Source organism: Burkholderia lata (genome assembly GCF_000012945.1).
Taxonomy (GTDB): Bacteria; Pseudomonadota; Gammaproteobacteria; order Burkholderiales; family Burkholderiaceae; genus Burkholderia; species Burkholderia lata.
On the sequence record NC_007510.1, the window covers coordinates 229,130 to 341,760 of the forward strand.

The 112,631-nt window shown below is 64.2% G+C and carries 109 protein-coding genes, 7 tRNA genes, 3 rRNA genes and 1 riboswitch (2 of these 120 running past the window's edge); of the genes, 84 read left to right on the forward strand and 35 right to left on the reverse strand.

The window, feature by feature from the left end:
• From flhA to metF, 7 genes are all read left to right on the forward strand, one after another.
• Positions 1-1,222 carry the 3' portion of a flagellar biosynthesis protein FlhA gene (gene flhA / locus BCEP18194_RS06910; RefSeq protein ID WP_011350608.1) on the forward strand. 878 nt of this gene lie to the left of the window's left edge, so 1,222 of the gene's 2,100 nt are visible here — the last part of the coding sequence; its start codon lies off the left edge, out of view; its stop codon occupies positions 1,220-1,222.
• Positions 1,219-2,982 carry a flagellar biosynthesis protein FlhF gene (gene flhF / locus BCEP18194_RS06915; protein ID WP_011350609.1) on the forward strand — a complete coding sequence of 588 codons (1,764 nt, stop codon included), beginning with the start codon at positions 1,219-1,221 and terminating at the stop codon, positions 2,980-2,982. The genes flhA and flhF overlap by 4 nt, the downstream gene beginning before the upstream one ends.
• Entirely contained in the window at positions 2,975-3,793 is an 819-nt protein-coding gene (locus tag BCEP18194_RS06920) for a flagellar biosynthesis protein FlhG (RefSeq protein ID WP_011350610.1), read from the forward strand. Before flhF ends, BCEP18194_RS06920 begins: the two co-directional genes overlap by 8 nt.
• A gap of 22 nt (positions 3,794-3,815) precedes the next feature.
• Entirely contained in the window at positions 3,816-4,550 is a 735-nt protein-coding gene (locus tag BCEP18194_RS06925; RefSeq protein ID WP_011350611.1) for an RNA polymerase sigma factor FliA, read from the forward strand.
• Positions 4,551-4,658: 108 nt separating this feature from the next.
• A riboswitch (S-adenosyl-L-homocysteine riboswitch) is annotated at positions 4,659-4,775 on the forward strand.
• 32 nt (positions 4,776-4,807) lie between these two features.
• Positions 4,808-6,226 carry an adenosylhomocysteinase gene (gene ahcY / locus BCEP18194_RS06930; protein WP_011350612.1) on the forward strand — a complete coding sequence of 473 codons (1,419 nt, stop codon included), beginning with the start codon at positions 4,808-4,810 and terminating at the stop codon, positions 6,224-6,226.
• Between the two features lie 164 nt (positions 6,227-6,390).
• A complete protein-coding gene (locus BCEP18194_RS06935) occupies positions 6,391-6,744 on the forward strand; it encodes a phage holin family protein (RefSeq protein WP_006477367.1) in 354 nt (117 codons plus the stop codon).
• 12 nt (positions 6,745-6,756) lie between these two features.
• Complete coding sequence (gene metF / locus BCEP18194_RS06940; RefSeq protein ID WP_011350613.1) at positions 6,757-7,587, forward strand: methylenetetrahydrofolate reductase [NAD(P)H]; 831 nt, start codon at positions 6,757-6,759, stop codon at positions 7,585-7,587.
• Positions 7,588-7,676: 89 nt separating this feature from the next.
• On the opposite strand, the gene BCEP18194_RS06945 is transcribed toward metF, so the two are convergent.
• On the reverse strand, positions 7,677-9,155 hold the full coding sequence (locus BCEP18194_RS06945; protein WP_011350614.1) for an amidase: 1,479 nt from the start codon (positions 9,153-9,155) through the stop codon (positions 7,677-7,679).
• Between the two features lie 81 nt (positions 9,156-9,236).
• On the reverse strand, positions 9,237-9,929 hold the full coding sequence (locus BCEP18194_RS06950) for a dienelactone hydrolase family protein (protein ID WP_011350615.1): 693 nt from the start codon (positions 9,927-9,929) through the stop codon (positions 9,237-9,239).
• Between the two features lie 223 nt (positions 9,930-10,152).
• On the opposite strand from BCEP18194_RS06950, the gene BCEP18194_RS06955 reads away from it, so the two are divergent.
• Both BCEP18194_RS06955 and BCEP18194_RS06960 read left to right on the forward strand, forming a co-directional pair.
• Positions 10,153-11,232, forward strand: a complete 1,080-nt coding sequence (locus BCEP18194_RS06955; protein WP_011350616.1) for an NAD(P)H-dependent flavin oxidoreductase — start codon at positions 10,153-10,155, stop codon at positions 11,230-11,232.
• Between the two features lie 416 nt (positions 11,233-11,648).
• The gene (locus tag BCEP18194_RS06960) at positions 11,649-12,791 is read left to right on the forward strand and encodes a branched-chain amino acid ABC transporter substrate-binding protein (protein ID WP_011350617.1); all 1,143 of its coding nucleotides are present in this window, start codon (positions 11,649-11,651) and stop codon (positions 12,789-12,791) included.
• 88 nt (positions 12,792-12,879) lie between these two features.
• On the opposite strand, the gene BCEP18194_RS06965 is transcribed toward BCEP18194_RS06960, so the two are convergent.
• The gene (locus BCEP18194_RS06965) at positions 12,880-14,109 is read right to left on the reverse strand and encodes an MFS transporter (protein WP_011350618.1); all 1,230 of its coding nucleotides are present in this window, start codon (positions 14,107-14,109) and stop codon (positions 12,880-12,882) included.
• A gap of 230 nt (positions 14,110-14,339) precedes the next feature.
• Between BCEP18194_RS06965 and BCEP18194_RS06970 the strand changes: the two genes are divergently transcribed.
• The 3 genes from BCEP18194_RS06970 (at position 14,340) to BCEP18194_RS06980 (ending at position 17,057) form a co-directional block, all read left to right on the forward strand.
• The gene (locus BCEP18194_RS06970; RefSeq protein ID WP_011350619.1) at positions 14,340-14,999 is read left to right on the forward strand and encodes a HugZ family protein; all 660 of its coding nucleotides are present in this window, start codon (positions 14,340-14,342) and stop codon (positions 14,997-14,999) included.
• A gap of 365 nt (positions 15,000-15,364) precedes the next feature.
• Entirely contained in the window at positions 15,365-15,658 is a 294-nt protein-coding gene (locus tag BCEP18194_RS06975) for an H-NS family nucleoid-associated regulatory protein (protein WP_011350620.1), read from the forward strand.
• A gap of 241 nt (positions 15,659-15,899) precedes the next feature.
• Entirely contained in the window at positions 15,900-17,057 is a 1,158-nt protein-coding gene (locus tag BCEP18194_RS06980; RefSeq protein ID WP_011350621.1) for a cation diffusion facilitator family transporter, read from the forward strand.
• Between the two features lie 42 nt (positions 17,058-17,099).
• Here BCEP18194_RS06980 and BCEP18194_RS06985 read toward each other — a convergent pair whose 3' ends face one another.
• The 3 genes from BCEP18194_RS06985 to BCEP18194_RS06995 form a co-directional block, all read right to left on the reverse strand.
• The gene (locus tag BCEP18194_RS06985; RefSeq protein ID WP_006477376.1) at positions 17,100-17,570 is read right to left on the reverse strand and encodes an Lrp/AsnC family transcriptional regulator; all 471 of its coding nucleotides are present in this window, start codon (positions 17,568-17,570) and stop codon (positions 17,100-17,102) included.
• Positions 17,571-17,649: 79 nt separating this feature from the next.
• Entirely contained in the window at positions 17,650-18,309 is a 660-nt protein-coding gene (locus BCEP18194_RS06990) for an exonuclease (RefSeq protein WP_011350622.1), read from the reverse strand.
• Complete coding sequence (locus tag BCEP18194_RS06995; protein ID WP_041492718.1) at positions 18,306-18,950, reverse strand: MBL fold metallo-hydrolase; 645 nt, start codon at positions 18,948-18,950, stop codon at positions 18,306-18,308. The genes BCEP18194_RS06990 and BCEP18194_RS06995 overlap by 4 nt, the downstream gene beginning before the upstream one ends.
• A gap of 656 nt (positions 18,951-19,606) precedes the next feature.
• Here BCEP18194_RS06995 and BCEP18194_RS07000 point away from each other — a divergent pair.
• Positions 19,607-20,215 (forward strand): septal ring lytic transglycosylase RlpA family protein, encoded by a 609-nt coding sequence (locus BCEP18194_RS07000; RefSeq protein ID WP_041492997.1) that lies wholly within the window; start codon positions 19,607-19,609, stop codon positions 20,213-20,215.
• Between the two features lie 108 nt (positions 20,216-20,323).
• Here the strand turns inward: BCEP18194_RS07000 and rsmI are convergent, their stop codons facing one another.
• Complete coding sequence (rsmI, locus tag BCEP18194_RS07005; RefSeq protein WP_011350625.1) at positions 20,324-21,205, reverse strand: 16S rRNA (cytidine(1402)-2'-O)-methyltransferase; 882 nt, start codon at positions 21,203-21,205, stop codon at positions 20,324-20,326.
• Between the two features lie 46 nt (positions 21,206-21,251).
• Here rsmI and BCEP18194_RS07010 point away from each other — a divergent pair, with 46 nt between their 5' ends.
• From BCEP18194_RS07010 to BCEP18194_RS07030, 5 genes are all read left to right on the forward strand, one after another.
• The gene (locus tag BCEP18194_RS07010; RefSeq protein WP_041492719.1) at positions 21,252-21,680 is read left to right on the forward strand and encodes a YraN family protein; all 429 of its coding nucleotides are present in this window, start codon (positions 21,252-21,254) and stop codon (positions 21,678-21,680) included.
• A 126-nt stretch (positions 21,681-21,806) separates the two neighbouring features.
• Positions 21,807-22,391: an SIS domain-containing protein gene (locus tag BCEP18194_RS07015; RefSeq protein ID WP_011350627.1), complete on the forward strand. Its 585-nt coding sequence runs from the start codon at positions 21,807-21,809 to the stop codon at positions 22,389-22,391.
• 17 nt (positions 22,392-22,408) lie between these two features.
• Positions 22,409-23,206, forward strand: a complete 798-nt coding sequence (locus BCEP18194_RS07020; RefSeq protein ID WP_011350628.1) for a BON domain-containing protein — start codon at positions 22,409-22,411, stop codon at positions 23,204-23,206.
• Positions 23,207-23,217: 11 nt separating this feature from the next.
• Positions 23,218-23,565: a c-type cytochrome gene (locus BCEP18194_RS07025; protein ID WP_423752853.1), complete on the forward strand. Its 348-nt coding sequence runs from the start codon at positions 23,218-23,220 to the stop codon at positions 23,563-23,565.
• A 66-nt stretch (positions 23,566-23,631) separates the two neighbouring features.
• Positions 23,632-23,707: transfer RNA gene (locus BCEP18194_RS07030), tRNA-Ala, on the forward strand.
• Between the two features lie 112 nt (positions 23,708-23,819).
• Here BCEP18194_RS07030 and BCEP18194_RS07035 read toward each other — a convergent pair.
• The 3 genes from BCEP18194_RS07035 to BCEP18194_RS07045 all read right to left on the reverse strand — a co-directional run bounded on the left by BCEP18194_RS07035 (position 23,820) and on the right by BCEP18194_RS07045 (position 27,058).
• On the reverse strand, positions 23,820-24,131 hold the full coding sequence (locus tag BCEP18194_RS07035; protein WP_011350630.1) for a hypothetical protein: 312 nt from the start codon (positions 24,129-24,131) through the stop codon (positions 23,820-23,822).
• A 126-nt stretch (positions 24,132-24,257) separates the two neighbouring features.
• Positions 24,258-25,655, reverse strand: a complete 1,398-nt coding sequence (locus tag BCEP18194_RS07040) for an enolase C-terminal domain-like protein (RefSeq protein WP_011350631.1) — start codon at positions 25,653-25,655, stop codon at positions 24,258-24,260.
• 62 nt (positions 25,656-25,717) lie between these two features.
• Positions 25,718-27,058, reverse strand: a complete 1,341-nt coding sequence (locus BCEP18194_RS07045; RefSeq protein ID WP_011350632.1) for an MFS transporter — start codon at positions 27,056-27,058, stop codon at positions 25,718-25,720.
• A 305-nt stretch (positions 27,059-27,363) separates the two neighbouring features.
• Between BCEP18194_RS07045 and BCEP18194_RS07050 the strand changes: the two genes are divergently transcribed.
• Positions 27,364-27,990: a DUF2239 family protein gene (locus tag BCEP18194_RS07050; protein WP_011350633.1), complete on the forward strand. Its 627-nt coding sequence runs from the start codon at positions 27,364-27,366 to the stop codon at positions 27,988-27,990.
• A 17-nt stretch (positions 27,991-28,007) separates the two neighbouring features.
• Positions 28,008-29,339, forward strand: a complete 1,332-nt coding sequence (locus BCEP18194_RS07055; protein WP_011350634.1) for a carotenoid oxygenase family protein — start codon at positions 28,008-28,010, stop codon at positions 29,337-29,339.
• 16 nt (positions 29,340-29,355) lie between these two features.
• On the opposite strand, the gene BCEP18194_RS07060 is transcribed toward BCEP18194_RS07055, so the two are convergent.
• Genes BCEP18194_RS07060 through BCEP18194_RS07075 form a run of 4 tightly spaced genes read right to left on the reverse strand, consistent with a single transcriptional unit; the run spans position 29,356 to position 33,618 of the window.
• The gene (locus tag BCEP18194_RS07060; protein WP_011350635.1) at positions 29,356-30,522 is read right to left on the reverse strand and encodes an ABC transporter permease; all 1,167 of its coding nucleotides are present in this window, start codon (positions 30,520-30,522) and stop codon (positions 29,356-29,358) included.
• An 8-nt stretch (positions 30,523-30,530) separates the two neighbouring features.
• The gene (locus tag BCEP18194_RS07065; RefSeq protein WP_011350636.1) at positions 30,531-31,685 is read right to left on the reverse strand and encodes an ABC transporter permease; all 1,155 of its coding nucleotides are present in this window, start codon (positions 31,683-31,685) and stop codon (positions 30,531-30,533) included.
• Positions 31,686-31,706: 21 nt separating this feature from the next.
• On the reverse strand, positions 31,707-32,405 hold the full coding sequence (locus BCEP18194_RS07070; protein WP_011350637.1) for an ABC transporter ATP-binding protein: 699 nt from the start codon (positions 32,403-32,405) through the stop codon (positions 31,707-31,709).
• Between the two features lie 7 nt (positions 32,406-32,412).
• Complete coding sequence (locus BCEP18194_RS07075) at positions 32,413-33,618, reverse strand: efflux RND transporter periplasmic adaptor subunit (RefSeq protein WP_011350638.1); 1,206 nt, start codon at positions 33,616-33,618, stop codon at positions 32,413-32,415.
• 360 nt (positions 33,619-33,978) lie between these two features.
• Here BCEP18194_RS07075 and BCEP18194_RS07080 point away from each other — a divergent pair, with 360 nt between their 5' ends.
• A complete protein-coding gene (locus BCEP18194_RS07080) occupies positions 33,979-34,212 on the forward strand; it encodes a hypothetical protein (RefSeq protein ID WP_041492720.1) in 234 nt (77 codons plus the stop codon).
• Between the two features lie 78 nt (positions 34,213-34,290).
• On the opposite strand, the gene BCEP18194_RS07085 is transcribed toward BCEP18194_RS07080, so the two are convergent.
• Positions 34,291-35,055: a Mut7-C RNAse domain-containing protein gene (locus tag BCEP18194_RS07085; protein WP_011350640.1), complete on the reverse strand. Its 765-nt coding sequence runs from the start codon at positions 35,053-35,055 to the stop codon at positions 34,291-34,293.
• A 96-nt stretch (positions 35,056-35,151) separates the two neighbouring features.
• On the opposite strand from BCEP18194_RS07085, the gene BCEP18194_RS07090 reads away from it, so the two are divergent.
• Together BCEP18194_RS07090 and BCEP18194_RS07095 are read left to right on the forward strand one after the other, a co-directional pair.
• Positions 35,152-36,021, forward strand: coding sequence for an NAD(P)-dependent oxidoreductase (locus tag BCEP18194_RS07090; RefSeq protein ID WP_011350641.1), 870 nt, complete (start codon positions 35,152-35,154; stop codon positions 36,019-36,021).
• 76 nt (positions 36,022-36,097) lie between these two features.
• Entirely contained in the window at positions 36,098-36,739 is a 642-nt protein-coding gene (locus BCEP18194_RS07095; protein ID WP_011350642.1) for a LysE family translocator, read from the forward strand.
• An 85-nt stretch (positions 36,740-36,824) separates the two neighbouring features.
• Here the strand turns inward: BCEP18194_RS07095 and BCEP18194_RS07100 are convergent, their stop codons facing one another.
• A complete protein-coding gene (locus BCEP18194_RS07100) occupies positions 36,825-38,120 on the reverse strand; it encodes an MFS transporter (RefSeq protein ID WP_011350643.1) in 1,296 nt (431 codons plus the stop codon).
• 97 nt (positions 38,121-38,217) lie between these two features.
• Between BCEP18194_RS07100 and BCEP18194_RS07105 the strand changes: the two genes are divergently transcribed.
• Entirely contained in the window at positions 38,218-39,147 is a 930-nt protein-coding gene (locus BCEP18194_RS07105; protein WP_011350644.1) for a LysR family transcriptional regulator, read from the forward strand.
• A gap of 184 nt (positions 39,148-39,331) precedes the next feature.
• Here the strand turns inward: BCEP18194_RS07105 and BCEP18194_RS07110 are convergent, their stop codons facing one another.
• The 7 genes from BCEP18194_RS07110 to BCEP18194_RS07140 form a co-directional block, all read right to left on the reverse strand.
• The gene (locus tag BCEP18194_RS07110) at positions 39,332-40,165 is read right to left on the reverse strand and encodes an OmpW/AlkL family protein (RefSeq protein ID WP_011350645.1); all 834 of its coding nucleotides are present in this window, start codon (positions 40,163-40,165) and stop codon (positions 39,332-39,334) included.
• 18 nt (positions 40,166-40,183) lie between these two features.
• Positions 40,184-41,425 carry a DUF2957 domain-containing protein gene (locus BCEP18194_RS07115; protein WP_011350646.1) on the reverse strand — a complete coding sequence of 414 codons (1,242 nt, stop codon included), beginning with the start codon at positions 41,423-41,425 and terminating at the stop codon, positions 40,184-40,186.
• 140 nt (positions 41,426-41,565) lie between these two features.
• A complete protein-coding gene (locus BCEP18194_RS07120) occupies positions 41,566-42,987 on the reverse strand; it encodes a DUF2957 domain-containing protein (RefSeq protein WP_011350647.1) in 1,422 nt (473 codons plus the stop codon).
• A gap of 435 nt (positions 42,988-43,422) precedes the next feature.
• Positions 43,423-44,373, reverse strand: coding sequence for an N-acetyl-gamma-glutamyl-phosphate reductase (gene argC / locus BCEP18194_RS07125; protein WP_011350648.1), 951 nt, complete (start codon positions 44,371-44,373; stop codon positions 43,423-43,425).
• Between the two features lie 154 nt (positions 44,374-44,527).
• A complete protein-coding gene (locus BCEP18194_RS07130; RefSeq protein ID WP_011350649.1) occupies positions 44,528-45,100 on the reverse strand; it encodes a flavodoxin family protein in 573 nt (190 codons plus the stop codon).
• A 239-nt stretch (positions 45,101-45,339) separates the two neighbouring features.
• Positions 45,340-45,933, reverse strand: a complete 594-nt coding sequence (locus BCEP18194_RS07135) for a YbhB/YbcL family Raf kinase inhibitor-like protein (protein ID WP_011350650.1) — start codon at positions 45,931-45,933, stop codon at positions 45,340-45,342.
• Between the two features lie 255 nt (positions 45,934-46,188).
• Positions 46,189-46,875: an orotate phosphoribosyltransferase gene (locus BCEP18194_RS07140; RefSeq protein ID WP_011350651.1), complete on the reverse strand. Its 687-nt coding sequence runs from the start codon at positions 46,873-46,875 to the stop codon at positions 46,189-46,191.
• Between the two features lie 460 nt (positions 46,876-47,335).
• Here BCEP18194_RS07140 and BCEP18194_RS07145 point away from each other — a divergent pair, with 460 nt between their 5' ends.
• The gene (locus BCEP18194_RS07145) at positions 47,336-49,606 is read left to right on the forward strand and encodes an NADP-dependent malic enzyme (protein WP_011350652.1); all 2,271 of its coding nucleotides are present in this window, start codon (positions 47,336-47,338) and stop codon (positions 49,604-49,606) included.
• Between the two features lie 155 nt (positions 49,607-49,761).
• On the opposite strand, the gene BCEP18194_RS07150 is transcribed toward BCEP18194_RS07145, so the two are convergent.
• Positions 49,762-53,352: an indolepyruvate ferredoxin oxidoreductase family protein gene (locus BCEP18194_RS07150; protein WP_011350653.1), complete on the reverse strand. Its 3,591-nt coding sequence runs from the start codon at positions 53,350-53,352 to the stop codon at positions 49,762-49,764.
• A gap of 330 nt (positions 53,353-53,682) precedes the next feature.
• Here BCEP18194_RS07150 and BCEP18194_RS07155 point away from each other — a divergent pair, with 330 nt between their 5' ends.
• Positions 53,683-53,877: a hypothetical protein gene (locus BCEP18194_RS07155; RefSeq protein ID WP_041492721.1), complete on the forward strand. Its 195-nt coding sequence runs from the start codon at positions 53,683-53,685 to the stop codon at positions 53,875-53,877.
• A gap of 132 nt (positions 53,878-54,009) precedes the next feature.
• On the opposite strand, the gene hppD is transcribed toward BCEP18194_RS07155, so the two are convergent.
• The gene (gene hppD, locus BCEP18194_RS07160; RefSeq protein ID WP_011350655.1) at positions 54,010-55,107 is read right to left on the reverse strand and encodes a 4-hydroxyphenylpyruvate dioxygenase; all 1,098 of its coding nucleotides are present in this window, start codon (positions 55,105-55,107) and stop codon (positions 54,010-54,012) included.
• Positions 55,108-55,319: 212 nt separating this feature from the next.
• Here hppD and BCEP18194_RS07165 point away from each other — a divergent pair, with 212 nt between their 5' ends.
• Positions 55,320-55,844 (forward strand): Lrp/AsnC family transcriptional regulator, encoded by a 525-nt coding sequence (locus BCEP18194_RS07165; RefSeq protein ID WP_011350656.1) that lies wholly within the window; start codon positions 55,320-55,322, stop codon positions 55,842-55,844.
• Positions 55,845-55,902: 58 nt separating this feature from the next.
• Here the strand turns inward: BCEP18194_RS07165 and BCEP18194_RS07170 are convergent, their stop codons facing one another.
• The 8 genes from BCEP18194_RS07170 to paaA all read right to left on the reverse strand — a co-directional run bounded on the left by BCEP18194_RS07170 (position 55,903) and on the right by paaA (position 62,172).
• Entirely contained in the window at positions 55,903-56,550 is a 648-nt protein-coding gene (locus BCEP18194_RS07170) for a GNAT family N-acetyltransferase (RefSeq protein WP_011350657.1), read from the reverse strand.
• A gap of 242 nt (positions 56,551-56,792) precedes the next feature.
• A complete protein-coding gene (locus BCEP18194_RS07175; protein WP_011350658.1) occupies positions 56,793-57,398 on the reverse strand; it encodes a TetR/AcrR family transcriptional regulator in 606 nt (201 codons plus the stop codon).
• Between the two features lie 16 nt (positions 57,399-57,414).
• Entirely contained in the window at positions 57,415-58,227 is an 813-nt protein-coding gene (locus tag BCEP18194_RS07180) for a DUF1835 domain-containing protein (protein ID WP_011350659.1), read from the reverse strand.
• 128 nt (positions 58,228-58,355) lie between these two features.
• A complete protein-coding gene (gene paaE / locus BCEP18194_RS07185) occupies positions 58,356-59,444 on the reverse strand; it encodes a 1,2-phenylacetyl-CoA epoxidase subunit PaaE (RefSeq protein ID WP_011350660.1) in 1,089 nt (362 codons plus the stop codon).
• Between the two features lie 5 nt (positions 59,445-59,449).
• A complete protein-coding gene (gene paaD, locus BCEP18194_RS07190) occupies positions 59,450-60,013 on the reverse strand; it encodes a 1,2-phenylacetyl-CoA epoxidase subunit PaaD (protein ID WP_011350661.1) in 564 nt (187 codons plus the stop codon).
• Positions 60,014-60,038: 25 nt separating this feature from the next.
• The gene (gene paaC, locus BCEP18194_RS07195) at positions 60,039-60,842 is read right to left on the reverse strand and encodes a 1,2-phenylacetyl-CoA epoxidase subunit PaaC (protein WP_011350662.1); all 804 of its coding nucleotides are present in this window, start codon (positions 60,840-60,842) and stop codon (positions 60,039-60,041) included.
• Between the two features lie 9 nt (positions 60,843-60,851).
• Positions 60,852-61,136, reverse strand: a complete 285-nt coding sequence (gene paaB / locus BCEP18194_RS07200; protein WP_010092957.1) for a 1,2-phenylacetyl-CoA epoxidase subunit PaaB — start codon at positions 61,134-61,136, stop codon at positions 60,852-60,854.
• 37 nt (positions 61,137-61,173) lie between these two features.
• Positions 61,174-62,172 (reverse strand): 1,2-phenylacetyl-CoA epoxidase subunit PaaA, encoded by a 999-nt coding sequence (gene paaA / locus BCEP18194_RS07205; RefSeq protein WP_011350663.1) that lies wholly within the window; start codon positions 62,170-62,172, stop codon positions 61,174-61,176.
• 199 nt (positions 62,173-62,371) lie between these two features.
• Here paaA and BCEP18194_RS07210 point away from each other — a divergent pair, with 199 nt between their 5' ends.
• The 56 genes from BCEP18194_RS07210 to dsbD all read left to right on the forward strand — a co-directional run bounded on the left by BCEP18194_RS07210 (position 62,372) and on the right by dsbD (position 109,768).
• On the forward strand, positions 62,372-63,643 hold the full coding sequence (locus BCEP18194_RS07210) for an SGNH/GDSL hydrolase family protein (RefSeq protein ID WP_011350664.1): 1,272 nt from the start codon (positions 62,372-62,374) through the stop codon (positions 63,641-63,643).
• Between the two features lie 567 nt (positions 63,644-64,210).
• Positions 64,211-65,743, forward strand: a 16S ribosomal RNA gene (locus BCEP18194_RS07215).
• A 64-nt stretch (positions 65,744-65,807) separates the two neighbouring features.
• Positions 65,808-65,884, forward strand: a tRNA-Ile gene (locus BCEP18194_RS07220).
• Positions 65,885-65,925: 41 nt separating this feature from the next.
• Positions 65,926-66,001, forward strand: a tRNA-Ala gene (locus BCEP18194_RS07225).
• A 293-nt stretch (positions 66,002-66,294) separates the two neighbouring features.
• Positions 66,295-69,176, forward strand: a 23S ribosomal RNA gene (locus tag BCEP18194_RS07230).
• A gap of 131 nt (positions 69,177-69,307) precedes the next feature.
• A 5S ribosomal RNA gene (gene rrf, locus BCEP18194_RS07235) occupies positions 69,308-69,420 on the forward strand.
• Together the 16S, 23S and 5S rRNA genes with 2 tRNA genes alongside form the textbook arrangement of a ribosomal RNA operon.
• Before the next feature lie 2,309 nt (positions 69,421-71,729).
• Positions 71,730-71,815 (forward strand) — tRNA-Tyr (locus BCEP18194_RS07240).
• 44 nt (positions 71,816-71,859) lie between these two features.
• Positions 71,860-71,933, forward strand: a tRNA-Gly gene (locus BCEP18194_RS07245).
• A gap of 24 nt (positions 71,934-71,957) precedes the next feature.
• Positions 71,958-72,032, forward strand: a tRNA-Thr gene (locus tag BCEP18194_RS07250).
• A 66-nt stretch (positions 72,033-72,098) separates the two neighbouring features.
• Positions 72,099-73,289: an elongation factor Tu gene (tuf, locus tag BCEP18194_RS07255; protein ID WP_011350666.1), complete on the forward strand. Its 1,191-nt coding sequence runs from the start codon at positions 72,099-72,101 to the stop codon at positions 73,287-73,289.
• A 59-nt stretch (positions 73,290-73,348) separates the two neighbouring features.
• Positions 73,349-73,424 (forward strand) — tRNA-Trp (locus BCEP18194_RS07260).
• Positions 73,425-73,467: 43 nt separating this feature from the next.
• Positions 73,468-73,848 carry a preprotein translocase subunit SecE gene (gene secE, locus BCEP18194_RS07265; protein WP_006482892.1) on the forward strand — a complete coding sequence of 127 codons (381 nt, stop codon included), beginning with the start codon at positions 73,468-73,470 and terminating at the stop codon, positions 73,846-73,848.
• A 1-nt stretch (position 73,849) separates the two neighbouring features.
• Positions 73,850-74,407, forward strand: coding sequence for a transcription termination/antitermination protein NusG (gene nusG / locus BCEP18194_RS07270; protein WP_006400672.1), 558 nt, complete (start codon positions 73,850-73,852; stop codon positions 74,405-74,407).
• A 142-nt stretch (positions 74,408-74,549) separates the two neighbouring features.
• Complete coding sequence (gene rplK / locus BCEP18194_RS07275; RefSeq protein WP_006477201.1) at positions 74,550-74,981, forward strand: 50S ribosomal protein L11; 432 nt, start codon at positions 74,550-74,552, stop codon at positions 74,979-74,981.
• Complete coding sequence (gene rplA, locus BCEP18194_RS07280; protein ID WP_011350667.1) at positions 74,982-75,680, forward strand: 50S ribosomal protein L1; 699 nt, start codon at positions 74,982-74,984, stop codon at positions 75,678-75,680.
• 294 nt (positions 75,681-75,974) lie between these two features.
• Complete coding sequence (gene rplJ, locus BCEP18194_RS07285) at positions 75,975-76,472, forward strand: 50S ribosomal protein L10 (RefSeq protein ID WP_011350668.1); 498 nt, start codon at positions 75,975-75,977, stop codon at positions 76,470-76,472.
• 63 nt (positions 76,473-76,535) lie between these two features.
• The gene (gene rplL / locus BCEP18194_RS07290; RefSeq protein ID WP_011350669.1) at positions 76,536-76,910 is read left to right on the forward strand and encodes a 50S ribosomal protein L7/L12; all 375 of its coding nucleotides are present in this window, start codon (positions 76,536-76,538) and stop codon (positions 76,908-76,910) included.
• Between the two features lie 379 nt (positions 76,911-77,289).
• The gene (rpoB, locus tag BCEP18194_RS07295; RefSeq protein WP_011350670.1) at positions 77,290-81,396 is read left to right on the forward strand and encodes a DNA-directed RNA polymerase subunit beta; all 4,107 of its coding nucleotides are present in this window, start codon (positions 77,290-77,292) and stop codon (positions 81,394-81,396) included.
• 21 nt (positions 81,397-81,417) lie between these two features.
• Complete coding sequence (gene rpoC, locus BCEP18194_RS07300) at positions 81,418-85,662, forward strand: DNA-directed RNA polymerase subunit beta' (protein ID WP_011350671.1); 4,245 nt, start codon at positions 81,418-81,420, stop codon at positions 85,660-85,662.
• A gap of 21 nt (positions 85,663-85,683) precedes the next feature.
• Positions 85,684-85,905 carry a hypothetical protein gene (locus tag BCEP18194_RS41115; protein WP_157687158.1) on the forward strand — a complete coding sequence of 74 codons (222 nt, stop codon included), beginning with the start codon at positions 85,684-85,686 and terminating at the stop codon, positions 85,903-85,905.
• A gap of 18 nt (positions 85,906-85,923) precedes the next feature.
• Entirely contained in the window at positions 85,924-87,771 is a 1,848-nt protein-coding gene (gene recQ, locus BCEP18194_RS07305) for a DNA helicase RecQ (RefSeq protein WP_011350672.1), read from the forward strand.
• Positions 87,772-87,998: 227 nt separating this feature from the next.
• Complete coding sequence (gene rpsL, locus BCEP18194_RS07310; protein ID WP_006400662.1) at positions 87,999-88,379, forward strand: 30S ribosomal protein S12; 381 nt, start codon at positions 87,999-88,001, stop codon at positions 88,377-88,379.
• Positions 88,380-88,551: 172 nt separating this feature from the next.
• Positions 88,552-89,022: a 30S ribosomal protein S7 gene (gene rpsG / locus BCEP18194_RS07315; RefSeq protein ID WP_006477195.1), complete on the forward strand. Its 471-nt coding sequence runs from the start codon at positions 88,552-88,554 to the stop codon at positions 89,020-89,022.
• A 123-nt stretch (positions 89,023-89,145) separates the two neighbouring features.
• Positions 89,146-91,248, forward strand: coding sequence for an elongation factor G (gene fusA, locus BCEP18194_RS07320; protein ID WP_011350673.1), 2,103 nt, complete (start codon positions 89,146-89,148; stop codon positions 91,246-91,248).
• 39 nt (positions 91,249-91,287) lie between these two features.
• Entirely contained in the window at positions 91,288-92,478 is a 1,191-nt protein-coding gene (gene tuf / locus BCEP18194_RS07325) for an elongation factor Tu (RefSeq protein ID WP_011350666.1), read from the forward strand.
• 287 nt (positions 92,479-92,765) lie between these two features.
• Positions 92,766-93,077, forward strand: a complete 312-nt coding sequence (gene rpsJ / locus BCEP18194_RS07330) for a 30S ribosomal protein S10 (RefSeq protein WP_004199280.1) — start codon at positions 92,766-92,768, stop codon at positions 93,075-93,077.
• 177 nt (positions 93,078-93,254) lie between these two features.
• The gene (rplC, locus tag BCEP18194_RS07335; protein WP_041492998.1) at positions 93,255-93,905 is read left to right on the forward strand and encodes a 50S ribosomal protein L3; all 651 of its coding nucleotides are present in this window, start codon (positions 93,255-93,257) and stop codon (positions 93,903-93,905) included.
• Positions 93,905-94,525 (forward strand): 50S ribosomal protein L4, encoded by a 621-nt coding sequence (gene rplD / locus BCEP18194_RS07340; RefSeq protein ID WP_011350675.1) that lies wholly within the window; start codon positions 93,905-93,907, stop codon positions 94,523-94,525. Before rplC ends, rplD begins: the two co-directional genes overlap by 1 nt.
• Positions 94,522-94,836, forward strand: coding sequence for a 50S ribosomal protein L23 (gene rplW, locus BCEP18194_RS07345; protein WP_004199275.1), 315 nt, complete (start codon positions 94,522-94,524; stop codon positions 94,834-94,836). The genes rplD and rplW overlap by 4 nt, the downstream gene beginning before the upstream one ends.
• A 2-nt stretch (positions 94,837-94,838) precedes the next feature.
• Positions 94,839-95,666 carry a 50S ribosomal protein L2 gene (gene rplB / locus BCEP18194_RS07350; protein ID WP_006482900.1) on the forward strand — a complete coding sequence of 276 codons (828 nt, stop codon included), beginning with the start codon at positions 94,839-94,841 and terminating at the stop codon, positions 95,664-95,666.
• Between the two features lie 10 nt (positions 95,667-95,676).
• The gene (gene rpsS / locus BCEP18194_RS07355) at positions 95,677-95,952 is read left to right on the forward strand and encodes a 30S ribosomal protein S19 (RefSeq protein WP_004199273.1); all 276 of its coding nucleotides are present in this window, start codon (positions 95,677-95,679) and stop codon (positions 95,950-95,952) included.
• Positions 95,953-95,964: 12 nt separating this feature from the next.
• Complete coding sequence (gene rplV, locus BCEP18194_RS07360; protein ID WP_004199272.1) at positions 95,965-96,294, forward strand: 50S ribosomal protein L22; 330 nt, start codon at positions 95,965-95,967, stop codon at positions 96,292-96,294.
• Positions 96,295-96,305: 11 nt separating this feature from the next.
• Positions 96,306-97,106, forward strand: coding sequence for a 30S ribosomal protein S3 (gene rpsC, locus BCEP18194_RS07365; RefSeq protein ID WP_006482899.1), 801 nt, complete (start codon positions 96,306-96,308; stop codon positions 97,104-97,106).
• Between the two features lie 2 nt (positions 97,107-97,108).
• On the forward strand, positions 97,109-97,525 hold the full coding sequence (gene rplP / locus BCEP18194_RS07370; protein WP_006482873.1) for a 50S ribosomal protein L16: 417 nt from the start codon (positions 97,109-97,111) through the stop codon (positions 97,523-97,525).
• 9 nt (positions 97,526-97,534) lie between these two features.
• Positions 97,535-97,729, forward strand: coding sequence for a 50S ribosomal protein L29 (gene rpmC / locus BCEP18194_RS07375; RefSeq protein WP_006400652.1), 195 nt, complete (start codon positions 97,535-97,537; stop codon positions 97,727-97,729).
• Positions 97,726-97,998 carry a 30S ribosomal protein S17 gene (gene rpsQ, locus BCEP18194_RS07380; protein ID WP_006477189.1) on the forward strand — a complete coding sequence of 91 codons (273 nt, stop codon included), beginning with the start codon at positions 97,726-97,728 and terminating at the stop codon, positions 97,996-97,998. Before rpmC ends, rpsQ begins: the two co-directional genes overlap by 4 nt.
• Before the next feature lie 309 nt (positions 97,999-98,307).
• Complete coding sequence (rplN, locus tag BCEP18194_RS07385) at positions 98,308-98,676, forward strand: 50S ribosomal protein L14 (RefSeq protein ID WP_006482918.1); 369 nt, start codon at positions 98,308-98,310, stop codon at positions 98,674-98,676.
• Between the two features lie 9 nt (positions 98,677-98,685).
• Entirely contained in the window at positions 98,686-98,994 is a 309-nt protein-coding gene (rplX, locus tag BCEP18194_RS07390; protein ID WP_006477187.1) for a 50S ribosomal protein L24, read from the forward strand.
• Between the two features lie 16 nt (positions 98,995-99,010).
• On the forward strand, positions 99,011-99,550 hold the full coding sequence (gene rplE / locus BCEP18194_RS07395) for a 50S ribosomal protein L5 (RefSeq protein ID WP_006477186.1): 540 nt from the start codon (positions 99,011-99,013) through the stop codon (positions 99,548-99,550).
• Positions 99,551-99,557: 7 nt separating this feature from the next.
• Complete coding sequence (gene rpsN, locus BCEP18194_RS07400; RefSeq protein WP_011350676.1) at positions 99,558-99,863, forward strand: 30S ribosomal protein S14; 306 nt, start codon at positions 99,558-99,560, stop codon at positions 99,861-99,863.
• Positions 99,864-99,877: 14 nt separating this feature from the next.
• Entirely contained in the window at positions 99,878-100,273 is a 396-nt protein-coding gene (gene rpsH / locus BCEP18194_RS07405; RefSeq protein ID WP_011350677.1) for a 30S ribosomal protein S8, read from the forward strand.
• Positions 100,274-100,291: 18 nt separating this feature from the next.
• Positions 100,292-100,822 carry a 50S ribosomal protein L6 gene (gene rplF, locus BCEP18194_RS07410; protein WP_011350678.1) on the forward strand — a complete coding sequence of 177 codons (531 nt, stop codon included), beginning with the start codon at positions 100,292-100,294 and terminating at the stop codon, positions 100,820-100,822.
• 12 nt (positions 100,823-100,834) lie between these two features.
• Positions 100,835-101,200, forward strand: a complete 366-nt coding sequence (gene rplR, locus BCEP18194_RS07415; RefSeq protein WP_006477183.1) for a 50S ribosomal protein L18 — start codon at positions 100,835-100,837, stop codon at positions 101,198-101,200.
• Positions 101,201-101,214: 14 nt separating this feature from the next.
• Complete coding sequence (rpsE, locus tag BCEP18194_RS07420) at positions 101,215-101,733, forward strand: 30S ribosomal protein S5 (RefSeq protein ID WP_006482895.1); 519 nt, start codon at positions 101,215-101,217, stop codon at positions 101,731-101,733.
• A gap of 15 nt (positions 101,734-101,748) precedes the next feature.
• Positions 101,749-101,931 carry a 50S ribosomal protein L30 gene (gene rpmD / locus BCEP18194_RS07425; RefSeq protein WP_006400644.1) on the forward strand — a complete coding sequence of 61 codons (183 nt, stop codon included), beginning with the start codon at positions 101,749-101,751 and terminating at the stop codon, positions 101,929-101,931.
• 26 nt (positions 101,932-101,957) lie between these two features.
• Positions 101,958-102,392, forward strand: a complete 435-nt coding sequence (rplO, locus tag BCEP18194_RS07430) for a 50S ribosomal protein L15 (protein ID WP_006477180.1) — start codon at positions 101,958-101,960, stop codon at positions 102,390-102,392.
• A 42-nt stretch (positions 102,393-102,434) separates the two neighbouring features.
• Positions 102,435-103,784, forward strand: a complete 1,350-nt coding sequence (gene secY, locus BCEP18194_RS07435) for a preprotein translocase subunit SecY (RefSeq protein ID WP_006482915.1) — start codon at positions 102,435-102,437, stop codon at positions 103,782-103,784.
• A 5-nt stretch (positions 103,785-103,789) separates the two neighbouring features.
• Positions 103,790-104,008 carry a translation initiation factor IF-1 gene (infA, locus tag BCEP18194_RS07440; protein WP_004521905.1) on the forward strand — a complete coding sequence of 73 codons (219 nt, stop codon included), beginning with the start codon at positions 103,790-103,792 and terminating at the stop codon, positions 104,006-104,008.
• 20 nt (positions 104,009-104,028) lie between these two features.
• Complete coding sequence (gene rpmJ / locus BCEP18194_RS07445) at positions 104,029-104,145, forward strand: 50S ribosomal protein L36 (RefSeq protein WP_004199844.1); 117 nt, start codon at positions 104,029-104,031, stop codon at positions 104,143-104,145.
• A 38-nt stretch (positions 104,146-104,183) separates the two neighbouring features.
• Positions 104,184-104,549, forward strand: coding sequence for a 30S ribosomal protein S13 (gene rpsM / locus BCEP18194_RS07450; RefSeq protein ID WP_006477178.1), 366 nt, complete (start codon positions 104,184-104,186; stop codon positions 104,547-104,549).
• A 28-nt stretch (positions 104,550-104,577) separates the two neighbouring features.
• Positions 104,578-104,979 (forward strand): 30S ribosomal protein S11, encoded by a 402-nt coding sequence (gene rpsK / locus BCEP18194_RS07455; protein WP_004197937.1) that lies wholly within the window; start codon positions 104,578-104,580, stop codon positions 104,977-104,979.
• Between the two features lie 154 nt (positions 104,980-105,133).
• On the forward strand, positions 105,134-105,757 hold the full coding sequence (rpsD, locus tag BCEP18194_RS07460) for a 30S ribosomal protein S4 (protein ID WP_011350679.1): 624 nt from the start codon (positions 105,134-105,136) through the stop codon (positions 105,755-105,757).
• A gap of 124 nt (positions 105,758-105,881) precedes the next feature.
• A complete protein-coding gene (locus tag BCEP18194_RS07465) occupies positions 105,882-106,859 on the forward strand; it encodes a DNA-directed RNA polymerase subunit alpha (RefSeq protein WP_006477176.1) in 978 nt (325 codons plus the stop codon).
• A gap of 138 nt (positions 106,860-106,997) precedes the next feature.
• A complete protein-coding gene (rplQ, locus tag BCEP18194_RS07470; RefSeq protein ID WP_006477175.1) occupies positions 106,998-107,393 on the forward strand; it encodes a 50S ribosomal protein L17 in 396 nt (131 codons plus the stop codon).
• A 202-nt stretch (positions 107,394-107,595) separates the two neighbouring features.
• Positions 107,596-107,922: a divalent-cation tolerance protein CutA gene (cutA, locus tag BCEP18194_RS07475; RefSeq protein WP_011350680.1), complete on the forward strand. Its 327-nt coding sequence runs from the start codon at positions 107,596-107,598 to the stop codon at positions 107,920-107,922.
• Positions 107,915-109,768: a protein-disulfide reductase DsbD gene (gene dsbD, locus BCEP18194_RS07480; protein ID WP_011350681.1), complete on the forward strand. Its 1,854-nt coding sequence runs from the start codon at positions 107,915-107,917 to the stop codon at positions 109,766-109,768. The genes cutA and dsbD overlap by 8 nt, the downstream gene beginning before the upstream one ends.
• Before the next feature lie 152 nt (positions 109,769-109,920).
• Here dsbD and hemB read toward each other — a convergent pair whose 3' ends face one another.
• Entirely contained in the window at positions 109,921-110,919 is a 999-nt protein-coding gene (gene hemB, locus BCEP18194_RS07485; protein ID WP_011350682.1) for a porphobilinogen synthase, read from the reverse strand.
• A 252-nt stretch (positions 110,920-111,171) separates the two neighbouring features.
• Positions 111,172-111,831: a ribosome biogenesis GTP-binding protein YihA/YsxC gene (yihA, locus tag BCEP18194_RS07490; protein WP_011350683.1), complete on the reverse strand. Its 660-nt coding sequence runs from the start codon at positions 111,829-111,831 to the stop codon at positions 111,172-111,174.
• A 214-nt stretch (positions 111,832-112,045) separates the two neighbouring features.
• Here yihA and BCEP18194_RS07495 point away from each other — a divergent pair, with 214 nt between their 5' ends.
• A protein-coding gene (locus BCEP18194_RS07495; RefSeq protein ID WP_011350684.1) for a c-type cytochrome crosses the window boundary here: on the forward strand, positions 112,046-112,631 show its 5' portion. Its footprint extends 68 nt past the window's final position; 586 of the gene's 654 nt are visible here — the first part of the coding sequence; the start codon lies at positions 112,046-112,048; its stop codon lies beyond the right edge, outside the window.

Sequence of the window (112,631 nt, forward strand, 5' to 3'; positions counted from 1 at the left end):
GAACATCACCGGCGCGATCATCGTGCTGATGGGCCTGATCCCCGGCATGCCGCACTTCGCGTTCCTCGCACTCGGCGGCGGCGCGATCTGGCTGGCCCGCACGCAGACCAAGCGCGCGGCGGCCCGCAAGGCGGCCGGCGACCTGACCGACATCGCACCGCCCGCGGTGCTGCCGTCGGACAGCCACGAGGCGACCTGGGACGACGTGCAACTGATCGACCCGCTCGGCCTCGAAGTCGGCTACCGGCTGATTCCGCTCGTCGACAAGAACAGCGACGGCGAACTGCTCAAGCGGATCAAGAGCATCCGCAAGAAATTCGCGCAGGAAATCGGCTTCCTGCCGCCGGTGATCCATATCCGCGACAACCTCGAACTGCGGCCGAACGCTTACCGGATCGCGCTGAAGGGTGTCGAGATCGGCGTCGGCGAAGTGTTCCCGGGCCAGTGGCTCGCGATCAACCCCGGCCAGGTGACGGCCGCGCTGCCGGGCGCCGTCACGCAGGATCCCGCGTTCGGGCTGCCGGCCGTGTGGATCGACGTCGCGATGCGCGAACAGGCGCAGGTGTACGGCTACACGGTGGTCGACGCGAGCACGGTCGTCGCGACGCACCTGAACCATCTGGTCGTCCAGCACGCGGCCGAGCTGCTCGGCCGCCAGGAAGTGCAGTCGCTCGTCGAGCGCACCGGCAAGGACGCGCCGTCGCTCGTCGAGGACCTCGTGCCGAAGACGATCTCGCTGACGACGCTGCAGAAGGTGCTGCAGAACCTGCTCGAGGAAGGCGTGCCGATCCGCGACATGCGCACGATCCTCGAGGCCGTGTCCGAACACGCGGGCCGCGGCGACGCGTTCGAGATCACGGCCGCGGTGCGGCTGTCGCTCGGCCGCGCGATCACGCAGCAGTGGTATCCGGGCGCCGGCGAAATGCAGGTGATGGGCCTCGACTCGAATCTGGAGCGCGTGCTGTCGCAGGCGCTCGCCACCGGCGCGAACCCGGGCCTCGAACCCGGCCTCGCGCACAACCTTCTGACCGGCACGCAACAGGCGATGCTGCGTCAACAGAATCTCGGGCTGCCGCCCGTGCTGCTGGTGCAGCACGCGCTGCGCGCGATGCTCGCGCGTTTCCTGCGCCGCAGCCTGCCGCAATTGAAAGTGCTGTCGTATGCCGAAGTGCCGGACACACGCACGATCAAAGTCGTTAACGTCATCGGGGGTTCCGCTTGAACATTCGCAAATTCACCGGCGCAACGAGCCGCGACGCACTTCGTCTCGTGCGCGAGGCACTCGGCGCCGACGCGGTCGTGCTGTCGAACCGCACGCTCGATGACGGCAGCGTGGAAATCGTCGCACTGGCAGATTCGGACCTGGCCGCCGTGGCGCCGCCGGCTGCGGTGCGCCCGCGCATCGCTGCGCCGCGCATGCCGGAATCCGTGCCGGCCGCCGCCGTGCCGGGCATCGTGTCGCGCCCGGGTGCGGCGCTGGCCCGTCCGGCGGTCAATCCGTATGCAGCAGGCGAAGGCGGGCTGCCGGACGTGTTCTCGTCGGTGTTCGGCGCAAGCGCCGAAGCAGACGACACGGTGGCGCAACCTTCGGCGATCGATGACGCTGCGCTGGCCGCGGCGGCGCCGTCTTCCGCCGCCGCCCCGACTGCCGCCGCCCCGGCCGCTGCTTCCGAACCCGCACCGTGGCTGGTCGAGCACGCGAAGCGCCTGACGCAGCAGCGCGATGCGCTGATGGCGCGTGCGCAGGCAACGCCCGCCGCGCCGCAGGCGAGCGTGCCGGCCCCGCAGGCCGCCGCGAGCGCGACGCCGCCCGAGTGGGCACGCGACATCGTGCGCGACGCCGAACGCCGGATGCCGGCCGCCGCCACCCGCGCGCCCGACACGAACGCGAACGCGAACGCCGCGTATGCCGCGAAGGCGGCCGAGCGCACGCGCGTGTCCGCCGACGCCGCCGCCGCGGTGGCCGACGCCGTGAAGTCGCGCATCGAGCGGATCGTCAACGATACGGTGATGCAGGAGCTCGGCGAGCTGCGCGGGATGATGGAAGAGCAGTTCGACAGCCTGATGTGGCACGACCGCCAGCGTCGCAGCGCCGTGCATGGCGCGCTGACGAAGCACCTGTTCGCGGCCGGTTTCTCCGCGCAGCTCGTGCGGATGCTGGTCGACAACATGCCGGCCGGCGACGGCGCGCAGACCTTCGAACAGGCCACCGAATGGGCGCAGTCGGTGCTTGCGTCGAACCTGCCGGTGCTCGAAAGTGAAGATGCGCTGATGGAGCGCGGCGGCGTGTTCGCGCTGATGGGGCCGACGGGCGTCGGCAAGACGACCACCACCGCGAAGCTCGCTGCGCGCTGCGTGATGCGCTTCGGCGCGAGCAAGGTCGCGCTGCTGACCACCGACAGCTACCGGATCGGCGGCCACGAGCAGCTGCGCATTTTCGGCAAGATCCTCGGCGTGCCCGTGCACGCGGTGAAGGATGCGGGCGACCTCGCACTGGCGCTGTCCGAGCTGCGCAACAAGCACATCGTGCTGATCGACACGATCGGCATGAGCCAGCGCGACCGCGCGGTGTCCGACCAGATCGCGATGCTGCACGGTGCGAACGCGCCGGTTCAGCGCCTGCTGCTGCTCAACGCGACGAGCCACGGCGACACGCTCAACGAAGTCGTGCAGGCGTACCGCAGCGCGGGCGAGCATCCGGACCTGGCCGGCTGCATCCTCACGAAGCTCGACGAGGCGACCCACCTCGGCGGCGTGCTCGACACGGTGATCCGCTACAAGCTGCCGATCCATTACGTGTCGACCGGCCAGAAGGTGCCGGAGAACCTGTACGTCGCCTCGACCAAATTCCTGCTGAAGAGCGCGTTCTGTGTACCGCGCGACGGCTCGCCCTTCGTGCCGCAAGACGAGGACATGCCGACGCTGCTTTCCGCACTGACCGCACGTTCCACCGCCGAGCTGCACGAGGTGCGATTTGGATAAACGAATCATCGATCAGGCCGAAGGGCTGCGGCGCCTGCTGGCCGGGCGCGCATCGCGCATCGTCGCGGTGACGGGCGGGCCGGCGGGTGTCGGCTGCACGTCCACCGTGGTGAGCCTCGCGGCGGCGCTCGCGTCGCTCGGCAAGGATGTGCTCGTCGTCGACGAGCGAGCCGACGTGCATTCGGCCAGCGCGACGCTGGCGGGCGCGTGGCTGCGTGACGGCGAACGCACGCGGGTCGCGGCCGGCTTCAGCCTGTGCGCCGCCGCGCGGCTCGCACGCACCGGCTACACCGATGCACAACTGAGCGATTTCATCGACGGGCCGGCCGACATCGTCCTCGTCGACGCGCAGATCGGCGCCGACGGTTCGTTCTCGGCGCTCGCACGCGAAGCGCACGACGTGCTGGTCGTCACGCGGGTCGCCGCGCAGGCGATCACCGAGGCGTATGCGTGCATGAAGCGGCTGCATTTCGCGCATGCGTTCGCGCAGTTCCGCGTGCTGACCAATCACGTCGGCAGCCATGCCGACGCGAAGGTCGCGTTCGACAACCTCGCGGGCGTTGCGAGCCGCTACCTGACGGTGTCGATCGCCGACGCGGGCTGCGTGAGCGCCGATCCGCTCGTCGAACACGCACGCGAGCTGATGCGTGTGGTGGTCGATGCGTTCCCGTCGTCGGCCGCCGCGCGCGACTACCGGCAGATTGCCGCCGACCTGCTGTATTGGCCGATGCGCCCGCGTTCGGGTGCGGGCCGCGCCGTGCACGCGGGCGGCAAGCCGTCGTATGAGGCGGGCGCGGCACACGCCGCGTGAACGCCACCGGAAGGAGAGAGCCATGATGTACAACGCTCAAGGAAAGATGTCCCAGGCCGACGTGCTCGCGCAATATGCGCCGCTCGTGCGACGCCTCGGGCTGCAGCTCGTCGCGAAGATGCCGGCGAGCGTCGACCTCGACGACCTGATTCAGGCCGGCATGATCGGCCTGATGGACGCGGCCGGCCGCTACAAGGAAGACCAGGGCGCGCAGTTCGAGACTTACGCGACCCAGCGTATCCGCGGCGCGATGCTCGACGAGCTGCGCAGCAACGACTGGCTGCCGCGCAGCCTGCGCAAGACGTCGCGCGAGGTCGAGCACGCGGTGCACCAGGTCGAGCAGAATCTCGGCCGCTCGGCGAGCGAGACCGAGATCGCGCAGCACCTGAACATGCCGCTCGACGAGTACCAGGGGATGCTGCAGGACCTGCACGGCAGCCAACTGATCTATTACGAGGATTTCGACCGCGCGGCCGACGACGAGCCGTTCCTCGACCGCTACCGCGTCGATCACGCCGATCCGCTGTCCGCGCTGCTCGACGAGCACCTGCGCGAAGCGCTCGTCGAGGCGATCGAGCGGCTGCCGGAGCGCGAGAAGCTGCTGATGTCGCTGTACTACGAACGGGGTCTGAATCTGCGCGAGATCGGCGCGGTGCTCGAAGTGAGCGAATCGCGCGTGTGCCAGCTGCACAGCCAGGCCGTCGCGCGCCTGCGCGCGCGGCTGCGCGAACAGGCGTGGGTCGGCGCGGAGTCCTGACCCTTTCTTGACGGCTGCACGCGCCGACGCCGCGCGCTTGCGCCGTCGGCGCGCAGTCGTGCGCCGTGCTTGCGCATTCTGCGCGCCGATTTGCTACAATCCTCTCCGCTTTCCGAGGAGCGTTGCGACGGACCACTCTGCGTCCGCCAGGCTCGGAAGGCTTCACCAAGCAGCTTGTGCGGCACAACCGCGTCGGCCCCGCTTCCTGAACGGCGCTCACGTCACCAATCTAGAAACTTTTTAGAAAGGAGGGCGTGATGAACGCCATTATCGATTCCAAAGCTTCCAACGATTACGTCGTCGCCGACATGGCGCTGGCCGGCTGGGGCCGCAAGGAACTGAACATCGCCGAGACCGAAATGCCGGGCCTCGTGCAGATCCGTGACGAATACAAGGCACAGCAGCCGCTGAAGGGCGCGCGCATTGCCGGTTCGCTGCACATGACGATCCAGACGGGCGTGCTGATCGAGACGCTGAAGGCGCTCGGCGCGGACGTCCGCTGGGCCTCGTGCAACATCTTCTCGACGCAGGACCACGCCGCTGCCGCGATCGTCGAAGCCGGCACGCCGGTGTTCGCGTTCAAGGGCGAATCGCTCGACGAATACTGGGAATTCTCGCACCGCATCTTCGAATGGCCGAACGGCGAATTCGCGAACATGATCCTGGACGACGGCGGCGACGCAACGCTGCTGCTGATCCTCGGCGCGAAGGCCGAGAAGGACCGTTCGGTGATCGCGAAGCCGACCAACGAGGAAGAAGTCGCGCTGTACAAGTCGATCGCGCAGCACCTCGACGCGGACCCGACCTGGTACTCGACGCGCCTCGCGCACATCAAGGGCGTGACCGAAGAAACCACGACCGGCGTGCACCGCCTGTACCAGATGGAAAAGGACGGCCGCCTGCCGTTCCCGGCGTTCAACGTGAACGATTCGGTCACGAAGTCGAAGTTCGACAACCTGTACGGCTGCCGTGAATCGCTGGTCGACGGCATCAAGCGCGCGACCGACGTGATGATCGCGGGCAAGGTCGCGGTCGTCGCGGGCTACGGCGACGTGGGCAAGGGCTGCGCGCAATCGCTGCGCGGCCTGGGCGCCACCGTGTGGGTCACCGAAATCGACCCGATCTGCGCACTGCAGGCGGCGATGGAAGGCTACCGCGTCGTGACGATGGAATACGCAGCCGACAAGGCCGACATCTTCGTGACGGCCACGGGCAACTTCCACGTGATCGGCCACGATCACATGAAGGCGATGCGCCACAACGCGATCGTCTGCAACATCGGTCACTTCGACTCGGAAATCGACGTCGCGTCGACCCGCCAGTACCAGTGGGAAAACATCAAGCCGCAGGTCGACCACATCATCTTCCCGGACGGCAAGCGCGTGATCCTGCTGGCGGAAGGCCGCCTCGTGAACCTCGGCTGCGCGACCGGCCACCCGTCGTTCGTGATGTCGAACTCGTTCGCGAACCAGACGCTCGCGCAGATCGAGCTGTTCGTGCGCGGCAACGAGTACGAGAACAAGGTGTACGTGCTGCCGAAGCACCTCGATGAAAAGGTCGCACGCCTGCACCTGGCGCGCATCGGCGCGAACCTGTCCGTGCTGTCGGACGAGCAGGCTTCGTACATCGGCGTGCAGAAGGACGGCCCGTTCAAGCCGAACCACTACCGCTACTGATCCGACGCGCCGCTGCCGCGGTGCCGTGCGCGCGTCGCCGACGCGTACCCGGCATGGCGGCACGGCGCGCCGGATCGCCGGCTGCCGCGGCGCGCCTTCGGGCACCCGCGGCAGCCGGCGGCGGCCACTGATCGTACCGATCGACAACCGAACCGGAGCACTCCATGAGCGTCATCCTCACCTGGGTCATCAACGCGCTCGCGCTGCTGATCATCACGTACCTCGTGCCGTCGATCCACATCAAGAGCTTCGGCACGGCGCTGATCATCGCGGTCGTGCTCGGCCTGATCAACACGGTGATCCGCCCGGTGCTGATCCTGCTGACGCTGCCCGTCACGATCGTCACGCTCGGGGTGTTCATCCTGGTCGTGAACGCGTTGTGCTTCTGGTTCGCGTCGTCGCTGCTGAAGGGCTTCGAGGTGTCGGGCTTCTGGTCCGCGTTCTTCGGTTCGATCCTGTACAGCATCGTGTCGTGGCTGCTGTCCGCGCTGATCTTCGGTCAGCGCGACATCGGCTGACCTCTTCGAATCATGAAACCGATCGAACTCTCGTTTGAATTCTTCCCGCCGAAAACGGCGGAGGGCGTCGAGAAGCTGCGCGCCACGCGTGCGCAGCTGCTGCCGCTGAAGCCGAAATTCGTTTCCTGCACGTTCGGCGCCGGCGGTTCGACGCAGCAGGGTACGCTCGATACGGTGCTCGACATGCAGAAGGACGGCCTCGAGGCCGCACCGCACCTGTCGTGCATCGGTTCGTCGCGTGACAGCCTGCGCGCAATCCTCGACCAGTACCGCTCGTACGGCATCCGTCACATCGTCGCGCTGCGTGGCGACCTGCCGTCGGGGATGGGCGAAGTCGGCGAACTGCGTTATGCGTCGGAACTCGTCAGCTTCATCCGTGCCGAGCATGGCGACTGGTTCCACATCGAAGTCGCCGGCTATCCGGAGTACCACCCGCAAGCGCGCTCGCCGAAGGCCGACCTCGAGAATTTCGCGCGCAAGGTGAAAGCCGGCGCGAATTCCGCGATCACGCAGTACTTCTTCAACGCCGATGCGTATTTCCGCTTCGTCGACGATGCGCGCAAGCTGGGCGTGGACGTGCCGATCGTGCCGGGCATCATGCCGATCACGAACTTCTCGCAGCTGATGCGCTTCTCCGAGATGTGCGGCGCCGAAGTGCCGCGCTGGGTCGCGCGCCGGCTCGAGAGCTTCGGCGACGATCGCGAGTCGATCCGTGCGTTCGGCGCGGACGTCGTCACGAGCCTGTGCCAGCGTCTGGTCGACGCGGGCGTGCCGGGCCTGCACTTCTATACGCTGAACACGGCGGCCGCGACGCGGACGATCTGTGAACGGCTCGTCGTGTAAGCGCGCTCACGCGATGGCATGCGTAAAAGCCCCGCCGGTGATGCCGGCGGGGCTTTTTTTTCGAGACCTCCGGAGCGCGGCCGCGCGCGTCAGCGCTGCGCCTGCATCAGCGGCGGGCGGCGCTCGAACCACGGCCGCGCCTGTTCGAGCTGCCGGGCGAGCCGGAGCAGCAGCGCGTCGTCGGCGTGACGCGCGGCGAACTGCACGCCGATCGGCAGCCCGCGCGCGTTCCAGTAGAGCGGCACCGACATCGCCGGCTGGCCGGTCAGATTGAACAGCTCGGTGCAGCCGGCCCACGTGAACGCCTTTTCCGACGACTTCGCGAGCATTTCCTTCAGCAGCGGTTTCACCGGCAGTGCGGCGAGCACCTTCATCTGCGTCGTTTCGAACGGCGTCGGCTGCAACTCGCCGATCTTCACCGGCGGGCCCGCGAGCGACGCGCACAGGATCGCGTCGTAGCGCGACACGAGGCCGGCCACCTGCACGGTGAGCTGGCGCTGCCATTCGAGCACGTCCGGCAGGCGCGTGCGCGCGAGGCGCCGGCCGACCACGGCCATCGCCCACGTCGCGGCTTCGAATTCGCCGCGCTTCGGCGTGCGGCCGGTCAGCGCGCGTGCGCCCAGCACCATCTCCTCGGCGATCGTCGCCCACAGCGTGAGGAAGGTTTCGGCCGCGCGCGCGTAGTTGACTTGCAGCGTCGCCGGCTCGACATGGTGGCCGAGCGATTCGAGCAGCGCGGCCGCGTCGTCGAGCGCCGCGCGCGTGTCGTCGGCGAGCGCCGGCGCAAGCATCGGGTCGAGCACGAGGCCGATCCGCAGCGGGCCGGGCGGCGTGTCGAGCTCGCCGAGGAACGTGCCGGGCGCGCCGGCCGGCAAGGTCTGGCCGGTCGTCACGTCGAGCAGCAGCGCGCTGTCGCGCACGCTGCGCGTGACCGCATGCTGGACGACCAGCTCGCCGTTCGAAGGCAGGTCGACGAGTACCGGGTTGCGGCTCGGCTTCAGGCCGAACAGCCCGCAGCACGACGCCGGAATGCGGATCGAGCCGCCGCCGTCGGACGCATGCGCGATCGGCACGATGCCGGCCGCGACGGCCGCCGCCGCACCGCCGCTCGAACCGCCGGGCGTGTGGTCGAGATTCCACGGGTTGCGGCACGCGCCGAACAGTTCGGGTTCCGTGTACGGCATCTGGCCGATCTCCGACGTGTTGGTCTTGCCGAACACGTTGAGACCGGCCGCGCGGCTGCGCGCGATCACCGGCGAATCGTCGGCGGGCACGAAGTACCGGTAGTGCCGGCTGCCCATCGACAGCGGCAGCCCGGCGACCGCCGCGCCGAGATCCTTCACGAGATAGGGAACGCCGGCGAACGGCGCGTCGGCGCCGCCGTCGGGTGTGGCGGCCGCACGCTGGCGTGCGGCTTCGTAGTCCTGCAGCACGATCGCGTTGATCGCACTGTTGACCGCTTCGGCCTGGCCGATCGCGGCGTCGAGCAGTTCGCGCGGGCTCGCCTTGCGTTCGCGTACCAGTGTGGCGAGGCCGATCGCGTCATGCGCGAGATAGTCCGAGTGCATCGCAGTCACCCCCGTTGTGACCCGTGGCGATGACAGCAGCATAACGCGGGCCCGGTGCGCGGGGCCCGCGGCCGGCCGTTTTTAGAGGTGCTCGGCGAGGAAGGTCAGCGTGCGGCCATGCGCGAGCGCCGACGCGCGCTGGTTGTACGACGCGCGGTCCGTGCAGTTGAAGCCGTGCTCGGCGCCCGGGTACACGTGGAACGACGCATGGTCGTGGCCGGCGAATGCGGCCTTCACCTGGTCGACGGCCGTGAGCGGGATGCCGTGGTCGTTTTCCGCGTAGTGGAACAGGATCGGCTGCGTGACCTTGCCGGCGAGGTCGAGCGCGTTCTGGATGCCGCCGCCGTAGTAGGCCACGGCCGCGTCGATCTTGCCGGTCGCCGCCGCGCGGTACGCGAGCTGGCCGCCGAAGCAGTAGCCGATCGCGGCGACCTTGCCGGCCACTTCGGGGCGTGCGCGCAGTGCATCGGCTGCCGCGCCGATGTCCGCGACCGCGAGACCCACGTCGGTCTTTTTCATCAGCTCGATGCCCTTGTCGCGATCCGCGCCTTCGTAGGTCAGCTCGACGCGCGGCTGCGTGCGCCAGAACACGTCCGGCGCGAGCGCGACGAAGCCGTCGGACGCGTACTGGTCGGCGACCGCGCGGATGTGCGAGTTCACGCCGAAGATCTCCTGGATGATGATGACGGCGGGGCCGGTGCCGCGCTTGGGCAGCGCGAGATAGCCGCCGAAGCTGTCGTTACCGGCGGGGATGTCGATCCATTGGGCAGTCACGTTCTGAACTCCTGGCGAACGGGGTGCGCGATGCGCGCCCCGGGGTGAAAGAGGGCGGCCTAGTGTGCCACCGATCGTGTGACGGTGCAGGGCACGCGCCCGCTTCTCGCGCAGCGATCGTTTCGATCTCGATTATTCATTTTTCGGCGCTGCGCTGCTTCGATAGAGTCGATGTGCCGGCCTTTACAAAGCGCTTTCGCGCATCGTCATCGAAGGATTCGCCATGTCTGCCCGTCTGTTTTCCACGCCCTTTTCCGAACGCTTCGGCCTGCGCCTGCCGCTCGTGCAGGCGCCGATGGTCGGCGCGACCACGACCGCGATGGTCGCCGCCGCGTCGAATGCCGGCGCGCTCGGCAGTCTCGGCGCCGCCGCGTTTGCGCCCGAGCGTCTCGCGACCGAGGTCGAAGCCGTCCGCGCGGCGACCGATCGCCCGTTCGCGGTCAACCTGTTCGTGCTGCCGGACGCTACGCCCGATGCGGCGACCGTCGCCCGCGCATTGGCCGCGATCGATCCGCTGAATGCAGCGCTCGGATTGCCGCCGGGCACCGCGCCCGCACGCTATGCGCCTGATTTTCGTGCGCAACTCGACGCACTCGTGGCGTTGCGCGTGCCCGTTGCGAGCTTCACGTTCGGCGTGCTCGATGCAGCCGACGTCGCGCGCCTGAAGGCCGCCGGCACCTACGTGATCGGCACGGCGACGCACGTGGCCGAAGGGCTCGCATGGCAGGCGGCCGGCGCCGACGCGTTGTCCGCGCAAGGCGCCGAGGCGGGCGGCCATCGCGGCACGTTCATCGGCTCCGCCGATGACGCACTGATCGGCACGTTCGCGCTCGTGCCGCAACTGGTCGACGCGACCGGCCTGCCGGTGCTTGCCGCCGGCGGGATCATGGACGGCCGCGGGATCGCGGCCGCGCTCGCGCTCGGTGCGCAGGGCGTGCAGCTCGGCACCGCGTTCCTCACCTGCACGGAAAGCGCGATCGCGGCGGACTGGAAGGCGCGCCTGCTCGCGAGCGCCGATACGTCGACGCAGGTCACGCGCGCGATCACCGGCCGCCACGCGCGCGGGCTGCGCAATACGTTGATGGTGCGGCTCGGCGAACGCGTGGCCGACGCCGCGCCGTATCCGGTGCAGAACGCGCTGACGCAGCCGCTGCGCCAGGCCGCCGCGCGCGCCAACGACGGCGACTACCTGTCGCTGTGGGCCGGGCAGGGTGCGCCGCTCGCGCGACGGCGCGGCGATGCGATGACGACGTCGCAGCTCGTTGCCGCGCTCGATGCCGAATGGCGTGCGACAGCTGCCTGAATCGTTCATATCGGACGACGAAACGCGCGTTGTCACGCGCGTTTCATTCAACGATCACGGGCACAAAATACCGAATCGAAATGCCCTTGGATTGTTTTAAAACGACCTTTCACCAAGTCGCTTGGAATTAGCGGAAACCCTTATCCGGCGGGGCTCGCGGCGATATTCGAGTAGTCATTCCAAAGTGCGCATATCGGTAGTGTTACCACTACCCCAAAAAAGTCCCACAAATTAATTTGATCACCTACACTTGCGCGCAAGTACGGACGGGCGGCTGCTAAAAGCGGCGGTTTTCACGTGCTTGAGGCCAAGTGCATGAACGATGCAACCGGCGAATCGTCCAGTGATTGCAAACACAGGGATGGCAGCGGGGCACCGGGCGATGGCGTTTATTGGGACCGAAACTGGAGACTTATATGAATATCAAGATGCAAAAGCTGTTGCCGATCACCGCCGCGGCGATGCTGTGCGTTGCAGCTGCAAGCAACGCGGCCGCCGATCAAGTCGTCAAGATCGGCCACGTCGCGCCCTTGACGGGCGGCATTGCACACCTGGGCAAGGACAACGAAAACGGTGCGCGTCTCGCAGTCGAGGAGATCAACGCCAAGGGTCTCACGATCGGCGGCCAGAAAATCACGCTGCAACTCGACCCGCAGGATGACGCGGCCGACCCGCGGCAGGCCACGCAGGTTGCGCAGAAGCTCGTCGACGACAAGGTCGTCGCGGTGGTCGGCCACCTGAACTCGGGCACGTCGATCCCGGCCTCGAAGATCTACAGCGATGCGGGCATCGTGCAGATCTCGCCGTCGGCCACCAACCCGGCCTACACGCAGCAGGGCTTCAAGACCACGTACCGCGTGGTGGCCACCGATGCGCAGCAGGGCCCGGCACTCGCGAACTACGCGCACTCGAAGGGCATCAAGAGCGTGGCCGTGGTCGACGATTCGACCGCGTACGGCCAGGGTCTCGCGAACGAGTTCGAGAAGAAGGCCAAGGCGCTCGGCCTGAAGGTGATGTCGCATGACGCGACGAACGACAAGGCGGTCGACTTCCGCGCGATTCTGACCAAGATCAAGGGCGAGAATCCGGACGCGATCATGTACGGCGGCATGGACGCCACCGGCGGCCCGTTCGCGAAGCAGGCGAAGCAGCTCGGCCTGCGCGCGAAGATCTTCGCGGGCGACGGCGTGTGCACGGAAAAGCTGGCCGACCTGGCCGGCGACGCGACCGACAACGTGGTGTGCTCGGAAGCCGGTGCTTCGCTCGAGAAGATGTCGGGCGGCGCGGCGTTCAAGGCGAAGTACGAGAAGCGCTTTGGCCAGCCGATCCAGATCTACGCACCGTTCACGTATGACGCCGTGTACATCATCGTCGATGCGATGAAGCGCGCGAACTCGACGGATCCGGCGAAGATCCTCGCCGCGATGCCGACGACGAACTACTCGGGCGTGATCGGCACGACGACCTTCGACTCGAAGGGCGACCTGCAGCACGGCGTGATCTCGCTGTACAACTACAAGAACGGCAAGAAGTCGCTGCTCGACGAAGTGAAGATGTAACCAGAAAAGCGGTCAACAGAAGGGGTGAAAGCGCGCATGCGGTAACGCAGGCGCGCTTTCTTTTTGGGCCGGCGCCTGCCGCGCCCCGTCAGATCTTCAGCCGCGCGAGCACCTTCGGCGCGACGGCCGCGACGAGCGCCGCGCACAGCGCGACGACGGACAGGCCGATCGTCAGGTTCGCGGCCTGCGCGACCGCGCCGATCACGACCGGACCGAACAGCATGCCGAAATACGCGAGCCCGGCCACGTGCGCGAGCCCTTCGGCCGCGTGGATGCCTTTCACGCGTGCGGCGGCCGCGAACAGCACCGGCATCATGTTCGCGAGGCCGAGGCCCATCAGCGTGAAGCCGGTCAGCACCGCGGCCGAATACGGCAGCAGCAGCGCGCCGATCATCCCCGCGCAGGCGAGCGACGCGCTCGCGAACACGAGCTGCGGTGCGCCGAAGCGGGCACGCACGGCGTCGCCCGCGAAGCGCGCGATGGCCATCCCGCCGGAGAACGCGGCATAGGCGGCGCTGGCGAGCGCGGGGCTCGCCGCGACGACGTCGCGCATGTAGACCGTCGCCCAGTCGTACATCGCGCCCTCGGCGATCAGCGCGACGAGCGCGATGCCGCCGAGCATCCATAGCGCGGGCGAGCGCCAGCGGTTGCCGCCGCCGTGCGCGTGTTCGTGATGCGGCACATGCGGCAGCACGGCCGGGCTGGCGACCACCAGCACCGTCGCGCTGGTGCCCGCCGCGAGCGCGAGATGCACGGCCGGCGCCATGCCGGCCGACAGCAGCGCGCCACCGGCGGCCGCGCCTGCCATCCCGCCGATGCTGAACATGCCGTGCAGCGACGACATGATCGGCCTGCCGATCGCGATTTCGACCGCGCTGGCCTCGGCGTTCATCGCGACGTCGAGCGTCGCCATCGAGAAGCCGAACAGCGCGAGCACGGCGAGCAGCATCGGGTAGTCGGGCACGACGAGGATCAGCGCCGCGCAGGCCGACATCACGAGCCCGCCCGCGAGGCACGCGGTGCGCGAGCCGACGCGTGCGATCCAGCGTGCGATGGTCAGCATCGCGGCGATCGAGCCGACGGCGACCGCGAACAGCGCGATCGACAGCAGCCCGGGGCTCAGCGAGAACTTGTCGCGCACGGTCGGCACGTGCACGCCCCACGACGCGAACATCATGCCGGCGACGAAGAACAGCGCCATCGACGCCGTGCGCGCCCGCTGGCGGGCCGGTAGCGACAGCACGCGATGCGCGTCGGGGGGCGCGGCGAACGGGGACGACGATTCGGGGGAAGAGGATTCGGACACGGTAACGCTCATCAAAAGTCATGCACGGACGCACGCGGCGCCCGTCGGATCCGTCCGATTCTATCGAACCGCTTACGATCCTGCCGGGCAATGGCCGTTCGGACGATGATCCGGCGATGATCCGGTGGCCCGCGTTCGACCGCATAGGCCGTTCGACCGATGCGCGGCGCGCCGCGCCCGCGGGTAACATCGAAGCGCATGGCGTGCCTGGCGCGCGCCGCCCTTCCACCGCAGGAGTCCTCTTGAACATCGAACCCGCTCTCGCCCTGCATCTGCTGCACCGCTGCGCGCTCGGCACGCTCGCCACCCATTCGCGCGATCCGCAGGGTTTCCCGTATCCGACGGTCGTCCCGTTTGCACCCGATGCAAGCCATCGTCCCGTGATCCTCGTGAGCGGCCTCGCGGAGCACACGCGCAATCTGGCCGCCGATCCGCGCGCGGGCTTCCTCGTCGTCGACGCGCCCGACGGCGACGTGCTGAACGCCGAGCGCGCGACGCTGCTCGGCCGGTTCGTGCCGCTCGGCGACGATCCGCACGTCACCGCGCGCTACTGTCGTTATGAGCCGGACGCCGCGCGCTACCTCGCGCTCGGCGATTTCACGTTCTGGGCGCTGGACGTCGAGCGGCTGCGCTATATCGGCGGTTTCGGGCGCATGGGCTGGGTCGACGGGACGCATCTCGACGTGCTGCCGCCGCTCGCGTTCGACGAGGAACAGGCGTTATGGGACGCGTACGATGCCGGCGCTGCGCGCCGCGACGGACTCGAATTGCTCGGTGTCGATCGCCACGGCGCCGACTGGCGACATGACGGCCGCCGCGTGCGTACGCCGTTTGATACGCCATTAGCCGATGCAGGCGCATTGCACGAGCGGCTGATTGCATGCGCGCGGGATGTGACGTGACGTCGCGGATGCCGACTTGTCCGCACTTTGTCCGTTTAGCGAGCTGCGCCATCCGATTTTCGTAAAACTGTCGTCCGATGAAAGCTTCGATTTTTCGAATGCAGGGTAATTGCGTATGTTGATAGACCTAATAGCCAATGGCTAATGTCCTAATCTCTGTGTAGGAACGTAAAAATTTGAGAAAAGGCCGCGACCGGTCAAAATGACACGCGTGATTTTCAATTGACCTCGGGATTTTCATGAATCTCGCTTCTATCAAATCTTTTTTGTGCTAATCTCTGCCTTCGAAAATCCGAGGCACATATATTTCATGAATGGTGAGCTGGCTGCAGACCGGCGCCATTGGTCAGATAGAAAGGGAAACTATGTCTTCTTACAAGGACCTGCTGGCCCAGCGGGAGAAGCTGGAGAAGCAAATCGAAGAAGCAAAGTCGCGTGAATACGCTGAAGTGCTGAATGACGTGAAGCAGAAAATTGCCGACTACGGCTTTTCGCTCGCCGAACTCGGTCTCAGCCGCGCGAAGGCAGGTAAGGTTGGCCGTCCGCGTGCAGGTGTTGCCGCGAAATACCGCGATCCGGAATCGGGCGCGACGTGGTCGGGCCGCGGCAAGCCGCCGCGCTGGATCGCGGGCAAGAACCGCGAACAGTTTGCAATTTAAGTGTTTGTTTAAGTTGCCTGCTCTTCAAAAGAGCCGCGTGTCCGTTAAGGAGCGCGGCTTTTTTGTTTTCAGCGGTCGCCACGCACATGGCGTTGTCATGAAAGTGTAATAATCCGGTGTGAATGGAAATACGACCCGTTCGCATAAGCGGTTGATTTAAATAAGAAATTTGTGGGTATTGGCCGGGTTCACCGGGCGCCCTTGATAGAATTGGGTATCGCACACCGATATCCAATATTTCATGTCCACGTTTTCCGGCGACGCGCAGAGCGCAGATAAGCACGCGGTTGCACGCAAGAGCACGTTCGTCAGTATTGTGCTGAATGTCGTGCTTGCGACATTTCAGATCGTCGTCGGCGTGATTGCACATTCGCAGGCATTGATTGCTGACGGTGTGCATTCGATTTCCGATTTGATCTCGGATTTTGTCGTGCTGGTTGCGAATCGGCATAGCGGCGCATCGCCGGATGCCGACCACAATTACGGACACAGCCGCTACGAGACCGTCGCCTCGCTGTTTCTCGGCGCGATCCTGATTGCGGTTGGCGTCGGCATGCTCTGGCGGGCCGGCGACCGTCTCGTTAATCTCGAAAACATTCCGGCGGTACATTTTTCCGCGCTGCTCGTCGCGCTGACGGTGCTCGTGTCGAAAGAGGCGCTGTTTCGCTACATGCTGCGCGAAGCGCGGCGCGTCCGCTCGGCGATGCTCGTCGCGAACGCGTGGCATGCGCGTTCGGATGCCGCATCGTCGCTCGTCGTCGCGATCGGCATCGTCGGCAGCCTGGCCGGCGTGCGGCTGCTCGACCCGATCGCGGCGGCGATCGTCGGCTTCATGGTCGCGCGCATGGGCTGGACGTTCGGCTATGACGCGCTGCAGGACCTCTCCGACCGCGCGCTCGACACGACCGATACGGCCGAGATCCGCGCGCTGCTCGCGGCGACGCCCGGCGTGCGTGACGTGCATGACCTGCGCACGCGCAAGATGGGCGATGCCGCGCTCGTCGACGCGCACATCCTCGTCGACCCGAAAATCTCCGTCTCCGAAGGGCACTACATCGCCGAGACCGCGCGTGCGCGCGTGCTGACCGACCCGCGCGTGCTCGATGCGCTGATCCACGTCGATCCCGAGAACGACGCGGCGCGCCGTCCGGCGCTCGCGCTGCCGCCGCGCGGCGAGATCGCGGCACGGCTCGAGGCCGCGCTCGCGCAGCGAGGGCTGCATGCGGCGGCCATCAACCTGCATTACCTGAGTACGGGGCTCGAGATCGACGTGACGCTTGCTTGCGATCCGCACGACACCGATGCGGCGCTGGCCGGCCGGCTCGACGCCGATGCGTTGAAGCGCGAGTTCGGCGCGCGCCGGATCGGCTTCACGCGCACGATGCCCGCGCAGACGTGACCGGCCGCGGGCACGCGTGGCGGCGGGCCGCCGGCGCGCGCGTTACAGCGGCAGTTGCGTGTCGAACTTGATTTCGCGCAGCACGACGCTCGTGCGCACCTGCGACACGGCGGGGATCTTGAAGATGCGTTCGTGCAGGAACACGTCGTAGGCCTTGATGTCCGGCGCGACGATCTTGAGGATGTAATCGGCTTCGCCGGTCGTGCTGTAGCACTCGGTGACTTCCGGGCAGGTCGCGATCTCGCGCTCGAACTGCTCGACGCCGCCTTCGTTGTGGCGGGTCAGGTGCACATGCGCGAGTGCGCAGACGTGCAGGCCGAGCTTCTCGCGATCGAGCAGCGCCGTGTAGCGCTGGATCACGCCCGACTGTTCCATGTCCTTGATGCGGCGCCAGCACGGCGTGCTCGACAGGCCGACCTGGTCCGAGATTTCCTGGACCGAGCGGCGCGCGTCGAGCTGCAACAGGCGAAGGATTTTTTGCGAAAAGGAATCGAGCGTCACCTGCGCCTCCATGCGGCAACTACAACACGCTGAATGTTAGAGGGCCGGGAAAGGAAAGGCAATCTGGCGTCGCGTTGTTGAGCGAGATTCGCTAATTTGCTCGCGGATCCGTGGGGATTTGTCCCGCGCCTGCGTCGTCCGACCGATCGGTGTCCGACACTGCGAGGCCTGCGAGCGCGGCCTGCTGGCGGCGCAGGTCGGCGAGCATGTTGCAGAACAGCGCGCCTTGCTCGATCGCGTCATCCAGCGCGACGTGCGTGTGCGGATGGTCGTCGAACCAGTGCTTCGGAAAACGCGGCTTGATCGCCTTGCGGTACGGCAGGCCCGTTATCGCGAACGCGAGCGTCTTGATGTCGAGCGCCGACCACGAGAACGGGCAGCGTCCGGCGAAGCGCATCATGTACCAGAACATGAACGTGAAGTCGAAGCCGGCCGGCATCGCGACGAACACCGGCTTGCCGGGCAGCGCCTCGACCCAGTCGACGTATGCGACCAGCGCCGCTTCGGGCGCTTGCAGATCCTTTCGGCACGCGGCCCATGCTTCGGGCTCGGTCTTCCACCACGCTTCCTGCACGGGGTGCGCCTGCGCGCCCGGTAGCGTTTCGAGGTTGGCCGAGAACGTCGCGATCAGCTGCTTGTCCTCGGTGTAGGCCGCCGACGCGAAGCTCAGCATCGAGTGCGGGCCAGGAATCGGGCCGTCGGCCTCGACATCGGTGCTGACGTAGATTTCCGGGATGGCGGTCTGGTTCATCCGAATACCTTATCGGACACGAACGGGTTCGTGCGGCGCTCGTCGCCGAACGTCGACACCGGGCCGTGGCCCGGCACGAACGTCACGTCGTCGCCGAGCGGCCACAGCTTCTCCTTGATCGACCGGACGAGATCCTCGTGATTGCCGCGCGGGAAATCGGTACGGCCGATCGAGCCGGCGAACAGCACGTCGCCGACGATCGCGACGCGATGCGCGCGGCTGAAGAACACGACGTGGCCGGGCGTGTGGCCCGGGCAGTGATAGACCTCGAGCGTCTCGTCGCCGAACTGCACGGTGTCGCCGTCGCTCAGCCAGTGATCCGGCTCGAAGGTTTCGGCGGCCGGAAAGCCGAAGCGTTCGCTTTGCATCGGCAGCTTCTCGATCCAGAAGCGCTCTTCTTCCTGAGGCCCCTCGATCGGCACGCCGTAATGCGTCGCGAGCGTCTTCGCGCCCGCGCAGTGATCGATGTGCCCGTGCGTGAGCAGCACCTTCTCGACTTGCACGTTCTGCCGCGCGACTTCCTGTTCGATCCGGTCGAGATCGCCGCCCGGATCGACGACGGCGGCGCGGCCCGTCTTCTCGCAGACGAGCAGCGAGCAGTTCTGCTGGAACGGCGTGACCGGAATGAGCGTGACTTTCATGGAGGCACCGGCGGCTAAAAGGAGCGATTGTACCGGTCGCGCGTGCTGCCTGCCGGTCGCCCGACGCGCGTCGCGGTGCATGCGTCCGGGCATTCCCGGAGCATGTCGATTGTTACGGCCATAGTGAGAATCAATGGTCCGCAGGGGGTGCTTTTCGGGTTGACCTTTTGGTTTATGTATAATGCGCCCCATTGCGCGTGAATTTCACGCCATTCGCTGGTGTTTCGGCCCCGTTAAAAAGGGGCGTCGGAGGCACCGTCAAGCATCAGCCGCCGGGGAGTCCGGCGGTGTATCCAGCACCGAGCTTTCGGTGCTCACGTCTTGTCCGGCCGGGTGCTGCGCGCCCGCCTGCGGCCCTGCTGCCGCGCCGCCGGATGAGGCCTGTGCCGCCGTTCCTGTGAGTCGGTCGTTTCGACGCGCGCGAACGTGAAGCCATGTTCGATGGCGGCATGTGGGGTCTGGTCAGGCTGTTGGGGACAGGTTGCGCCAGACGTGAAAACTAATCAGGACGGTTGCGGCCTAGACGAAGGCTGCGCCCATGCAAGCCGCCTGCTCGTATCCGAGCGGGGCGTGCACGCATTTGCCGTCCGGGCCGCATATCTGCGCTGTGAATCGGCGTGATGAAGGAGCGGCCCGAACCAGAAGGCGACACGTCGATGAATTTACGTTTTCCGAGTCGATTCGGGACCATTGCATTGTTTTTTGCGCTGACGGGCTGTGCGGTGCCACCCAGCCAGACCACCGGTAGCGCGAACCAGAAGAACGCCGTCGACAAGACGGCCGCCGCCGCGAAGGCGGATAGCGACAAGCAGCTGAATTTTGATTCCGCGCTGGCGTCGATGCCGGCTGCCGACAGCAAGGACGCGAAGAAGTCGTCGCTGGCGGACGCCGAGCCGATCGACGGCAAGGATGTATCCGATTTCCGCCAGACGGGCCGCGCCTCGTGGTACGGGCGGGATTTCCACGGCCGCCGCACCGCGAACGGCGAGCGCTTCAACATGAACGCGCTCACCGCCGCGCACCGCACGCTGCCGCTGTCGTCGTACATCAAGGTGACGAACGCGTCGACCGGCAAGTGGGTCGTCGTGAAGGTCAACGATCGCGGGCCGTACAAGCGCGGCCGCGTGCTCGACCTGTCGTATGCGGCCGCGAAGCTGATCGGCCTCGTGCACGCCGGCACCGGCCGCGTGAAGATCGAAGGGCTGTCGCCGCAGGAAGCGCGCGAGGCACGCGACGAAATGTTCGCGTCGATCTCGGCGAAGTAACGCAGCGGATCGACCGCTCATGCAAAAGGGCTGCCCTCGGGCAGCCCTTTGTCTTTCCGGCACCGCGCGATGCCGGCGCCGGTTTCCCGGTGCCGGCCCGCTCGCGTGTCAGTTCTCATCCTTCAGCACCAGCGCTCGCGCATACAGCGTGTTGCGCGACGCGCCCGTCAGCGCGGCCGCGAGCTTGGCCGCGCTCTTCACCGGCACCTCTTCCAGCAGCAGCTTGAGCAGCGCATCGTGGGCGGTGTCGTCGGCTTCGCCGCTCGTCGCCGGTGCGCCTTCGACCACCAGCACGAACTCGCCGCGCTGCCGGTTCGCATCGCCGGCGAGCCAGGTCTGTCCTTCGGCCAGGGTGCCCTGGAACAGCTGCTCGTGTAGCTTGGTGAGCTCGCGCGCGATCAGCAGCCGGCGCGCGGGGCCGAACGCTTCGGCGAGCGCGGCGACGGTTTCGGCGATCCGGTGCGGTGCCTCGTAGAACACCAGTGCATACGGGTGCGATACCAGCGCCTGCAGCGCGGTCGCGCGCTGCTTGGTCTTCGGCGGCAGGAAGCCCGCGAACGTGAACGCGCCGGCCCAGTCGCCGGCCACGCTCAGCGCGGTCACCGCCGCGCTCGCGCCCGGCAGCGGGATCACCGCGAAGCCGGCGGCGCGCACTGCATCGACGAGCCGCGCGCCAGGGTCCGAGATGCCGGGCGTGCCGGCGTCCGATACGTACGCCACGCGTTCGCCGCCGCGCAGCAGTTCGATCACGCGTTGCGCGGCTTCGCGTTCGTTGTGCTCGTGCACGGCGACGAGCGGTTTCGAGATCCCGTAGCGGGCGAGCAACTGGCCCGTGTTGCGGGTGTCTTCGGCCGCGATGCGGTCGGCGAGGCCGAGTACGTGCAGCGCGCGCAGCGTGATGTCGGCGGTGTTGCCGATCGGCGTGGCGACCACGTAGAGGGCGGCGTCCGGGTAGTGCTGCGTGTGCGCGAGTTCGAGGAGGGCAGTCATGGCAGGCAATGCGCGCAATCGCGGCGCAAGCGGAACAAGGACGGCATTGTGCCACGCGGCGCCGGCCCGGCCGGGCGACGGGCGCGGTTTGCCGCGTGCGGGCGACAACTTTTCCGGTGCGGCGCGATCCAAACCGGTCGGCGCGGCGTTCGAGCAGCGTGCGCGGCAGTTTCTCGAGCGCCGCGGCCTTGTGTTCGTCGCGGCGAACGTGACGATGCGCGGCGGCGAGCTCGATCTCGTGATGCGCGAGCCCGACGGCATGCTCGTGTTCGTCGAGGTGCGCGCGCGGCGCAGCGCCCGGCATGGCGGCGCGGCCGCGAGCGTGGGCTGGCGCAAGCGGCGGCGCCTGGTGGCGGCCGCGCTGCAGTTCTGGGCGCGGCACGGCGCCGGTGCCGCGTGCCGCTTCGACGTCGTCGCGTTCGAGGCCGGGCAGCTCGCGTGGCTGCGCGACGCATTTCGTGCCGACGATGCGTAGCCGCGAGCTGTGACGAGATGTAAAGAGTTCGTGCCGGACCCCCGGAGAGGGTGCCGGAGTACGGTAAACTCGCCGCACCCACGATGTCGCGCGATGCGTGCCACGCGCCCAGTTCACCAGGAATCGATGTCAGTCGAACGTATTCAGCAACATTTCCGCGACAGCGCCGCGCTTCACGCCGAAGCGGCCGACGCGCTGTCGCTGCCGATCGCAGCCGCGGTCGACGCGATGTTCGCCGCGCTGGCGAACGGCAACAAGATCGTCGCCTGCGGTGACGGCCCGTCGGCCGCCGCCGCGCACTACCTCGCCGTGTCGCTCGTCGGCGGCTTCGAGCGCGAGCGCCCGGGCCTGCCCGCGATCGCGCTGGCCACCGATGCGTCGCAGGGCGGCCTCGCGGGCGCGGTGTCCGCCGAACAACTGTTCGCGCAACAGGTGCGCGTGCTCGGCCAGACCGGCGACATCCTGCTGGTGCTCGATCCGGCCGGCGCGTCGCCGCGCGTGCTGGCGGCGATCGACGAAGCGCACGAGCGCGAGATGACCGTCGTCGCGCTGACGGGCGGCGACGGCCATGCGGTCGCGGCTGCGCTGTCCGATACCGATATTCCGATCAGCGTGCCCGCCGTTCGCGCGGCGCGCATCCACGAAGTCCATCTGCTGACCATCCACTGCCTGTGCGACGGCATCGACGCGATGCTGCTGGGTGAGGATTGAACGAAGGAGAGCCGTCGATGAATCAAAGCCGCGTCAAACAGACGCTCGTCAGAACCACGCTGCTCGCTGCGCTGACGGCGGGCCTCGCCGTGTCGCTGCAAGGTTGTGTGCTCGGGGTCGTGGGCGCAGCGGCCGGCGGCGGTGCGCTGATCGCGACCGATCGCCGTACGCTCGGCGCACAGACGGAGGATCGCGAGATCCAGGTCAAGTCGCTCACGCAGATCAACAACGGGCTGCCCGACCAGTCGCACGTCAACGTGACGGTGTTCAACCGCCGCGTGCTGCTGACGGGTGAAGTGCCGAACGATGCATCGAAGCAGCGCGCCGAGGAAATCGTACGCGGCATCAACAACGTGAACGGCATCGTCAACGAACTGTCGGTCGAGCCGGCGTCGTCGCTGTCGTCGCGCGCGAACGACTCGTACCTCGAAGGGCGCGTGAAGTCCGAGCTGATCGCGACGAAGGGCATCTCGTCGAACTACTACAAGGTCGTCAGCGAACGCGGCAACCTTTACCTGATGGGGCTCGTGACGGTCGACGAGGGCAATCGCGGCGCGGAAGCCGCCAGCCAGGTGCCGGGCGTCGAGAAGGTCGTGAAGGTGTTCCAGTACGTGAAGCCGCAGGATGCGCAGGCGCTGCAGGACGCATCGCCCGCGAACGGCGCGTCCGGTGCGCAGGCCGCCGCGCCGGCGGATACCGCGACGGTGGGCGCCGTGCCCGACGCGTCGGTGCAGTCCACGCCGCTGCAGCCGCCCGCACCGATCTCGAATTCGTCGAACGTACACCCGGGCAACCCGAAGGCCCCGTCGCAATGAAGAACAGGCAGATGAAGCAGATGAAACAGTGGATGGTGCAGGGCGCCGCGGCTGCGGCGCTCGTGGTCGGCACGCTGGGCGTCGCGCACGCGGATGTCGGCGATGGCCTGAAGGTTGCGCGCGGCAACGCGTGCATGGGCTGCCATGCGGTCGACCGCAAGCTCGTCGGCCCGTCGTTCAAGGATATCGCCGCCCGTTACAAGGCTGATCCGCAGGCCGTGGCCAAGCTGTCGAAGAAGGTGAAGGAGGGCGGCTCCGGCGTCTGGGGCGCCATTCCGATGCCCGCGCACCCGCGCATGAGCGACGCCGACGTGCGTTCGGTGGTCGAATGGGTGCTGGCTGGCGCGCCGTCAAAGTAAGGTTTCAGGGGTGATTCAACCCCTATTGCCAAGCGCAGAAACGCGTGTGTATGATGGTTGTCTGTTGGGGCGGTAGCTCAGCTGGGAGAGCGTCGCGTTCGCAATGCGAAGGTCGGGAGTTCGATCCTCCTCCGCTCCACCAACGAAATTCGAAGGGCTCGATCGCGAGATCGGGCCCTTTTGTTTTTGTGGGTTCACAACGGCAGGCCGTGCCCGCGCGCCGCGTTTGACGCAGCGGGATAGCTGGTGGCTGGTCAGGTCAGTAGTTCGTGCGCGAGCTTGAACGTCGGCACCGACAGCGCGGCAAACGCCACCGTGATGACCACGAGAATCGCCGTTCTTTTCCGCAGCAGCACGGCGATGACGATCGACAGCACGGAGAACGCGCAGGTCAGCAGGATGATCCACCAGAGCGCCGCGTAGCCGGCACCGCCTTCGAAGTTCGACACGTTCCGCGTGATCAGGGTCGCGACATAACCGGCGACGCTCATGCTCGCGGGCAGGCTCAGCACCGAATACAGGATGAGGACGATGATCTGTCGCGGTGTCGAATCGGGAGACGTCATGGCGAGCGCTATTCTTTCGGATGGACGGGCCGCCGAACCGTTCGCCTTGCAGGCCGATTCAGGCAGCCGGCAGGATGCGGGCGTTTTCCGCGTTTGGCAACCACCCGCCGCTACCCGCCGCGACCCTCACCCTCGCCCGAAACTCGGCCGCTTAGGATCGTAAGTCCACCCCGGCACGAGATAGCGCATCGCGACCGCGTCGTCGCGCGCCGTACCGCCGACCTCCTTGTACAACGCATGCGCGGCCTCGACCTGCGCCATGTCGAGCTCGATCCCGAGCCCCGGCCGCTCCGGCACGGCCACCTGGCCGCCGACGATCTTCAGCGGCTCGCGCGTGAGCCGCGCATCGCCTTCCTGCCAGATCCAGTGCGTGTCGATCGCGGTGATCGTGCCGGGTGCGGCTGCCGCCGCGTGCGTGAACATCGCGAGCGACACGTCGAAGTGGTTGTTCGAGTGCGAACCCCACGTGAGCCCCCAGTCGCGGCACAGCTGCGCGAGCCGCACCGACCCCTGCATCGTCCAGAAATGCGGGTCGGCGAGCGGGATGTCGACCGCCTGCAGCCGCACCGCGTGGTCCATCTGCCGCCAGTCGGTCGCGATCATGTTGGTCGCGGTCGGGATTCCCGTCGCGCGGCGGAATTCGGCCATCACCTCGCGGCCCGAATAGCCACCTTCCGGCCCGCACGGATCCTCCGCATACGCGAGCAGGTGGCCTTGTCCGCGGCACAGCGCGACGGCTTCGTCGAGCGACCATGCGCCGTTCGGGTCGAGCGTCGCGCGTGCGTCGGGGAAGCACGCCTTGATCGCGGCGATCGCTTCCATCTCGTCGGCACCGGCCATCACGCCGCCCTTCAGCTTGAAATCGGCGAAGCCGTAGCGATCGACCGCGGCCTCGGCCTGCCGAGCGATCGCGGCCGGCGTGAGCGCTTCCTCGTTACGCAGCCGGAACCACGGGGTGCGTGCCTGCGCCTCGTCGCGATACGGCAGGTCGGTGCGGCCGCGATCGCCGATATAGAACAGATAAGCGAGCATCGGCACCGCGTCGCGCTGCTGCCCTTCGCCGAGCAGCGCCGCGACCGGCACGTCGAGATGCTGGCCGAGCAGGTCGAGCAGCGCCGCCTCGATCGCGGTGATCACGTTGTCGAGCCGCAGGTTGATCTCGTGCGGCTGGCGCAGCACCGCTGCTTCGCCGGCCGACGTCACCTCGTGGCGGATCGTGCGGCCCGCACCCGGACCCGCGCCGGACAGCGCCGCGCGCACTGCGTTGAGCGTCGCCTGGTAGCGCCCGATCGACTGGCCGACCACGAGATCCGTCATGCGCTCGAGCGCGTGGCGGATGCCTTCGCCGCCCGGCACTTCGCCGACGCCCGTGTGTCCGCTGCTGTCGTCGAGGATCACGAGGTTGCGCGTGAAGTACGGTGCGTGCGCGCCGCACAGGTTGAGCAGCATGCTGTCGCGGCCGGCGACGGGAATCACCTGCATGCGCGTGACGCGCGGGGTGCCGTCACGGCGGGATTCGGACATCGGTTCGCTCCTGGTTCCGGTGATGCACGGGCCGCCGGCTGCGCCGGTGCGGCCCGCGCCGTTCATTGAAGCTCGACGCGGCGGATCTCGCCGACGACGAACAGGTAGCAGATCACGGCGACGAGCGCGTGCGCGACCACATAGACCAGCGCGCCGTTGAACGAGCCGCTGCGGTCGACGATGTAGCCGATCGCGATCGGCGTCGTGATGCTGGAGAGGTTGCCGCACGTGTTGAGCAGCGCGCCGCTCAGGCCCGCGATCTGGCGCGGCGCGGTGTCGGCGTTGACGGCCCAGCCGAGCGCGCCGAGCCCCTTGCCGAAGAACGACAGCGCCATGAACAGCACGACGAGTACGTGCGAATCGGTGTAGTTGCAGACGATCATCGACATCGACAGCAGCATGCCGAACACGATCGGCACCTTGCGCGCGACCGACAGCGAGCGGCCCTGCTTGAGCAGCCCGTCGGACACGACGCCGCCGAGAATCCCGCCGAGGAACCCGCACACGGCCGGGATCGACGCGACGAGGCCCGCGTTGAGGATCGACATCCCGCGCGCCTGCACGAGATAGACGGGAAACCACGTGATGAAGAAATAGGTGAGCGCGTTGATGCAGTACTGCGCGACGTATACGCCGATCAGCATCCGGCTCTTCAGCAGTGCCTTCACGTGGCGCATCGACGGGCCGCCGTCGCGTCCGCCCGTCGCCTGGTCGATGTTGACGAGCGCGCCGCCTTCGGCGAGGTAGTCGAGTTCCGCGCGGTTGATGTTCGGATGGTCCTTCGGGTCGTACATCGTGCGGTTCCACACCAGGACGAACGCGAAGCCGAGCACGCCCATCACCGCGAACACGGATTGCCAGCCGAACGCGTGCACGAGCCAGCCCATCAGCGGCGCGAACACGACGGTCGCCGCGTACTGCGCGGCGTTGAAGATCGCCGACGCGGTGCCGCGTTCGGCGGCCGGGAACCACGCGGACACGATCCGGCTGTTGGCCGGGAACGACGGCGCTTCGGCCGCGCCGACGAGGAAGCGCAGCCCGAACAGCAGCGCGAACGCGGCCGCGCCGCCGAAGAAGCCGATCGAGCCCTGCAGCAGCGTGAACAGCGACCAGAAGAAGATGCTGAACGCATAGACGATGCGCGACCCGTAGCGGTCGAGCAGCCAGCCGCCCGGCAGTTGCGCGACCACGTACGACCAGCCGAACGCGGAGAAGATGAAGCCGATCTGCACGTGGCTCAGGTGCAGCGCGCGGGCGAGGCTGGGGCCCGCGATCGCGATCGCCGCGCGATCCGCGTAGTTGATCGTCGTGACCGCGAACAGGACGGCCAGCACCAGCCAGCGCACGCGGGTGCGCCGGGCCGTTGCCGACGCGGACGCCGGCAGCGCTTGAAGCGGATTCATGACTGTCTCCTCCGAAGGGCGGAAGGTGCCGTCGTGCGGCAGGCGCGTCGGTGCGCGCCATTCGTGTGGGTGCTGCCGGCCGGAGGCCGGACACCGTTGCCCGTGGGCAGGGCGTCCTGGCCATTCTGTCATGTCGAAATTTGCGCTTTCATGCCAATTGCTGACTTGATCGATTCAGCAATTGAATCGATCAGGCGGGGGCCGCGCCGCTGTCGCTGTCGTATTTTTACCCGGATGATATTGACATTCAATTTATACCCGGATAAAAATAGCGACATTCTGATTCCAGCCTGCGGGCGATCACGATGACCACCACCACACTGCTTCCTTCCTACACGGCGTTCGACGGCCACCGGCGCCTCACGTCGGGCCCGCTCGCGACGGTCGCGCTCGCGGTCCGGCGGGCTGCCGGCGATGCGATGCCCGGCACGATCCTGATCTTCGACGATGCGACGGGCCGCTCGATCGACCTCGACCTGCGCGGCACGGCAGACGAGATCCACGCGCGCTACGCGCCGCCGTCGGGCGACGCAGCCGGTGCCGCCGGTGAGCCGGCCGGCGCGGGCGAACAACGCGGCCGCGGCCGGCCGAAGCTCGGCGTCGTGTCGCGCGAGGTCACGCTGCTGCCGCGTCACTGGGAATGGCTTGCCACGCAGCCGGGCGGCGCGTCGGTCGCGTTGCGCAAGCTCGTCGAGGACGCACGGCGCACCCACGCGGAAGCCGATCGGCTCCGCGACGCGCAGGCGCGTGCGTACCACTTCATGTCGGCGATGGCGGGCGACCTGCCCGGTTTCGAGGAGGCCGCGCGCGCGCTGTATGCGAACGACCTGGCGCGGCTCGCCGAGCTGATCGCCGGCTGGCCGGACGACGTGCGCGACCATGCGCTCGCGCTGGCGCGCGGCGAGCTGCCGCCGTCCACCGAAGACTGCTGAAAGGAGCATCGGACGTCATGACCGCACTCGATCTGAACCGCGGCGCGATCGCGCCGGTCGCCGACGAGATTGATCTCGTCGACCTGCGCGTGACCGGCGCCATCCCGCACGAACTCGCCGGCACGTTGCTGCGCAACGGCCCGAATCCGCCGGGCGGCCGCTTCGAAGGGAGCGACATGCTGTCGTGGTGGCCGGAAGCCGCGATGCTGCACGCGATCGCGTTCGAAGGCGGCCGCGCGACCGGCTACCGGAACCGCTGGGCGCGCACGCAGCGCTGGGCCGCCGTGCACGCACCTGAAGCGGCATCGCAGCTGCCCGACACCAACCCGAACGTGAACGTGCTGCAGCATGCCGGCGAATTGCTCGCGCTGTCGGAGGGCGGCGCGCCGTTCGCGATCACGGCCGCGCTCGATTCGCTCGGCATACCGGCGCGGCACGCAGGCCTCGGCGGCGGGATGACCGCGCATCCGAAGGTCGATCCGGTGACCGGCGAGCTGATCGCGTTCCGCGCGGACTGGCGCGCACCGTGGCTGCGCTACGGTGTCGCCGATGCGCAGGGCGTGCAGCGCGTCGATCTCGAGATCGACCTGAGCGCGCCGTCGATGATGCACGACCTCGCGATCACCGAAACCCGCAGCCTGCTGCTCGACCTGAACGTCGGCTACGACTTCTCGCTGCTGAAGCTGGGCCACCGGATGCCGCTACGCTGGCACGACGACCGGCCCGCACGCATCGGCGTGATCCCGCGTCATGGCGGCGCGGTGCGCTGGTTCGGCGTCGAGCCGTGTTTCATCCTGCACGTCGTGAACGCGTACGACTGCGACGCGTCGTGCATCGTGCTCGATGCGGTGCGCTATCCGTCGTTCCTGCGGCTCGACGCGGGCACGGGCCGCTTCGCCGACAACCCGGTCGGCGAGCTGTGGCGCTACGTGATCGATACGGCGAACGGGCTGATCGACGAAGGGCCGCTCGCCGATGGCGGCATCGAGATGCCGCGCATCAACGAAAGCCGGACGGGGCGCCGCTACCGCTACCTGTATGCGGTCGAGCAGCCGAACAACGCGGAAATGCGCGGCGTGATGCGCTTCGACCACGCGAGCGGCACGACCACGCGCTACGCGTTGCCGCCCGGCGACCAGAACAGCGAGCCGGTGTTCGTGCCGCGCCCGGGCGGCGTCGACGAGGACGACGGCTGGCTGCTGGTGGTGGTCTACCGCGCGGCGACGGATACGAGCGACGTCGTGATCCTCGATGCGCGGGCGATCGACGCGGGGCCGGTCGCGACCGTGCACCTGCCGCGCCGCGTGCCGGCCGGGTTCCACGGCGCGTGGGTGCCGCGCGAGCACTGAGCGGCGGGGCGGCGCGTCACTGTGCGCGCAGCGCGTCGACGATCTTCAGCCGCGCGGCGCGCATCGCCGGCAGGAACCCGCCGACCAGCCCCATCACGAGCGAGAACAGCAGCGTCTTCACGACGATCGCGGGCGTCAGCACGAAGCGGAACGACAGGTCCGCGAAGGTCTGGAAGTTGGTCGTCGAGAACGACGCGAACTGCATCAGCGACGCACACGCGAGCCCCGCGACGCCGCCGACGAAGCCGAGCAGCAGCGCTTCCAGCAGGAACGCGGCGAGCACGTTCAGGCGCTTGAAGCCGAGCGCGCGCAGCGTGCCGATCTCGGCGACGCGGTTCGCGACCGACGCATACATCGTGATCATCGCGCCGATCATCGCGGCGATCGAGAAGATCGTCGACAGCGTGATGCCGAGGATGTTGATGAACGTCGACAGCGCCTTCGACTGGTCGCCGTAGAAGGTCTGCTCGCGTTTCGCCTCGTCGGTGAGCCGCGGGTCGACGTCGATGTCGGCCTTGAAGCGTGCGAAGCCGTCGGCGCTCGGGATGCGCAGCACCATCGACGAATAGCTGGTGCGCCGGAACGACTGCATCAGCTGGTCGACGTCGCCCCAGATCTCCGAATCGAAGCCGCTGCCGCCCGCGTCGAAGATGCCGACGATGGTCCAGTCGCGCTGCGCGAAATGCAGGCTGTCGCCGAGCTGCGTGCCGCTGAACCCTTTCGCGATCGCGCTGCCGACGATGATTTCCGACGAGCCGGGCGTGAACATGCGGCCCCCGACGAGCTTCACGTGCGGGCGCAGCGCGAGGCCGGCCGGCGACACGCCGCGGATCACGACGTTCGACGGCTTGCCGGACGAGGTCTTCACCAGCGAGATCAGCACGACCGCTTCCTTCGACACGAGCGGCCGGCCGTCGGGGCCGAGCGCGACGGCCGGGTGCATCTCGAGCGCATTGGCCTGCTGGTGGTCGATCGAGCTCTGGATCTCGGTTTCGGCGCCCTTGCGGATCACCACCGCGTTGTCGGGCTCGCCGGTCGACACGAGCGTCTTCGTGAGCCCCGCGTCGAGCATCTGCACGGTCGCGAACACGAAGATCACGAGCGCCATCCCGCCGGCGGTCAGCGCGGTGGTGAGCCGCCGGGTCCACAGGTTGCGCGCGATGTAGTTGAGCGGGATCGCCATGTGCAAACCTAACCGATTGCCCTGAGGCCTTCGACCACGCGCACGCGCGCCGCCTGCCACGCCGGCACGATCGCCGCCGCGAAGCCGACCGCGACCGAGCACGCGGCCTGCAGCACGACCGTCTCGGTCGACACCTTGAACACCGGGAAGATGCCGCCTGCCGCCTGCTTGAACAGGCTCGCGGCGGGCGGCGTCGCGAGGATCCCGAGCCCGCCGCCGGCCACCGCGATCACGACCGATTCGCCGAACACGATCAGCGCGAGAAAGCCGGGGCCGAAACCGAGCGCCTTCAGCGTCGCGTATTCGGCCGTGCGTTCGCGCGCGCTCATCGCCATCGCGTTGGCCATCACGGCCATGATGATCAGGATCACCACGTACGACACGACGCGGATCGCCGCGATGATCTGGTTCGACATCGCGACGAAGCCGAGCTGGAACGCCTGCTCGGTCTCGGTCAGCGTCTCGGCGAGCGAGTTCTTGAACACCGCGTCGACGTTGCGCGCGATCGACGCGCCGTCGTCGGGGTTCGCGACGCCGAGCACGAATACGCCGACCTGGTCGGCCTGCTTCGGCGTGCGCTGGCGCACCGTCTCGTTCAGGTAGTCCCAGTGGAATACCAGCTGGCGCGTGATCGTCGAGTCGTCGCGGCCGTCGAAGATCCCGCGCACGACGAAATCCCACGTGCCCGGATAGATCGTCCCCTTCAGCGGGATCACGTCGCCGATCTTGAAGCCGAATTGCGTCGCGAGCTGGCGCCCGACGAGGCAGCCGCGCCGGTCGCGGTTGTAGTCGGCGCGCTGCTGGTCCGGGACGATGTATTCCGGGTACAGGTCGAGATAGTTGTCCGATACCGCGAAGCTCGCGAAGAAGTTCTTCGGATCGCGGTAGATGCCGCCGAACCAGTTCGAGCGAACCACGGCCGTCACGCCGTCGACGCCGCGAATCCGGTTCTCGTAGCTCACGGGCAGCGGAAACACGAGCGAGATCGCGTTGCGCGTGACGAGCCGCCCGCTGGACGCGGCGGCGGCGCCCGCGTACCACGCGTCGACCACGGTGTGCAGCAGCCCGAACGCGAGCACGGCGATGGTGAGCCCGAGCACGGTCAGCAGCGTGCGCAGCCGGTGCCGCAGCGCGTTGCGCGCGATCAGCTTCAGCACATACATCGCGCGCGCTCCCGCAGCCGGTCAGCCGGCGTGCCCATCGATCAGCTCCCCTTTTTCCAGATGCACGAGCGAGCGCGCGGCGCCGGCCGCGTGCGCGTCGTGGGTCACCATGATGATCGTCTTGCCGAGCTCGGCGTTCATCCGCTGCAGCATCGCGAGCACGTCGGTGGCCGACGCGCGGTCGAGGTCGCCGGTCGGCTCGTCGGCGACGATCAAGACGGGATCGGTGATCAGTGCGCGCGCAATCGCGACGCGCTGCTGCTGGCCGCCCGACAGCTCGGACGGGTAATGGCTCGTCCGGTCGCCGAGGTTCACCATGTCGAGCACGAGCTCGACGCGCTCGCGCCGCTCGCGGCGCGACAGGTGCGTGAGCATCAGCGGCAGCTCGACGTTCTCGAACGCGGTGAGCACCGGCATCAGGTTGTAGAACTGGAAGATGAAGCCGACGTTCGCCGCGCGCCATTCGGCCAGTTGTGCCTCCGCGAGCAGCGAGATGTCGAGGCCGCCCACGCGCAGCTCGCCGCTGTCGGGCCGGTCGATGCCGGCCACCAGGTTCAGCAGCGTGCTCTTGCCGGAGCCGGACGGCCCCATCAGCGCGACGAAGTCGCCTTCGCCGATGTCGAGCGTGATGTCGGTCAGCACGGGCACGATCTGGTTGCCGCGCCGGTACGACTTCGCGACGTGGCTGATCTCGACGAGGGGCGGCGGGGCGTCGTTCACGCGTGCGCTACTTCTTCGCGACGGTCACTTTCGCGCCGTCCTTCAGCTTCGCGTCCGGCGCGAGCACGACCGTGTCGCCGGGCTTCACGCCGCGGATCGCGATGAGTTCGCCGATCCGCTCGCCCCGCGTCACGCCCACGGCGCGCACGGTGTCGTCCTTCACGACGAACACGACCGGCCGGCCGTCGCGTTCCACGACCGCGCTTGCCTGCACGGCCGTCACGGGCTGCCGGTCCTGCGCCGACGCGGGCTTCGACAGGAACGCGATCTTCGCGCTCATGTCGGGCAGCACGCGGTCGTCGCGGTCGACGAAGCGTACTTTCACGAGCACGGTGGCCTTCGAGCGGTCGACGGTCGGCACGATGCGCGACACGCGGCCCGCGAAGCGCGTGTCGGGCAGCGCGTCGAGCTGGATCTCGCACGGCTGCTCGGCGCGGATCTTCGCGATGTTCGATTCGGCGACGTCGGCCTCGACCTCGAGCGTGTCCATGTCGGCAATCGTCACGACCGCACCCTTGCTGTCCGATGCGGACGAGAACGGCGTGATGTTGTCGCCGACGTTCGCGTGCTTCGCGAGCACGATGCCGTCGAACGGGGCGCGGATCACCGTCTGGTCGACCGCGACCTGCGCGGCTTGCGCGTTGGCTTCGGCGGACGTGATGGCGGCCTGGTCGCTGTTGACCGACGCGCGCGCCTTGTTCACGCGGGCCGTGTCGGTGTCGAGCTGCGCGGCCGGCACGGCGCCCTTGGGCGCGAGCACCGAGGTGCGGCGCAACGCGATCTCGGCGTCCTTCAGTTCGGCCTGCTCGACGCCGAGGTTGGCGCGGGCGACCTTCACCTGTGCGAGCGCCTGTGCCAGCGAGGCCTCGACGTCACGGCTTTCGAGGCGGGCGATGATCTCATCTTTCTTCACGCGCGTGCCTTCGAGCACGCCGAGCCATTCGACGCGTCCCTGGCCCTTCGACGCGACCGCGGCCTTGCGCTGCGGCACGACGTAGCCGGTCGCATTGAGCTGCGTGTCGTTCTGGTACGGGTAGGCGGACGTGACGGCGGTGGTTTCGACGGCCGGCCGGCCGGTGAGCGCGAGGCCGGCGACGATCGCGCCGATGACGACCGCGGCGGCGACCGCATAGCGGAGCCACCGGCGCCGGCGGGGTGCCGGTGCGAGCGGACGCCGGTCGATCTTCAGTTTGTCCAGATTGTGATCGGGCAATTTGAGCGCCTCGAGACGGCGGCGGTCTGACGACCGGCCGCGATCCGGTTTCCGGGGAAAGGGACGGATGGACGCCAGTATAAGCGTCGCCCCGACGGCGCGCGAGCCGGTTTGCGGCGCCGCCGCGGCGACTGCCCGGCCGGTCGCCGACACCGGGATACGCGTGCTCCCCCGGGGAAACCCGAGGGGCGCAAGCAACGTGTCAACTTTCCGCGAACACGGCGCGTTATGGAACCAGTGCGTCAGGTTTTGTCGCGGAGGAACGGCGAAAGCCGGCCTCGCGGCCTGGGGCTCCGATGCGAATGCCTCGCATCTTTACTTACCGGTACGTTTGATTTTTTCTCCGCTAAAGGAAGAACAATGAAGAAGACGCTCGCTTCGATCATCGCCGCAGCATTCGCTCTCGCATCGGTTTCGGCATTCGCACAGGCGTCCGCGCCGGCAGCCGACACGTCGGCAGCCGCTCCGGCACCGGCCAAGAAGGATCACAGCAAGCCGAAGCACGCGCTGAAGCACCACGGTTCGGCCAAGGGCAAGGCGAAGGCCGCAGCCGCATCGGCAGCTGGCACGAACGACGCAGGCGCAGCAAACTAAGCGCTTCGCCCGGGGCCGGCACCGCCGGCCGCCAGTCGCGAAACCCCGCATGTTCACGCATGCGGGGTTTTGTTTTTTTCAGGCCTCGCGTTCGCCGGCCGGCGCTGGCGGCGGCGGCGCGCGCATCGCGTCGACCACCGTGCGCATGCGCCGCCAGTGCGAGCCTTCCCAGAACACGCGCCGGCACACGTCGCACGCGGCGAAGCGCCGGTGCCGCAGCCGGACGCCGGCCGGCACGCGTGGCGCGGCCGCGGCCGCGTCGAGCGGATGCAGCGGCGCATTGCAGCGCAGGCACAGCCGGAACGGCCGCATGTGCGGAGCGAGATCGAGCCGCTCGAACAGTTCGCGCAGCTGGTCGGCCGGCTGCAGCGCGTGCAGGTAGCAGCCGCGCTCGACCGCGCGCCGCTTGAGCAGCTCGCGGTCACGGGTCAGCACGATCCGGCCCTCTCGCGCGGCGAGCGCCGCGAGTTCGTCGTCACGGTAGTGGTTGTCGTAGCAGGTGTCGAAACCCGCGAGGCGCAGCAGCTGCGCGAGGCCGCCGAGATGCGCGTCGGCAGCGAAGCGCCAATGCGCCGATGGCGGCACGGTGGCTCCGTTCGCCGCCGGCTGCGCGCGTTCCGGAAAGGCTTCGACCCGGTCGCCGTCGTCGAGCGGCCGGTCGAGCGTGGCCGGCGCGTCGTTCACGCACAGCCGGCCGATTTCGGTATGCGGGACGCCGAGCGCCTCGATCGCGTGCTTCAGCGTCGCGTCACGCGCACACGCATGCCCGAACGCGCGGTCGCGCTGGGCGCGCGGGAGAAAGGCGTTCAGTTCGTCGTGGAAGCGGAAGGTCGCGGTCGCCATGCGGGCAGTATGGCACCGCGCATGGCCGGCCGCGTGCCCTGCAGACGCCACGCATCTGTGGTTAACTCCCCGCTTCACGGAGCGAAGGAGCGGGAAATGGATCTCGGATTTATCGGGCTGGGTGAAATGGGGCAGGCAATCGCAACGAACCTGCTGAAGGCCGGGCACACGGTGCGGGTCTGGAACCGGTCGCGCGAGCGCGCCGAGCCGCTCGCGGCCATTGGCGCGCAGATCGTCGACACGCCGGCCGACGCGTTTCGCGGCGACGCGGTGTTCTCGATGCTCGCCGACGACGCCGCGGCGCGTGCGATCTTCGACGATGCGCTGCTCGCCCAGGCGCCGCGCGGCCTGATCCACGTGAACATGGCGACGGTGTCGGTCGCGCTGGCCGAATCGCTCGCGCACGCGCATGCGTCGCGCGGCATCCATTACGTCGCCGCGCCGGTGATGGGCCGGCCCGATGTCGCCGCCGCCGCACGCCTGACGATCATGGCGGGTGGCCCGGCCGAGGCGATCGACCGCGTGCAGCCGCTGTTCGACGCGATCGGCCAGAAGACCTGGCGGTTCGGGTCGCTGCCGCAGCATGCGAACGTCGCGAAGATCGCCGCGAACTTCACGCTCGCGTCGGCGATCGAGACGCTCGGCGAGGCCTCTGCATTGCTCGGCGCACACGGCGTCGCGATGCGCGATTTCCTCGACGTGATTACCGGCAGCGTGTTTCCGGGCCCCGTCTACGAAGGCTACGGCTCGATGATCGCCGAGCGGCACTACGAGCCCGCGCGCTTCAAGGCGCGCCTCGGGCTGAAGGACGTTCGCCTGGCGCTGGAAGCCGGTGACGCCGTGTCGGTGCCGCTGCCGGTCGCGAGCGTCGTGCGCGACAACCTGCTCGACGCGCTCGCGCACGGCGGCGGCGAGCAGGATTTCGCGGTACTCGGCGAAGTCGCGCTGCGCCGCGCGGGCCGCTGATCCGCCGCGCGACAGAAGTCCGGCGCACCGGCATAATCGACGTTTCGTTTTCCCTTACATCGACGCAGAGGCGGGCATGAACTTGCATACGTGGTGGCTTTTCGTGGCGACGGTGTTCGTCGTGTCGGCGATTCCGGGCCCGAACATGCTGCTGGTGATGACGCACGGCGCGCGGCACGGGCTGCGGCGTTCGACGTGGACGATGGCCGGTTGCCTCACCGCGCTGGTGCTGATGCTGTCGGTGTCGGCGGCGGGCCTCGGCGCGGTGCTCGAAGCCTGGCCGGCGATGTTCAACACGTTGCGCTTCGCGGGTGCGGCCTACCTGATCTACCTCGGTGTGAAGGCGTGGCGTGCACGCGTCGATGACGAGCAGCCGGCCGCCGACGTCGACGCCGTGTCGCGCCAGGCCGCACCGGCATCGCGCGGGACGCTGTTCCGCAACGGTTTCCTGGTCGCGGGCAGCAACCCGAAGGCGATCCTGTTCGCGGCCGCGCTGTTGCCGCAGTTCATCAACGCGGCCGAGCCGACGCTGCCGCAGTTCGGCATGCTCGTCGTCACGTTCGCGGTGATCGAGGTGAGCTGGTATTTCGTCTACGCGTCGTTCGGCACGCGCATCGGCGCGACGTTGAAGAGCCAGAGCGTGGCGAAGATCTTCAACCGGCTGACGGGCGGGCTGTTCGTCGGCTTCGGCGCGATGATGGCGCTGGTCCGTCACTGATTTCGCACTGACCCCGGTGCGCCGAACGCCCCGTCCCTCGTAAGAGGGCGGGGCGTTCGGCTTTTCGGGCCTGCGTCACGCCGGCCTAGGCACGCGGGCGCGTCAACGCGGCAGCGCCGGCCCCGCGTCCGGCCGTGAGCCCGAAGACGGTGGCCGCGCCGGCGAACGCAAACCCCACACCGCATACCGCACTCCACCCGCCCCAGGCCCACGCGGTGCCGGCGAGCACCGCGCCGAGCGCGCCGCCGATGAAGAACAGCCCGACGAACAGCCCGTTCAGGCGGCCGCGCGCGGCCGGGTTCAGCAGGTTGATCTCGCGGCGGCCGATCGTCTGGTCGACGATGACGCCCGCATCGAGCAGCGCCGCGCCGCCGGCCAGCAGCGCGAGCGCGGGGCCGCGATGCATGTGCGCGTCGAAGCCGAACCAGCCGGCACCCGCGATCCCGAGCACGACGAGCGCCACGAGCATCGTGCCGTGCGCGATCCGCTGCGCGACCGGGCCGTGGCCGCGGTCGCCGGCGCGGCCCGCGAGCGGCGTGACGATTGCACCGCTGGCGCCGGCGAACGCGAACAGCGCAATGCCGTGCAGGTCGAGGCCGAACGGCGGCTGCGCGAGCCGCAGCCCGACCGCGGTCCAGAATGCGCTGAACGCGGCCATCGCCAGCGCGGCCGACAACGCATGCCGGCGCAGTATCGGCTCGTCGGCCAGCAGGCGTCCCATCGACGCGAGCAGCGTGCGGTAGCCGGCCGTGATCGACGGCGTGCGCGACGGCAGGCGCAGCGCGAGCACGACGGCGATTGCGGCGTTCGCGAGCGCGGCCAGCACGTAGAACCCGCGCCAGCCGGCCGAGCCCGCGATCAGGCTCGCGAGCGGCCGGGACAGCAGGATGCCGAGCATCAGCCCGCTCATCACGTTGCCGACCGCGCGGCCGCGCTGCGCCTCGGGCGCCATCGACGCGGCCATCGGCACGAGCATCTGGATCACGCTCGACGCGGCGCCGGCCACGAGCGTCGCCAGCAGGAATACGGTGCCCGACCGCGTGAACGCCGGCAGTGCGAGCGCGGCTGCGCACGCGGCCAGCGTCGTGACGATCAGGCGACGGTTCTCGAGCAGGTCGACGAGCGGGACGAGCAGCACGAGCCCGGCGGCGTAGCCGAGCTGCGGCAGCATCGCGACGAGGCCGGTCAGGCCGGGCGGCAGGTGCAGGTCGGTGCTGATCGGGCCCGTCAGCGGCTGCGCGGCGAACAGGTCCATCACGATCACGCCGACCGTCGCGGCGAAGAACAGCGTCATGCCCGCGCTGAGCGCGGGCGGCGGGCCGGCGGGCGCGCTGACGGGCGGGCGAGCGGCGGCGGGGCAAGGGTTGGCAGGGCAGTTCATCGGAAGCCTGGCGAATGGGTCGAAGGAGTACCCATCGTAGGTGCCTGATGTTTATGCGACAATTGAAATATCTCTAACATGATTATGCGAGTTTGTTTTGAATACGCGTGATCTCCAGGCATTCGTCGCGGTGGTCGACAGCGGGTCGATGGTGGCCGCGGCCGCGAAGCTCCACCTGACGCAGCCGGGCCTGACGCGGCGCGTGCAGAACCTCGAAACGCTGCTCGGCATGCCGCTGCTCGAACGGCAAAGCAAGCCGCTGAAGCCGACCGCCGCCGGGCGCGACGTCTACGCGCTTGCGCGCAACGTGCTGGGCGCGGTCGACGAGCTGATGGCGGCGGGCGCGCCGGACAGCGAGCCGTCGGGCGAGCTGCGCATCGGCGTGCCGCCGTTCCTGTCCGAGCTGGCGCTCGAGCAGCCGATCGACCGGCTGCGCGACGCGTTTCCACGCCTCACGCTGCGCGTGACGGCCGGCTGGTCGCCGGCCCTGATGCAGGGCGTCGAGCGCGGCGCGCTCGACGTCGCGGCCGTGATGGTGCCGGCCAGTTCGACACTGCCCGACACGTTCGCGTCGACGCTGCTCGGCACGCAGCCGACGGTGCTCGTCGCCGCGCGCGACTATCCGCTGCCGGACGGTCCGCTGTCGATCGACACGCTGTCGGGTTTCCCGTGGGTGCTGAGCCAGGACGGCTGCGGGATGCGCTCGGCGCTGAGCCGCATGCTCGGCGCGGCCGGGCTGCCGTTCGACGTCGCGGTCGAGGCGTTCGGTTCGGAGCTGCAGCTGTCGCTCGTCGCGCGCGGCGCCGGCATCGGCATTGCGGCACCGAACGCGCTGGCGCGCAGCGCGCATCGCGATGCACTGAGGGTGGTGGAAACGGTGGGGCTGGAGACGCGGATCAACGTGTGGATCGTGCACGGCGCGCTGCCGGGCCGGCTGGTGCGGCCCGTCGCGCTGCTGCGCGATGCGCTCGGCGAAGTGCTCGACGGGGAAAACAGGGTGGGGTCAGATGCAGTGAAAGCGATCTAGAGGCGACATTCGAGGGAAAATCCTTATTTTCTCTACGGAAATGTTGCATTGCGGAAACCGATTCGCTATAGTTGCACCTGTCTCCTCCATGTCTCCTCTGATATGGATTCAGCCCGCCTCTTAGGCGGGCTTTTTTTTGCCTGCGATTTTGTCGCAGCGTTCCATTCGCCTTCCGTCGCCGCGCTCAGAACTTGTACGTCATCCCGACGTAGCTGATGATCGGGTCGGCCTTCAGGTCCGATTTCGACTCCGAGAGCACCGTGCCGTCGGCTGCCTTGATCGTCACCGTCGACGTCGTCTTCAGCGGGATGTACGTGACCGACGCGATCAGCCCGAAGTGCTCGGTCATGTTGTACTGCAGGCCCGCGTTGAACACCGGCTGCCATGACGACGACGCCTTTGCCTCCACCGATGTCGTACCCGGCTTGCCCGCGCCCGCCGCGAGAATCGCGCCGAGGTTGTCCTGCGTCTGCTTGATGAAGTTCGTGTTGAGCTGCAGGTCGCTGAACCAGTTGTACGACACGCCGAGGCCGAGGAACGGCCGGAACTTCGCGGTAGCCTGCCCGAAGTAGTACTGCAGCAGCACCGCCGGGCTCCATTGCCGCACGCTCTTCACGATCGGGTTGACCGACGCCAGCCCGATGTTCTGCGTGCCGAGCGCGCCGGCAGGTCCTGGCGGCTTGATCGTGCCCTGGCCCGACACCTTGAACACCGGCGGCACGCCGGCCACCGATGTCACCGCGATGTGGTCGGTCAGGAAGTGGCTGACCGTCAGGCCGACGGTATCGGCGCCGCTCGTGCGCAGCCCGGTGCCCGGCGACGTGAACGATGGCGGCAGCCGCAGCGGCGTGTTGATCGGCGTCGGCGCGACGTTGGTCGTCATCGGCGTGCTGCTCTGCTGCGGCATCACGTGGAACCAGCCCAGCGTGACGACGTTGCTGCCGGCGCTCTGCGCGTGCGCCGCGAGCGGCGCCAGCACGGCGGCGCCGGCCGCCGCGCAGAGAAGGGTTTTCTTCATCACGGCTTCCCCCTCCGCTTACTGGACGAATGCGCCGATCGTGAAATACGGCGTCGATCCGGCGTTGTCGAGGAAACCGAACACGCCACCCGTGAAGATGAACTTGCCCGTCGGCGTCGTGCTGCTGGCGCCCGTGTGGATCGTCGTGACCGTGCCCGGCACCTTCTGCGTGTAGTCGAGGTCGAGCGCGGTCGCGAGCGAGGCCTGCGACGCGTTGAACGGATCGAGCAGCGTCGCCTGGTTGTTCGTCAGCGCGGTGGTGCGGTAGTCGAACTGGCTGTCGACGCCGATGTACTCGCCGTTCTGCGAGCCGACCGCGATCGTCGTCTGCGGTGCGAGGATCGAGATGCTCGATTCGTCGTCGGCGGTGAGGCCCGGCACGCCGTTGCTGTCGGGCGTCGGGTTCGGGTTCGCGACGCCCGTGCGCACGAGGATCGGCACGAGCTGGTTGCGCAGCTTGCCGACGATCATGAAGCCCTTGCCCTGCGGCGTCGCCGACAGCGTCGGCTTCAGCTGGCTCGCGTAGTTGTTCGACTGGAACGCGCCGCTGCCGTCCGCCGACTGCACGAAGTTCGTGCCTTGCTGCGTGCACGCGCCGCCGGCGAACTGGCCGGTCGTGTCGCACTTGGTCCAGCTGCCGTCGGCGTTGATCGTCACCTTCGCGTCGATCGATGCCGGCGCGAAGTTCTGCGACGGCACTTCACCGAAGCCCGTGTGACTGTATGTGCCCGCAACCTTCGTGATGTCGGTCTCGATCGACGAGAAGCCGATGAACGGGTAGTACGGGAATTTCGTGTCGGGCACCGCGGCCTGGCCGAGCACGCCGTTGAACTGGATTTCCTTGCCGGGAATCGTGCCGCCCGCGACGCCCATGCCGACGAAGATGCGCGCCGGACGCGACGGATCGAGACTCGCGCCGTTCAGGCGGAAGGCGCACTGGTTCAGCTTGTTGGTCGGCAGCAGCGTTTCCTGCGTGAGCGTCCCGCTGTCGACGGTGCCCGCGCGGGTCGGCACGACGGTGCCGGTCGTTTGCGGTACCGGCGATTCGACATAGGTGACCTGCCAGGTCATCTTGGTCGTGTCGAGCTGGACCTTCGCGAGTTCGCCGCTGCCCGCGCCACCCGTAAACACGGTGGTGTAGTCGAGCGAGGCAGGACAGAGCCGGTCTTCGACGAGCGGGGGCGGATTGTCGTCGCCGCCGCCGCAGGCAGAAAGAAGGGGGGCGGCAAGGGCTGCCGCCAGAATGAGGTTGCGCTTCATGTTGCTCCTCCAGATTTGTCTTGTGTGGCGGCCAGCTCCCTGTCGGCCGCTTCTGTTGGTTGTGCTCGTCCTGCCTGCGCCGTGCCGCGCGCCTCGTGCGATACGCGACGGCGGCCAGCCCGCCGTCGCGCCCTCGTTCGCTACTTGCTGATCTGTGCGCCCACGCCGAAGTACGGGGTCGACGACGTGCTCGAGTTCGCCGACGTCGACGTGACGCCGCCGTTCACCGTGCCCTGGATCAGCGCCGCATACAGCCCGCCCGTCGCGATCACCACGCCCGACGCGGACGGGTAGCTCGCGCCGCTCGGCGGCGTCGTCGTCGCGTTCAGCAGGCCCGGCGTCGTCTGGCCGTAGTCGAGCGTGAAGCCGTCTTCCTCGGCCTGCGTGCTCGGGTTGATGAACGACGCGTTGCTGCCGCGGATCAGGGCCGCCGTGTACTTGAAGTTCGAGTCCGCGCCCGCGTAGCCGCCGTCGATCGCGCCCGACGAGATTGCCGTCGCCGCGCCGAGCACCGCGATGCCCGATTCGTCGTCGACCTGCGCATCGGTGTGCAGCGGCGCCGTACCGAGATTCACGTTGCCCGTCCGCACGATCACCGGCACCGTCGCGCCGTTGAGCTGGCCGATCACCAGGTGCGCGGTCGCCGACTTGCCGGTCGCGCCGACGAGCGGCAGCTGCGTTTGCGGCAGCGTCTGCGGTGCTTTCGTGCTGTCGAAGTAGCCGCCGTTCGTGGTGTTGACGGTCCACGGGTTGCCGGTCGTCTGGCAGCCGCCCGTGCTCGTCGACGTGCACGCGCCGTTCGCGTCGAACGTCTCGCTCGAGTTCGTGCCCTTCGTCGCGTAGTTGCCCGACGGCACGAGGTGATAGATCAGCGCGTTGTACGTGCCCGGCAGCTTCGAGATATCCGTCGTCGTGCTGGCGAAGCCGAGGAACGGGTAGAAGTCGAAGTGACGGTTCGGCACCTGGCCGACGTTCTGCAGCACGCCCGGGATGATCGTCAGCCCGTCGTACTGGACCGTCGCACCCGGAATGCCGCCACCCGCGACACCCATGCCGACCAGCAGCATCGGCGGGTTCGCCTGGTTGAAGTCGGCCGCCGTCGAGTACGTGGCACCGCTCGGTGCCTTGCCCGTGCCCGGTGTCAGGACGAACGCGCAGCGCGTCTGCTCCGCGGTCGGCAGCACGCCGGTCGGCGGGTGCATGACTGCGCCGGTGATCGTCGTGCCTGCGCGGCTCGGCGTGACCGTGCCGGTCGCGAGCGGAATCGGCGATTCGAGCCACTTGAGCGTGTAGGTCATCGCCACGGCGTCGATGTTGACGCTGACGATCTCGCCGCTACCGGCACCGCCGAGGTACGTGCTCTTCACGATGTCGGCGTTGGCCGGGCACAGCGCACCGTTGACGGGCTGCGACGGCGGCGGCCCTTGCGTGCCGCAGCTCGATCCGGAACATTGGGGCGCATTGATCGGCGCGGGTGCGCCACCGTCCCCCCCACCACATGCAACCAGGAAAGGGGCAATGGCAAAGGCCGTTGCCACCCCCTTCGATAAGGCGTGCGACATGCCGCTGTCTCCAATCGTTTAATTGTGCGAGCTAATGTCGCCGCCTTGATTTTTGCTGTCAATTGATGAACCCGTCTAAAAAAGGCGATTGAAACGGGTATCGTGTTTTGAATCCTTGTCTGACACGGCATTCGGTAAGAATTAAAACGTGAAGCAAGCTGCCGGAAGCGACCGGAGTGGGGAATGTGCGACGCCGGGCAGGCCGGCGCAGAGCCTTCCTGCGTATAACGGCAGCGTTTAAAGCGACGGTATCCGGTTTATCCCTATTCGGGATTGACTGGATAAAGAGGGGGTGGGATTAATTCACTGGTAATCGCGCAATGGAAAGCTTGTAAATATTTGTAAATGCGCGATCCGGAATTTTTTATATATTGCCTGATACGGGTAAATAAAAAGCCGGCCAGTGGCCGGCTTTGCATTGCATGCGAGGCTGAATCAGCGTTTGAGACCTGCGTCCTCGGCTGCGCCGATGCTCAGGTTCATGCACTGGATCGCGGCACCCGATGCACCCTTGCCGAGGTTGTCGAGGCGCGCGACCGTGACGAAGCGCTCTTCGTTGCCGAACACGAACAGGTCGACCCGGTTCGTGTCGTTGTTCGCCTGCACGTCGAAGAAGCCGCCGTCGAGGTTCGCGTCCGCGTCGAACGGCGCGACGCGCACGAATGCTTCGTCCGCGTAGTATTCGGCGAACACGCGCTGCACGTCCTGCGGTGTCGTGCGCTTCGCGAGCTGCTCGGGCGTGAAGTAGGTCGTCACCGCGAGCCCCTTCAGGAACGGGCCGACGATCGGCGTGAAGATCGGCGCGTTCGCGAGGCCCGTGTGCGCGGCCATTTCCGGCAGGTGCTTGTGCGTGAGGCCGAGCGCGTACGGGCGCGGGCTCGCGAGCTTGCCGCCCGGCGCTGCGCTTTCGTAGTCGGCGATCATCGACTTGCCGCCGCCGCTGTAGCCGGTGATCGAGTAGCTGTGCGCGGCGAACGTCGGTGCGACGATGCCGGCCTCGACGAGCGGACGCATCGCGAGCACGAAGGCCGATGCGTGGCAGCCCGGCACGGCGATGCGCTTCGACGTGCGAATCTTCTCGCGCTGCGCGCGGGTCAGTTCCGGCAGGCCGTACGCCCAGTCGGCGCTGGTGCGGAACGCGGTGCTCGCGTCGATCAGCGTCGTGTTCGGGTTCTCGACGAGCGAGGCCGATTCGCGCGATGCAACGTCCGGCAGGCACAGGAACGTGACGTCCGACGCGTTGATCAGGCGGCGGCGCTCTTCGACATCCTTGCGCTTCGCTTCATCGATGCGCAGGATCTCGATGTCGCTGCGTGCCGACAGGTATTCGAAGATCTTGAGGCCGGTCGTGCCTTCCTGGCCGTCGACAAAAACTTTGGTGCTCATTTCGCTCTCACTGAATGAAACGGGGGCCCGCGCCCTGAAGCCGCCATTTTAAGACGTCATCCGGCGGGCCTGCACCGCGCGGGGCGAAAAAAAGACGGCCGGCGGGCCGTCTTGTGTCCCTTTGGCGCCCGCCGGAGCAGGTGCCAAGGTGTGCTCAGCCGCGGCCAGCGACCCAGCGGGCGGTCGCTTCGGCAACCCGCCGGCCGAATGCCTTGCCGGTCTCGAGGTCGCCCGGCAGCGGGCCTTCGTCGGGTGTCGAATCCGCCGGCGACTGCGCAAGCAGGCCCGTCGAGCCGCCCAGGTAGTTGATGTCGTTGCGCGTGGCCGCCTTCGAGTTGGCCGGCATCAGGCTCGTGCCGACCCACACCATCCCATGCTGCATCGACAGCGTGACGAAATATTGAATCGTCGAGAACTTGTCGCCGTTCATCGTCGCGGAGTTCGTGAAGCCCGCGGCGATCTTGTCCTTCCATTTCTGCGTGAACCACGCTTTCGATGTCGCATCGGCAAACTGCTTGAACTGCGCCGACGGGCCGCCCATGTAGGTCGGCGCGCCGAAGACGATCGCATCGGCCGCATCGAGCGTGGCCCAGCCCGCGTCGTCGACGTCGCCGACGGCGAGCAGGCGCACGGTCGCGCCGGCCTCCTGCGCGCCTGCGTGCACGGCCTCGGCCAGTTTCTGCGTGTGACCGTAGCCGCTGTGATAGACGATGACGATGTTCGACATGAGGCGTTCTCCGGAAAGGAACGGGAGCGGCGTACCGCAGGCGCGCCGCGTCACGCGTCGCCGGCGGGCGGCGCGACGGATGCGCGGCGTGGCGCCGCGACCGGTGACGACGAGTCTAGCAAGCCGAAATGACGGGAAGACGCGCGGGTGCGGGGTACGGAATGTCGCGGCGGCAGGCAATCGCGGTGCGGCGCCGTGGCGGCGCACGATGCTCGGCGCCTGGCGCCTGTTACGACGCGCTATTGCCCGTAGTTGACCGTGAGTTGCGCGGTACCGATCGCCAGCGTGCCGATCTCGTGCTCGAACATCGGCGCGGGGCGGCCCTGCGCGACGCGCAGGTCGTCGCCCTTCAGCGCATAGACGGTGATCACGTAGCGGTGCGGTTTGCCGGGCGGCGGGCACGGGCCGCCGTAGCCGTCGATCCCGAAGTCGTTGCGCGCCTCGCTCGCGCCGATGCGCCGCAGGAACCCGGACGCACTCGCGTCGGCGGGCAGGCTCGTGACCGTCGCCGGAATGCCCGCCACGGCCCAGTGCCACCAGCCGTGCCCCGGCGCATCGGGATCGAAGATCGTGACCGCGTAGCCGTGCGTGCCGGGCGGCGGGTTGTGCCAGGTGAGCTGCGGCGAGTGGTTGCCGCCCTTGCAGTCGCCGCGGTCGAACACGTTCGCGGCGCGGACGCGCCCGCCCGGTGTCAGGTCGTCGCTCGTCACGGTGAACGGGCCCTCCGCATGTGCGGGCAGGGCAGTGAGGGCGGCGGCGTAAAGGAGGGCGGCGAGGAACGGCGACGGGCGACCCGATGGCGCAGGCGGAGTGATCCGGCGATCCACACGCATATGGCGCTTCTCCCGTCACGTGGGCCGGACCGATGCGTCCGGCGTTGTTGGCGTGGTGCGTTGCCTGCGCAGCTGATGGCAGCGATGGATCAAGTCTAGCATTAGGGTTCGATGAGCGATGCACGCCGCGACCCGTGGTCGCGATCGTTTCCCGCGCGGATCGACGGACGCAAAATCGGCGGGCGAAAAAAAACCGCCCGCGATGAAGCGGGCGGCTTGTTCGGCCAGGACGCCGGCCAGCGGGCCGGCACGGCGTCAGTCCTTCGGGGACGTCGCGCCGCCGTGCGCCGCCGACCACTCGGCCGGTGCGTGCAGGAATTTCTCGACTTCGTCGAGCGTCTTGGTCTCGAAGTAGCCCGATGCCTTCGCGACGCGCAGCACGTCCCACCACGTGGCGAGCGCGTGCAGGTCGACGTCGATGTCCTTCAGGACCGACACGCTTTCCTTGAAGATGTTGTAGTGGAACAGCACGAAGCAGTGGTTCACCGTCGCGCCCGCGGTGCGCAGCGCGTTGACGAAGTTGATCTTGCTGCGGCTGTCGGTCGTCAGGTCTTCCACCAGCAGCACGCGCGAGCCTTCTTCCAGATGGCCTTCGATCTGCGCGTTGCGGCCGAAACCCTTCGGCTTTTTGCGCACGTACTGCATCGGCACCATCATCCGGTCCGCGATCCAGGCCGCGAACGGGATGCCGGCCGTCTCGCCGCCCGCCACCGCGTCGATCTGCTCGAAGCCGATGTCGCGCGTGATCGTCGTTTCAGCCATTTCCATCAGCGCGCGGCGCACGCGCGGATACGAAATCAGCTTGCGGCAGTCGATATAGACGGGGCTTGCCCAGCCGGACGTGAAGATGAACGGTTTTTCTGCATTGAAGTGCACTGCCTGTACTTCGAGCAGGATTTTGGCGGTCGTATCCGAGATCGACTGACGATCGTAGCCTGTCATGGGCATTCCTTGGGTGATGAGCGAAGAGCGGGCGCGGGCCCGGTGGCGCAGCAAGGGGAACCTGCCCAGGGGGCCGGGGCGCGATCGGAGGGCCAATCGCATCGCTGCGCGCGTAGCCCGCTATTTTACCCGATTCAGGCCGGTTTTCGGCGGAATTCGCGCGGGTTCGCCCCGCGGCTCACCACCGGCGAAACAAAGGGGGCCCGACCGCTCGTGCGCTGATGCGGAGGATGCGGCGCTGCACCAACATGCGTCATTTAGGGGGTGTACACTAGGCGACCCTTAGAAATCGTTCAGTACTTTGTACTTTCCTCTTGCCACCCGCCAAGGTTCGATGGCGTGCCGACCCGGCGCGTCGCGTGCCGTCTCGCAGTCGATCACCCCCTCGATTCAAGCAGACGCGGCCGAAGGTGCTGCGTACTGAACCGTCAATATTTCGCATGTCTCTCGCAGGTCAATCATGGACGAACAACTGAAGCAGGCCGCACTCGCTTATCACCTGAACCCGAAACCCGGCAAGATTTCGGTCACCCCGACCAAGCCGCTGTCGAACCAGCTGGATCTGTCGCTCGCGTATTCGCCGGGCGTCGCCGCCGCGTGCGAAGCGATCCACGCCGATCCGCTCGACGCGCAGAAGTACACGTCGCGCGGCAACCTCGTCGGCGTCATCACGAACGGCACCGCCGTGCTCGGCCTCGGCAACATCGGCCCGCTCGCCGCGAAGCCGGTGATGGAAGGCAAGGGCTGCCTCTTCAAGAAATTCGCGGGCATCGACGTGTTCGACATCGAACTGTCGGAGTCCGACCCCGACAAGCTCGTCGAGGCGATCGCGATGCTCGAGCCGACGCTCGGCGGCATCAACCTCGAGGACATCAAGGCGCCGGAATGCTTCTACATCGAGCAGAAGCTGCGCGAGCGCATGAAGATCCCCGTCTTCCACGATGACCAGCACGGCACCGCGATCATCGCGTCGGCCGCGATCCTGAACGGCCTGAAGGTCGTCGACAAGAAGCTGTCCGAAGTGAAGCTCGTGTGCTCGGGCGCGGGCGCAGCGGCGATCGCGTGTCTGGACCTGCTGGTGAACCTCGGCCTGACGAAGTCGAACATCCTCGTCGCCGATTCGAAGGGCGTGATCTACGAAGGTCGCGGCAACCTCGATCCGTCGAAGCAGCGCTATGCGGCGACCACCGACGCACGCACGCTCGCCGACGCGATCGTCGGCGCGGACGTGTTCCTCGGCTGCTCGAGCGCGGGCGTGCTGAAGCAGGACATGGTCAAGACGATGGGCGACCGCCCGCTGATCCTGGCGCTCGCGAACCCGGAACCGGAAATCCGCCCGGAAGACGCGAAGGCCGTGCGCCCGGACGCGATCGTCGCGACCGGCCGTTCGGACTACCCGAACCAGGTCAACAACGTGCTGTGCTTCCCGTTCATCTTCCGCGGCGCGCTCGACGTCGGTGCGACGACGATCACGGAAGAAATGAAGCTCGCGTGCGTGCGCGCGATTGCCGAGCTGGCACAGGAAACCGACCAGAGCGAAGAAGTCGCGAAGGCGTATGAAGGCCACTCGCTCGAGTTCGGGCCGGACTACCTGATTCCGAAGCCGTTCGACCCGCGCCTGATCATCAAGATCGCGCCGGCCGTCGCACAGGCTGCGATGGATTCGGGCGTTGCCACCCGTCCGATCCAGGACATGGACGCATACCGCGAGCAGCTCGGCGCGACCGTCTACCGCACCGGCATGGTGATGCGCCCGGTGTTCGCCACCGCGAAGCAGAAGCAGGCCCGCATCGTGTTCGCCGAGGGCGAAGACGAGCGCGTGCTGCGTGCCGCGCAGTTCGTGCTGCAGGAAAAGATCGCGAAGCCGATCCTCGTCGGCCGTCCGTCGGTCATCGACATGCGCCTCGCGAAGATCGGTTCGAAGCTGAAGGCCGGCACCGATTTCGAAATCGTCGATCCGGAAGACGATGCGCGCTACCACCGCTACTGGCAGGCGTATCAAGAGATCGGCGCGCGCGACGGCGTGACGCCGGAAGTCGCGAAGGCCGCGATGCGCAAGTTCAACACGCTGATCGGCGCGATGCTCGTGCACCTGGGCGACGCGGACGGCATGATCTGCGGGATGATCGACACGTTCCACAGCCACCTGAAGTTCATCGAGCAGGTGCTGGGCCGCGCGAAGGGCGCCGAGCACTTCGCGGCGATGAACCTGCTGATGCTGCCGGGCCGCAACCTGTTCGTGTGCGATACGTACGTGAACGAGCTGCCGAGCGCCGAACAGCTCGCCGACATGACGATCCAGGCCGCGGCCGAGATCGAGCGCTTCGGCATTGCGCCGAAGGCTGCGCTGCTGTCGAACTCGAACTTCGGCAGCGCGCCGTCGGCGTCGTCGCGCCGGATGGGCGAGGCTCGCAAGCTGATCGTCGAACGTGCGCCGAACCTCGAAGTCGACGGTGAAATGCACGGCGACGCGGCGCTGTCGGAAATGATCCGCAAGCAGGCCTTCCCCGGCACGACGCTGTCGGGCGAAGCAAACCTGCTGATCATGCCGAACGTCGAAGCGGCGAACATCGCGTACAACCTGCTGAAGATGGTCGGCGGCGAAGGCGTGACGGTCGGCCCGTTCCTGCTCGGCGCGGCGAAGCCGGCCCACATCCTGACGCCGGCTGCGACCGTGCGCCGGATCATCAACATGACGGCTGTTGCCGCCGCGAACGTGAACACGAAGTAAGTCCACGCCCGCGTGTGCCGCGCTTCGGGCGCGGCGCAATGAAAAACGCCACGGAACCTGCGTTCCGTGGCGTTTTTTTATCGTGACGTGACGTGACGTGAGCGGCGAGCCGCTCGCCGGCGGGCATCCGGACCGCGAATGCCCGCCGCGTGCCGTTACGCGACCTGCTGGTGCGACTGGCCGCCGGCCGGTGCGCGCCATTTCGCGAGCAGCGTGTCCCACTTCACGCGTACCGCGCGCAGGTTGTTCTCCTTCACGTGGCCGTAGCCGCGAATGCCGTCCGGTAGCGCCGCGAGCTCGAGGGCGAGCGGGCGGTTGGCCGCGTTCAGCTTGGCGAGCACCTCGCCGATCAGCGCTTCGTACTCGCCGATCAGCGCGCGCTCGGTACGACGCTCCTCGGTGCGGCCGAACGGGTCGAGCCCCGTGCCGCGCAGGAACTTCGCCTTCGCGAGCATCCGGAACGCCGACATCATCCACGGGCCGTACGCCTTCTTCACGAGATGGCCGTGGGCGTCCGTCTTCGCGAACAGCGGCGGCGCGAGGTGGAATTTCAGCTTCCAGTCGCCTTCGAACTGCGCGGTCAGACGGGCGAGGAAGGCCGGATCGGACTGCAGCCGCGCGACCTCGTATTCGTCCTTGTACGCCATCAGCTTGAACAGGTTGCGGGCGACCGCTTCGGTCAGCTGCTCCTGCATCGTGTCGCCGTCTGCCAGTGTGCGCTCGGCCGCGCGCACCTTGTCGACGAATGCCGCATAGCGCGACGCGTACGCGGCATTCTGGTACGCGGTGAGGAATTCCACGCGCTTCGCGATCAGGGCGTCGACCGCCTTCTTCGTGTGCAGTGCGATCACCGTGGCGCCTTGCGCGGGGCGTGCGTCGCCGGCCGCGGCCTGCTTCACGCTCGCCAGGTCGTAGGCGGCGCGGCGGCCCCAGTCGAATGCCGCACGGTTCTTCTCCACCGATACCGCATTCAGCTCGATCGCGCGGACGAGCGACGCGAGCGTGAGCGGCAGCCAGCCCTTCTGCCATGCGTAGCCGAGCACGAACGGGTTCGTGTAGATCGCATCGCCGAGCAGCGCGACCGCGAAGTGGTTCGCGTCGATGAAATCGACGGCTTCGCCCGCCGCCGCGCGGATGTCGTTTTCCGCGGACAGGCCGGGGAACGCCCAGTTCGGGTTCTTGATGAACTCGGCGGTCGGCGTCTGCGCGCTGTTGACGACCACGCGCGTCGTGTCGTGCCGCATCCGCGACGTGCACTCGTCGCCGGCCGTGACGAGCGCGTCGCAGCCGATCACGAGGTCGGCTTCGCCCATCGCGATCCGCGTCGCGTGGATGTCGGTCGGCGCGTGCGAGATCTGCACGTGGCTCATCACGGCGCCACCCTTCTGCGCGAGGCCGGTGACGTCGAGCACGGTCACGCCCTTGTTTTCCAGGTGCGCGGCCATCCCGAGCAGCGCGCCGATCGTGACGACGCCCGTGCCGCCGACGCCCGTGACGAGCACGCCGTAGGCGCGGTCGATGTCCGGCAGCGTCGGTTCAGGGATCGGCGGCAGTGCGTTGCCGTCGACCGACACGGCCTTCGGCTTTTTCAGCTGACCGCCCTCGACCGTGACGAAGCTCGGGCAGAAGCCCTTCACGCACGAGAAGTCCTTGTTGCAGCTCGACTGGTTGATCTGGCGCTTCGTGCCGAATTCGGTTTCCAGCGGCTCGACCGACAGGCAGTTCGACTGCACCGAGCAGTCGCCGCAGCCTTCGCACACCGCGTCGTTGATCACGACGCGCTTTGCCGGGTCCGGATACGTGCCGCGTTTGCGGCGGCGGCGTTTCTCGGTCGCACAGGTCTGGTCGTAGATCAGGATCGTCGTGCCTTCGATCTCGCGCAGCTCGCGCTGCACGTCGTCGAGCTGGTCGCGGTGATGGATCGTCACGCCCGGCGCGAGCAGCGCCTTCTGGCTGTCGTACTTCTCCGGCTCGTCGGTGACGATCACGATCTTCTTCGCGCCTTCCGACGCGAGCTGGTGCGTGATCTGCGGCACCGTCAGCACACCGTCGACCGGCTGGCCGCCCGTCATCGCGACGGCGTCGTTGTAGAGGATCTTGTAGGTGATGTTCGCCTTCGACGAGATCGCCGCGCGCACGGCCAGCAGGCCCGAGTGGAAATAGGTGCCGTCGCCGAGGTTCGCGAACACGTGCTTCTCGTCCGTGAACGGCGCCTGACCGATCCACGGCACGCCTTCCCCGCCCATCTGGCTGAAGGTGCTCGTGCTGCGGTCCATCCACACGGTCATGTAGTGGCAGCCGATGCCGGCGATCGCACGCGAGCCTTCCGGCACGTTGGTCGACGTGTTGTGCGGGCAGCCCGAGCAGAACCACGGCTTGCGCTCGGTCTGCACGTGCGGCTTCGCGAGCGCCATTTCCTTCGCGTTGATCACGGCGAGCCGCGCGGCGATGCTTGCACGCACGTCGGACGGCAGCTCGAACTTCTCGAGGCGCGTCGCGATCGCCTTCGCGATGATCGCGGGCGACAGCTCATAGTGCGCGGGCAGCAGCCAGTTGCCCATCGGCACCGACCATTCGCCGCCGGCGCCGTCCTTCTCGTCGAACTTGCCGAACACGCGTGGCCGCTGGCCGTCGGGCCAGTTGTACAGCTCTTCCTTGATCGCGTATTCGAGGATCTGGCGCTTTTCCTCGACGACGAGGATTTCGTCGAGCCCGCGCGCGAACGCCTGCGCGCCCTGCGCTTCGAGCGGCCATACGCAGCCGACCTTGTAGAGGCGGATGCCGATCCGCGCGCAGGTTTCGTCGTCGAGACCGAGGTCGGTCAGCGCCTGGCGCACGTCGAGGTAAGCCTTGCCGCCGGTCATGATCCCGAAGCGTGCGTTCGGCGAATCGATCTCGATGCGGTCGAGCTTGTTCGCGCGCACATAGGCGAGCGCCGCGTACCACTTGTAGTCGAGCAGCCGTGCTTCCTGCACGAGCGGCGGGTCGGGCCAGCGGATGTTCAGGCCGCCTTCCGGCAGGATGAAGTCGGTCGGCAGCACGATCTCGGTGCGATGCGGGTCGATATCGACCGATGCCGACGATTCGACGACGTCCGTCACGCACTTGAGCGCGACCCACAGGCCCGAATAGCGGCTCATTGCCCAGCCGTGCAGGCCGAAATCGAGATATTCCTGCACGTTGGACGGGAACAGCACGGGCAGCCCGCAGGCCTTGAAGATGTGTTCGGACTGGTGCGCGAGCGTCGACGATTTCGCCGCGTGGTCGTCACCGGCGAGCACCAGTACGCCGCCGTGCTGCGACGAGCCGGCCGAGTTCGCGTGCTTGAATACGTCGCCCGTGCGGTCGACGCCCGGGCCCTTGCCGTACCACATGCCGAACACGCCGTCGTGCTTCGCGCCGGGGTACAGGTTCACTTGCTGCGAGCCCCACACGGCGGTGGCGGCGAGATCTTCGTTGAGGCCGGGCTGGAAGACGATCTGGTGGGCGGCCAGGTGCTGCTTGGCTTTCCAGAGCGACAGATCGAGGCCGCCGAGCGGCGAACCGCGATAGCCGGAGATGAAGCCGGCGGTATTGAGACCGGCGGCGCGATCGCGTTCCTGCTGGAGCATCGGCAGGCGCACGAGGGCCTGGATGCCGCTCATGTACGCGCGACCGCGTTCCAGTGTGTATTTGTCGTCAAGCGTGACGGACTTCAGCGCGGCTTCTAGGGACGCGCGTTGGCCTGCGTCTAGCGGGGCATTCATTAACAGTCTCCTCCACCCAGTTTGGGATCACCAAAACTCGACTGCTTCGGGCGTCTTGTGGACGCGTCGGCAGTGGCCGGCATATTGGCCGGTTTTAAGCGATGGTAGCACTGGGGCAAACCCGCCGCCCATCGGTTGGAACGCGGGGGAATTGCGGCGCTGCGTCAGAAAAACAGGGCGGAACCATGCGTTACATCATGTAAAAGCATGTAAAGCTGTCCCCATCTGCGTGCAAACGCCGTTAATCTTGTCGGCCTGCCGGAGGTGCCCGGACGCGTTGGTTCGTTTCGACGCAATCGGGGAGGCGCCGGCAGTTTTACAGGAGGTGCAATGAACACACGTCATATCCAGAGTTTCCTGATCGTGTCCGCCGCGTTTTTCTCGATGACCGGCCCGGTGCACGCGCGAGGCGCGAGCGCACTGGCGGCAGCCGGCGCGCAGATGCAGAAGATCGTGCCGGCCCAGGATGCCGTCGCGCAGCCGTCGGCCGAGCGCGCCGTCGAGTCGAAGGCGAACGCGCGTTGATCCGGTCGCGCGGCCTGCGGGCCGCGCCGGAATGCAAAAAGGGCGGGAATCCTCGGATTCCCGCCCTTTTTCTTTGTGCCGCCGGATCGTGCGGGCTGCCGGGTTGCCCCGGGCAGCCGCCCGCCGGAGGCGTCAGGCCTTGTCCTGCACGACGCCGCGGCGGATCTGGTCGAGTTCGATCGATTCGAACAGCGCCTTGAAGTTGCCTTCGCCGAAGCCCTGGTTGCCCTTGCGCTGGATGATCTCGAAGAAGATCGGCCCGATCTGGTTCTCGGTGAATATCTGCAGCAGCAGGTCGTCGCGCGCGCCGTCGATCAGGATCTTGCGCTTCTTCAGTTCGTCCAGCGATTCGCCGTGGTTCGGCACGCGACGGTCGACCAGTTCGTAATACGTGTCGATCGTGTCGAGCAGCTTCACTTCCTTGCTGCGCAGGCCATCGACCGCCTGGTAGATGTCGGTGGCGCCGAGCGCGATGTGCTGGATGCCTTCGCCGTGGTACGCGTCGAGGTATTCCTGGATCTGGCCGGCCGTATCCGAGCCTTCCTCGTTGATCGGGATGCGGATCTTGCCGCACGGCGACGTCATCGCCTTCGACTTCACGCCCGTCACCTTGCCTTCGATGTCGAAGTAGCGCACTTCGCGGAAGTTGAACAGGCGCTCGTAGAACTCGGCCCATTCCTGCATGCGGCCGCGATGCACGTTGTGCGTCAGGTGGTCGATATAGGTGAGGCCGTGGCCGACCGGGTTCGGGTTCGCGCCGGCGATCGGCTCGAAATCGACGTCATAGATGCTGATGTTGCCGATGGCGCCCGGTTGCGCGCCGTTCTTGCCGCGCCAGCGGTCGACGAAGTAGATCAGCGAGTCGCCAATGCCCTTGATCGCCGGGATGTTCAGCTCCATCGGGCCGGTCTTGTTGTCGAAGCCCCAGGCGCCGAGGTCGAGCGCGTGCTGGTACGCCTTCGCGGCATCCTGCACGCGGAACGCGATCGCGCAGATCGACGGGCCGTGCAGGCGCGCGAAGCGTTGTGCGAATGAATCGGGTTCGGCGTTGATGATGAAGTTGATGTCGCCCTGGCGGTACACCGTCACGTCCTTGTGGCGGTGGCGCGCGATCGCGGTGAAACCCATCCGTTCGAACAGTTGTCCGAGCGCTTTCGGGTCCGGTGCCGTGTATTCGATGAATTCGAAGCCGTCGGTGCCGACGGGGTTGTCCCAGTTCGGGATCTGCATGGCGTGTCTCCTGTGGGGGCGATCGACCGGGGCGACGTGCGCATGCCCGGCCTGGTTCGATGTCGAACGTGGCCCACGCGGCGGCGTGTGCGACGAATCGGTACGTGCGACAGAGTGTAGCGGGCAGCTGCGAGCGTAAACTTGCGAACTTAATTGCCCGAACCTACGATGGCGCAATTTCCAGTCTCAAACTATTCATTGGAGGGCAGAAGATGGCGCAAGCCGAATTGGATGCCATCGACCGGCGGATTCTCGCGATTCTTCAGGAGAACGGGCGCCTGTCGAACCAGGAGATCGCCGAGCGCGTGAACCTGTCGCCGAGCCCGTGCCTGCGGCGGATCCGGCGGCTCGAGGAGATCGGCGTGATCACCGGCTATGTCGCGCTGCTGAATCCGCAGAAGCTCGGGCTCGACCTGCTCGCATACGTGAGCGTGCGGCTCGAGAAGCGCGGCGGCCTGGCGCCGGTGCGGGCCGACGAAACGTCGGCGCGTGCGGGCGCGACCCATGCGGAGCTGTTTCGCGCGGCCGTGCAGACCTGGCCGGAAGTGGTCGCGTGCCACGCGATGACGGGAGATATGGATTACCTGCTGCGCGTGCAGGTCGAGGACATGGCGCATTTCTCCCGCTTCGTGCAGGAGCATCTGCTGCATCACCCGTCGGTGATCGACGTGAAGACGAGCTTTTCGCTCGAATGCTTCAAGGAGACGACCGCGTTGCCGATCCGATCGGTGCGCTAGTGCGCGGCGGGGAAGGGAGGGGCCGGGCGCGCGGCGGGCGCGGCCCGGCTGGCCGACATTACGCCGTCAGGGCGGCGGGCATCAGCGATTCGATGAACTTCGTGGTGCGGCGCGCCTGGCGCTTCATCGCGTAGTCGAACACCGCGGCCTGCTCCTGCAGCATCTCGGCGATGATCGTCGAGTGGTCGGCCGGCGGCAGCGACAGGTACGCATCGGCTTCGCCGTACGCGTACTCGATCCGCATCCCGGATTTCTTCGCGATGTGCATCATCGTCGCGTTACGCGACAGGCAGTGCATGTACAGCATCGTCACGTGCGTGTTGCGGCTGCGGATCGCCGCGCGCTCGAACAGCTTCGAGCCGACACCGCGGCCGCGTGCGCTTTCGAGCACCGACACGCCGAATTCGGCCGTGCGCTTGTCGCCCTCGGCCGGCAGGTAGGCCAGGTGGCCGACGCCGATCAGTTCGAGGTCGTGGTCGAACACGCCGAACACGGTGTCGCGGCCGAAGTCGATCGTGCGGACATAGTTCTCGATCACGTGGTCGGGCACCATCTGGCCGAAGCGCAGCAGGCGGTCCTCTTCGTCGAGCGAGAGAAAGTGAGTGAGCATGTGCTCACGGTCTTTGGAAGCCAGTTCCCTGACGAGAACCGGCGCAGACCCGGCGTTGCCGACGACATCGGCAGTGCCGTTGAATTGCGTGTTCATCGTGGGTTCCTCAGTGTGACCGTACAGCGGGTTGTGCAATGCAACAGCATTTTACCCGACCGTCGGCCCTCGGATTGGGGAAAACCCGTATTTGACGATGTTTAAGCTGGAGGATGAATTCTAAATCTGCTTAGTTAATTGGCTATCTATTTGATTTTTAAGAGATTTAAAATTCATCATATGAAACGTGCAGCGGGCGGTCGCAGTGTGCCCGTCGCGCAACGCTTGCTGCTGCGCGTCAATCAGGCGGCCGTCGACAGCCCGCGCTCGATCAGGTCGATCACTTGCTCGGCGAAGTCGCGGTAGCCGAGGCGGCCGCCCGGCTTCAGCCACGTGAACGTCCAGTTGATCATCCCGAACACCATCATCGTCACGGACGTCTGGTTTTCCTTCGAGATGCGGTCCGGATACGCGCGGGCGAGCTGTCTTGTGAACGCCGCGACGATGTCGCGCTGGCGGTCGAGCACGATTTCACGCTGCGCGTCCTCGAGATACTTCACGTCGTTGAGCAGCGCGACGTGCCGGCTGTGCGACGTCTCGTATTCGGCGAGGAATGCGCGCACCAGCTCCGCAAACGCGTCGCGCTCGCTGAGGCCGCGTCGCTGGCTCGCCCCTTCGACCTCGGCGATGATCAGCATCAGCCGTTTCGTGTAGCGGTCGAGCAGGTCGAACAGGATCGCTTCCTTGCTCTCGTAATAGTGATAGAGGCGTGCCTTCGACGTGCCGCTCGCGGTCGCGAGATCGGACATCGACGTGCTCGGGTAGCTCGTCTGCGCGAATTTGTCGGCGGCCAGATCGAGGATCTGCTCGCGCTGGGATTCGTGGTCGGGCGCTCGGGTACGGGCCATGGTCGAATGCGGAAGATTAGCGGTGCGTGGTGGCCGCGCGGGCCGCGCGCACCTGCGTGGAAGAGAGGGCGTCGGGCGCGTCGTCCTGCAGCTCGAGCCGGCCGGCTGCCGCGAGCTCGCGGCAACGCCACCAGGCGATCGAGTCGCTGACGAACAGCCCGCCGCGGTCGGCGTCGGCCATGATGCCGCCGACGAGGCGCCCCGCGGGCCGCCAGTCGGTTTCCGCCCGCGCGACGATCAACGCGTCGAGATCCTCGTAGTAGCCGCTCTTGATCGTGTTGCTGACCCAGTAACGCAGCTCGGCGTTCAGGTGCTTCGCCTCCTGCCATTCGAGCGCGAGGCGGCCGATGCGCAGCACCGAGATCGGCGCGGCCACCGGGCGCTTCCGCGCCAGCTCGGCCGGCGAGAACATGCCGGTCGCGCACGCCTGGTCGGTGCGCGACGGCGCCGAGTCGAGGTCGGCGGCCGACAGCCGCACTTCGTTCAGGCGTTGCGGGACGTTGCGCAGGTGATAGGCGACGCGGCGCAGCAGCAACTTGTCGCCGACGCTCGGCGCATGCCACACCACCACCTGGCCTGTATCGGTCGCGAGCTGGTCGAGGCGCGCGAACTCGCCTTCGATCTCTGCGTTCCAGTCGGGAATCTGGTCGCCGAGCACGCGCTGCCAGAAGGCGGCGCGCGTGTCGGGCGTCTCGTCGGCGCCCTTGAGCGGCCCGACGCCGAGATCGTCGAGCAATCCGACGACGAGCTCGTCGCGTCCGGTTTGCGCAAGTGCTTCGCGCAGTGACGCGGCGGCGGTGCCGCCCTGAATCACATGAATGGTACTCATCGGCCTGTCGTCAACAAAAGAAAACCGCCGGCCGGGCGGACGTTGCGATGTCCAGCCGGCCGGCGGCCCCTAGTGTAAGCGAGATGTGTGACGGCGAGAAACCGTCCGGCACCGCGACGCGACGTCGCTCAACGCTCGTCGTAGCTCACGACGACCTTGTCGCTGATCGGGTGGCACTGGCACGTGAGCACGAAGCCGTCCTTCACTTCATGCTCTTCGAGCGTGTAGTTCTTCTCCATCCGCACTTCGCCCTCGAGCACCTTCGCACGGCACGTGCAGCACACGCCGCCCTTGCACGCGTACGGCAGCGCGAGGCCCGCGCGCAGGCCGACATCGAGCAGGCTCACGCCTTCGTACGGCAGCCGCAGCTTGCGCTTCTTGCCGTCGAGCACGATTTCCAGGTCGGCGGCCGGCGTCTGGTCGGTGATTTCGACGACCGGCGCGCCGGCCTGCGGCAGCGGCGTGCCGAAGCGCTCGACGTGCACCTTCGCCTGCGGCACGCCGGCCGCCTTCAGCGCGGCCTCGGCCGCATCCATCATCGGCGCGGGGCCGCAGATGAAAGCCTCGTCGATCGCGTCGGCCGGCGTCAGCGTGCCGAGGAATTCCGCGCATTTCGTCTGGTCGAGCACGCCGTTGAACAGCTCGACGTCCTGCTGGTCGTCCGACAGCACGTGATAGAGGACGAAGCGGTTCATGTAGCGGTTCTTCAGGTCCTCGAGCTCCTCCGCGAACATGATCGCGTCGACGCTGCGGTTGCCGTAGATCAGCGTGAACGTGCTGCGCGGTTCGAGTTCGAGCGTCGTCTTCACGATCGCGAGCACCGGCGTGATCCCGGAGCCGCCGGAAAACGCGACGTACTGCTTGCCGTGATCGGCGTTCAGGTGCGTGAAGAAACGGCCGTCCGGCGTCATCACGTCGATCGTGTGGCCCGGCTGGAGCGAGTCGAACGCGAAGTTCGAGAAGCGGCCGCCGCGCACGCGCTTGATGCCGATGCGCAGTTCGCCGTCACGGTCGTAGTCCGTCGTGCCGACGCAGATCGAATACGAGCGGCGCGTTTCCTCGCCGTCGATGTGGGTCTTCAGCGTGACGAACTGGCCCTGCGTGAAGCGGTACGCATCGCGCAGCTCGGGCGGCACGTCGAAGGAGACGGTTACGGCGTCGGCGGTCTCGGGCCGCACGTCGCGGATACGCAGCGGATGAAATTGCGGGGTCGCCATATCGATTAATAAGGTTTGAAGTAGTCGAAGGGTTCGCGGCAGTCGACGCAGCGATACAGCGCCTTGCAGGCCGTGGACGCGAATTGCGCGAGACGTTCGGTACGGGCAGAGCCGCAGCGCGGGCATGCGGGCGCCGCGACCGGCCGCGGCACGAAGCGCACGACCTTTTCCTGCGGCGCGGCGGTGCCGCACTGGCCGACCGGCGGCGCGATGCCGTACGCGCGCAGCTTGTCGCGCGCTTCCTGCGTGATCCAGTCGGTCGTCCACGCGGGCGCGAGCACCGTCTCGATCCGGTGCGGAGGGAGGTCGGCGGCCTGCAGCGCGGCGGCGATGTCCTCCGCGATCTGTGACATGGCCGGGCAGCCCGAGTAGGTCGGCGTGATCACGACCTCGAGCTGGCCGTCGTCCGCGCGGCGGACGTCGCGCAGGATGCCGAGCTCGCGGATCGACACGACCGGGATCTCGGGATCGGGCACGGCTTCGAGCACGTCCCATGCACGGGCGAGCAGCGGGTCGACGTGGCGTGCGGCGGGCAGCGTGTCGGCGGGGGCGGCGGTCTGGACGGACATCGTCGGGCTCCGTTTGGGCGGCCGGTTACCAGCTCGAGCCGGGATGCTGGCGCGCGAGGCTCTGCATTTCCGCGAGCAGGTAGCCCATGTGCTCCGAGTGCTCGCCCTGCTTGCCGGTCGTCACATGCTGCACGGCGGCCGGCAGCGTGAGCGTCGCTTCCGCGAGCGCGTCGTCCACATCCGCGCGCCATGCCGCTTCGAGTGCGGCCGGCGCGGGGGCGATGCCCTCGGCGGCGACCGCGTCGTCGATCGCATCGGCGGCGAAGAATTCGCGCGTGTACGGCGTCAGGTAGTCGAGCGCGTTCTGTGCGCGGCGGTGCGATTCGTCGGTGCCGTCACCGAGGCGAACCAGCCACTCGCGCGCGTGCTGCACGTGGTAGCGGGTTTCCTTCACCGATTTCGCGGCGATCGCGGCGAGCTGCGTGTCGGTGGACGTTTCGAGCGCGGTCCACACGTGCAGCATCAGCGCCGAGTACAGGAAGTTGCGCACGATCGTCACCGCGTAGTCGTTGTCGGCGTGCGCGGTGCCGGCGATCGGGCCGTAGTGCGGCAGCTCGGCGAGCGTGAAGTTCGCGAACTCGCGTTCGGTGCGGAAGTACGCGTAGTCGTCCTCGGTCTTCGTCGCGCCGGTGAGCTGGCGCTCGAGTTCGGCCGCGTGCGTGTACAGCATGCGCGCCTGGCCGATGAGGTCGAGGCTCATGTTGGTGAGCGCGATGTCTTCCTCGAGGATCGGGCCGTGGCCGCACCATTCGGCGTTGCGCTGACCGAGGATCAGCGTGTTGTCCGCGAGGCGCAGCACGTAGGAGAGGTGTTCGGGCGTGATCGTCATGGCGCGGCGTTACATGTGGTTGACTTCGTCGGGCAGCGTGTAGAACGTCGGGTGACGGTAGATCTTGTCGCCCGCCGGTTCGAACAGCTCCGCCTTTTCGTTCGGATCCGAAGCGGTAATGGCCGACGACGGCACCACCCAGATGCTGACGCCTTCCTGGCGGCGCGTGTAGACGTCGCGCGCCATGCGCAGCGCCATTGACGCGTCGGCGGCGTGCAGGCTGCCGCAATGCTTGTGGTCGAGCCCCTGCTTGCTGCGCACGAACACTTCCCAGATCGGCCATTCCTTGTTCATCACTTTCTCCTGAATCCTGAATTCGATGGTGTGCCGCTCAGGCGGCTTGCTGTTCGGCGCGTGCGCGGCGCTTTGCTTCGTGGGCGAGTGCGGCTTCGCGCACCCATGCGCCGTCCTCGTGCGCTTTCACGCGGGTCGCGAGACGTTCCTTGTTGCACGGGCCGTCGCCGTTGACTACGCGCCAGAATTCGTCCCAGTCGATCGTGCCGTAGTCGTGGTGGCCGCGCGCCTCGTTCCACTTCAGGTCGGGGTCGGGCAGCGTCACGCCGAGCACCTTCGCCTGGTCGACCGTCGCGTCGACGAACTTCTGCCGCAGGTCGTCGTTCGAGATCCGCTTGATGCCCCATTTCGCGGACTGGTTGCTGTGAACCGAATCGGCGTCGCTCGGGCCGAACATCATCAGCACCGGCCACCACCAGCGGTTCACGGCCTGCTGGACCATCGCGCGTTGCGCGTCGCTGCCCTTCATCATCGAGAGCAGCGCGTCGAAGCCTTGACGCTGGTGGAACGATTCTTCCTTGCACACGCGGATCATCGCGCGCGCGTACGGGCCGTACGTGCAGCGGCACAGCGGGATCTGGTTCATGATCGCGGCGCCGTCGACGAGCCAGCCGATCACACCGACGTCGGCCCAGGTGGGCGTCGGGTAGTTGAAGATGCTCGAGTATTTCGCCTTGCCGGCGAGCAGCGCGTCGATCAGCGAATCGCGCGATACGCCGAGCGTTTCGGCCGCGCTATAAAGATAGAGGCCGTGGCCGGCTTCGTCCTGGACCTTCGCGAGCAGGATCGCCTTGCGCTTCAGGCTCGGCGCGCGCGAGATCCAGTTGCCTTCAGGCAGCATGCCGACGACTTCCGAGTGCGCGTGCTGCGAGATCTGGCGTACCAGCGTCTTGCGATAGGCATCGGGCATCCAGTCCTGCGGTTCGATCTTGCCGTCGGCGGCCATGACCGCATCGAACCGCGCCTGCTCGGGCGACTCGGCTGCGGCGTCGAGTGGCGCGACGTTGCCGGGGATGTCGAGGGATTGCGTGTACATGGCGAGGCTCTCGTCCGGTTGAATGTGTGCGAAGTATAAACCAACCGACCGGTCGGTTAATAAATTTCTTGTGGATTTGCGGTGAGATTCGGGTAAACGAGGGACGTCGGGGCGCGATCGGGCGGCGTGATGGTGGTCCGGCGCGTGGGGTTCGCGTCTTCTGCGGCACAATGCCCGCTTTCCGACGAGGATTTTGCCGATGTCATTCCGAAGCAGTATCGCCGCGGCCGTGCTGGGTGCGGTTGTCCTTGTATCGCCGCTTGCGGCGTCGGCCTCGGCCGCGCCGGCCGGATGGGTTGCCGCGTGGGCGACCGCGCTGCAGCCGATTCCCGACCTTGCCGCACCGCCGCCGCTTTATCGCGCACCCGACGTGTCCGGGCGAGCCGTACGCCAGATCGTCTACCCGACTGTGTCGGGGCGCGCCGCGCGGATCCGCGTCAGTAATGCATATGGCCGTACGCCGCTGATCGTCGAGGCGGCGAGCCTCGCGCGCGCCGGCGAAGGGGCGGCACTTGCCGGCGGTGTGGCGGCGCCGGTCCGGTTCGGCGGCAAGGCTTCGGTGACGCTTGGGCCGGGCCAGGAACTTGAAAGCGATCCGGTGGCGATCGACGTGACGGCCGGGCGGCCGTACGCGATCAACCTCCAGATGGGACCGAACCAGCGGATGACGGTCTGGCACCGCGTGTCGAACCAGTTCAACTATGTGTCTGCACCGGGCGATCACGTGAATGATCCGGGTGCGGCCGCGTTCCGCACCCGCTTTACCCAATATGCATGGGTGACCGAGCTCGCGGTCGAGGCCGGGGCCGCGCACGCCAGCGTTGCCGCGATCGGCGATTCGATCACCGATGGGCTGCGCTCGAGCGTGAACCGGAACCACCGTTGGCCGGACGCATTGGCGCGTCGGCTGACCGCCTCGGGCGTGGAGTCGATCGGCGTCACGAATCTTGGTATCAGCGGGAACCGGCTGCTTAGCGATTCTGCGTGCTACGGCACGTCGCTGGCGTCGCGGTTCGAGCGCGATGCGCTGTCGCGCGCGGGTGTGAAGGCGGCGATCGTGCTGATCGGGATCAATGACATCAACTTCGCGGCGATGCCGCCGCGCGCGGGGCTCGATTGTGACCACCCGCATACGCAGGTCACCGCTGCATCGCTGATCGACGGCTACCGCCGGCTGATCGAAGCAGCGCATCGTCAGGGTGTGAAGGTTTTCGGTGCGACGCTGACACCGGCCGGGCTGCCGGCGGGGCGCGAAGCGATCCGGCTTGAGGTGAACCGGTGGATCCGGAGCGGTAGCGGGTTCGACGGTGTGGTCGACTTCGATGCGGTGCTGCGCGATCCGGCGCGCCCGAGTGTGCTGCAGCGTCGCTACGATAGCGGCGACGGCATTCACCCGAGCGACGCCGGCTACGCGGCGATGGCCGACGCGGTGCCGGTCGAGCAACTGCAGGCTGCCGTAGGCGGCAAGTGACGCACCTCTATATATAGAGGGAAGTGTTGCCGGCGACCGGGATGTCAGCAGCGTCACGCGGCCCGTCGTACCCCAAGCCCCCGTGCGCGTCAGCGCACGGGGGCTTTTTCAAACTTTTTTCACAAAGGGGCTTGCGTAGTTGGGGACGGGTGCTTAGAATCACGCCTCTTTCGCGCTAACGGAAACACGGCGCGGAAGAGGGAAGCAGGGTTGGCGGTGTGCTGGAGTCTGGAGCGCGCAACCGGCCTGGAAGTTGAGCCCCGCAGTCGCAACGATGTAGTGAAAAAAGTTGTTGACGAAATGCGAAACACGGTTCATAATCTCGCTTCTCTGCTGCTGAAAACGCAGCGCTGCTGAGAAACGCGAAGTTCCTCGCAGAAACGCTCTTTAAAAATTAACAGCCGATAAGTGTGGGCGCTTGATGGAAGCGAGCTGATCCTCGGATCAGATAGCGAAAGTATCAAGAGTCTCACACTAAAGTAAGTCAGGTTTATGAAGTAATTCATTTACCTGTCAGCTTTGAGTGAGCGACCGGTTCTTAACTGAACCGAAAACAGTAACAGGTTTAAACTGAAGAGTTTGATCCTGGCTCAGATTGAACGCTGGCGGCATGCCTTACACATGCAAGTCGAACGGCAGCACGGGTGCTTGCACCTGGTGGCGAGTGGCGAACGGGTGAGTAATACATCGGAACATGTCCTGTAGTGGGGGATAGCCCGGCGAAAGCCGGATTAATACCGCATACGATCTACGGATGAAAGCGGGGGACCTTCGGGCCTCGCGCTATAGGGTTGGCCGATGGCTGATTAGCTAGTTGGTGGGGTAAAGGCCTACCAAGGCGACGATCAGTAGCTGGTCTGAGAGGACGACCAGCCACACTGGGACTGAGACACGGCCCAGACTCCTACGGGAGGCAGCAGTGGGGAATTTTGGACAATGGGCGAAAGCCTGATCCAGCAATGCCGCGTGTGTGAAGAAGGCCTTCGGGTTGTAAAGCACTTTTGTCCGGAAAGAAATCCTTGGCTCTAATACAGTCGGGGGATGACGGTACCGGAAGAATAAGCACCGGCTAACTACGTGCCAGCAGCCGCGGTAATACGTAGGGTGCGAGCGTTAATCGGAATTACTGGGCGTAAAGCGTGCGCAGGCGGTTTGCTAAGACCGATGTGAAATCCCCGGGCTCAACCTGGGAACTGCATTGGTGACTGGCAGGCTAGAGTATGGCAGAGGGGGGTAGAATTCCACGTGTAGCAGTGAAATGCGTAGAGATGTGGAGGAATACCGATGGCGAAGGCAGCCCCCTGGGCCAATACTGACGCTCATGCACGAAAGCGTGGGGAGCAAACAGGATTAGATACCCTGGTAGTCCACGCCCTAAACGATGTCAACTAGTTGTTGGGGATTCATTTCCTTAGTAACGTAGCTAACGCGTGAAGTTGACCGCCTGGGGAGTACGGTCGCAAGATTAAAACTCAAAGGAATTGACGGGGACCCGCACAAGCGGTGGATGATGTGGATTAATTCGATGCAACGCGAAAAACCTTACCTACCCTTGACATGGTCGGAATCCCGCTGAGAGGTGGGAGTGCTCGAAAGAGAACCGGCGCACAGGTGCTGCATGGCTGTCGTCAGCTCGTGTCGTGAGATGTTGGGTTAAGTCCCGCAACGAGCGCAACCCTTGTCCTTAGTTGCTACGCAAGAGCACTCTAAGGAGACTGCCGGTGACAAACCGGAGGAAGGTGGGGATGACGTCAAGTCCTCATGGCCCTTATGGGTAGGGCTTCACACGTCATACAATGGTCGGAACAGAGGGTTGCCAACCCGCGAGGGGGAGCTAATCCCAGAAAACCGATCGTAGTCCGGATTGCACTCTGCAACTCGAGTGCATGAAGCTGGAATCGCTAGTAATCGCGGATCAGCATGCCGCGGTGAATACGTTCCCGGGTCTTGTACACACCGCCCGTCACACCATGGGAGTGGGTTTTACCAGAAGTGGCTAGTCTAACCGCAAGGAGGACGGTCACCACGGTAGGATTCATGACTGGGGTGAAGTCGTAACAAGGTAGCCGTATCGGAAGGTGCGGCTGGATCACCTCCTTTCCAGAGCTATCTCGCAAAGTTGAGCGCTCACGCTTATCGGCTGTAAATTTAAAGACAGACTCAGGGGTCTGTAGCTCAGTCGGTTAGAGCACCGTCTTGATAAGGCGGGGGTCGTTGGTTCGAATCCAACCAGACCCACCACCGTCTTGACTGGCGGTACACCCTGAGGAATATCTGTACATGGGGGCATAGCTCAGCTGGGAGAGCACCTGCTTTGCAAGCAGGGGGTCGTCGGTTCGATCCCGTCTGCCTCCACCAATCACCAACGCTAAGGGCTTGGTTCAGACACTGAACCGAGAATTTTGCATTGGCGATTGAGCCAGTCAGATGATATGAATAAAACCATATCGGCTGTCGTTCTTTAACAATCTGGAAGAAGTAAGTAATTTGGATAGCGGAAGCGTCTATGAGATGGACGTGAAAACTATCCGGGTTGTGATTGTATCGATGTATCTCAAGATGATTCGAACTCTATGTTTGACTCAATTGGAATACGGCACAAATGCGAGAACTCAACCTGTAACGACTGTCGAGAGACAGACTCGTTATAGGGTCAAGCGAACAAGTGCATGTGGTGGATGCCTTGGCGATCACAGGCGATGAAGGACGCGGTAGCCTGCGAAAAGCTACGGGGAGCTGGCAAACAAGCTTTGATCCGTAGATGTCCGAATGGGGAAACCCACTCCTTTTGGAGTATCCATGGCTGAATACATAGGCCATGTGAAGCGAACGCGGTGAACTGAAACATCTAAGTAACCGCAGGAAAAGAAATCAACCGAGATTCCCAAAGTAGTGGCGAGCGAAATGGGATGAGCCTTGTACTCTTTATTTGTATTGTTAGCCGAACGCTCTGGAAAGTGCGGCCATAGCAGGTGATAGCCCTGTAGGCGAAAACAGTATGAAAGAACTAAGTGTACGACAAGTAGGGCGGGACACGTGAAATCCTGTCTGAAGATGGGGGGACCATCCTCCAAGGCTAAATACTCGTGATCGACCGATAGTGAACCAGTACCGTGAGGGAAAGGCGAAAAGAACCCCGGGAGGGGAGTGAAATAGATCCTGAAACCGCATGCATACAAACAGTCGGAGCCTCGTAAGGGGTGACGGCGTACCTTTTGTATAATGGGTCAGCGACTTACGTTCAGTAGCAAGCTTAACCGTATAGGGCAGGCGTAGCGAAAGCGAGTCCGAATAGGGCGTTCAGTTGCTGGGCGTAGACCCGAAACCAAGTGATCTATCCATGGCCAGGATGAAGGTGCGGTAACACGTACTGGAGGTCCGAACCCACTAACGTTGAAAAGTTAGGGGATGAGCTGTGGATAGGGGTGAAAGGCTAAACAAACTTGGAAATAGCTGGTTCTCTCCGAAAACTATTTAGGTAGTGCCTCGTGTCTCACCTTCGGGGGTAGAGCACTGTCATGGTTGGGGGGTCTATTGCAGATTACCCCGCCATAGCAAACTCCGAATACCGAAGAGTGCAATCACGGGAGACAGACATCGGGTGCTAACGTCCGGTGTCAAGAGGGAAACAACCCAGACCGCCAGCTAAGGTCCCCAAATATAGCTAAGTGGGAAACGAAGTGGGAAGGCTAAAACAGTCAGGAGGTTGGCTTAGAAGCAGCCACCCTTTAAAGAAAGCGTAATAGCTCACTGATCGAGTCGTCCTGCGCGGAAGATGTAACGGGGCTAAGCTATATACCGAAGCTGCGGATGCGTGCTTTGCACGCATGGTAGGAGAGCGTTCTGTAAGCCTGCGAAGGTGTCTCGGAAGGGATGCTGGAGGTATCAGAAGTGCGAATGCTGACATGAGTAGCGATAAAGGGGGTGAAAGGCCCCCTCGCCGTAAGCCCAAGGTTTCCTACGCAACGTTCATCGGCGTAGGGTGAGTCGGCCCCTAAGGCGAGGCAGAAATGCGTAGCTGATGGGAAGCAGGTCAATATTCCTGCACCATTGTTAGATGCGATGGGGGGACGGATCGCGGAAGGTTGTCCGGGTGTTGGAAGTCCCGGTCGCTGCATTGGAGAAGGCGCTTAGGCAAATCCGGGCGCGGAATTCAAGGGTGTGGCGCGAGCTCCTTAGGGAGCGAAGCAATTGGAAGTGGTTCCAAGAAAAGCCTCTAAGCTTCAGTCTAATGATGACCGTACCGCAAACCGACACAGGTGGGCGAGATGAGTATTCTAAGGCGCTTGAGAGAACTCGGGAGAAGGAACTCGGCAAATTGGTACCGTAACTTCGGGATAAGGTACGCCCTTGTAGCTTGATGCCCCTGCGGGCAAAGGGTGAAGGGGTTGCAATAAACTGGTGGCTGCGACTGTTTAATAAAAACACAGCACTCTGCAAACACGAAAGTGGACGTATAGGGTGTGACGCCTGCCCGGTGCCGGAAGATTAAATGATGGGGTGCAAGCTCTTGATTGAAGTCCCGGTAAACGGCGGCCGTAACTATAACGGTCCTAAGGTAGCGAAATTCCTTGTCGGGTAAGTTCCGACCTGCACGAATGGCGTAACGATGGCCACACTGTCTCCTCCCGAGACTCAGCGAAGTTGAAGTGTTTGTGATGATGCAATCTACCCGCGGCTAGACGGAAAGACCCCATGAACCTTTACTGTAGCTTTGCATTGGACTTTGAACCGATCTGTGTAGGATAGGTGGGAGGCTATGAAACCGGAACGCTAGTTTCGGTGGAGCCGTCCTTGAAATACCACCCTGGTTTGTTTGAAGTTCTAACCTTGGCCCGTGATCCGGGTCGGGGACAGTGCATGGTAGGCAGTTTGACTGGGGCGGTCTCCTCCCAAAGCGTAACGGAGGAGTACGAAGGTACGCTAGGTACGGTCGGAAATCGTGCTGATAGTGCAATGGCATAAGCGTGCTTAACTGCGAGACCGACAAGTCGAGCAGGTGCGAAAGCAGGTCATAGTGATCCGGTGGTTCTGTATGGAAGGGCCATCGCTCAACGGATAAAAGGTACTCTGGGGATAACAGGCTGATACCGCCCAAGAGTTCATATCGACGGCGGTGTTTGGCACCTCGATGTCGGCTCATCTCATCCTGGGGCTGTAGCCGGTCCCAAGGGTATGGCTGTTCGCCATTTAAAGAGGTACGTGAGCTGGGTTTAAAACGTCGTGAGACAGTTTGGTCCCTATCTGCCGTGGGCGTTGGATATTTGAAGGGGGCTGCTCCTAGTACGAGAGGACCGGAGTGGACGAACCTCTGGTGTACCGGTTGTCACGCCAGTGGCATCGCCGGGTAGCTATGTTCGGAAGAGATAACCGCTGAAAGCATCTAAGCGGGAAACTCGCCTTAAGATGAGATATCCCTGGGGACTAGATCCCCTTGAAGGGTCGTTCGAGACCAGGACGTTGATAGGTCAGGTGTGTAAGCGCAGTAATGCGTTCAGCTAACTGATACTAATTGCCCGTAAGGCTTGATCCTATAACAAGTCTGTCTCGCGCTGAACACAGCGCGTCGGACTGGTTGATTCTCGTGTGTGATACACACAACTCAAAATTACTGCTTCTTCCAAGATTGGTTGTGCTGCGAAGCCAGCACAACAACCCCTTTTGCCTGATGACCATAGCGAGTCGGTCCCACCCCTTCCCATCCCGAACAGGACCGTGAAACGACTCTACGCCGATGATAGTGCGGATTCCCGTGTGAAAGTAGGTAATCGTCAGGCTCCCTAAGCCGAGAACCCCCGCCCGAAAGGCGGGGGTTTTTGCATTGGCGCGGCAGAAATGCACTAACGATCGGGACGGACGGCCAGGCTGGAGCTGGGGCGCCGAATGCGCCGATCCAGGCACCTGCGGTTCTCGAGCAATCCGCGGCACCGCCGCCACGCAAATATTTAGGTGCGTTTCGCTGCGCTCCACATCAATCTGGCTGGAGCCGAAGCGGCGAATGCGTCGACTCGGGCCTCCATTGTTCTCGAGCGGTCGACAGCTCTGCGCCACTGATCAAGCCGATCGAGCTGGCCCCGCACTCGTGGCTGGCGCTGGCCGAAACCCACATTCAAACATCCGCCCTCCTGCTGTTCACGACGATGACGGCCAGGTCGAGTAGCGTCTCCATCGCATACCTGACTACCTCTCGACGTAGATTTGAGCGTCGCGGGCTCTGGTCCGATGTGGCATCGTCGACTCCTCGATTGCCGACTATCGGACGTCGTTCAGCGGCGTATTGAGCTCATCCTTGGCCTAAAGTCACCATTGCAATTCCGTGCCTATTGAGCATGTTTCGCGGCCTCCGTCACTGCGTGAAGCGCCAACATGACCCGGGCAACGGGTCACCTCAATCGGGCGTTTGGGCGTGTTCTAGCCACGAGCGCTGAAAGACTGCTACCCATCGAGCGAGTGAAGACGGATTGCGCCTAGGATGACATCGTGTAGCCATTCAGAGCTTTTGGGGCCTCAATTCATTGCATCTTCGCTCAAGCTGACCCACGCGAAGATACGGGCACGCGTAATCAGTCGGTTCGAAAGAAGCGGCGTGTCGCGCAAACCGCACGTCCGCGAGTTCATCGACCGGATAGCATCAGAAATCCGCGCCGTTGCTTTTGACGAGCACGGGCCGCCCGTCGCGCAACACCTAGATTTCTTCGATGAGTGAATAAGCCGTGCCGCCAAAGCAGTCTCGCCCTTCGTTCATTGAACGCGAAGTGTGTGCCGCCGACGTCGACGCCGGTCGATCGCGCCGTGCTTGCGGTACTCGGATCTCGGAGTGCGGAGCCATCGATGGGCGAAAACCAGCGCGCCGTGTTCCGGCCTTGATCTCGGGTGAGCACGACCAACGCCGGGAGCGAGCAGTAGGTACTGAAGACCGGATGTCGAACGCCAGCTTTCCGGTGCCGTCGGATGGATGCGGAGCGGAAAACGCGCCGGCGTCGAACCCTGCGCAGGTATTGATGTTCAGCTGCATGAGGCGAGCATCGTACGGGCACGCAGGATGTCGTGTGTATGCCGCGGACTCGCTGCGACAGGCCGACCAGATACTGGTGTCCGTCCGCTTGATGGCGAGATGCAGTGGGCGGCACATTGCAGAATGTTCGCCGAGATCGCTTCGACAAGCCTGCGGGGCAGGCTCGGGCGGGGCCGCATATAGTCGCCGAGCAATGGCTGTAATGGGTCGATGCTCGCCGGTCCGCCGGACTCACGCTCTGGTGCGTTATCGCCGGCGCAGGCGAGATTACATGGACACCTCGTTGAGCGGCCACGCATAGGCGATCGCATCTTGGCTCAACGGGGAGGCCCAGCAGAACCGATGCGCACGGCACCGAGGCAGCCGGCATCTAGTGGGGGCTTCAGTCGGTCATATGCGGTGAGCACTGCGGCTGCCGCCGGGCGTCCTGGAGCGTGGCTGTCAGCCAGCGCCAGCTGGCGGATTCTGGTGATCGTGCTCGGGCGATACCGGGCGTTCGACGGACCGGCGGCACGCGCGGTCAAAGCCGTGAAGGTCATCGCAACGGCAAGCCGGCGCATGAGGATCCGAACCGGAGGCGGACAGTCCCGCGATGGCATCGCGCCTGTCGCTTCAGTCGGCAAAGGTTGGTGTCGCGCCCATGATTTCCGGTCGGCGGCCGGCCGGATGGCCCGAAGCAGCTGCCGGAAAACACCCGAAAGCCTTGCCATCTATATCGCCTGCAGGTCCGGCCAGACAACCGTGAGATCGGAGGCGGCATCGCGCAAAGTATCGGGGATTGATCAACGAATCCGCCCGGCACGAAATTTGCGGAAATTTTTCGTTTACCCGCTTGGCAGAGTGCGAAAGAGGTCGTATGATGGCGGTCTTTCGTTTTCAGCGTAGATGCAGATCGACGTTGAGGGCGGAGTCTGACGAAGATGTGGCACTGATCGGTAGCACCCATACTTGCCTTAGCCGGGCAAGGGCGGGAGATCGGTGGTCAAGCGGGTGTCGGGAAGAGAGCGAAAATAATCTTCCGGATGTGCTTGACAGATGTGCGATGCACCCCCATAATCGTCAGTTCTCTACGGAGGGGTGCCCGAGTGGCTAAAGGGGGCAGACTGTAAATCTGTTGGCTTACGCCTACGTTGGTTCGAATCCAACCTCCTCCACCAAGATTATCAGCGCAGTGAGCGGTAAGGAATCGTTTGTGGCCCGTGCGGGTGTAGCTCAATGGTAGAGCAGAAGCCTTCCAAGCTTACGACGAGGGTTCGATTCCCTTCACCCGCTCCAGACCGCGAAGTTGAAGCGTAAAGCGCCCATGTGGCTCAGTGGTAGAGCACTCCCTTGGTAAGGGAGAGGTCGGCAGTTCGATCCTGCCCATGGGCACCAGCAGTACAAAGTCAGTGTCTTGTTTGCGCGCGGCGCAACCTGTGAAATTCCTTTTGGGAGTCGAAAATGGCCAAGGGTAAATTCGAGCGGACCAAGCCGCACGTGAACGTTGGTACGATTGGTCACGTTGACCACGGCAAGACGACGCTGACGGCAGCGATCACGACGGTTCTGACGAAGAAGTTCGGCGGCGAAGCGAAGGCATACGACCAGATCGACGCGGCACCGGAAGAAAAGGCGCGCGGCATCACGATCAACACGGCGCACGTCGAGTACGAAACGGCTAACCGCCACTACGCACACGTCGACTGCCCGGGCCACGCTGACTATGTGAAGAACATGATCACGGGCGCAGCGCAGATGGACGGCGCGATCCTGGTTTGCTCGGCAGCTGACGGCCCGATGCCGCAGACGCGTGAGCACATCCTGCTGGCGCGTCAGGTTGGCGTTCCGTACATCATCGTGTTCCTGAACAAGTGCGACATGGTGGACGACGCTGAACTGCTCGAGCTGGTCGAGATGGAAGTTCGCGAACTCCTGTCGAAGTACGACTTCCCGGGCGACGACACGCCGATCGTGAAGGGTTCGGCCAAGCTGGCGCTGGAAGGCGACACGGGCGAGCTGGGCGAAGTGGCGATCATGAGCCTGGCCGACGCGCTGGACACGTACATCCCGACGCCGGAGCGTGCAGTTGACGGCGCGTTCCTGATGCCGGTGGAAGACGTGTTCTCGATCTCGGGCCGTGGTACGGTCGTGACGGGTCGCGTTGAGCGCGGCATCGTGAAGGTCGGCGAAGAAATCGAAATCGTCGGTATCAAGCCGACGGTGAAGACGACCTGCACGGGCGTTGAAATGTTCCGCAAGCTGCTGGACCAAGGTCAAGCAGGCGACAACGTTGGTATCCTGCTGCGCGGCACGAAGCGTGAAGACGTGGAGCGTGGCCAGGTTCTGGCGAAGCCGGGTTCGATCACGCCGCACACGCACTTCACGGCTGAAGTGTACGTGCTGAGCAAGGACGAAGGCGGCCGCCACACGCCGTTCTTCAACAACTACCGTCCGCAGTTCTACTTCCGTACGACGGACGTGACGGGCTCGATCGAGCTGCCGAAGGACAAGGAAATGGTGATGCCGGGCGACAACGTGTCGATCACGGTGAAGCTGATTGCACCGATCGCGATGGAAGAAGGTCTGCGCTTCGCAATCCGCGAAGGCGGCCGTACGGTCGGCGCCGGCGTCGTCGCCAAGATCATCGAGTAAGCCAGTTATTCGTTGATCGACAGTTTTGGGGCTGGCAACAGCCGGCCCCAGCATGGTTTAGGGGTATAGCTCAACTGGCAGAGCGTCGGTCTCCAAAACCGAAGGTTGGGGGTTCGATTCCCTCTGCCCCTGCCAAAAAATAGCCACGTGTCCTACGTGGCATTTGTTTTAAGGTGTTATGGCGAATCCATCCGTCGAAACTGTAAATACCTCCGGCGATAAGCTGATGCTGGCCCTGGGCGTATTGTTGGTCTTGGCCGGATTCGTGGGCTTCTTCTGGCTGGCCAATCAGCAGTGGTATGTCCGCGGTGCCGCGTTGGCGGTAGGTATCATCGCCGGCGTGGCCGTCGGGCTGATGTCCGCACCTGGCAAGAGCCTCATCGCCTTTGCCAAGGATTCGTACAAGGAAGTCCGCAAGGTCGTTTGGCCCACCCGCAAGGAAGCAACGCAAACCACACTCGTCGTGTTCGGTTTCGTGCTCGTGATGGCGATTTTCCTCTGGTTGAGTGACAAATCGATCGAATGGGTGATTTTCTCGGCGATTCTGGGTTGGAAATGATATGAGCGATACTCCGGCATCCCCGAGCGGAAAGCGTTGGTACGTCGTGCACGCCTACTCCGGTATGGAGAAGAGCGTGCAACGTGCGCTTCAGGAGCGCATTGAACGTGCTGGCATGCAGGACAAATTCGGTCAGATCCTGGTCCCGACCGAAGAAGTGGTCGAAGTCAAAGGCGGCCACAAGGCAGTAACCGAGCGTCGTTTCTTCCCCGGCTACGTGCTGGTTGAGATGGAAATGACGGACGAAACGTGGCACCTCGTGAAGAACACCGCGAAGGTCACCGGTTTCGTCGGCGGTGCACGTAACCGCCCGACCCCGATTTCCCCGAAGGAAGTCGAGAAGATCATGTCGCAGATGCAGGAAGGCGTTGAGAAGCCGCGCCCGAAGACCCTGTTCGAAGTCGGCGAGATGGTGCGTGTCAAGGAAGGCCCGTTCACGGACTTCAATGGCACCGTCGAAGAAGTCAACTACGAAAAATCGCGCGTGCGTGTGTCGGTCACCATCTTTGGTCGATCCACCCCGGTCGAACTCGAGTTCGGCCAGGTCGAAAAAGTTTGATCCCGATTCGGTGGGCAGCCTCGGCTGCCCACCTTCGCGCTTACGGCCCGCGTCATGGCCGTTGAGGAGCGTCAGTAGCCAGTGGCGAAAGCGCGTTACTACTCACCGAACGCCTTCTCCGGCGTTCCAATGAGGTTCACAAATGGCAAAGAAGATTATCGGCTTTATCAAGCTGCAGATCCCTGCAGGTAAAGCCAACCCGTCGCCGCCGGTCGGTCCGGCACTGGGCCAGCGCGGCCTGAACATCATGGAGTTCTGCAAGGCGTTCAACGCGCAGACTCAAGGCATGGAGCCGGGTCTGCCGGTGCCGGTGGTCATCACGGCATTCGCTGACAAGAGCTTCACGTTCGTGATGAAGACGCCGCCGGCGACCGTCCTGATCAAGAAGGCGGCGAAGGTGGACAAGGGCTCGAGCAAGCCGCACACCGACAAGGTCGGTTCGATCACGCGCGCTCAAGCTGAAGAAATCGCGAAGACCAAGATGCCGGACCTTACGGCAGCTGATCTGGACGCAGCCGTTCGCACCATCGCTGGTAGCGCACGCTCGATGGGCATCACTGTGGAGGGCGTGTAAATGGCTAAGATCTCCAAGCGCCGTCAGGCATTTGCTGCCAAGGTTGATCGTCAGAAGCTGTACGCGATCGAAGAAGCACTGAGCCTCGTGAAGGAATGCGCGAGCGCGAAGTTCGACGAGTCGATCGACGTCGCAGTCCAGCTCGGCATCGATGCGAAGAAGTCGGACCAGGTCGTTCGTGGTTCGGTCGTTCTGCCGGCAGGTACGGGCAAGTCGGTTCGCGTTGCTGTGTTCGCGCAAGGCGAGAAGGCTGAGCAAGCGCGTGCAGCAGGCGCGGAAATCGTCGGTATGGAAGACCTGGCAGAGCAGATCAAGGCTGGCCAGATGGACTTCGATATCGTGATCGCTTCGCCGGACACGATGCGTATCGTCGGTACGCTCGGCCAGATCCTCGGCCCGCGCGGCCTGATGCCGAACCCGAAGGTCGGTACGGTCACTCCGGACGTCGCAACCGCCGTCAAGAACGCGAAGGCTGGTCAGGTGCAATTCCGTGTCGACAAGGCCGGTATCATCCACGCGACCATTGGCCGTGCATCGTTCGAACCGACCGCACTGCGTTCGAACCTGTCGGCACTGATCGAAGCGCTGCAGAAGGCAAAGCCGGCAACGAGCAAGGGCGTCTACCTGCGCAAGATTGCACTGTCGAGCACGATGGGCGTCGGCGTTCGCGTCGACCAGGGTACGCTGGCAGCACAGTAAGCAAGTATTCGGGCCGCTTCGTTCGCGAAGCGGCCTACATGGGCTTTGGGCGGTTGTTCGTGCAGTAGGCGGGCAACCGGTTATCAAAGACCGTTGGTGGGGCGCAGCAGTCAGGTGATCCCTTAATTCAAGCCAACGCAGATGGCGAACCCGAGAAAGTTTTGCAGTGGTGAAGCCGCAGGCCGTGAAGCGATTCCCGGCGTGAGGTGGAAATACTCCTAACGAGGTCGGACGCCGTTGTTGAACGAGGTACGCGAGGTTTCGTGCCGAACGTATCGTTTCTGGAGGCTAACCGTGCCGCTTAATAGAGAAGACAAGCAAGCCGTCGTCGCTGAGGTTTCCGCGCAAGTCGCGAAGGCCCAGACCGTTGTGCTGGCTGAGTATCGTGGAATTGCGGTTGGCGATCTGACCAAGCTGCGCGCGCAAGCGCGTGAGCAACAGGTTTACCTGCGCGTGTTGAAGAACACGCTGGCGCGTCGCGCTGTTGAAGGTACGCCTTTTGCTCCGCTGGCAGAGCAGATGACTGGCCCGTTGATCTACGGCATCTCGGAAGATGCAATTGCTGCTGCTAAGGTCGTCAACGACTTCAGCAAGAGCAATGACAAGTTGGTCATCAAGGCTGGTTCGTTCGATGGCAAGGTGATGGACAAGGCTGGCGTGCAAGCGCTGGCAAGCATCCCGAGCCGCGAAGAACTGCTCTCGAAGCTGCTGTTCGTTATGCAATCGCCTGTTTCGAGCTTCGCGCGCGCTCTTGCCGCGCTGGCCGAGAAGAAGCAAGCGGAAGCTGCGTAATCGAACGTGCATCAGCGTCATTGATCGCTGGCTGTATCCGAATTCAATTTAGGAGTATTTCAAATGGCAATCGCAAAAGAAGACATCCTGGCAGCAGTCGAAGGGATGACCGTTCTGGAACTGAACGAACTGGTCAAGGCATTCGAAGAGAAGTTTGGCGTGTCGGCAGCTGCAGTGGCAGTCGCTGGCCCGGCAGGCGGCGGCGCTGCTGCTGCTGCTGAAGAGCAGACCGAATTCACGGTCATGCTGCTCGAAGCAGGCGGCAACAAGGTTGCAGTCATCAAGGCAGTTCGCGAACTGACGGGCCTGGGCCTGAAGGAAGCGAAGGACCTGGTTGACGGCGCACCGAAGCCGGTCAAGGAAGCAGTGCCGAAGGCTGCTGCTGACGAAGCCAAGAAGAAGCTGGAAGACGCAGGCGCGAAGGCCGAAATCAAGTAAGTTTCGGCGCGCTGTGCGAAGGCTGGCGGTATTTTCACCGCCGGCCTTTTTGTGCTTTGTGGGGTCGTTATTCTGGCACTCATTCGGGAGCCCGAATAATCGGCCCCAGAAGCCAAAGAAAACCGTCTGATCGTTGCGATTGATCACGAATGGCGGTTCTCTTTGTCTTCTGAAGCGACTGCAGAAGGCAAGTTTGGTCGGGTAGCGGGCAACACAGGCATCCGCTGCCGTCAGCCAGCGGTTGGTAGCGGCCAACCACCAAGCTTCTCGGCTCGTTCAAGCCGTGTCGGACGGCCATCGGGTCTCAGTCGGTGAACACTCGGGTTTGAAACGTCCAGGTATTCCGCCTCGATAGCACCCGCCGTGATTCGGAGATCGTATGCAATATTCCTTCACCGAGAAGAAGCGCATTCGCAAGAGTTTCGCGAAGCGCCCCATCGTTCACCAAGTTCCTTTCTTGCTGGCTACCCAGCTTGAATCATTCAGCACGTTTCTGCAAGCCGATGTGCTCGCGGCGCAACGCAAGCCCGAAGGTTTGCAGGCCGCGTTCACGTCGGTATTTCCCATTGTTTCGCACAACGGCTTCGCTCGCCTCGAGTTCGTGAGCTACGCGCTGTCCGCGCCGGCATTCAACATCAAGGAATGCCAGCAGCGCGGCCTGACGTACTGCTCCGCACTGCGCGCGAAGGTCCGCCTTGTCATCCTCGACAAGGAATCGCCGAACAAGCCGGTCGTCAAGGAAGTGAAAGAGCAGGAAGTGTACATGGGCGAAATGCCGCTCATGACGCCGACGGGCTCGTTCGTCATCAACGGCACCGAGCGTGTCATCGTCTCGCAGCTGCACCGTTCGCCGGGCGTGTTCTTCGAACACGACAAGGGCAAGACGCACAGCTCGGGCAAGCTGCTGTTCTCGGCACGGATCATTCCGTATCGCGGCTCGTGGCTCGACTTCGAATTCGACCCGAAGGACATCCTGTACTTCCGCGTCGACCGTCGCCGCAAGATGCCGGTCACGATCCTGCTGAAGGCCATCGGCCTGACACCGGAACAGATCCTCGCGAACTTCTTCGTGTTCGACAACTTCACGCTGATGGACGAAGGCGCGCAACTCGAGTTCGTGCCCGAGCGCCTGCGTGGTGAAGTCGCGCGTTTCGACATCACGGATCGTGATGGCAAGGTCATCGTCCAGAAGGACAAGCGGATCAACGCGAAGCACATTCGCGACCTCGAAGCCGCGAAGACCAAGTTCATCTCGGTGCCGGAAGACTATTTGCTCGGCCGCGTGCTGGCGAAGAACGTCGTCGACGGTGACACCGGCGAAGTGATCGCGAGCGCGAACGACGAAGTCACGGAAAGCGTGCTCGAGAAGCTGCGCGAAGCGGGCATCAAGGACATCCAGACGCTCTACACGAACGACCTGGACCAGGGCCCGTACATTTCGTCGACGCTGCGTGTCGACGAAACGACCGACAGGACGGCTGCGCGCATCGCGATCTACCGCATGATGCGTCCGGGCGAGCCGCCGACCGAAGAAGCGGTCGAGGCACTGTTCAACCGTCTGTTCTATAGCGAAGAAGCGTACGACCTGTCGAAGGTCGGCCGTATGAAGTTCAACCGCCGCGTCAGCCGTGACGAGATCACCGGCCCGATGACGCTGCAGGACGACGACATCCTCGCGACGATCAAGATCCTCGTCGAGCTGCGCAACGGCAAGGGCGAAGTGGACGACATCGACCACCTCGGCAACCGTCGCGTGCGTTGCGTCGGCGAACTGGCGGAAAACCAGTTCCGCGCAGGTCTCGTGCGTGTCGAGCGCGCGGTCAAGGAACGCCTCGGCCAGGCCGAAAGCGAAAACCTGATGCCGCACGACCTGATCAACTCGAAGCCGATTTCGTCGGCGATTCGCGAGTTCTTCGGTTCGTCGCAGCTGTCGCAGTTCATGGACCAGACCAACCCGCTGTCGGAAATCACGCACAAGCGCCGTGTTTCCGCACTGGGCCCGGGCGGTCTGACGCGCGAACGCGCAGGCTTCGAAGTCCGCGACGTGCACCCGACCCACTATGGCCGCGTGTGCCCGATCGAAACGCCGGAAGGTCCGAACATCGGCCTGATCAACTCGCTCGCACTGTATGCGCACCTGAACGAGTATGGCTTCCTCGAGACGCCGTACCGCAAGGTCGTGGACAGCAAGGTGACCGACCAGATCGACTACCTGTCGGCGATCGAAGAAGGCCGCTACATGATCGCTCAGGCGAACGCCGCGATCGACGAGAACGGCCAGCTGATCGACGAACTCGTGTCGTCGCGTGAAGCCGGCGAAACGATGATGGTCACGCCGGACCGTATCCAGTACATGGACGTCGCGCCGTCGCAGATCGTGTCGGTGGCAGCTTCGCTGATTCCGTTCCTTGAACACGATGACGCGAACCGTGCACTGATGGGTTCGAACATGCAGCGTCAGGCCGTGCCGTGTCTGCGTCCGGAAAAGCCGGTCGTCGGTACGGGCATCGAGCGCACCTGCGCGGTCGACTCGGGTACGACGGTTCAGGCGTTCCGCGGTGGCGTCGTCGATTATGTCGACGCAGGCCGTATCGTGATTCGCGTGAACGACGACGAAGCAGTCGCAGGTGAAGTCGGTGTCGACATCTACAACCTGATCAAGTACACGCGTTCGAACCAGAACACGAACATCAACCAGCGTCCGATCGTGAAGATGGGCGACAAGGTCTCGCGCGGCGACGTGCTGGCCGACGGCGCCTCGACGGACCTGGGCGAGCTCGCGCTCGGCCAGAACATGCTGATCGCGTTCATGCCGTGGAACGGCTACAACTTCGAGGATTCGATCCTGATCTCGGAGAAGGTCGTTGCAGACGATCGCTACACGTCGATCCACATCGAAGAGCTGAACGTCGTTGCACGCGACACGAAGCTCGGGCCGGAAGAAATCACGCGCGACATCTCGAACCTGGCAGAAGTCCAGCTCGGCCGTCTCGACGAATCGGGCATCGTGTACATCGGTGCTGAAGTCGAAGCAGGCGACGTGCTGGTCGGCAAGGTCACGCCGAAGGGCGAGACCCAGCTGACGCCGGAAGAGAAGCTGCTGCGCGCGATCTTCGGCGAGAAGGCTTCGGACGTGAAGGACACGTCGCTGCGCGTGCCGTCGGGCATGAGCGGCACCGTGATCGACGTCCAGGTGTTCACGCGTGAAGGCATCCAGCGCGACAAGCGTGCGCAACAGATCATCGACGATGAACTGAAGCGTTACCGTCTCGACCTGAACGACCAGCTGCGCATCGTGGAAGGCGACGCGTTCCAGCGTCTCGCACGCATGCTCGTGGGCAAGGTCGCGAACGGTGGTCCGAAGAAGCTCGCGAAGGGTACGAAGATCGACCAGGCTTACCTGGAAGACCTCGACCACTACCACTGGTTCGACATCCGCCTCGCGGACGACGAAGCAGCGGCGCAGCTCGAAGCGATCAAGAACTCGATCGAAGAAAAGCGTCACCAGTTCGACCTCGCGTTCGAAGAGAAGCGCAAGAAGCTCACGCAAGGCGACGAACTGCCGCCGGGCGTGCTGAAGATGGTCAAGGTGTACCTCGCGGTCAAGCGTCGCCTGCAGCCTGGCGACAAGATGGCAGGCCGTCACGGTAACAAGGGTGTCGTGTCGAAGATCGTCCCGATCGAAGACATGCCGTACATGGCCGATGGCCGTCCGGCAGACGTCGTGCTGAACCCGCTGGGCGTTCCGTCGCGGATGAACGTGGGTCAGGTTCTGGAAGTGCACCTCGGCTGGGCCGCGAAGGGTCTCGGCTGGCGTATCGGCGAAATGCTGCAGCGTCAGGCGAAGATCGAGGAAATGCGCGTGTTCCTGACGAAGATCTACAACGACTCGGGCCGCCAGGAAGACCTGGAAAGCTTCACCGACGAAGAGATCCTCGAACTCGCGAAGAACCTGCGCGAAGGCGTGCCGTTCGCAACGCCGGTGTTTGACGGTGCGACCGAGGAAGAAATGGGCAAGATGCTCGACCTCGCGTTCCCGGACGACATCGCTGAACAGCTCGGCATGAACCCGTCGAAGAACCAGGTCCGTCTGTACGACGGCCGCACGGGTGAAATGTTCGAACGTCGCGTGACGCTTGGCTACATGCACTACCTGAAGCTGCACCACTTGGTCGACGACAAGATGCACGCGCGTTCGACCGGTCCGTACTCGCTCGTCACGCAGCAGCCGCTGGGTGGTAAGGCGCAGTTCGGTGGCCAGCGTTTCGGTGAAATGGAAGTGTGGGCACTCGAAGCGTACGGCGCGTCCTACGTGCTGCAGGAAATGCTGACGGTGAAGTCGGACGACGTGAACGGCCGTACCAAGGTTTATGAAAACCTGGTCAAGGGCGATCACGTGATCGATGCAGGCATGCCGGAATCCTTCAACGTGCTCGTGAAGGAAATCCGCTCGCTCGGTATCGACATCGATCTCGACCGCAATTAATCGGACTACGGAGAGAAAGCAATGAAAGCTCTGCTCGATCTATTCAAGCAAGTCCAACAGGAAGAAGTTTTCGACGCGATCAAGATCGGTCTGGCCTCGCCGGACAAGATCCGTTCGTGGTCGTTCGGCGAAGTGAAGAAGCCGGAGACCATCAACTACCGTACGTTCAAGCCGGAACGCGATGGTCTCTTCTGCGCGAAGATCTTCGGGCCGATCAAGGACTACGAGTGCCTGTGCGGCAAGTACAAGCGTCTGAAGCACCGCGGCGTGATCTGCGAGAAGTGCGGCGTCGAAGTGACGCTGGCGAAGGTGCGTCGCGAACGGATGGGCCACATCGAGCTGGCCTCGCCGGTCGCTCACATCTGGTTCCTGAAGTCGCTGCCGTCGCGTCTGGGCATGGTGCTCGACATGACGCTGCGCGACATCGAACGCGTGCTGTACTTCGAAGCCTATGTGGTGATCGAACCGGGCATGACGCCGCTGAAGGCGCGGCAGATCATGACCGAAGAGGATTACTACAACAAGGTCGAGGAATACGGCGACGAATTCCGTGCCGAAATGGGCGCGGAAGGCGTGCGTGAACTGCTGCGCGCGATCAACATCGACGAGCAGGTCGAGACGCTGCGCACCGAGCTGAAGAACACCGGCTCGGAAGCGAAGATCAAGAAGTACGCGAAGCGCCTGAAGGTCCTCGAGGCATTCCAGCGCTCGGGCATCAAGCCCGAGTGGATGATCCTCGAAGTGCTGCCGGTGCTGCCGCCGGAACTGCGTCCGCTCGTGCCGCTGGACGGTGGCCGTTTCGCGACGTCGGACCTGAACGACCTGTATCGCCGCGTGATCAACCGTAACAACCGGTTGAAGCGTCTGCTCGAGCTGAAGGCGCCTGAAATCATCGTCCGCAACGAAAAGCGGATGCTGCAGGAAGCCGTCGACTCGCTGCTCGACAACGGTCGTCGCGGCAAGGCGATGACGGGTGCGAACAAGCGTCCGCTGAAGTCGCTCGCCGACATGATCAAGGGTAAGGGCGGTCGTTTCCGTCAGAACCTGCTGGGCAAGCGCGTCGACTACTCGGGCCGTTCGGTCATCGTGGTCGGCCCGACGCTGAAGCTGCACCAGTGCGGTCTGCCGAAGCTGATGGCGCTCGAACTGTTCAAGCCGTTCATCTTCAACAAGCTGGAAGTGATGGGCGTTGCGACGACCATCAAGGCTGCGAAGAAGGAAGTCGAGAACCAGACGGCTGTGGTGTGGGACATCCTCGAAGAGGTGATCCGCGAGCACCCGGTGATGCTGAACCGTGCGCCGACGCTGCACCGTCTCGGTATCCAGGCATTTGAGCCGGTGCTGATCGAAGGCAAGGCAATTCAGCTGCACCCGCTCGTCTGCGCGGCGTTCAACGCCGACTTCGACGGTGACCAGATGGCCGTTCACGTGCCGCTGTCGCTCGAAGCGCAGATGGAAGCGCGTACGCTGATGCTGGCGTCGAACAACGTCCTGTTCCCGGCCAACGGCGATCCGTCGATCGTGCCGTCGCAGGATATCGTGCTGGGTCTGTACTACGCGACCCGCGAAGCGGTCAACGGCAAGGGCGAAGGCCTGTCGTTCACGGGCGTGTCGGAAGTGATCCGCGCGTACGAGAACAAGGAAGTCGAGCTCGCATCGCGCGTCAACGTGCGGATCACCGAAATGGTCCACAACGAAGACACGTCGGAAGGCGCACCGCCGTTCGTGCCGAAGATCTCGCTGTACGCGACGACCGTCGGTCGCGCGATCCTGTCGGAGATCCTGCCGCACGGCCTGCCGTTCTCGGTGCTGAACAAGCCGCTGAAGAAGAAGGAAATCTCGCGCCTGATCAACACGGCGTTCCGCAAGTGCGGTCTGCGCGCGACGGTGGTGTTTGCCGACCAGCTGATGCAGTCGGGTTTCCGTCTCGCGACGCGTGCCGGCATCTCGATCTGCGTGGACGACATGCTCGTGCCGCCGCAGAAGGAAACGATCGTCGGCGACGCCGCGAAGAAGGTGAAGGAGTACGACCGTCAGTACATGTCGGGTCTCGTCACCGCGCAGGAACGCTACAACAACGTGGTCGACATCTGGTCGGCAACGTCGGAAGCGGTCGGCAAGGCGATGATGGAGCAGCTGTCGACGGAGCCGGTGACGGACCGCGACGGCAAGGAAACGCGCCAGGAATCGTTCAACTCGATCTACATGATGGCCGACTCGGGCGCCCGGGGTTCGGCGGTTCAGATTCGTCAGCTGGCCGGTATGCGAGGCCTGATGGCGAAGCCGGACGGCTCGATTATCGAGACGCCGATTACCGCGAACTTCCGCGAAGGTCTGAACGTGTTGCAGTACTTCATCTCGACCCACGGTGCACGTAAGGGTCTGGCTGATACGGCACTGAAGACCGCGAACTCGGGTTACCTGACGCGTCGTCTCGTCGACGTCACGCAGGATCTGGTCGTGGTGGAAGACGATTGCGGCACGTCGAACGGCGTGGCGATGAAGGCACTCGTCGAAGGCGGTGAAGTCGTCGAAGCGCTGCGTGACCGTATCCTCGGCCGCGTTGCGGTTGCGGACGTCGTGAACCCGGAAACGCAGGAAACGGTGTACGAATCGGGCACGCTGCTCGACGAAACGGCGGTCGAGGAAATCGAACGCCTCGGCATCGACGAAGTGCGCGTTCGCACGCCGCTGACCTGCGAAACGCGTTACGGCCTGTGCGCAGCCTGCTACGGCCGTGACCTCGGCCGCGGCTCGCTCGTGAACGTCGGCGAAGCAGTCGGCGTGATCGCGGCACAGTCGATCGGTGAACCGGGCACGCAGCTGACGATGCGTACGTTCCACATCGGTGGTGCGGCATCGCGTGCGGCAGTGGCTTCGTCGGTCGAAGCGAAGAGCAACGGTATCGTCCGCTTCACGGCGACGATGCGCTACGTTACGAACGCGAAGGGCGAGCAGATCGTCATTTCCCGTTCGGGCGAAGCGATGATCACCGACGACTTCGGTCGCGAGCGCGAGCGTCACAAAGTGCCGTACGGCGCGACGCTGCTGCAGCTCGACGGCGTGACGATCAAGGCAGGCACGCAGCTCGCCACGTGGGATCCGCTGACGCGTCCGATCATCACCGAGTACGGTGGTACGGTGAAGTTCGAGAACGTCGAGGAAGGCGTGACCGTCGCGAAGCAGATCGACGACGTGACCGGCCTGTCGACGCTGGTCGTGATCGACGTGAAGCGTCGTGGCTCGCAAGCTTCGAAGAGCGTGCGTCCGCAGGTCAAGCTGCTCGACGCGAACGGCGACGAAGTGAAGATTCCGGGCACGGAGCACGCAGTGCAGATCGGCTTCCAGGTCGGCGCACTGATCACCGTGAAGGATGGCCAGCAGGTGCAGGTCGGTGAAGTGCTTGCACGTATCCCGACGGAAGCGCAGAAGACGCGTGACATTACCGGCGGTCTGCCGCGGGTGGCGGAACTGTTCGAAGCGCGTTCGCCGAAGGATGCCGGCATTCTCGCGGAAGTCACCGGTACGACGTCGTTCGGTAAGGATACGAAGGGCAAGCAGCGTCTCGTCATCACGGACCTCGAGGGCAACCAGCACGAGTTCCTGATCGCGAAGGAAAAGCAGGTTCTGGTTCACGATGCTCAGGTCGTCAACAAGGGCGAAATGATCGTGGACGGTCCGGCCGATCCGCACGACATCCTGCGTCTGCAGGGTATCGAGGCGCTGTCGCGCTACATCGTCGACGAAGTGCAGGACGTGTATCGTCTGCAGGGCGTGAAGATCAACGACAAGCACATCGAGGTGATCGTTCGCCAGATGCTGCGTCGTGTGCAGATCACCGACAACGGTGATACGCGCTTCATCCCGGGCGAACAGGTCGAGCGTTCCGACATGCTGGACGAGAACGATCGCATGATCGCCGAGGACAAGCGTCCGGCTTCGTACGACAACGTGCTGCTCGGTATCACGAAGGCATCGCTGTCGACCGACTCGTTCATCTCCGCGGCATCGTTCCAGGAAACGACCCGCGTGCTGACCGAAGCGGCGATCATGGGCAAGCGCGACGATCTGCGTGGCCTGAAGGAAAACGTGATCGTCGGCCGTCTGATTCCGGCCGGTACGGGTCTCGCGTTCCACAAGGCACGCAAGGCGAAGGAATCGTCGGATCGCGAGCGTTTCGACCAGATCGCAGCGGAAGAGGCATTCGACTTCGGCACGCCGAGCGCGCCGGCAGAAGAGCCGCAGCAACACCCGGCAGCCGAGTAAGCGCGGGCGGCGCGAGCCGCCTTGCCTTACCTCGCTGTCACCGAAACCGCCCGGTTCTGCCGGGCGGTTTTTTTTCATCTGTCGTTCACGCGCATGACGAGCCTGCCGCAGCCATCGCAATCACTTGCCGCGCGGACGCCGCAGGCTCGTCATGCGCGCGAACGAACCTGGCCGATCGGCCAAATCCGCACGATTCGCCACGCGTCGCGCGAGCGGGTTGTTAAAATTGCGGTCACCGTTTAGCCGTCCCAGTCCTCATTCATGTCCCGCGCCCTCGAAATCCTCGACGAAGTATTTGGTTATCCCGCATTTCGCGGCCAGCAGGGCGAGATCGTCGAGCACGTCGCCGGCGGCGGCGATTGCCTCGTGCTGATGCCGACCGGCGGCGGCAAGTCGTTGTGCTACCAGATTCCGGCGCTGCTGCGCCGCGAGGCCGGGCAGGGCGCCGGCATCGTCGTGTCGCCGTTGATCGCGCTGATGCAGGACCAGGTCGCCGCACTGAGGGAAGTGGGCGTGCGCGCCGCGTACCTGAATTCGACGCTGTCGGGTGCCGAGGCCGCGGCGACCGAGCGCGCGCTGCGCGAAGGTGAAATCGATCTGCTCTACGTCGCGCCGGAACGCCTGATGACGGGGCGCTTCCTCGACCTGATCGAGCGCGCGAAGATCGGGCTGTTCGCGATCGACGAAGCGCACTGCGTGTCGCAATGGGGGCACGATTTCCGTCCGGAATACATCCAGCTGTCGGTGCTGCACGAGCGATTCCCGTCGGTGCCGCGCATCGCACTGACCGCCACGGCCGATGCGATCACGCGCGACGAGATCATCCATCGCCTCGCGCTCGACGACGCGCGCGTGTTCGTGTCGAGCTTCGACCGCCCGAACATCCGCTACCGGATCGTCGAAAAGGACAACGCGCGGTCGCAGCTGCTCGATTTCATCCGCGCCGAACACACGAATGCCGACGGCACGACGGATGCGGGCGTCGTCTATTGCCTGTCGCGCCGCAAGGTCGAGGAAACGGCCGAATGGCTGAAGGCGCAGGGCGTGCGCGCGCTGCCGTATCACGCGGGGATGGAGTTCGAGGTGCGGCAAAAGCACCAGGAAATGTTCCAGCGCGAGGAGGGCATCGTGATGTGCGCGACGATCGCGTTCGGCATGGGCATCGACAAGCCGGACGTGCGCTTCGTCGCGCACCTGGATCTGCCGAAGAGCGTCGAAGGCTACTACCAGGAAACGGGCCGCGCCGGCCGCGACGGGATGCCCGCGAATGCGTGGATGGCGTACGGTCTGGGCGACGTCGTCCAGCAGCGCAAGATGATCGATGAGTCCGATGCGGACGACGCGCACAAGCGCGTCCAGACGTCGAAGCTCGACGCGCTGCTCGGGCTGTGCGAGACGATCTCGTGCCGTCGCGTGCGGCTGTTGAACTACTTCGGCGAGGAGAGCAAGCCGTGCGGCAACTGCGACACCTGCATCGAGCCGCCGGCTTCGTGGGACGCCACGCGTGAAGCGCAGATGGCGCTGTCCTGCGTGTTCCGCGCGCAGCGCGCGAGCGGTTTCAATTTCGGCTCGAGCCACCTGATCGAGATCCTGCGCGGCGGGCGCACCGAGAAGGTGTTGCAGCGCGGCCACGACCAGCTCACGACGTTCGGGATCGGCGCGTCGCTGTCGGAACCCGAGTGGCGCGCGATTTTCCGTCAGCTCGTCGCGTACGGCTTCCTGGCCGTCGATCACGGCGGCTTCGGCGCGCTCGTGCTGACCGAGGCCGCGAAGCCCGTGCTGAAGAACGAGGAGAAGGTCACGCTGCGCCGCTACGTGAAGCCGCAGCGCACGCGCCAGTCGTCGAGCCGCAGCGGTACGCGCGTCGATCCGACGGCCGGCATGGGCACGCGTGAGCGCGCACGGTGGGATGCGCTGCGCGCCTGGCGTGCGGAAACGGCGAAGACGGACGGCGTGCCGGCCTACGTGATCTTCCACGATGCGACGCTCGCCGAGATCGCGCGCAACGCGCCGGAGTCGATCGACGACCTGCGCCATATCCCCGGCATGGGCGTGCGCAAGCTGGAGCGCTTCGGCGACGAGATCATCGACGTCGTCGAATCGGCCTGACACAGGCGTTCCGACCCTTCCGGTAAACCACACGTTCGGCTGGCGAATCACGCAAGCCGTTGACTTAGTTGGTATTTCCGGAATATGATGCTGGGTTCCGGTATTCGGTGGGCCGAGTCGCGTTCCAAGGTTCGCACCCGTTTCGCCGGTTCGGAAGTCAACTGTGCGCCGATTCTCGCTTTGCCCGAAATCGATGCGCAGATTTTGTTCAATTTCAGGAATAAACAATGCCAACCATCAACCAACTGGTTCGCAAAGGCCGTCAGTCGGAAACGACGAAGAGCAAGAGCCCGGCCCTGCAGGACTGCCCCCAGCGTCGCGGCGTGTGCACCCGTGTGTACACGACGACGCCGAAGAAGCCGAACTCGGCACTCCGTAAGGTCGCCAAGGTTCGTCTGACGAACGGCTTCGAAGTGATTTCGTACATCGGCGGTGAAGGCCACAACCTGCAGGAACACTCGGTTGTGCTGATCCGCGGCGGCCGTGTGAAGGACTTGCCGGGTGTGCGTTACCACATGGTTCGCGGCTCGCTGGATACCCAGGGCGTCAAGGACCGTAAGCAAGCGCGCTCGAAGTACGGCGCGAAGCGTGCAAAGGCTGCCAAGTAAGCAGTTTTTGATCAGGGATCGCCGCAGGGCGGTCAAGGCGGGAGTGCCGGATTGCCGGTGCTGTCGAGTAAGTGGTCACCCGGCCAAGCTGGTTAGTCGTGAAGATGTGATCGGGTTTGTTGGTGGCCGCGGAGCTGGAACCAGCTCCAACTGAACAAGTAAAGGAAGAATCATGCCGCGTCGTCGCGAAGTCCCCAAGCGGGAAGTGTTGCCGGATCCGAAGTTCGGTAACGTTGATGTAGCCAAGTTCATGAACATGCTGATGCTGTCCGGCAAGAAGTCGGTCGCAGAGCGCATCGTTTATGGCGCATTCGAACAAATCCAGACCAAGGGTGGCAAGGACCCGCTGGAAGTGTTCACGGTTGCGCTCAACAACGTCAAGCCGGTGGTCGAAGTGAAGAGCCGTCGCGTTGGTGGTGCCAACTATCAAGTTCCGGTCGAAGTGCGCCCGTCGCGTCGTATGGCATTGGCGATGCGCTGGCTGCGTGAGGCTGCGAAGAAGCGTAGCGAGAAGTCGATGGCCCTGCGCCTGGCAGGTGAACTCTCCGAAGCGGCCGAAGGCCGTGGCGGCGCGATGAAGAAGCGCGACGAAGTTCACCGCATGGCAGAAGCCAACCGCGCGTTCTCGCATTTCCGTTTCTAAGCGCCTGGCTGGGCTTTTAGCGGAAATAAATTCCGGGCGGGTGCGCTTTTCAGGCGCCTCGCCCGTTTGTGTTGAAGCATGATGCAGCAGCGCTGCATCGTGTCATCCCAGTAGAGGATCAAAGTGGCTCGCAAGACTCCTATCGAGCGCTACCGCAATATCGGTATTAGCGCTCACATCGACGCCGGCAAAACGACGACGACCGAGCGCATTCTGTTTTACACCGGTGTGAACCACAAGATCGGTGAAGTCCACGACGGCGCAGCCACGATGGACTGGATGGAGCAGGAGCAGGAGCGTGGCATCACGATCACGTCCGCTGCTACCACCGCCTTCTGGAAGGGCATGGGCGGCAACTATCCGGAACACCGCATCAACATCATCGACACCCCGGGCCACGTCGACTTCACGATTGAAGTCGAGCGCTCGATGCGCGTGCTCGACGGCGCGTGCATGGTGTACTGCGCAGTGGGCGGCGTGCAGCCGCAGTCGGAAACGGTGTGGCGCCAGGCGAACAAGTACAAGGTGCCGCGTCTCGCGTTCGTCAACAAGATGGACCGTACCGGCGCGAACTTCTTCAAGGTCTACGACCAGCTCCGTCTGCGCCTGAAGGCGAACCCGGTTCCGGTCGTGGTGCCGATCGGTGCGGAAGAAGGCTTCAAGGGTGTCGTCGACCTGATCAAGATGAAGGCGATCATTTGGGACGAGGCATCGCAAGGTACCAAGTTCGACTACGTCGACATCCCGGCGGAACTCGTCGACACGTGCAACGAATGGCGTGAAAAGATGGTCGAAGCGGCTGCAGAGTCGAACGAAGACCTGATGAACAAGTACCTGGAAGCAGGCGAGCTGTCGGAAGCCGAGATCGTCAAGGGTCTGCGTGACCGTACGATCGCGTGCGAAATCCAGCCGATGCTGTGCGGTACCGCGTTCAAGAACAAGGGCGTGCAACGTATGCTCGACGCCGTGATCGATTTCCTGCCGTCGCCGGTCGACATCCCGCCGGTTACGGGTGAACTCGAAAATGGCGAGAAGACGGAACGCCGTGCGTCCGACGACGAGAAGTTCTCGGCACTCGCGTTCAAGATCATGACCGACCCGTTCGTCGGCCAGCTGATCTTCTTCCGCGTCTACTCGGGCGTCGTCAATTCGGGCGACACGCTGCTCAATGCGACCAAGGACAAGAAAGAGCGTCTCGGCCGTATTCTGCAGATGCACGCGAACCAGCGCGAAGAAATCAAGGAAGTTCGCGCAGGCGACATCGCTGCTGCGGTCGGCCTGAAGGAAGCGACCACGGGCGACACGCTGTGCGATCCGGCACATCCGATCGTGCTCGAACGCATGATTTTCCCGGAGCCGGTGATTTCGCAGGCCGTCGAGCCGAAGACGAAGGCTGACCAGGAGAAGATGGGCCTGGCGCTGAACCGTCTCGCTCAGGAAGATCCGTCGTTCCGCGTGCAGACCGACGAAGAATCGGGTCAAACCATCATTTCGGGTATGGGCGAGCTCCACCTCGAAATTCTGGTCGACCGGATGAAGCGCGAATTCGGCGTGGAAGCGACCGTCGGCAAGCCGCAGGTGGCGTACCGCGAAACCATTCGCAAGTCGGCCGCGGACGTCGAAGGCAAGTTCGTCAAGCAGTCGGGTGGTCGTGGTCAGTACGGCCATGCGGTCATCACGCTCGAGCGCAGCGAACTGGGCAAGGGCTACGAGTTCGTCGACGCGATCAAGGGCGGCGTGATTCCGCGCGAATACATCCCGTCGGTTGACAAGGGTATCCAGGAAACGCTGAAGAGCGGCGTGCTGGCAGGCTTCCCGGTTGTCGACGTGAAGGTCACGCTGACGTTCGGTTCGTACCACGACGTCGACTCGAACGAAAATGCGTTCCGCATGGCCGGTTCGATGGCGTTCAAGGAAGCGATGCGTCGTGCTGATCCGGTTCTGCTCGAGCCGATGATGGCCGTGGAAGTGGAAACGCCGGAAGACTTCATGGGCAACGTGATGGGCGACCTGTCGGGTCGTCGCGGCATCATCCAGGGCATGGATGACATGGTCGGCGGCGGCAAGATCGTGCGCGCCGAAGTGCCGTTGTCGGAAATGTTCGGCTACTCCACGTCGCTGCGTTCGCTGACGCAGGGTCGCGCAACGTACACGATGGAGTTCAAGCACTACGCTGAAGCTCCGAAGAACGTTGCAGAAGCGATCATCAGCGCGAAGACGAAGTAATTCGTTATCACAATCGATTATTTTTGAAAGAAGAGAATCATGGCAAAAGGTAAATTCGAGCGGACCAAGCCGCACGTGAACGTTGGTACGATTGGTCACGTTGACCACGGCAAGACGACGCTGACGGCAGCGATCACGACGGTTCTGACGAAGAAGTTCGGCGGCGAAGCGAAGGCATACGACCAGATCGACGCGGCACCGGAAGAAAAGGCGCGCGGCATCACGATCAACACGGCGCACGTCGAGTACGAAACGGCTAACCGCCACTACGCACACGTCGACTGCCCGGGCCACGCTGACTATGTGAAGAACATGATCACGGGCGCAGCGCAGATGGACGGCGCGATCCTGGTTTGCTCGGCAGCTGACGGCCCGATGCCGCAGACGCGTGAGCACATCCTGCTGGCGCGTCAGGTTGGCGTTCCGTACATCATCGTGTTCCTGAACAAGTGCGACATGGTGGACGACGCTGAACTGCTCGAGCTGGTCGAGATGGAAGTTCGCGAACTCCTGTCGAAGTACGACTTCCCGGGCGACGACACGCCGATCGTGAAGGGTTCGGCCAAGCTGGCGCTGGAAGGCGACACGGGCGAGCTGGGCGAAGTGGCGATCATGAGCCTGGCCGACGCGCTGGACACGTACATCCCGACGCCGGAGCGTGCAGTTGACGGCGCGTTCCTGATGCCGGTGGAAGACGTGTTCTCGATCTCGGGCCGTGGTACGGTCGTGACGGGTCGCGTTGAGCGCGGCATCGTGAAGGTCGGCGAAGAAATCGAAATCGTCGGTATCAAGCCGACGGTGAAGACGACCTGCACGGGCGTTGAAATGTTCCGCAAGCTGCTGGACCAAGGTCAAGCAGGCGACAACGTTGGTATCCTGCTGCGCGGCACGAAGCGTGAAGACGTGGAGCGTGGCCAGGTTCTGGCGAAGCCGGGTTCGATCACGCCGCACACGCACTTCACGGCTGAAGTGTACGTGCTGAGCAAGGACGAAGGCGGCCGCCACACGCCGTTCTTCAACAACTACCGTCCGCAGTTCTACTTCCGTACGACGGACGTGACGGGCTCGATCGAGCTGCCGAAGGACAAGGAAATGGTGATGCCGGGCGACAACGTGTCGATCACGGTGAAGCTGATTGCACCGATCGCGATGGAAGAAGGTCTGCGCTTCGCAATCCGCGAAGGCGGCCGTACGGTCGGCGCCGGCGTCGTCGCCAAGATCATCGAGTAATATCGACGATCCGCGGATCCCGACGGGGTCCGCGATTCCGCGGTATGCAGTCCGTACCGTCGAAACCGGGTGTCCAGCTTGTGCTGGCACCCGGTTTTGTTTTTCCGTCACGCTGAAGCGTGGGGTGAGAAACTCGCACCATCGCTCGAGAATTTCGTGTAGAATCGCGGGCTTAGCAGTGGAAGTACCGCAAGGAACCTGATGTCTCGCTCCCCGCAGGCGTCAAGTTTCACGTTCTTTTAGTGTCCGGCGATGCAACATCGCCTCGCTCTTTCCAAGGAATCGTCATGCAGCAACAGAAAATCCGCATTCGCCTGAAGGCATTCGACTATCGTCTGATCGATCAATCGGCTGCCGAAATCGTCGATACCGCGAAGCGGACTGGCGCAATCGTCCGTGGCCCGGTGCCGCTGCCGACGCGCATTCAGCGTTTTGACATCCTGCGTTCGCCGCACGTCAACAAGACGTCGCGTGATCAGCTCGAAATCCGTACCCACCAGCGCCTGATGGACATCGTCGATCCGACCGACAAGACGGTTGACGCGCTGATGAAGCTCGACCTGCCGGCTGGCGTCGACGTGGAAATCAAGCTGCAGTAAGGCTTTCAGCGCCGATCGGCTTGTCGGGCGGCGCTAAGTCTTTGATTGCTTGCGGAAAACGCGAGGTCGGGCTATAATGCTTGGCTTTTCGCGTATTCGCGTAAAAAAGTTGGGCCTTGCGTGCCCGGCATTTTGTAAATCAGCCCCGACCAATCGCAGTCGGGAATGGAGAAAATGATGAGCCTTGGACTCGTAGGTCGCAAGGTTGGCATGACCCGTATCTTCACGGCGGAAGGGGATTCGATTCCCGTCACCGTGCTGGACGTGTCGGACAACCGCGTGACGCAGATCAAGACTGTTGAAACCGACGGCTACACGGCCGTGCAGGTTGCATTCGGCTCCCGTCGTGCCTCGCGCGTGACGAAGCCGCTGGCAGGTCATCTCGCCAAAGCCGGTGTCGAAGCCGGTGAAATCCTCAAGGAATTCCGCATTGACGCGGCCAAGGCAGCTGAGCTGTCGAATGGCGCCGTGGTCGGTGTTGATCTTTTCGAAGTGGGCCAGAAGGTCGACGTGCAAGGCGTGTCGATCGGTAAGGGCTACGCCGGTACGATCAAGCGTTACAACTTCTCCTCCGGCCGTGCTACGCACGGTAACTCGCGCTCGCACAACGTGCCGGGCTCGATCGGTATGGCGCAGGATCCGGGTCGTGTTTTCCCGGGTAAACGCATGACGGGTCACATGGGTGACGAGACGGTGACGGTGCAAAACCTCGAAATCGCGCGTATCGACGCAGAGCGCAAGCTGCTGCTCGTGAAGGGTGCGATTCCGGGCGCGAAGGGCGGCAAGGTCTTCGTGACGCCGGCCGTCAAGACCAAGGGGGCGAAATAATGGAACTCAAGCTCCTGAACGAAAATGGTCAGGAAGGTGCAGTGGTCAACGCATCGGACGTCGTGTTCGGTCGTGACTACAACGAAGCGCTGATCCACCAGGTCGTCGTCGCTTACCAGGCGAATGCTCGCCAGGGTAACCGCGCACAGAAGGACCGTGAGCAAGTCAAGCACACGACGAAGAAGCCGTGGCGCCAGAAGGGTACGGGCCGCGCTCGTGCCGGTATGTCGTCGAGCCCGTTGTGGCGTGGCGGTGGTCGTATCTTCCCGAATTCGCCGGAAGAAAACTTCTCGCACAAGGTCAACAAGAAGATGCATCGCGCAGGTCTCTGCTCGATCTTCTCGCAGCTGGCCCGTGAAGGCCGTCTGTCGGTCGTCGAGGACATCATCCTCGAAGCGCCGAAGACCAAGCTGCTGGCCGAAAAATTCAAGACCATGGGTCTCGACTCCGTTCTGATCATTACGGATACGGTTGACGAAAACCTGTACCTGGCATCGCGCAACCTGCCGCACGTGGCAATTGTCGAGCCGCGCTACGCTGACCCGCTCTCGCTGATCTACTTCAAGAAAGTGCTGGTCACGAAGGCTGCGGTCGCCCAGATCGAGGAGTTGCTGTCATGAGCGAGATTCGCAAGAACGATCATCGTTTGATGCAGGTCCTGCTCGCACCGGTGATCTCGGAAAAGGCGACGCTGGTTGCCGACAAGAACGAGCAAGTCGTGTTCGAAGTCGCACCGGATGCCACGAAGCAGGAAGTGAAGGCGGCTGTCGAGCTGCTGTTCAAGGTTGAAGTTGATTCCGTCAACGTGCTGGTTCAGAAGGGCAAGCAAAAGCGCTTTGGCCGTTCGATGGGCCGCCGCAAGGACGTGAAGAAGGCGTACGTTTGCCTGAAGCCCGGCCAGGAAATCAACTTTGAAGCGGAGGCCAAGTAATCATGGCAATCGTTAAAGTTAAGCCGACATCGCCGGGTCGCCGCGCGATGGTCAAGGTGGTCAACAAGAACCTGCACCAGGGCAAGCCGTTCGCGGCACTGCTCGACTCGCAGAGCTCGACCGCCGGCCGTAACAACAACGGTCGTATCACCACGCGTCACAAGGGTGGTGGTCACAAGCAGCACTACCGTATCGTCGATTTCCGTCGCACGAAGGATGGCATTCCGGCAAAGGTCGAGCGTCTCGAGTACGACCCGAACCGTAGCGCGAACATCGCGCTGGTGCTCTACGCAGACGGCGAACGTCGCTACATCATCGCCCCGAAGGGCCTGACCGTCGGCCAACAGCTGATGTCGGGTTCGGAAGCGCCGATCCGTGCAGGCAACACGCTGCCGATCCGCAACATTCCGGTCGGTACGACGATCCACTGCATCGAGATGCTGCCGGGCAAGGGCGCGCAAATGGCGCGTTCGGCTGGTACGTCGGCAATGCTGCTGGCACGTGAAGGCGTCTACGCGCAGGTTCGTCTGCGTTCGGGCGAAATCCGCCGCGTGCACATCGAGTGCCGTGCAACGATCGGTGAAGTCGGTAACGAAGAGCATAGCCTGCGCCAGATCGGCAAGGCTGGCGCGAACCGCTGGCGCGGTATCCGCCCGACGGTGCGTGGCGTTGCGATGAACCCGGTTGATCACCCGCACGGTGGTGGTGAGGGCAAGACGGCTGCAGGTCGCGATCCGGTTAGCCCGTGGGGTACGCCGGCTAAGGGTTATCGCACCCGTAGCAACAAGCGCACGACGACGATGATCGTCCAGCGCCGTCACAAGCGTTAAGGAGTAGGCAATGGCACGTTCTGTTAAAAAAGGTCCGTTCTGCGACGCCCATTTGCTGAAGAAAGTTGAGGCGGCTGCAGCTTCGCGCGACAAAAAGCCGATCAAGACCTGGTCGCGTCGCTCGACGATTCTGCCGGATTTCATCGGCCTGACGATCGCTGTTCATAACGGCCGTCAACACGTTCCGGTGTACATCTCGGAAAACATGGTCGGCCACAAGCTTGGCGAGTTCGCACTGACCCGTACGTTCAAGGGTCACGCAGCCGACAAGAAGGCCAAGAAATAAGGGGCAATCAAGATGGAAGTGAAAGCAATTCATCGCGGTGCCCGCATCTCGGCGCAAAAAACGCGCCTTGTGGCTGACCAGATCCGCGGTTTGCCGGTCGACAAGGCGCTGAACGTTCTGACGTTCTCGCCGAAGAAGGCGGCTGGCATCGTGAAGAAGGTTGTGCTGTCGGCAATCGCGAATGCGGAGCACAACGAAGGCGCCGATATCGACGAGCTCAAGATCAAGAGCATCTACGTCGACAAGGCTGCATCGCTCAAGCGTTTCACCGCGCGCGCCAAGGGCCGCGGTAACCGCATCGAGAAGCAATCCTGTCACATCACTGTGACGGTCGGGAATTAAGGAGCCATACGATGGGACAGAAAATTCATCCGACTGGCTTCCGCCTGGCTGTCAGCCGCAATTGGGCTTCGCGTTGGTACGCGAACAACAACAATTTCGCGGCGATGCTGCAGGAAGACATCGGTGTTCGTGAATACCTGAAGAAGAAGCTGAAGAACGCTTCGGTCGGTCGGGTCGTCATCGAGCGTCCGGCGAAGAACGCGCGCATCACGATTTACAGCTCGCGTCCGGGTGTGGTCATCGGCAAGAAGGGCGAGGATATCGAGCAGCTGAAGACGGAACTGCAACGCCGCATGGGCGTTCCGGTCCACGTCAACATCGAAGAAATCCGCAAGCCGGAAACCGATGCTCAGCTGATCGCTGACTCGATCACGCAACAGCTCGAGCGCCGGATCATGTTCCGTCGCGCGATGAAGCGTGCGATGCAGAACGCGATGCGTCTGGGTGCCCAGGGCATCAAGATCATGAGCGCGGGCCGTCTGAACGGTATCGAAATCGCTCGTACGGAGTGGTATCGCGAAGGTCGCGTGCCCCTTCACACGCTGCGTGCTGATATCGACTACGCGACCTCGGAAGCGAAGACGACCTACGGGATCATCGGCGTCAAGGTGTGGGTTTACAAGGGCGATACGCTCGGCCGCAACGACGCACCGGTGGTGGAAGAAGTAGCCGAAGACAAGCGTCCGCGTCGCAATGCGCGTCCGGGCGACCGTCGTCCGCGCCGTGATGGCGAAGGCGGCGCTCCGGGTGCTCGTCGTGGCGCACCGCGCCGTGGCGCCGGCAAGCCCGAAGACGGCAAGACTGGAGAATAACGATGCTGCAACCGAAACGCAGGAAGTATCGTAAAGAGCAGAAAGGTCGTAACACCGGCAAGGCGACGCGCGGCAACGCAGTGTCGTTCGGTGAATTCGGCCTGAAGGCTATCGGTCGCGGTCGTTTGACCGCACGCCAGATTGAAGCGGCGCGTCGTGCAATGACGCGTCACATCAAGCGTGGCGGCCGCATCTGGATCCGGATCTTCCCGGACAAGCCGATTTCGCAGAAGCCGGCCGAAGTGCGTATGGGTAACGGTAAGGGTAACCCTGAGTACTACGTCGCCGAGATTCAGCCGGGCAAGATGCTCTATGAAATGGACGGCGTAACCGAAGAACTGGCACGCGAAGCGTTCCGTCTGGCTGCAGCCAAGCTGCCGCTGAAGACGGCGTTCATCGTGCGCCAGCTCGGCGCCTAAGGAGAAAATATGAAGGCTTCCGAACTTCTCCAGAAAGACCAGGCCGCGCTCAACAAGGAGCTGGCGGACCTGCTGAAGGCGCAATTCGGCCTGCGCATGCAACTCGCGACCCAGCAGCTCACGAACACGAGCCAGCTGAAGAAGGTTCGTCGCGACATCGCACGTGTGCGGACCGTCATGACTCAGAAGGCGAACCAGAAATGAACGATAGCGTGAAAACCTCGCTGAAGCGGACGCTGGTCGGTCGGGTCGTCAGCAACAAGATGGACAAGACCGTCACCGTGCTGATCGAGCACCGCGTCAAGCATCCGATCTACGGCAAGTATGTCGTGCGCTCGAAGAAGTACCACGCGCACGATGAAGCGAACACCTACAACGAAGGCGATCTCGTCGAAATCCAGGAAACTCGTCCTGTTTCGAAGACGAAGGCCTGGACGGTGTCGCGCCTCGTCGAAGCAGCTCGCGTCATCTAAGCGGGCTGTGCAGTAGGCAGTAACAGGCACTTCTCCGCGAAGTGCTTGAAATCGCAAAGTATTTGCTTGCGTGACCAGGATTATTTGTTATAATCCTGGTCTTCCCTCTTTATGGGAGCCCCGTCGCGGGCGAAGTTGGTGGGGGAAGCGGACTGGCGCCTGCCTGTCCGAAAGATTCACCGAATTGCGATGGCGGGTTTCGTTTGCCGTCGCTGCTGTTCCAACCCAAGCAGCCGATTGGCTGACGGGACCAAGACTGACCGAATGCATCATGGTGGTGCATCCGGATTAAGTTGGGAAAGACAAACCATGATCCAGACCGAATCTCGGCTCGAAGTAGCCGACAACACGGGTGCACGTGAAGTCCTGTGCATCAAGGTGCTCGGCGGCTCGAAGCGTCGTTACGCCGGCATTGGCGACATCATCAAGGTGAGCGTCAAAGAGGCAACGCCGCGCGGGCGCGTGAAGAAAGGCGAAATTTACAACGCCGTGGTGGTCCGCACCGCCAAGGGCGTGCGCCGTCAAGACGGCTCGCTGATCAAGTTCGACGGCAACGCCGCTGTGCTTTTGAATAACAAGCTCGAGCCGATCGGCACCCGTATCTTCGGGCCGGTCACGCGTGAGCTGCGTAGCGAACGATTCATGAAGATCGTTTCGCTGGCGCCGGAAGTGCTGTAAGGAGTCGCGATGAACAAGATTCGCAAAGGTGACGAAGTCATCGTCGTCACTGGCAAGGACAAGGGCAAGCGCGGCGTCGTGCTGGCTGTCGGTGCAGAGCATGTGACGGTTGAAGGTATCAACCTCGTCAAGAAGCATGTGAAGCCGAACCCGATGAAGGGTACGACGGGCGGCGTGGAAGCGAAGACGATGCCCCTGCATATTTCGAACGTCGCACTGGTCGACGCGAATGGCAAGGCGTCGCGTGTTGGCATCAAGGTCGAGGAAGGCAAGAAGGTTCGCTTCCTGAAGACGACCGGTGCTGTACTGAGCGCCTGACGCAGCGGAGTAAAAAATGGCTCGTTTTCAAGAGTTTTACAAAGAAAAGGTTGTGCCCGGCCTGATCGAGAAGTTCGGTTACAAGTCGGTCATGGAAGTGCCGCGCATCACCAAGATCACGCTGAACATGGGTCTTGGCGAAGCGATCGCTGACAAGAAGATCATCGAGAACGCCGTTGGCGACCTCACGAAGATCGCTGGTCAGAAGCCGGTCGTGACGAAGGCACGCAAGGCAATCGCAGGCTTCAAGATCCGCCAGGGTTACCCGATCGGCGCGATGGTGACGCTGCGTGGCCAAGCAATGTACGAATTCCTCGACCGTTTCGTGACGGTTGCGCTGCCCCGCGTGCGTGACTTCCGCGGTGTGTCGGGTCGTGCGTTCGATGGCCGTGGCAACTACAACATCGGTGTGAAAGAGCAGATCATTTTCCCCGAAATCGACTACGACAAGATCGACGCACTGCGTGGGCTGAACATCAGCATCACGACGACTGCGAAGACCGACGACGAAGCAAAGGCACTGCTCGCCAGCTTCAAGTTCCCGTTCAGAAACTGAGGTTACCGTGGCTAAACTGGCACTGATCGAACGTGAAAAGAAGCGCGCCCGCCTGGTCGCGAAGTTCGCAGCAAAGCGCGATGCGCTGAAGGCGATCGTCGAAGACCAAAGCAAGTCGGAAGAAGAGCGCTACGAAGCACGCCTGGAGCTGCAGCAACTGCCCCGCAACGCAAACCCGACCCGCCAGCGTAACCGCTGCGCGATCACGGGCCGTCCGCGTGGCACGTTCCGTAAATTCGGCCTCGCGCGTAACAAGATTCGTGAAATCGCATTCCGTGGCGAGATTCCTGGCCTGACCAAGGCGAGCTGGTAATAGGAGAAACGTAAATGAGCATGAGTGATCCTATCGCCGATATGCTGACTCGCATCCGCAATGGGCAGATGGTCGAGAAGGTATCGGTGTCGATGCCCTCGTCGAAAGTCAAGGTTGCAATCGCGCAAGTCCTGAAAGACGAAGGCTATATCGACGATTTCGCCGTGAAGGCGGAAGGTGCGAAGTCCGAACTGAATATCGCGCTGAAGTACTACGCTGGCCGTCCGGTCATCGAACGCATCGAACGCGTTTCGAAGCCTGGCCTGCGCGTGTACCGTGGCCGTAACGACATCCCGCAGGTCATGAATGGCCTCGGTGTGGCAATCGTGTCGACGCCCAAGGGCGTGATGACCGACCGCAAGGCGCGCGCTACCGGCGTCGGCGGCGAAGTCATCTGCTACGTCGCTTAAAGCCGAGGAGAGAGAAACATGTCTCGAGTAGGTAAGAGCCCGATCGCGCTGCAAGGCGCGGAAGTCAAGCTGGCCGACGGTGCGATCACCGTCAAGGGCCCGCTGGGCACCATCACGCAAGCGATCAATCCGCTCGTGAACGTGGCGAACAACGACGGTACGCTGAACCTGGCGCCGGTTGACGAAAGCCGCGAAGCAAATGCACTGTCGGGCACGATGCGCGCGATTATCGCGAATGCCGTGCACGGCGTGACCAAGGGTTTCGAGCGCAAGCTGACGCTGGTTGGCGTCGGTTATCGTGCGCAAGCGCAAGGCGACAAGCTGAACCTGTCGCTGGGTTTCTCGCACCCGGTGGTGCACCAGATGCCGGAAGGCGTCAAGGCAGAAACCCCGACGCAAACCGAAATCGTGATCAAGGGGATCAACAAGCAACAAGTCGGTCAAGTGGCTGCGGAAGTCCGCGGTTACCGTCCGCCGGAGCCCTACAAGGGCAAGGGCGTGCGCTATTCCGACGAGGTTGTGATCCTCAAAGAAACGAAGAAGAAGTAAGGGTGCGCAATCATGGATAAGACTCAATCTCGCCTGCGCCGCGCTCGCCAGACGCGTATCAAGATCGCTGAGCTGCAGGTCGCGCGTCTCGCCGTGCATCGCACGAACACGCACATCTACGCTCAAGTGTTCTCGCCCTGCGGCACCAAGGTGCTCGCCAGCGCGTCGACGCTCGAAGCTGAAGTGCGCGCTGAACTGGCCGACAAGTCGGGCAAGGGCGGCAACGTTAATGCCGCGACGCTGATCGGCAAGCGTATTGCCGAGAAGGCAAAGGCTGCCGGCATCGAATCCGTCGCCTTCGACCGCTCGGGCTTCCGCTACCATGGCCGCGTCAAGGCGCTGGCTGAGGCAGCTCGTGAAGCTGGGCTCAAGTTCTAAGGAAGGAATTCGTCATGGCAAAGATGCAAGCGAAAGTTCAGGCTGACGAGCGCGACGACGGCCTTCGTGAAAAGATGATTTCGGTCAATCGCGTGACCAAGGTCGTGAAGGGTGGCCGTATTCTCGGCTTCGCCGCACTGACCGTGGTTGGCGATGGTGATGGCCGTATCGGTATGGGCAAGGGCAAGGCGAAGGAAGTGCCGGTCGCTGTCCAGAAGGCAATGGAACAAGCTCGTCGCAACATGTTCAAGGTGCCGCTCAAGAACGGCACGCTGCAACACGAAGTGCACGGCAAGCATGGCGCATCCGCTGTCCTCCTCGCTCCGGCGAAGGCAGGTACGGGCGTGATCGCCGGCGGCCCGATGCGCGCAGTGTTCGACGTGATGGGCGTTCAGAACGTCGTGGCAAAGAGCCACGGTTCGACGAACCCGTACAACCTCGTTCGCGCCACGCTGGACGGCCTGCGCAAGCAGTCCACCCCGGCAGACATCGCGGCGAAGCGCGGCAAGTCCGTCGAAGAAATTTTGGGCTAAGCCCGGGTGGTCACCATGTCTGAAAAAACTGTCAAGGTTCAGCTCGTTAAGAGCCTGATCGGGACCCGCGAATCGCACCGCGCGACCGTGCGTGGCCTGGGCCTGCGCCGACTCAACTCGGTCAGCGAGCTTCAGGACACGCCGGCGGTCCGCGGCATGATCAACAAGGTCTCGTACCTCGTTAAGGTCATCGCGTAAGCGGCCCTACGGATCAAGGAGTTGATATGGAATTGAATAACCTGAAGCCGGCAGCTGGCGCAAAGCACGCCAAGCGTCGCGTCGGCCGTGGCATCGGTTCGGGCCTCGGCAAGACGGCTGGCCGTGGTCACAAGGGTCAGAAATCGCGTTCGGGCGGCTTCCACAAAGTCGGTTTCGAAGGCGGTCAGATGCCGCTGCAACGTCGTCTGCCGAAGCGCGGCTTCACGTCGCTGACGAAGGAATTCGTCGGTGAAGTGCGCCTGAGCGACCTCGAGAAGCTGCCGGTCGACGAGATCGATCTGCTCGCACTGAAGCAAGCCGGCCTGGTCGGTGAGCTGACGAAGAGCGCAAAGATCATCGCGACGGGCGAACTGAAGCGCAAGATCGTCGTGAAGGGTCTCGGTGCCACCAAGGGTGCGCGCGCTGCGATCGAAGCGGCTGGCGGTTCGTTCGCCGAGTGACACGCGTAGCGCGTCGTCACTTGCATTCATCGGAGAAGGTACTTGGCTAACAGCCCGAGTCTTGCAAAACCCGGTCGAAGCACGGCGAAATTCGGCGATCTGCGCCGGCGAGCAATGTTCTTGCTCCTGGCGCTGATCGTCTATCGCATCGGCGCGCACATTCCCGTGCCGGGCATCGATCCGGATCAACTGGCAAAGCTGTTCCAGAGCCAGGCGGGCGGCATCCTGGGCATGTTCAACATGTTCTCGGGTGGCGCGCTTTCCCGCTTCACGATCTTTGCGCTGGGGATCATGCCGTACATCTCGGCGTCGATCATCATGCAGTTGCTGGCGATCGTATCGCCGCAGCTCGAGGCGCTGAAGAAGGAAGGGCAGGCAGGGCAACGGAAGATCACGCAGTACACGCGGTATTTCACCGTGGTGCTCGCGACCTTCCAGGCGTTCGGTATCGCGGCTGCGCTGGAAAACCAGCCGGGCCTCGTCACTGACCCCGGCATGCTGTTCCGTCTGACGACGGTCGTGACGCTGGTTACGGGCACGATGTTCCTGATGTGGCTCGGCGAGCAAATTACCGAGCGTGGTCTGGGCAACGGTATCTCGATCATCATCTTCGGCGGGATCGCAGCAGGGTTCCCGAATGCCGTCGGTGGGTTGTTCGAGCTGGTGCGTACGGGTTCGATGAGCATCATTTCGGCGATCATCATCGTCGTTCTGATTGCCGCGGTGACTTACCTGGTCGTGTTCATCGAACGCGGTCAGCGCAAGATCCTCGTGAACTACGCGAAGCGCCAGGTCGGCAACAAGATCTACGGTGGGCAGTCGTCGCATCTGCCGCTGAAGCTGAACATGTCGGGTGTGATTCCGCCGATCTTCGCATCGTCGATCATTCTGTTCCCGGCAACGATTCTCGGCTGGTTCAGTACCGGTCAGCCGACGGGAAGCTGGATTTCCAATACGTTGCATAACGTTGCGGAAGCGCTGAAGCCGGGCCAGCCGGTCTATGTGCTGCTGTACACGCTGGCGATCGTGTTTTTCTGCTTCTTCTACACCGCACTGGTGTTCAACAGCAGGGAAACCGCGGACAACCTGAAGAAGAGCGGCGCGTTTGTTCCGGGCATCCGTCCGGGCGATCAGACCGCACGATATATCGACCGCATCCTCACGCGTCTGACGCTGGCCGGTGCGATCTACATCGTCTTCGTGTGTCTGCTGCCGGAGTTTCTGGTGCTGCGCTGGAACGTGCCGTTTTATTTTGGTGGAACGTCGCTGCTGATCATTGTCGTCGTCACGATGGACTTTATGGCGCAGGTGCAGTCGTACGTTATGTCGCAACAGTATGAGTCACTGCTCAAGAAGGCGAACTTCAAGGGCGGCAACATCCCGATGCGTTAAGGACTATGGCCAAAGACGATGTAATCCAGATGCAGGGTGAGGTGATCGAAAACCTCCCGAATGCGACCTTCCGTGTGAAGCTGGAAAACGGCCATGTCGTGTTGGGTCATATTTCCGGGAAGATGCGGATGCACTACATCCGCATCCTGCCTGGCGACAAGGTGACGGTTGAGTTGACGCCTTACGATCTGTCTCGTGCGCGGATCGTGTTCCGGGCGAAGTGATTTGAAAAAAGGGTATTATCATGAAAGTGATGGCATCGGTTAAGCGCATTTGCCGCAATTGCAAGATCATCAAGCGCAAGGGCGTCGTTCGCGTGATCTGCAGCTCGGATCCGCGCCACAAGCAGCGCCAAGGCTGACCGCGCGTTTGTTTGCGCTTTTTGTTTGAGGAAAAACAATGGCTCGTATCGCAGGGGTTAACATCCCGAATCACCAGCACACCGAGATCGGCCTGACGGCAATCTTTGGTGTCGGCCGCACCCGTTCGCGCAGCATCTGCGTGGCAGCTGGCGTCGATTTTTCGAAGAAGGTCAAGGACTTGACCGACGCAGACTTGGAAAAGCTGCGTGAAGAAGTGGGCAAGTTTGTCGTCGAAGGCGATCTGCGCCGTGAAGTGACGATGAACATCAAGCGCCTGATGGACCTCGGTTGCTACCGTGGCGTTCGTCATCGCAAGGGCCTGCCGATGCGCGGTCAGCGTACGCGTACGAACGCACGTACTCGCAAGGGTCCGCGTCGTGCAGCGCAAGCGCTGAAGAAGTAAGCGGAACTGACAGTTACAGGAAAACGTAATGGCTAAGGCTTCGAACACCGCGGCGCAACGCGTTCGCAAGAAGGTTAAGAAGAACGTCGCTGAAGGCGTGGTTCACGTTCACGCGTCGTTCAACAACACGATCATCACGATCACCGATCGCCAAGGCAATGCACTGGCATGGGCGACGTCGGGCGGTCAGGGCTTCAAGGGCTCGCGCAAATCGACGCCGTTCGCTGCCCAGGTCGCAGCCGAGTCGGCTGGCCGCGTCGCGATGGAATACGGCGTGAAGAATCTGGAAGTGCGGATCAAGGGCCCGGGCCCGGGTCGTGAGTCGGCAGTGCGCGCACTGCACGGCCTCGGCATCAAGATCACCGCGATTTCGGACGTCACCCCGATTCCGCACAACGGCTGCCGTCCGCCGAAGCGTCGTCGTATCTAAAGGTGTGCTGGCACGTTCGTGCTAGCACATTGCCTGTCGCCGCTCAGCGTCGACGGGCGTTGCTTTTTTGATTGACTAAGCCCACCGTTCGCCCCAAAGGGCGCGAACTAGCGCGGATTCAGATCTGCGTGACTGATTGATAGAGGAATGCAAAGTGGCACGTTATATCGGCCCGAAGGCCAAGCTGTCCCGCCGTGAAGGCACCGACCTGTTCCTGAAGAGCGCACGTCGCTCGCTCGCCGACAAGTGCAAGCTCGACAGCAAGCCGGGTCAGCACGGCCGTACCTCGGGCGCACGTACGTCCGACTACGGTACGCAGCTGCGCGAAAAGCAGAAGGTCAAGCGTATCTACGGCGTGCTGGAACGTCAGTTCCGCCGTTACTTCGCTGAAGCCGACCGCCGCAAGGGCAACACGGGTGAAAACCTGCTGCAACTGCTCGAGTCGCGCCTCGACAACGTCGTGTATCGCATGGGCTTCGGCTCGACCCGCGCTGAAGCGCGTCAGCTGGTGAGCCACAAGTCGATCACCGTGAACGGCGTCGTTGCGAACGTCCCGTCGCAGCAAGTGAAGTCGGGTGACGTCGTCGCGATCCGCGAAAAGGCGAAGAAGCAAGCGCGTATCGTCGAAGCGCTGTCGCTGGCTGAGCAAGGCGGCATGCCGAGCTGGGTTGCAGTCGATGCGAAGAAGTTCGAAGGCACGTTCAAGCAAATGCCGGAACGCGCTGAAATCGCAGGCGACATCAACGAAAGCCTGATCGTCGAATTGTATTCGCGTTAATCCGATTGACGGCCGAGGTACCCCGATTGCGTTGCGCAAGGAGGGGCCTCGGCTGTTTATTTTCTGGTTGTTACCGGTCAGCCTTATCGGTGTAACGAGCCGAGGGTATTGAAAAGGAAAGCCCATGCAAACCAGTTTGCTGAAACCCAAGATCATCGCCGTGGAATCGCTGGGCGAGAACCACGCGAGGGTGGTCATGGAACCGTTCGAACGCGGTTACGGCCATACCTTGGGCAATGCGCTGCGTCGCGTGCTGCTGTCGTCGATGGTTGGCTACGCGCCGACCGAAGTGACGATCGCGGGCGTGGTGCACGAGTACTCGACGCTGGATGGCGTGCAGGAAGACGTCGTCAACCTGCTGCTGAACCTGAAGGGCGTGGTGTTCAAGCTGCATAACCGTGACGAAGTGACGGTTACGCTGCGCAAGGAAGGTGAAGGCGTTGTCACGGCCGGCGATATCGAGCTGGCTCACGACTGCGAAGTCATCAACCCGAATCACGTGATTGCGCACCTGTCGAAGGGCGGCAAGCTCGACGTTCAGATCAAGATCGAGAAGGGTCGCGGCTATGTGCCCGGCAACGTCCGTCGCTACGGCGAAGACACGGCCAAGATCATCGGCCGCATCGTCCTCGACGCATCGTTCTCGCCGGTTCGCCGCGTGAGCTACGCTGTCGAAAGCGCACGTGTCGAGCAGCGTACCGACCTCGACAAGCTCGTGATGAACATCGAGACGAGCGGTGTGATCACGCCGGAAGAAGCGATCCGTCAATCGGCCCGCATCCTGGTCGACCAGCTGTCCGTGTTCGCGGCGCTGGAAGGCACGGAAACGGCAGCCGAAGCGCCGTCGCGTGCACCGCAGATCGATCCGATCCTGCTGCGTCCGGTGGACGATCTCGAGCTGACGGTTCGTTCGGCGAACTGCCTGAAGGCCGAGAACATCTACTACATCGGCGACCTGATCCAGCGCACGGAAAACGAGCTGCTGAAGACGCCGAACCTCGGTCGCAAGTCGCTCAACGAGATCAAGGAAGTGCTCGCTTCGCGCGGTCTCACGCTGGGCATGAAGCTCGAGAACTGGCCGCCGGCTGGTCTCGACAAGTAAGCCTGGTTGATGCTGTAGTTGGCAAAGATGCGGATTTTCCTTTAAAATCCGCATCTTGCTTTTTTTCGCTACCGGCCCGTGCACCCTTCGAGGTGCGATAGAAGAGCTGGATCAAAACTTTGAATCAAGGAAACTGAAATGCGCCATCGTCATGGTCTGCGGAAACTGAACCGCACGAGCAGCCACCGTCTGGCTATGCTCCGTAACATGTCCAACTCGCTGATCGAGCACGAAGTCATCAAGACGACGCTGCCGAAGGCGAAGGAACTCCGTAAAGTCGTCGAGCCGCTGATCACGCTCGGCAAGAAGCCGTCGCTGGCAAACCGTCGCCTGGCGTTCAACCGCCTGCGCGATCGTGACTCGGTGGCGAAGCTGTTCGACGTGCTCGGTCCGCGTTTCGCGAACCGTCCGGGCGGCTACCTGCGCGTGCTGAAGTTCGGCTTCCGCGTGGGCGACAACGCACCGATGGCACTGGTCGAGCTGCTCGATCGTCCGGAAGTCGACGAAACGGAAAACGTGCAAGAAGCTGAGTAAGCTTCCGGTACGCAGCAGTATCTGAAAGGGGCCGAGCGATTGCTTGGCCCTTTTTGTTTTTCCGGCGCCGGCTGCGATCGATTGTCGCAGGGCGGTGCCGGCAGCGTTGCGCGGGCTGCGCTACGATACGGGGCAGCCGGCGCGCTCCCCAGATGGACAATCCGCGTCGGCAGGAGCCGATAGACCAGCCAGGAGGGCGCGGATGATAGTGGTGCTGATGCTGACGACGGTGCCCGATGCCGAGACCGCCAAGGTGCTTTCAGACGGCGCGCTCGATGCCCGGCTTGCCGCGTGCGTGTCGGAGCTCGGTGCGATCAAGTCGCGCTATCACTGGCAGGGCAAGGTCGAAACGGCCGACGAGATCCAGTTGCTGTTCAAGACGAGCCCCGTGCGGGCGCTCGAACTGGAGCGATTTATTCTCGCGCATCATCCTTACGAGACGCCCGAAATCGTCTCGTGGCAGACGACGGCATCGGCCGCGTACGGCCAGTGGGTGACCAGCGAAACTCAACGTCTATTTCATGTTTAACGGTATGGCGCTTCCCGTGCGCGTGCGCGCGCTGCGGTTCCTCGCAGTCCTGTTGTCGTTCATGCTCGTGCTGGGCGGCCTGTCGGTCGCGCGCGCGGCCGACGATTTCCTCGATCCGTCGGTTGCGTTCAAGTTCAGTGCGAGCGAATCGCCGGGACAGGTGGACGTCCGCTTCAAGGTCGCCAACGGCTACTACCTGTACCGCGAGCGGTTCGCGTTCGCGGTAAAGAGCGGGCAGGCGACGCTTGGCGATCCGCAATTCCCGGCCGGCCACGTGAAGTTCGACCAGACGTTCCAGAAGAACGTCGAGACCTACCGTGACGAAGTCGTCGTGCACGTGCCCGTCAAGCAGGCGTCGGGCCCATTCGAGCTCGCGGTGACATCGCAGGGGTGTGCGGACGAAGGCATCTGCTATCCGCCGGCCGAGCACGTCGTGAAGGTCGACGGCGCCGCGCTGGGTGCTGCTTCGTCACCGTCGTCCGGCGATGCGGCTGCCGCCGGCAGCTGGTTCGACAAGGTCACGAGCGCCGATTTCGCGCAGTCGCTGCTCGAAGGGCACGGCTTCTTCACGATCGTCGCCCTGTATTTCGTCGCGGGCGTCGTGTTGAGCCTCCTTCCGTGCTCGTACCCGATGATCCCGATCGTGTCGGCGATCATCATCGGCCAGGGCACGCGGGCGACGCATGCGCGCGGCTTCGCGTTGTCGCTGACCTACGTGGTCGGCATGGCGCTGGTCTATACGGTGCTCGGCATCGCCGCGGCGCTGGTCGGCCAGGGCCTCGGTGCGTGGCTGCAGAACCCGTGGGTGCTCGGCGCGTTCGGCGTGCTGCTGACCGCGTTCGCCGTCTCGCTGATCTCGGGCAAGGACATCGCGCTGCCCGCGCGCTGGCAGAACGGCGCAGCCGAGGCATCGGGCGCGCGCCAGGGCGGCCATTTCGTCGCGGTCGCGGCGATGGGCGCGCTGTCCGCGCTGGTCGTCGGCGCATGCATGACGGCGCCGCTGTTCGCGGTGCTCGCTTTCATTGCGCACACGGGCAATGCGCTGCTCGGCGGTGCCGCGCTGTTCGCGATGGGGCTGGGGCTGGGCGTGCCGCTGCTGGTCGTCGGCGTCGGCGCCGGGACGGTGCTGCCGCGCGCCGGCGCATGGATGGACGGCGTGAAGGTGTTCTTCGGCATCGTGCTGCTCGCGGCCGCGCTGTGGATCGTGTGGCCGGTGCTGGCCGGTGGCCTGAAGATGGTGCTCGCTGCGTTGTGGCTGCTGATCGCGGCCGCGGCGCTCGGGCTGTTCACGCCGAATGCCGGCGCCACGTCTATCTGGCGTCGTCTCGGCCGTGGCGTAGGCGCGGCACTCGCAATCTGGGCGGCCACGCTGCTCGTCGGCCTGGCCGCGGGATCGACCGACCCGGTCAAGCCGCTGGCGGTGCTGGCAGCACGCACGGTTGCGTCGGGCGGCGCTGCGACGGCGGGTGCGGCCGCCGCGCAGGACGGGCCTGCATTCGCATCGGTGCGCTCGAGTGGCGAACTCGACACGCTGCTGAAAACGTCGGGCCAGCCCGTGATGCTCGACTTCTACGCCGACTGGTGTGTGAGCTGCAAGGAGATGGAGCATCTGACGTTTACCGACGCGCGCGTGCAGGCGCGGCTCGCGCAGCTTCACCTCGTGCGCGCGGATGTCACCGCGAACAACCCGGACGACCAGGCGCTGCTGAAGCGTTTCAACCTGTTCGGGCCGCCGGGCATCATCTTCTTCGATCGCAACGGCAACGAAATCGGGCGCGTGGTCGGCTATCAGGCCGCTGAGACGTTCCTGCGCAGCCTCGACCGGGCTGCGGTCCCGACGGTATGACTGTAGGTATCGCGAGCGTGCTGGTGGCGAACCGGCGCGTTGGCGCGGCCTGAGCTGACGATCGACAAGGGCAGACGGTCCCGATCGACCGCAAAAAAACGGCGGGACACCGAGGTGTCCCGCCGTTTTGCTTTCCGCCTGCCGGCGGGCAATCAGCGTTGCGCTTTCAGCAGACGCGCAGCGTCGAGTGCGAAGTACGTGAGCACGCCGTCGGCGCCCGCCCGCTTGAACGCGAGCAGCGATTCGAGCACGACCTTGTCGTGATCGAGCCAGCCGTTCATCGCGGCGGCCTTCAGCATCGCGTATTCACCGCTCACCTGGTACACGTAGGTCGGGAAGCGGAACTCGTCCTTCACGCGGCGCACGATGTCGAGGTACGGCATGCCGGGCTTGACCATCACCATGTCGGCGCCTTCGTCGATGTCCAGGCGCACTTCGCGCAGCGCTTCGTCGCTGTTCGCCGGATCCATCTGGTAGGTCATCTTGTTGCCCTTGCCCAGGTTGGATGCCGAGCCGACCGCGTCGCGGAACGGGCCGTAGAACGCCGACGCGAACTTGGCCGAATAGGCCATGATTCGCGTGTGGATATGGCCGTCGCTTTCCAGCATTTCGCGGATGGCGCCGATGCGGCCGTCCATCATGTCCGACGGGGCGACGATGTCGACGCCGGCTTCAGCCTGCACGCGTGCCTGGTCGATCAGGATCTCGATCGTGTCGTCGTTGATCACGTAGCCGTTTTCGTCGAGGACACCGTCCTGGCCGTGGCTCGTGTACGGGTCGAGTGCGACGTCGGTCAGCACGCCGAGTTCGGGGAAGCGCTTCTTCAACTCGCGCACCGCGCGCGGGATCAGGCCTTCCGGATTGGCTGCCTCGCGGCCGTCAGGCGTCTTCACCGACGGCTCGATGGCCGGGAACAGCGACAGCACGGGCACACCGAGTTCGACGCACTGCTCGGCGACCTGCATCAGCAGATCGACGGACACGCGTTCGACGCCGGGCATCGACGGTACCGGCTGCCGTTCGTTGGTGCCTTCGACGACGAACACCGGATAGATCAGGTCGTCGGTGGTCAGGCGGTTTTCGCGCATCAGGCGGCGGGAGAAGTCGTCGCGGCGCATCCGGCGCGGACGATGAAGCGGATGGAAGCTCATGGCGATTGGGTAGAAATCGGGGCAGTAAGACCTTACGGAACCCTTAGGTCATTTTCGGGAGCGTTGGTATATGATAGCGATCGAGCGGCACGCGTCGCGTGCAGCTCCCCGCTTCTCCTCCCTGAGCGGGTGCCTGTCGTTTTTCGATTAGGCTGTTTGACCCGCCGTTCAACGGCGGGTTTTTTTATGAGCCGGCCGAAACCGCAGGCGCCGTCAGGTGCGCGCCGCCGATCCCGGCCGCGCGTTGCCCGATCATTGTGCTACAGGCTCGCTTTTTTCGTCGGCGACGGACGGCCGCACCCAGCTTTCGATCAATTCGTGCGCCTCGTCGAGCCCAACGCGCTTCATCGCCGAGAACAGCTGAACCGTCAGCTTGCCCTGGACGCCCTGGTCACGATACGCATCGAGACCCTTTTGCGCGGTCCTCAGCGCGTTGATGCTTTCCTGCCGCGTCAATTTGTCGCACTTCGTCAGCAGCGTGTGGATCGGCTTGCCGGTCGGCACGAACCACTCGATCATGCGGCGATCGAGGTCGGTCAGCGGACGGCGCGAATCCATCATCAGAATCAGGCCGCAAAGCTGCGAACGGGTCGCGAGGTAGGACGACAGCAGCATTTCCCAGTGGGCCTTGGCGGCACCGGGCACTTCCGCGTAGCCGTAGCCGGGCAGGTCGACGAGATTCGCGACGGGCTCGTCGGCCGGGCCGACGGAGAAGTAGTTGATATGCTGCGTGCGGCCGGGCGTCTTCGACGCGAAGGCGAGCCGCTTCTGGTTGCACAGCACGTTGATCGCCGTCGACTTGCCGGCATTCGAGCGGCCCGCGAACGCGATTTCCGGCTGGACCGTCGGCGGCAGGTCGCGCAGATGGTTGACGGTCGTGTAGAAGCGGGCTTGATGGAGCAGAAAGGCCATGGGAACCGGAAGGACGGGCGGCGCGAGCCGCTTGGTGGAGGCGGGGTAGCCCCGATAGGCGCGGGAGCTTTCAACACGATATTGTACAATACGGCGGTTTTACCGAAGGCTACCGGGCGCCTGCCTCGCGCTTTTATGTAGCTTCTGCGGTAGACTGAACGCCGTCGTTTTTTGCAGAACCTCAAATTCCCACAAGACGAAACAGGGTGTGCGAATGAATCGACTGTGCAAGTCTCTGATGGTGCTTCAGGTTGCAGCAGGGTTCGTAGGTTTCGTAGCGGAGGCAAACGCGGCGGATGCGGCAAAGCCGGATCTCGACCGTGGCAAGGCAATTGCCGGGCAGGTTTGTGCGTCGTGTCACGGCGCCGACGGCAATAGCGCGTCGGGCAGTTTTCCGAAGCTTGCCGGCCAGCATCCCGAATATCTGGTCAAGCAGTTGAACGACTTCAAGACGCAGCCGGGCGCGAAGGGGCCGGTGCGTACCAACGCGGTGATGGTCGGATTCGCGAGCGCGTTGAGCGCGGACGACATGCGCAACGTCGCCGCGTACTACGGGTCGCAGACGACGAAGCTCGGCACCGCGCGCGATGCGGCAACCGTGCCGATCGGCCAGAAGATCTATCGCGGCGGCATCGCGGAGAAGGGCGTACCCGCCTGCGCGAGTTGCCACGGGCCGACAGGGCAAGGGATCCCGGTCCAGTACCCGCGTCTGTCGGGGCAATGGGCCGATTACACGGTCGCGCAGTTGACCGCGTTCCAGCAGGGTGCCGGTGCGCGTAACAACAACGAGGCGATGCATC

Bases quoted from the DNA above. Each gene is read 5' to 3' on its own strand.
- BCEP18194_RS06925 (WP_011350611.1), top strand. From the start codon at position 3,816: ATGATGTACAACGCTCAAGGAAAGATGTCCCAGGCCGACGTGCTCGCG.
- ahcY (WP_011350612.1), top strand. From the start codon at position 4,808: ATGAACGCCATTATCGATTCCAAAGCTTCCAACGATTACGTCGTCGCC.
- BCEP18194_RS06935 (WP_006477367.1), top strand. From the start codon at position 6,391: ATGAGCGTCATCCTCACCTGGGTCATCAACGCGCTCGCGCTGCTGATC.
- metF (WP_011350613.1), top strand. From the start codon at position 6,757: ATGAAACCGATCGAACTCTCGTTTGAATTCTTCCCGCCGAAAACGGCG.
- BCEP18194_RS06945 (WP_011350614.1), bottom strand. From the start codon at position 9,155: ATGCACTCGGACTATCTCGCGCATGACGCGATCGGCCTCGCCACACTG.
- BCEP18194_RS06955 (WP_011350616.1), top strand. From the start codon at position 10,153: ATGTCTGCCCGTCTGTTTTCCACGCCCTTTTCCGAACGCTTCGGCCTG.
- BCEP18194_RS06960 (WP_011350617.1), top strand. From the start codon at position 11,649: ATGAATATCAAGATGCAAAAGCTGTTGCCGATCACCGCCGCGGCGATG.
- BCEP18194_RS06965 (WP_011350618.1), bottom strand. From the start codon at position 14,109: ATGAGCGTTACCGTGTCCGAATCCTCTTCCCCCGAATCGTCGTCCCCG.
- BCEP18194_RS06975 (WP_011350620.1), top strand. From the start codon at position 15,365: ATGTCTTCTTACAAGGACCTGCTGGCCCAGCGGGAGAAGCTGGAGAAG.
- BCEP18194_RS06980 (WP_011350621.1), top strand. From the start codon at position 15,900: ATGTCCACGTTTTCCGGCGACGCGCAGAGCGCAGATAAGCACGCGGTT.
- BCEP18194_RS06985 (WP_006477376.1), bottom strand. From the start codon at position 17,570: ATGGAGGCGCAGGTGACGCTCGATTCCTTTTCGCAAAAAATCCTTCGC.
- BCEP18194_RS06990 (WP_011350622.1), bottom strand. From the start codon at position 18,309: ATGAACCAGACCGCCATCCCGGAAATCTACGTCAGCACCGATGTCGAG.
- BCEP18194_RS06995 (WP_041492718.1), bottom strand. From the start codon at position 18,950: ATGAAAGTCACGCTCATTCCGGTCACGCCGTTCCAGCAGAACTGCTCG.
- BCEP18194_RS07000 (WP_041492997.1), top strand. From the start codon at position 19,607: ATGAATTTACGTTTTCCGAGTCGATTCGGGACCATTGCATTGTTTTTT.
- rsmI (WP_011350625.1), bottom strand. From the start codon at position 21,205: ATGACTGCCCTCCTCGAACTCGCGCACACGCAGCACTACCCGGACGCC.
- BCEP18194_RS07015 (WP_011350627.1), top strand. From the start codon at position 21,807: ATGTCAGTCGAACGTATTCAGCAACATTTCCGCGACAGCGCCGCGCTT.
- BCEP18194_RS07020 (WP_011350628.1), top strand. From the start codon at position 22,409: ATGAATCAAAGCCGCGTCAAACAGACGCTCGTCAGAACCACGCTGCTC.
- BCEP18194_RS07025 (WP_423752853.1), top strand. From the start codon at position 23,218: ATGAAGCAGATGAAACAGTGGATGGTGCAGGGCGCCGCGGCTGCGGCG.
- BCEP18194_RS07035 (WP_011350630.1), bottom strand. From the start codon at position 24,131: ATGACGTCTCCCGATTCGACACCGCGACAGATCATCGTCCTCATCCTG.
- BCEP18194_RS07040 (WP_011350631.1), bottom strand. From the start codon at position 25,655: ATGTCCGAATCCCGCCGTGACGGCACCCCGCGCGTCACGCGCATGCAG.
- BCEP18194_RS07045 (WP_011350632.1), bottom strand. From the start codon at position 27,058: ATGAATCCGCTTCAAGCGCTGCCGGCGTCCGCGTCGGCAACGGCCCGG.
- BCEP18194_RS07050 (WP_011350633.1), top strand. From the start codon at position 27,364: ATGACCACCACCACACTGCTTCCTTCCTACACGGCGTTCGACGGCCAC.
- BCEP18194_RS07055 (WP_011350634.1), top strand. From the start codon at position 28,008: ATGACCGCACTCGATCTGAACCGCGGCGCGATCGCGCCGGTCGCCGAC.
- BCEP18194_RS07060 (WP_011350635.1), bottom strand. From the start codon at position 30,522: ATGGCGATCCCGCTCAACTACATCGCGCGCAACCTGTGGACCCGGCGG.
- BCEP18194_RS07065 (WP_011350636.1), bottom strand. From the start codon at position 31,685: ATGTATGTGCTGAAGCTGATCGCGCGCAACGCGCTGCGGCACCGGCTG.
- BCEP18194_RS07080 (WP_041492720.1), top strand. From the start codon at position 33,979: ATGAAGAAGACGCTCGCTTCGATCATCGCCGCAGCATTCGCTCTCGCA.
- BCEP18194_RS07085 (WP_011350640.1), bottom strand. From the start codon at position 35,055: ATGGCGACCGCGACCTTCCGCTTCCACGACGAACTGAACGCCTTTCTC.
- BCEP18194_RS07090 (WP_011350641.1), top strand. From the start codon at position 35,152: ATGGATCTCGGATTTATCGGGCTGGGTGAAATGGGGCAGGCAATCGCA.
- BCEP18194_RS07095 (WP_011350642.1), top strand. From the start codon at position 36,098: ATGAACTTGCATACGTGGTGGCTTTTCGTGGCGACGGTGTTCGTCGTG.
- BCEP18194_RS07100 (WP_011350643.1), bottom strand. From the start codon at position 38,120: ATGAACTGCCCTGCCAACCCTTGCCCCGCCGCCGCTCGCCCGCCCGTC.
- BCEP18194_RS07110 (WP_011350645.1), bottom strand. From the start codon at position 40,165: ATGAAGAAAACCCTTCTCTGCGCGGCGGCCGGCGCCGCCGTGCTGGCG.
- BCEP18194_RS07115 (WP_011350646.1), bottom strand. From the start codon at position 41,425: ATGAAGCGCAACCTCATTCTGGCGGCAGCCCTTGCCGCCCCCCTTCTT.
- BCEP18194_RS07120 (WP_011350647.1), bottom strand. From the start codon at position 42,987: ATGTCGCACGCCTTATCGAAGGGGGTGGCAACGGCCTTTGCCATTGCC.
- argC (WP_011350648.1), bottom strand. From the start codon at position 44,373: ATGAGCACCAAAGTTTTTGTCGACGGCCAGGAAGGCACGACCGGCCTC.
- BCEP18194_RS07130 (WP_011350649.1), bottom strand. From the start codon at position 45,100: ATGTCGAACATCGTCATCGTCTATCACAGCGGCTACGGTCACACGCAG.
- BCEP18194_RS07135 (WP_011350650.1), bottom strand. From the start codon at position 45,933: ATGCGTGTGGATCGCCGGATCACTCCGCCTGCGCCATCGGGTCGCCCG.
- BCEP18194_RS07140 (WP_011350651.1), bottom strand. From the start codon at position 46,875: ATGACAGGCTACGATCGTCAGTCGATCTCGGATACGACCGCCAAAATC.
- BCEP18194_RS07145 (WP_011350652.1), top strand. From the start codon at position 47,336: ATGGACGAACAACTGAAGCAGGCCGCACTCGCTTATCACCTGAACCCG.
- BCEP18194_RS07150 (WP_011350653.1), bottom strand. From the start codon at position 53,352: ATGAATGCCCCGCTAGACGCAGGCCAACGCGCGTCCCTAGAAGCCGCG.
- BCEP18194_RS07155 (WP_041492721.1), top strand. From the start codon at position 53,683: ATGAACACACGTCATATCCAGAGTTTCCTGATCGTGTCCGCCGCGTTT.
- hppD (WP_011350655.1), bottom strand. From the start codon at position 55,107: ATGCAGATCCCGAACTGGGACAACCCCGTCGGCACCGACGGCTTCGAA.
- BCEP18194_RS07165 (WP_011350656.1), top strand. From the start codon at position 55,320: ATGGCGCAAGCCGAATTGGATGCCATCGACCGGCGGATTCTCGCGATT.
- BCEP18194_RS07170 (WP_011350657.1), bottom strand. From the start codon at position 56,550: ATGAACACGCAATTCAACGGCACTGCCGATGTCGTCGGCAACGCCGGG.
- BCEP18194_RS07175 (WP_011350658.1), bottom strand. From the start codon at position 57,398: ATGGCCCGTACCCGAGCGCCCGACCACGAATCCCAGCGCGAGCAGATC.
- BCEP18194_RS07180 (WP_011350659.1), bottom strand. From the start codon at position 58,227: ATGAGTACCATTCATGTGATTCAGGGCGGCACCGCCGCCGCGTCACTG.
- paaE (WP_011350660.1), bottom strand. From the start codon at position 59,444: ATGGCGACCCCGCAATTTCATCCGCTGCGTATCCGCGACGTGCGGCCC.
- paaD (WP_011350661.1), bottom strand. From the start codon at position 60,013: ATGTCCGTCCAGACCGCCGCCCCCGCCGACACGCTGCCCGCCGCACGC.
- paaC (WP_011350662.1), bottom strand. From the start codon at position 60,842: ATGACGATCACGCCCGAACACCTCTCCTACGTGCTGCGCCTCGCGGAC.
- paaB (WP_010092957.1), bottom strand. From the start codon at position 61,136: ATGAACAAGGAATGGCCGATCTGGGAAGTGTTCGTGCGCAGCAAGCAG.
- paaA (WP_011350663.1), bottom strand. From the start codon at position 62,172: ATGTACACGCAATCCCTCGACATCCCCGGCAACGTCGCGCCACTCGAC.
- BCEP18194_RS07210 (WP_011350664.1), top strand. From the start codon at position 62,372: ATGTCATTCCGAAGCAGTATCGCCGCGGCCGTGCTGGGTGCGGTTGTC.
- tuf (WP_011350666.1), top strand. From the start codon at position 72,099: ATGGCCAAGGGTAAATTCGAGCGGACCAAGCCGCACGTGAACGTTGGT.
- secE (WP_006482892.1), top strand. From the start codon at position 73,468: ATGGCGAATCCATCCGTCGAAACTGTAAATACCTCCGGCGATAAGCTG.
- nusG (WP_006400672.1), top strand. From the start codon at position 73,850: ATGAGCGATACTCCGGCATCCCCGAGCGGAAAGCGTTGGTACGTCGTG.
- rplK (WP_006477201.1), top strand. From the start codon at position 74,550: ATGGCAAAGAAGATTATCGGCTTTATCAAGCTGCAGATCCCTGCAGGT.
- rplA (WP_011350667.1), top strand. From the start codon at position 74,982: ATGGCTAAGATCTCCAAGCGCCGTCAGGCATTTGCTGCCAAGGTTGAT.
- rplL (WP_011350669.1), top strand. From the start codon at position 76,536: ATGGCAATCGCAAAAGAAGACATCCTGGCAGCAGTCGAAGGGATGACC.
- rpoB (WP_011350670.1), top strand. From the start codon at position 77,290: ATGCAATATTCCTTCACCGAGAAGAAGCGCATTCGCAAGAGTTTCGCG.
- rpoC (WP_011350671.1), top strand. From the start codon at position 81,418: ATGAAAGCTCTGCTCGATCTATTCAAGCAAGTCCAACAGGAAGAAGTT.
- recQ (WP_011350672.1), top strand. From the start codon at position 85,924: ATGTCCCGCGCCCTCGAAATCCTCGACGAAGTATTTGGTTATCCCGCA.
- rpsL (WP_006400662.1), top strand. From the start codon at position 87,999: ATGCCAACCATCAACCAACTGGTTCGCAAAGGCCGTCAGTCGGAAACG.
- rpsG (WP_006477195.1), top strand. From the start codon at position 88,552: ATGCCGCGTCGTCGCGAAGTCCCCAAGCGGGAAGTGTTGCCGGATCCG.
- tuf (WP_011350666.1), top strand. From the start codon at position 91,288: ATGGCAAAAGGTAAATTCGAGCGGACCAAGCCGCACGTGAACGTTGGT.
- rpsJ (WP_004199280.1), top strand. From the start codon at position 92,766: ATGCAGCAACAGAAAATCCGCATTCGCCTGAAGGCATTCGACTATCGT.
- rplC (WP_041492998.1), top strand. From the start codon at position 93,255: ATGAGCCTTGGACTCGTAGGTCGCAAGGTTGGCATGACCCGTATCTTC.
- rplD (WP_011350675.1), top strand. From the start codon at position 93,905: ATGGAACTCAAGCTCCTGAACGAAAATGGTCAGGAAGGTGCAGTGGTC.
- rplW (WP_004199275.1), top strand. From the start codon at position 94,522: ATGAGCGAGATTCGCAAGAACGATCATCGTTTGATGCAGGTCCTGCTC.
- rplB (WP_006482900.1), top strand. From the start codon at position 94,839: ATGGCAATCGTTAAAGTTAAGCCGACATCGCCGGGTCGCCGCGCGATG.
- rpsS (WP_004199273.1), top strand. From the start codon at position 95,677: ATGGCACGTTCTGTTAAAAAAGGTCCGTTCTGCGACGCCCATTTGCTG.
- rplV (WP_004199272.1), top strand. From the start codon at position 95,965: ATGGAAGTGAAAGCAATTCATCGCGGTGCCCGCATCTCGGCGCAAAAA.
- rpsC (WP_006482899.1), top strand. From the start codon at position 96,306: ATGGGACAGAAAATTCATCCGACTGGCTTCCGCCTGGCTGTCAGCCGC.
- rplP (WP_006482873.1), top strand. From the start codon at position 97,109: ATGCTGCAACCGAAACGCAGGAAGTATCGTAAAGAGCAGAAAGGTCGT.
- rpmC (WP_006400652.1), top strand. From the start codon at position 97,535: ATGAAGGCTTCCGAACTTCTCCAGAAAGACCAGGCCGCGCTCAACAAG.
- rpsQ (WP_006477189.1), top strand. From the start codon at position 97,726: ATGAACGATAGCGTGAAAACCTCGCTGAAGCGGACGCTGGTCGGTCGG.
- rplN (WP_006482918.1), top strand. From the start codon at position 98,308: ATGATCCAGACCGAATCTCGGCTCGAAGTAGCCGACAACACGGGTGCA.
- rplX (WP_006477187.1), top strand. From the start codon at position 98,686: ATGAACAAGATTCGCAAAGGTGACGAAGTCATCGTCGTCACTGGCAAG.
- rplE (WP_006477186.1), top strand. From the start codon at position 99,011: ATGGCTCGTTTTCAAGAGTTTTACAAAGAAAAGGTTGTGCCCGGCCTG.
- rpsH (WP_011350677.1), top strand. From the start codon at position 99,878: ATGAGCATGAGTGATCCTATCGCCGATATGCTGACTCGCATCCGCAAT.
- rplF (WP_011350678.1), top strand. From the start codon at position 100,292: ATGTCTCGAGTAGGTAAGAGCCCGATCGCGCTGCAAGGCGCGGAAGTC.
- rplR (WP_006477183.1), top strand. From the start codon at position 100,835: ATGGATAAGACTCAATCTCGCCTGCGCCGCGCTCGCCAGACGCGTATC.
- rpsE (WP_006482895.1), top strand. From the start codon at position 101,215: ATGGCAAAGATGCAAGCGAAAGTTCAGGCTGACGAGCGCGACGACGGC.
- rpmD (WP_006400644.1), top strand. From the start codon at position 101,749: ATGTCTGAAAAAACTGTCAAGGTTCAGCTCGTTAAGAGCCTGATCGGG.
- rplO (WP_006477180.1), top strand. From the start codon at position 101,958: ATGGAATTGAATAACCTGAAGCCGGCAGCTGGCGCAAAGCACGCCAAG.
- infA (WP_004521905.1), top strand. From the start codon at position 103,790: ATGGCCAAAGACGATGTAATCCAGATGCAGGGTGAGGTGATCGAAAAC.
- rpmJ (WP_004199844.1), top strand. From the start codon at position 104,029: ATGAAAGTGATGGCATCGGTTAAGCGCATTTGCCGCAATTGCAAGATC.
- rpsM (WP_006477178.1), top strand. From the start codon at position 104,184: ATGGCTCGTATCGCAGGGGTTAACATCCCGAATCACCAGCACACCGAG.
- rpsK (WP_004197937.1), top strand. From the start codon at position 104,578: ATGGCTAAGGCTTCGAACACCGCGGCGCAACGCGTTCGCAAGAAGGTT.
- BCEP18194_RS07465 (WP_006477176.1), top strand. From the start codon at position 105,882: ATGCAAACCAGTTTGCTGAAACCCAAGATCATCGCCGTGGAATCGCTG.
- rplQ (WP_006477175.1), top strand. From the start codon at position 106,998: ATGCGCCATCGTCATGGTCTGCGGAAACTGAACCGCACGAGCAGCCAC.
- cutA (WP_011350680.1), top strand. From the start codon at position 107,596: ATGATAGTGGTGCTGATGCTGACGACGGTGCCCGATGCCGAGACCGCC.
- dsbD (WP_011350681.1), top strand. From the start codon at position 107,915: ATGTTTAACGGTATGGCGCTTCCCGTGCGCGTGCGCGCGCTGCGGTTC.
- hemB (WP_011350682.1), bottom strand. From the start codon at position 110,919: ATGAGCTTCCATCCGCTTCATCGTCCGCGCCGGATGCGCCGCGACGAC.
- yihA (WP_011350683.1), bottom strand. From the start codon at position 111,831: ATGGCCTTTCTGCTCCATCAAGCCCGCTTCTACACGACCGTCAACCAT.